A 105,772-nucleotide genomic window follows, 5' to 3' on the forward strand; every position below is an offset into this window, starting at 1 on the left:
GTAACCGCCCCCATGTACCGCTGCTTGTGTCCCGTGTCTTAGCGATAACCTCAATCGGTGAACAAACAAACGCCTTAGACTTGAAAGCAATGTTTGCTGGGTCGTCATCGTTATACTTCACAAAAAATAGCCCATCGTGGTAAAGCTCAAAACGCCCATCACTGTAGGTCATCGGTTCATTCAGCTGGGGATCATCGCGCCATTCAGGATAGTAGGAGGTGTCTTGTAAATTAACTAGCTGGGTATCATCAGCTGCCAGTATCGTTTCATAGCTGTCATGCTGTAGCATAGTGACGATATGAGCCACAGTAACCAATGCTTGCGCCTTTACACCTGCCAATAGGTTTATCAAGCCCTTGTCATCAAGCGTCATAGGTACGGTAACCTGTGATCCGCTGCTCCAGTGCTGCACAACCTTTTTAAGGCATTGCTTGGTTCTATGAGAGCTAACAATGATTGTTTTATCGCTGCCCATCAGGTAGCTGTAAACATCAATACCGCTATCAAGGTCATTAAATGCTATCACCTCATTGGCTTTGTTAGTCTCACCAATGACGATAGCGCCATAACCTGTAGGATCAATGACAATGGGCTTTGCTTTGCTGTTTGGTGTGTAGAATACCGCGCCTACTGTATCGCCTTGTTTATCGGTCAAACGTAGGGCTATCGTGCCAGCTGTCGCTTCGGTTTTGCCAATTTGTTCACCATAATATATAGTGGTGTTGTCTGTAGAAAATAGCAGCCGTTCAGGTTCTAATATGTTACAGAGTTTGATTAAAAAAGTATCGCCTACCAGTTGCTCCCGTGTGGCTGGTTTGCAGCCTCGTAATATAGTGTCAGCGCCCGTGTTCACAGCACGGGCTTTTTCATGTATATCTGTTAAGGTATTATTCATCTAGTCCCCCTCGTAGACGATTGGGCATAGAGGAGTATCACCTGCCTTGAGTGTGACTTGTGTATTGTGGTCATTATCAGTCATGGTGACGGGTTGTTCTATCCAATACGATTTGTATCGCTTACCATTTTTTTTAATCATTTCATCTTGAATGACTATACCTTTGGCTCGTAATTCACTAATGCGTTTCAAGCAACAAGTCATGCCGTACTGGTCATAAGCTTCCATATTTGAAAGCCTTTTACCTGCCAGCAAGTGATTAAGTATTATTTGGCTATAAGTTTTCTTGGTAGACTGCTTTGAGGTGGTCATAGTTTATACCTCGCCGCTATTAGTAGTGTTGTGGCTATCTAACCAGCTATTTATATCAGACAAGCGCCATAGGCTGGCACGTCCAATTTTAATTGGCGCGGGGAATTTATCTTCATTAATCAGATGGTAGATGTGTTTTGCAGAAAAGCCAGTGATACCGCGTGCAGCAGCTTTGGCGGTGATAGTACGTTGCTGGCCTGATTGGGTAGTGTATGTTTTAGCTTCGCGTTTGGGTTGATTGGCAAGGTCTGCCATTCTTAGGTATTTATCATTTAACTTCATGGTGACTCACTCCATAGCATGGTTGGTTATAGCCAGTAATGGCTGTGCTAAGGAGTGAATATTACTTGGTTGCTTACAGTGGTAGTTCTAGTTAGAAAGCAAGTAATTCTAACTAGATTCTAGGACACGCCCTAGTTGGAATTAAATACTATTTTCATGGGCACGCTTCAACCAAAGCCCAATAGTATCTTTGCTTAACTTATTGCCTTGCATTTCGATAGCAGCTTTTATCCTTCCATTAGTCTCATCAGCAAAAGGCTTTGTTAAGTCCATTTCCAATAGCTCGCTAGCAAGAGCTGCTATTATCTTGCTTGCATTATTAGCACTTCTAGTACTCAGTGCTACATTATTATCAATTATAGGCTTAGGCTTTGAAACTTTAAGATTATTAGCATCAGAACAAAAATTCTGATCATTATTTACTTCCACTTGTTTGTCTTTAAAATCTTGTTTACTTCTAATCAAATTCAGTGTTGTCCGCGCATCAGTGGATAATGCGTCATAGCATTCTTTAAAGGTTTTCATATCTATTTCTAACACAGATATACAATCTAGCTCTAGTATGTCTTCAACTTTCCAATACATATCGTCAAAACTGTCATCTACATCGTCTTCTAAAATATATTCTAGAAAATCCTCTGTTGGATAGCTCACAGGATCATCATCTTTATATGCGTCATAACTAAATTTGGTGTATTTAACTTTTTTACTTAAAGGCTCTAAAACATCTGTATTAGAAGTTTCATCCAAATAATGTCTGTTTACTTCCTCTCCATTTCTGTCAAGAACCTCAAGATATAAATAGTAAAAATCTAGTTGAGAAAAACTGCTATCATCTGCTAGATGGTTAACGATCGTTTGCCTAGTATCATCAGTATGTAGTTCTAACAAATCAATGAAGTCATGAAAATTAATAAATTTGTCCATTTCCTCTACATTTATAGACGGATCACTTTTTTCTAGCTTTCGCATGTATTCATAGATAATACCCACAACTCACACCCTCACACCCTTGAATAAAAAAGTTGCAAGGCAATAACAGCTTAAGGGTGCAGTTGCTGTCGTTCGGGTAATTAATCCTAGCCTTGCAATCGATTATGACAGCGATTAACGCTATCAATATTAGCTTGCCAGCCTAATGCTGACGATAATTAGTAAATCGGTGTTGTTAAAGTTGCTCGGCAAGTTTGGCTAATACCTGTTGAGATACGCCTTGTGCCCGTAAGCTGTTTATCAATATATCTTTATCATGCAGCGCTATATCAGTGGCTTGCTCGTTACGGCTATCCATTTCTTTGGCGAGTTCATTAGGGGTCAGTAAGTCAAAGCTGACCGCCTTGCCAGCTCGCAAGTCATCTAAATGGTTCGCCCATTTATTCATCATTACTTGACGTTGGGCTAAGTGTGCTGACAGATCATAACGCTTTTTAACGCTCGATTGCTCAAGGTGTGCTAATTGTATTTCGATAATGCTTTCGGAAAATTGTAGTTCGTATAAGCCAGTGCTGGCAAGCTGTCTAAATCCATGACCTGTCATTTTAGGGTAGGGATCGCCACTATAGCCCATTCTATTCAACGCCTGATTGAACCATGCTTCACTGTATGGCTTGTTTGACTCAAAGTTATAGAAAACATAGCCAGTACTTTCTGTCAGTGGCCTTAAGCTTTCAATAATTGTCATTGCTTGGGATGACAGCGGGATAATGTGATCTTGACGCATTTTCATTTTATGAGCTGGTACGCGCCAAACGCTTTTATGATAATCAATCTCTGACCACTCAAAAAACCTCAATTCTTTAGTCCTAACAAAACATAGCGTCATTAGCTGTAAGCCAGCGACAGTTTGTTGATGTCCATTAGGATGCTTTTCTATATAGCTGTCAATATTTCGAAGTAGTTCAGGGAATTGATGCTGCTCAACGGCTTTCATGCGCTCAGCTTTATGAGGTCGTAATGCTTTATTACGTCCGCTGGCAATGTTAACAATGTCATAACCTAGCGTGTTGATAGCATAGTCAAATATTGAGCTGATAAGTCCCATACATTTATGAGCGGTTTCAGAGGTATGTTTGCCTTGCTGCTCAAAAGTGGCTTGAATGGCAAGTCCTGTCTTAATAATATCTTGAGCGGTGATTGCACCAATAGGATATTCACCTATATGCTTTAGAATATGGTTATCTAGAAATCCTTGCAGCTTTTGCACGTTCTTTGATGTAGTTTTTGATTTTTCTGACATATAGCTTTTAGCTATGACTTCGAATAAATCTTTTTGTTCGTAGCTGTTTTTATGTCTGTTCTTATGCTCGCTGGGATCGATACCATCATTAATTAGTTTTTTGGCACTATCACGCTCAAGCCTTGCTTGTTTCAAAGAAACTTCGGGCTTGAAATTAGTATCTATCACTTGTGAGGAGAGCTTGTAAGTACCTATATGATAAGTTTTTTGCTTTGGCTCAATATCTTTGTCAGATTGGTAGCGATAAGACATTACCCAATAAAGCGAACCTTTAGGATCATGAATTAAGGAGAGGCTGTCACCGTCACTATGTCTGGTGCGTTTAGTAGGTGCTGACTGTTTGGCTATTGCTTTTACACCATTGTCAGTTAGTAGATAGTTTTTGCGCTTATTCATCATCACACCTCTAAGAGTCATAGAATAGCAATGTTGTGTATGTACAACACTATGTACAACATTCTATAGGTGCTACTAGGTAATGACAAGTTATATCAAAAGACATAAAGCGACTAATATAAAGGGGTTTAAAGGTTTTTGGTAATACTAGGGAAGGCTGTAATATGATGATTGGTGCGCTCGGCGGGAATCGAACCCACGACCCTCGGCTTCGGAGACCGATACTCTATCCAACTGAGCTACGAGCGCATAATAACAACGGCGTACGGTATTATCAACATCATGCCTAAACGAGCGTGATGAGCAGTAAAGATGTCGAAAAATAAAGACCGCTTAGTCTAACAAATAAAATCCATAAAGCCAATGAATGAAGACAGTGATTGATGTTTTTTAAGAAAAAACAGGATAGTCATTAAACAGGCATGGCAATCTACCTGCCTTTTCCCTTATAATGACAGGGAGAATTCATATTTATAATCACCGATTACAAGTGTGCTAGTACGCGGGATGGCTGTTTGCTATTGATAACTATTTGGTTGTCAAAGGAGGACAAGCAGAATGTCTGAGCCGTATGAGCCTTTGTATATGTAATAAGAGAACGTGACGAATGAGAAAAGTAGTTATGTTATCGGCAGCTGCCATTCTAGGAATCGCTAGTATCGCGGTGAGCCAAGCTGAAAGTGTTGTAGACACTCCTGTAACTGTTTCTGATGTAGCAGCAGCGCAGGAAGTGGTAGCAAATGCGCCTGAGCAGTTGGGTGATGATACCCAAGCTGCTGCAGATACGACTGATGGCGATGCACCTGCCGCAGAAACTGCCGCTGCCGCACCTGCGGTTGATGAAGAGCCTATTCCGCAAGATACGCCGCAAGTGCAAAAACTGATTGCTTTGTATCCTAACTTAATTGCTCGCATTCAGCCAGTTGCTAAAGTGTGCTTTGAAGACGATGAAGTTTGTGATGTGACGGCACGTGCTGCTGGCCCATCAGCTGGTGACGGCCCTCGTGATGGCAAAGCAGTATACAACGCGGTATGTCAGACTTGTCATGCTGCAGGTCTACTTGGCTCGCCAATCTTAGGTGACGCTGGTGCATGGGGACCACGTATCTCCAAGGGTAAAGAAACATTATACACTCATGCTATCAATGGTTTTAACGCCATGCCTGCTAAAGGTGGTGCTGATATCCCTGATGAAGAAGTTCAAAACGCTGTCGATTATATGGTTGGTGAAGCAAGCTAATAGTATTGAATATCTGGCTAAGCCTTTTACCCTATATATCAGTGGAGCGCCTATTTCATTAAATGAGATAGGCGCTTTTTTAATGATGAGTATTATCAATACAGTACTTCTAAGGCATTACAGTTGAAATTCATCGACACTAGCCTCACTTTATGACACTACACAGTCTCTTCTTTCTATTTATATTCTAAAAACGATTTTACATAAATTTATAACCAATAAAGAGGTTTTCATGTCTGAGGTACCAGCACTTGCTATCCAGAATTTATCCAAAACCTATAGCAATGGGTTTTCGGCACTCAAAGATGTCAGTTTAACCGTCCCGCAAGGAGGTTTTTTTGCGTTGCTGGGGCCAAATGGTGCTGGTAAATCAACCATGATTGGTATTATTAGCTCGCTTTTTAAACCAACCACTGGCAGCGTAAAGATATTTGGCACAGACTTACTAGAGAATCCGTCTATCGCTAAACAGTATCTTGGTATCGTCCCACAAGAGTTTAATTTTAATATGTTCGAAAAAGTCGAAGATATTTTGATTACACAGGCCGGTTACTTTGGTATTCCTGCCAAAGAAGCACGCCCACGGGCAAAACGATTATTAATGGCGCTAGGTCTGTGGGACAAGCGCAATAGCAAATCACGTGAGCTATCAGGTGGTATGAAGCGCCGGTTGATGATTGCAAGGGCGCTGATTCATAAGCCAAAATTATTGATTTTGGATGAGCCAACCGCTGGAGTAGATATCGAGTTACGCCGCTCTATGTGGGAGTTTATGCAGCAGATTAATATCGAAGAAAACACCACGATTATTCTGACGACTCATTATCTTGAAGAAGCGGAGCAGCTGTGCAAACGCATTGCGATTTTGGATCATGGTGAGATACGTATTAATACCGAGATGAAGGACTTGCTGGCGCAGCTATCGGTTGAGACTTTTGTTTTTGATTTGGAAACACCGCTTACGCGTCAATTGGTTTTGGCAGGAGTGACAGACACATCGCAGCCTGATGATCAGACGCTTGAAGTCACACTGACTGAAGGCGAATCGTTGAATGGTGTTTTTGACCAGTTATCCGAGCAAGGTATCACGGTAGCCAGTATGCGTAATAAAGCCAATCGACTAGAAGAGCTATTTATGCGCTTAGTAGACAAAAATATCCAAAGTGCAGACAGCATGAAGGAGGCAGGATTGTGAGTCAAGAAATGATAGATCCTAATAAAACCATGTCATGGAATAAAAAGTGGATTGCTTTTCGTACCATTTTATTAAAAGAGGTTCGCCGAATTCTGCGTATTTGGCCACAGACCTTGCTGCCACCAGTGATTACGATGAGTCTCTATTTTGTCATCTTTGGTAAGATGATTGGCTCGCGTGTCGGTGAAATGGGCGGCGTACCATACATGCAGTTTATCGTGCCTGGCCTCATTATGATGTCGATTATTACCAACAGTTACTCCAATGTGGTATCGAGCTTCTTTAGTGCTAAGTTCACCTCCAGTATCGAGGAGCTATTGGTCTCTCCCGTATCCAAACATGCGATTTTAATGGGTTATATCAGTGGTGGTATCTTTCGTGGACTGGCCATTGGTATCATCGTTTCAATAGTCGCACTATTTTTTACTGATCTTGGCATTGAGCATTTATTTGTGACGGTATTTACGGTGCTGGGTACGTCTATCTTATTTTCACTTGGTGGCTTTATCAACGCCGTGTTTGCTCGCTCATTTGATGATATTTCTATCATTCCAAGTTTTGTGCTTACGCCATTGACTTATCTAGGTGGTGTGTTCTACTCGATGGAAAACTTGTCACCATTTTGGCAAAATATCTCGCTATTAAACCCTATTGTTTATATGGTCAACTCGTTCCGTTATGGTATTCTCGGTTATTCTGATGTGAATGTCTGGTATTCGATGGCTGCTATTTTTGTCTTCTGTGCGGTATTCTATACCATAGCTTATCGTTTACTCAGTAATGGCTCACGTGTGCGCTTGTAGATTAGTTTGTAAAATGTAGCTTGTCACCTTATTATAAGAGTCCAACATTGTTGGGCTTTTTTTATGCAAAATTTTTTTGTCAGAAGTATGAGTAAGGCTTTTACAGCCACTTTATTGAGTACAATCACGAGCATTGCCATCGCAGCGCCACTTGCGGCAATGGATGATTATGATTGGGTTGTCATGGAGACGCCTGTAGATCCTGCAACGTATAAGTATGATTGCCATAACGACTACAAATATGAAACTTATGATGCGCTACAAAACTGTCTGTATAACTTGAGGGAAGATGCGGATAATGCGCTTAGTAAGCAATGGAGTATCAGCGATAAAGTCGTTAGAGAGAGAAATGCGGTTTATATCAAAGTCGCTAATCGGAAAAACCCACTAGTATTTGTTGATTACTCCAGTCCTTATGAGGAGGATTTTAATCCTTATTATTCGCTACAAGACTACGATAAATCACGGAAATTACTGACAATACATCAAAGCTTTTATGAAGGAGAGAGCTTGACGGTAGTGAATTTGGTTACTGGGTTTTGGCAAGATTTTAGTCTCAGAAAGCTAAGTATCTCTCCTGATATGAGATATATAGTCGGTTTTGAAAGTGAAATGGGAGCGACGGAACACGTCAATATTTTGGAGCGACAAGATAGCGGTTACTATGAAGGCTACTATAAACAAGTCTATAGTAGTAGTTACGATTCAAAAAACTACGACAATCATAAAAAGTTTTATCAAGCAGATAAAGCACAGCAGGTTTATGATAGCGAAATCTTTACTTGGGTAAATGATGATAAGTTTTATGCAGATTCTTTTTATAAGTTGAATGAAGCGGATTCAGCGGCTTTTAGAGTACGATATACCTTTATTAAAAATGCCTCAACGGATAAGTGGCAACTGTATGAAGGTAGTAGATAAATGATCGCTATCTCTCATTGTATAAAGACGGTGTTGACTGTCGCAGGACTATTTATATTGACCACAATAGCATCCTTAGATGCACAGGCCGCGCCTTTAGCTTTAGAGCCATCGACAAGTGAAGAGATATGGATAAAAGTCGCTGCGCCTGTAGCGATAGACTGGTATGAAGACAGCTGTCGATACGATCACACTGAATATCGAACGTTTAAAGATTATGAAAACTGTATTTTTAAATCGTTAGCCCAAGCTGATAATGCACAAAGCCGAAAATGGGGCTTGAGTGACCGCGTTATTCGAGAAAAAGATACCATTTATATTAATACACCCAACCATAAGCAGCCATTGGTATTTAAGGATTATCTTGAACCGTTTGAAGAGGAACATAGCGCTCACTATGAATTGCAATACTACGATAAATCGCATAATTTATTACAGTTACTACATACGATGTATGAGACTCAAGCGACTGTCATTGTCGATTTAAACACGGGGCGCTGGCAAGAGCTATATGCGACCAATCTTAAGTTTTCTGACGATATGACTCAAGTGGTAGGGTTTAATGGTAGGCAAGGTGTGACCAGAGATATCATAATATGGGAGCGTCAAAAAGCTGACAATGCCGAACGCTATGCAACGATATTTGCTAGTAATGAATTATATGAACAAGATTATGATGATGATAAAAAGCATGAGGTATATGAAGCGCGAGATATCAGTTGGACAAGCGATAATAAAGTTAACGTTGATTTTTATTACAGAGTCAATCCCACTGACACGGTAGCATTTCGCGTGCGCTATATTTATGCGGCTGATAATAAAGAGGGTAAATGGCAGAGAGTTTTACCTGACGCTAATACCAACGATTAAAAAACAATAAAAAGGTCTAGCTCTCATATGCAAGTAACTCTACCAGTAGTTAATTCAATTCATATCTGTATGACAAGTGCAATACTGCTCATGTTCTCTATTTCAGTGCAAGCAGACCTGCCCAAAGCGACGATGGATGACTATGTTTGGAAAGTACTAGACCCAACCAGAAACTCAAATTACTTTGATGATAAGTGTGAATACGACAGTCTGGTCTCTTATAGGAAATGCCTTGAGATCAGCTTAGAGAAACATGATAACAAGCTTAGCGGAAAATGGGGATTGGGCAACCGTGTTTCGAGAGAAAAAGATACGATATATATCAAAGTACCCAGTCGAAGCTTACCGTTAGTTTTTCGTGATGAGCTGTTTGCTCCTGACGGCCAATCTCACTCTTATTTTTCACTATATGATTATGACGAAAAGAGACAACTGCTGTACTTGTTGAGAAGTTTTCCCGAAATAGAAAGTACTGTACTTATTAATCTCAAAACTGGATTTAGTCAAGAATTTGATGGTATCGATTTAAGTGTATCACCCAACAAAGAACGTATTACTACAGTAGAGCGTTATATAGATGAAGAAAATATTACGATTTGGCAAAAGCAGAAGGAGGGCGACTATCAGATTGTTTACGAGAGTGACCCCAGCGAATTAAAAGCGCATTTGGCATTTTACCAAAATCGAGATCAGAGACATAGTTTTGAAGATATTGATATTGAGTGGGAAGATAAGGATAGCGTTTTGGTCGATTTTTATTATCTTATTAATGAAACCGATGATACAGGCTATCGAGTACGCTTTAGCTTGGTCAAAAATGCTAGTTCATCAGACTGGCAAATGATTCCCATAAAATAGCCCATTGCTGTAAAATGACTGGTTTTTATTTCATTATATTTAAGCATAAAAGGTAAGTAACTTATGAGTATTCACGGTATCTTGGGTGAGCAAACCACTGACTATCCAACCGAGTATAGTCCAGAGACCTTGTATCCTATCGCTCGCAGTATGGGTCGCGATGTCATTGGCTGGCAAGATGATAAGCTAAAAGTGGGCATCGATTGGTGGCAGGCATTTGAGATGTCTTGGCTCAATGGGCAAGGTATCTCGCAAGTGGCTATCGCACGTTTTGGCATTCCGGCTAGCTCGCCATTTATCGTTGAGTCAAAGTCGCTTAAGCTCTATCTAAACAGTATCAACTTTACTGAATTCGTTAGTTGGGCAGAAGTACAAACGCTGATTGCTAAAGACTTATCAGCCTGTGTACAAGCAGAAGTACAAGTTGAGTTGTTTGGCTTAAATGACGACCTGCATGATAAGACATCAGGGTTATTGGTGGCTCAACCTGAGGGTGTTTGTATTGATGACGCGCTTGCTTATAGTAGCGAAAAAATCGCATTGTGCGAGCATCCTGATGCGTCATTGCTAAGTAGTGATAAAGATTTAAACAGTAGCTCTATTTTAGAGAATACTGGCACTGAGCCTTATATTTTCTATTCTAATTTACTACGCAGTAATTGTCCGGTGACCAATCAACCAGATTGGGGGACGTTAGCAGTTTCGATTACCAGTAATAAAACAGTCGATGAGGCTGGAATGCTGCGTTATATCTTAAGTTTTCGTCAGCATAATGGTTTTCATGAACAATGTGTGGAGCAAATATTTGCTGATTTGAGTCAATACTACGAGCCAAGTGAGCTGATGGTTCGCGCTTGGTATACACGCCGAGGCGGTATTGATATCAACCCTTGCCGTGTGAGTGATATAACCTTGCTACCTAAACCAAGTCGTTTGATTCGGCAGTAAATATCATACAATTAGGTGTAATGGACATTTTTCATGAAAAAAGCGCCCATCTCATTTATGAGACAGGCGCTTTTTATTACGTAAGTTTTATGAATAAAACTATTTGCCGCTTACTTTTGCCAATACTTCTTCACGGCTTAGCATTTGTTTTTCTGCTTCACGGCGATTGACGTATTCGTACTTGCCTTCAGCCAAGTTACGGTCTGAAACCACGATACGATGAGGAATACCAATCAATTCAAGATCAGCAAACTTAACACCTGGACGCTCGTTACGATCATCAAGAAGCACATTGATGCCTTGTGCTTTTAACTCTTCATAGAGTGCTGTCGCTGTCTGCATGACGGTCTCTTCTTTTGACTTCATCGGGATGATAGCGACTTCAAAAGGAGCGATTGAATCATTAACCGTTGGCGTCTGTGGCCACATGATACCGTTTTCGTCGTTGTTCTGTTCGATAGCAGCGGCAATGATACGGCTCACACCAATACCGTAGCAGCCCATCATTAGGGTCACAGGCTTACCATCTTCACCAGATACGGTAGCATTTAACGCTTGCGAGTACTTGTCACCTAACTGGAAGATATGACCGACCTCGATACCACGTTTGATTTTTAGGCTGCCTTTACCATCAGGAGAAGGGTCGCCTTCCTGCACATTGCGTACATCAACGACACGAGTAATGCTCGCATCACGCGCCCAGTTCATACCAGTGGTGTGTTTATTGACTTCATTGGCACCGCACACAAAGTCTGATAAAGTTGCTGCCGAACGATCAACGAAGACAGGCATATCCAAATTAACGCCAATATAGCCTTTATGCAGACCAGCAGCTTTCAGTTCTTCATCAGAAGCCATTGTCAGCGGTACATTGGCCTCTTCAATTTTCTCGGCTTTGATCGTATTTAGCTGATGATCACCGCGTAATACGATAGCAATAAGCTGTGGCTCATTATTTTCGGTATGACCATGGACGATTAACGTTTTGACCGTCGTTTCTAATGGTAAGCCTAAATGTTCAGCAACCATTTTACAGCTGGTCATATTTTCCGTCAGGACGTCTTCGCGCGCCATTTTCGGTGGCTGACGCTCAGCGGTGCTCACTGATTCGGCAAGCTCAACGTTGGCCGCATAATCAGAAGAATCAGAGAAGGCAATATCATCTTCGCCGCTGTCTGCCAATACATGAAATTCGTGTGAAGCAAAACCACCAATAGAACCAGTATCCGCTTGTACTGCACGGAAATCTAAGCCCAAACGGGTAAAGATGCGCGTATAAGCGTCATACATGTCATGGTAAGTTTTTGCCAACGATGCTTGATCAACGTGGAACGAGTAAGCATCTTTCATGGTAAATTCGCGTGCGCGCATCACCCCAAAACGTGGACGAATCTCATCACGGAATTTATTCTGAATTTGGAAAAAGGTGATTGGTAGTTGTTTATAACTACGTAGCTCGCCTTGCGCCAGATTGGTGATGACTTCTTCATGCGTCGGACCTAATACAAAATCGCGATCATGACGGTCTTTGAAGCGCAACAGCTCAGGACCATAATCGTTAAAGCGTCCGGTCGTTTGCCAAAGCTCGGCAGGCTGGGTCATCGGCATGAGCACTTCTTGTGCACCAACTTCTTGCATCTCTTCACGAACAATACGTTCGACTTTTTGCAAGATGCGTAGCCCCATGGGCAACCAAATATATAACCCAGAAGCAATCTTTCGAATAAGACCGGCACGCACCATCAATTGGCTTGAGGCGATATCGGCATCACTTGGGTTTTCTTTTAGAGTGGCAAATAAAAATTGACTGGCTTTCATAAATAAAGCGTAACCTTATCAACGATAAAATAAATAAGAAATAGTAGGATATTGAGCGTGTGCTTTGATGGCCGACGCAAGCTTACCTTTGTATCACTTGGTAATAGTCTAGGACATGCCTAGCTAAAAAGTACTGCGACAAACAGTACATGAATAGAAAGTGCGTTCATAAAACGCCTTACAAAAAGGCTGGAACTTTTCATTTTGCATTAAAACGTTGATGTTGGCAGCGTCATACTTTACGCATAAAGACCAGAAAAATAGATGTACGCCAACATTTTGCTTATACAATCTGACTATGTTAGGTAAAGTTAGCCTAAGACGCAATGACTTTTTGTTTTTTCAGACAGAACGTGACTTAAACGTGACTTAAACGAGCAAATGAGGTCACTACAACTCGATTATTTACCAGTTTTTAGGGTATTTATAGTAAATGGTAGCGCTAGTCATTATGTAGCGTATTGGTAGTTATTACTTGAAGTTGCTGCTCAAAAGTAGCATTTATCATTTAGACAGTTATTTGTTATACGTTTAATAAAAATAAATGATAAAACTCTGAGGGTGTTTATATGAATAATCCTGACAATCGATCTCCTGTTAATAATGATGCGACTAACTCACAAGCGAAAAAACCTATTGCGATGATGTCGTGGATGATACTGCTCATCGGTTTATCAGCTATCGTTTTTGCTATTTATAGTGTGCAGAATATAACCAAGGAAGAGCCGATAGAAACCATTACTCGTGAAGGCGTGGTCACACAAATTCAAAAATTGAATCGTTTGGAAACGGTGGCGTTCAGTGTCGATACAGTCATTACCAGTCAACGTCCTGGCAGTTGGATGAAGCTGTGGCAAGACGAGCAAAAGGGTTTGTTTATCGCGCGCGGACGAGTGGAGGCGGGAATTGATTTAAGTGCACTTACCCCAGAAATGGTACAAGTAGTGCAGCCTGAAGTTAACGTCGATGAGGTACAAGAAGCGGGTGCTAATACGCCAGTTTCAATGATGCCGCAAATCAATATTACCATCCCACCATCAGAGATATTTTCGGTTTATCTAGACGATATCGAGATTTATGATTGGCAGACGGGTGCTTTTGGCATGATGCAAGTCGATCCAAAAATCTTGCAACAAGCGCAAAGTATGGCAAAAAAAGAAGTACTCGAACGCGCTTGTCGTGGTGATGTCATGAATATGGCACTAGAAAATGCGCAAACCCAACTGCAACAGCTATTTTCGTTAACTGGTGCAGTAGTGACGGTAACGACTCAAGGTGCAGGCGCGTGCCAGATGCCAGTAAAATAATGCATACATAATTTTATTAGAGCCATAGACTAGATAGTCATACGTTAGCTTATTAATTGGAAACACTTAAAGTAACGCCATTTATATTGTATAGTAGAGCTTATCTATTATTCATAATCAACTTATGAATTATCGTTGGTAATATAACCCTATATAAAAGGTGGCGTATATGACAACTCTTAATAATAAACCGTCTTCTAAGCCTGAACGTCAGCTTAATAAGCGCCCTAAAGCGAAAGAATCGCTTTCTTTTGCGACATGGGTGCTGTTAATCATAAGCTTCACTCTACTAGCCTATGCCCTATACATTATTCAAACTCGTATCTTGTAAACTCTAGATGATACTAGGGCGTGTCCTCAATTCAATCGATTACTTGTTAAATGGGCTAAAAATAGCTAATGAAATTCTTAGTAAATTGAGGTTTTAGTGTTGATGTAATGCGTCGCTATTTTTTAAATTCAGCAATCGCTAATTGGCGAGCCGCTTTATGTTCGACCATCGGTAATAGGTAATCAAGATCAGCAAACTTACCGCCCTTTGCCAGTGCTTGACGCATTTTATCCTCGCTATGCAAGATGGTGGCAGGAATGGCTTTTAGCTCAGGCAGCCACGTCTTGATAAATTCGCCATCGGTATCGTGGGTTTTGGCTTGGCTAAAAGGGTTCATAATGCGAAAGTAAGGTGCAGAGTCGGTGCCAGTCGATGCGCTCCATTGCCAACCCCCATTATTGGACGCAAAGTCACCATCTATCAGCTGCTGCATAAAATAACGCTCACCTAAGCGCCAATCAATCAATAAATCCTTGGTCAAAAACATCGCCGTGACCATCCGCAAGCGATTGTGCATAAAGCCCGTCGCATTCAGGCAGCGCATTGCCGCATCGACTAACGGCACGCCAGTTTTACCTAGGCACCATGCCTCAAAGTCATTTTGATTATATGACCAATTAATCTTGCTATCGGTTTCCTTTTTATACGCTTGATGGCGAATCAGCTCGGGCTTATAGTCTAAAACATGACGATAAAAGTCACGCCAAGCCAGCTCACTTATCCAGCGGTTAATGTCATTATTATCAGTGTTGTCAAAGCTATCCCCGCTGTCTAAGGTGTCACCGTCATTCCCATGTAATTCTCCCAGTGCTTTGCTTGATTGTAGGGTAGCTTGTAAGTAGCAAAGTCTGGGGCTGATTGCACCAATAGTCAGGTAGGCAGATAGCTGACTGGTCGCGTGTAAGCTTGGCACATCGCGACTGATATCGTAGTTATCAATATCCTCAGCGATGAAGTCCTCTAAACGCCGGCAAGCTGCATCTTCGCCAGCAGGGTAGGCTGCCCGAGCGTGCTCAAGCTGTACGTCTATATCAATGTGCTCTAATAAACCAGCATTTTGCAGTGCCTTTTGATAATCTTCGACTACTTCTTTACTTACTCTTTCTATATCTTCGATAGTAGCACTGGCGTTTGAGACTTCTAGTTTGACTTTAGTGTTGCCATTTATGGCGGATACCTCATGCATTTGTATGGTGCTGATATCCAAGGTATGCCGCCATTTTTTATAAAATGGAGTAAACACCTGATACATGCTGTCATCGTTCGTAGTGATGGTTTGTGGTGGCAAGATACATTGATCATGCCAGCGGATAAATTCTATATCGTTGTTTGCAAGCTTTTTGGTTAATTGCTCATCACGCTTAATTTCATTGCCTTCGTACTCGTGATTTGCCATCACAGTGCTGATCTGGTTCGCGCTACAGATATCTAGCATCGCCTCAACACAGTCAGTAAAGCTTGGACAGAGCTGTACTGTTAAGTGGATATTTAATTGTGTTTGCAGGGATTTGGCTAGGATAGGCAAAGTGCGTGCGATATGGTCGAGCTGTGTCAGCGACATGTCATGTGCTTGCCATTGTTCAGGCGTCACGAAGTAAACAGCGCTTACTGAGGCGTTATCCGCATTTGCCTGCTCGCAAAGCGCAGCTAGCGCGGTATTATCATGAACTCGCAGGTCACGACGAAACCACATTAGGTAATGCGCTGGGTTTACGCTAGTGGCATCGTCACTATTGTTGACGTTGCTTGTTTCGGTGTTATCTGTGCTATCGGTGTTATGAGACGTTTCCGCCGCCGTTTTAGACATTCAACTATCCCTCTATTAATCAATCGCAATCATAAACAAAACTGGTAATAAAAGTATGCTAGGATAAGTTTTTGGATGCAATGGATTTACCATTCAATTAACAAATCCTCATATTTACGCTTTAGCGTTGGCAATTGACGTTTACCTTCCGTCAATGTAACGAAGACAGTCTAATAATGTCGTACTGAGTGTTATATCTAAGGTCACATCATGCACGTTAAGTTTTGCGGATTTACCCAGCCTAATGATATTAAAATTGCCGCCCAGTTGGGTGTTGATGCGGTTGGCTTGGTATTTTATCCGCCCAGTCCACGCGCTGTCACTATCGAGCAGGCGCAATCGTTAAGTGCGTCTTTGCCAGCTTTTATAAGTATAGTGGCTCTAGTGGTGAATATGCCGCGCGCAGAGCTGATAGAATTAGCGAATCAGGTCGCTTTTGATATCATTCAATTCCATGGTGATGAAACACCGGAGCAATGTGCGCAGCTGGCCAGTGCGGTCAATAAACGCTGGATAAAAGCGCTGCGTATCAATGCTGACCAACACACTGCCGCTAGCGTAAGCGCCGAGATTAATGAGTTTGCTGCCGCTGGCGCGAACAGTATCTTATTGGATGCTTACCATCCCCATAAATATGGCGGCACAGGGGCACGTTTTGATTGGAGTCTGCTACCGCAAGACAGCTCGCTACCTATTATTTTAGCGGGCGGACTGGATGCCGATAATGTCGCTGCCACTTTAGATTTGCCTATTTATGCGGTTGATGTCAGCGGTGGGATTGAGTCTGACAAAGGCAAAAAAGACGCTGCCAAAATGCGTGCCTTTATGAAAGCGGTAAAACGCGACCGATGGCAAAATGAGACGCTTGGCGAACCTTCGAATATCAGTAACTAGTGTTTTAGCAGTGAATTTTTATCCGTTAAATAGCTAATTACTTGGAAAATTTTCCCTCTTATTTATCTTAAAAAATACCACTTATTATAGTAGGAATTATCATGAGTCATGCCACGAACAAAGCACCATCTGCTACTGCACAATCTATCAATACCTTTACTAATCCAACAGACGTTCAAGACTTTAACCAATACCCTGACGCACGCGGACATTTCGGTGTGCATGGTGGTCGTTTTGTCTCTGAAACCTTGATGGCAGCACTAGAAGAGCTAGAAACGTTATATAACACCGTCAAAAAAGACCCTGCATTTTGGGAAGAATATCACAATGATTTGGTCAACTATGTCGGCCGCCCAACGCCTTTATATCATGCCAAACGTTTAAGTGATGAGATTGGCGGTGCGCAAATTTATTTCAAACGCGAAGACTTAAACCATACTGGCGCACATAAAGTTAATAACACCATTGGACAAGCGCTACTTGCCAAAATGAGCGGTAAAAAACGCATTATTGCGGAAACTGGAGCAGGGCAACATGGCGTTGCGACGGCGACGATTGCTGCGCGCTTAGGGCTTGAATGTATCGTTTATATGGGCGCGGACGATGTCGAGCGTCAAAAGATGAACGTCTATCGTATGCGTTTGCTCGGTGCGACGGTTGTGCCAGTGACTTCAGGCTCACGTACCCTAAAAGATGCCATGAACGAAGCGATGCGTGATTGGGTCACCAATGTCGATAGCACGTATTACATCATTGGAACAGTTGCCGGTCCGCATCCTTATCCGCTACTCGTGCGTGATTTCCAAGCGATTATCGGTAAAGAAGCACGTATCCAGCATTTGCAAATGACGGGTAAATTACCAGATGCGCTAGTGGCTTGCGTTGGCGGTGGCTCGAATGCTATTGGTTTATTCTTTGACTTCCTAAATGACACGGAAGTTAAAATGTATGGCGTTGAAGCAACGGGTGACGGTATCGAAACGGGTCGTCATTCAGCACCATTGGCTGCTGGTCGTATCGGTGTACTGCATGGTAACCGTACCTATCTGATGGCCGATGATGAAGGTCAAATTCAAGAGACGCATTCTATCTCGGCAGGTCTTGATTATCCTGGCGTTGGTCCTGAGCACAGCTTCTTAAAAGACATGAAGCGTGTTGAATATGTCGGCTGTACCGATAAAGAATCGCTAGAAGGCTTCCATGAAGTGACGCGCAAAGAAGGAATCATCCCTGCGCTTGAATCTGCTCATGCCGTTGCTTATGCATTGAAGTTGGCTAAAACCATGACCCCTGATCAAACGATTATCGTCAATATGTCAGGTCGCGGTGATAAAGATTTGCATTCAGTGATGAAAGCTGAAGGGATTGAGTTGTAAAAGGACGTTTTTTTGAAGACAGATATGGTGGACTTAGTAAACTTAATAAACGATAGGTTTATTGAGTTTACAAGGGAGCAGGTGTTTTCTAAAGAAACCGATGACTTTCTAGGCTTTGCTCAACAAAAATTTAAGCTAAATTCGAAAAATGATTGGAACGAAATTATTGCTTCTGAGGATATTTTAGAGGACTCTAATGAGGCCTTAAAAAGTTTTCTGAAGTTTGGTTTATCAGGTTCTACCAAATATAATGATTTGGGTGAGAAGTATTTGAGATTGTATGGAGTGTTGAATGCTGTTTACCAACAGCAACAAGCTATTTTACATATATTCAAACTCTTTAATTGTCCAAACCCAAAATCAATAAAACAAGAGTTTAACAATTTATCAATAACTCAAGCTCGTCACAAATTAGGTGCTCACAGTATTAACTATAGTATTCAAGGTGATTCTGAGACTGAAATGTTTGTACCTGTTAGAGTACAGTTTAATGATTATGAGCTGACATATTTTAATCATAAGAATAATGAAAGTAATGATATCGACCTTAAATTGACTCTTGAAGAACATAGTAAATTAATCTGTAAGACTTACTTGTCGATAGCTAATAAGGTTATTAAAATAGTCTATAAAGGTAATACCCATAAGTAGGAGCAGGTACTATCTAGTTTTAATGATCTAGAAATGGTTATGAATGGAGCATGGTTGATCAAAGTTCAAGATAGTGACACTATCATTAATATAAAATTTAAATAATAACTTGTCTGAAGAGATAGATAACTAAAGAGAACACTATGACCCGAATTGAAAGCACTTTTGAAATTTTAAAAGCCCAAAATAAAAAAGCCCTGATTCCTTATGTAATGGCAGGTGATCCTAATCCAAACAACTTCGTTGGGTTGCTACATGATTTGGTTAAGCACGGCGCGGATATGATTGAAGTAGGCTTGCCGTTCTCCGACCCGATGGCAGATGGCCCAGTCGTCGCTTTAGCTGGAGAGCGTGCATTAGCCGCAGGTACGAGTACACGTGATGCGCTAAAAATGGTGGCAGAGTTCCGTCAGCAAGACACGCAGACGCCGATTATCCTCATGGGTTACCTCAATCCAGTTGAAATCATCGGTTATGATAACTTTGTGGCGCTATGTGAGCAGTCAGGTGTCGATGGTATTTTGATGGTTGATTTACCACCAAGCGAGGCGGGCAGTTTTACCCAGCATTTGACTGACCATGCGATGAACGAGATTTTCTTACTGTCACCAACCACTTTACCTGAGCGCCGTGAACAAGTATTGACCCATTGCGGTGGTTATATTTATTATGTGTCATTAAAAGGTGTGACGGGTTCGGCAACGCTTGATACTGATGATGTTGCGACTCAAGTGCAAGCGATTAAAGCAGCGACTGATTTGCCAGTATGTGTGGGTTTTGGTATTCGTGATGCAACGTCTGCCAAAGCAATTGGAGCGCATGCGGATGGTATTATTGTCGGTAGTGCCTTGGTTCAAAATTTTGCTGATATAGATGCAAATGATAGCACTGCGGTTGCCGCGGCTCAGCAAAAAATCATGGCAAAAATGGATGAGCTACGCGGTGCACTTGATAGTTTGAGTGCCTGAGTTAAATAAAGTTAAATTATCGTCACTTAAATCGTTATGGCAATATGAATAACAATGTTTATAAAGACAGGGTTAAATGACTTTGCTAAAGTTAGTTTACGTGTGTAAACTAACATCACATATAAATTATTACAGTTTCACGTAAGCGTGCCTTATAACTGCGCTTTATAACTGCGAAAGTTATGAGAATATGTGACGATTAAACTGATCCTTATAAATCGATTCTTAGGGACAAGCGCATGAGCCAGCTTGTCGATAAGCCTTTGATAATGGCGAATAATATGACTGATACGATAATAAAACCTGATATGACGACTCCGAACCATACTGAAAAAAGTAACGCTGAGCCAAACGGTAATACTGCTGGTCAATCGTGGTTTAATCGCCCGATACCGGGTATTAAACAGCAACTGACAGCGCCTTTGACGGCAGTAGAGACCGAACCGTCAACCAAGTGCAGTAATTGTCATTCGATGATTACCAACACGGCGCTGATTTTTAACTGCTATGTTTGCCCGCATTGTGATCATCATTTACCGATGAGTGCTCGTGAGCGCTTAAACTGGCTACTCGATCAAGTAGACGGTGAGCTTGGGCAACAATTTACTGCCAAAGATCCGCTAAGATTTGTGGATAGCAAGCCGTATCCGCAGCGTATGATAGAAGCACAAGATAAGACAGGCGAGTCTGAGGCGCTGATTGTGCTGTATGGTAAGCTGCGCAATCTTGATGTGGTGACTTGTGCCTTTGACTTCCGCTTTATGGGTGGTTCTATGGGCTCAGTGGTTGGCGATCGTTTTGTCCAAGCAGCTGAGAAAGCACTGGCAGACAAAGTGCCTTTAGTTTGCTTTGCTGCCTCTGGCGGCGCACGTATGCAAGAAGGTTTGCTGTCTTTGATGCAGATGGCTCGTACTGCCGCAGCGATTGAGCGTTTGAGAATTGCTGGCGTGCCGTATATCGTGATATTGACCAATCCTGTTTATGGCGGTGTGACTGCGTCGCTCGCTATGTTAGGTGATATTCATTTAGCAGAACCAAAAGCCATGATCGGCTTTGCGGGCAAGCGCGTGATTGAGCAAACGGTTCGTGAGACGTTAGAAGAGCCGTTCCAGCGTGCCGAGTTCTTATTAGAGCATGGCGTAGTCGATGAAGTGGTACATCGTCATCAATTAATTGATACCATTTATCGCTTGTTGGCTAAGTTATGCCGCGTGCCTAATGTTGATGCCTAACTTGCTCATCGGCTTGACTAACGAATAACTGAGTTTAATATTCTGCAAGACTTATGCTTAGTAGCATGCTAAATTTTGCTGACTAACTAAGATCAATCAATAGCATTTATCGTCAACAGCGGTAAATGCTATTTTTGCTTTTTGGGCAGGTAGTTATATACTGTCTGTACTTTCTTAATGAATGCTTTCTCATTGACCATTTTTTATTCAAATATTTCAATATAGGCTGTGTCCATGTCCGACTCTCTACTTTTTAACCCTAACACTCCCAACAAGCATTCTAGCTTGACCGAATGGCTCGATTATATGCAGCAGATTCATGTATCGGCAATAGACATGGGGTTGTCGCGAGTTTTGCCAGTTGCCGAGGCGTTAGGCGTGGTACAGTCAGCCAAAGACGATGCTTATGTATTCACGGTGGCGGGCACCAATGGTAAAGGCTCAACGACGGCTGTCATCGCGCAGATGTGCCAAGCAGCAGGTTATAAAACGGCTCTGTATCAATCACCGCATCTAAGTGTATTTAATGAGCGCGTGCGTATCAATGGCGAGATGGTCAGTGACGAGACGTTAATTGAAGCCTTTAGCAAGGTAGAAGCAGCGCGATTAGCGTGTGAGCTGACCTTGTCATTTTTTGAGATGACCACATTGGCCGCATTATTAATATTTGCCGAAGCGGATTGTGATGTCTGGGTGTTGGAAGTCGGGCTAGGTGGGCGCTTAGATGTGGTCAATATCATCGATGCTGATATGGCAGTGATTACCAATATCGCTATCGATCATGTCGATTGGCTGGGTGACAATGTTGAAGATATTGGCCGTGAGAAAGCAGGTATCTTACGTGATGGTATCAGCGTGGTTTATGGTGCTACCGCGATGCCAGTCAGTGTGCAGCAAGCGATTGATAAGCATCAAGCAACTTGTTATCAAGTTGGGCGAGATTTTGATTATCGTGAAGTGGATGCAAGCGCTTGGCAATATAGCAATGCTGCTGTCACCATGCAATTACCGCGCCCAGCACTATCATTGACCAATACTGCCACTGCGTTATCAGCAGTGCTCGCAAGTTCGTTAAATGTCGATAGCACTGCTATCGAGCAGGCGCTGCAAACGGTCAGGCTCGCTGGTCGCTTTGATTATCGTGAGACCCACAATCGCCATTGGCTGTTTGATGTCGCGCATAACGAGCAAGGCGTTGAGTTTTTATTGGCGCAATTATTACCGCTTTGGCAACAGCATCTAACCAATCAAAATAGCTCTGATACTCTCAATCACAGCAGTAATCCACATAGTAATCATATCAGTCAAGCTACAGGAAAACCTGCCAGCATTAAAATGCTGTTTTCTATGTTGGGCGATAAAGATATCAATAAAGTCGTGCAGCATTTGACCGAAGCGGGCTTACCGATTAGCGATTGGTTTGTCGCTGAGATTGATTATCCACGTGCCGCGAGCACCGAGCACTTGCAAGGTATCTTATCGAGCTATGTCGATGATGCTCAAATACACGAATTTAAACGTTTATCAGAAGCGACCGATGCAGTTATCAATGCCAGTCAGCCGCAAGACCTTATCGTGGTATGTGGCTCCTTTCACACGATCGGCGAGGCACTGGCAGCACTTGCGGTTGATAATTAACATTAAAATGGTGCTTATTTAATGTTAATCTTAGCAGTAGCATGATGGCAGACAGTATGAAAAATATGCTTTATAATCAAAGTGATTTGGCAAGTTGCTCTATAATGGCATTAAACGCTTGGCATAACATTTAAAAACGGATGGACGCAACTGGTGGCAATGACACCTATCAAGGCTATTAAAACTATCTAAACACAGTTTTGAGACGGCAGTTGCGCCGCTCAATCAACCTTATTACCAACTAAGAGACGTAAACGGATGAACTTTTCGAGACAAGCCTTATTGGGCATTGGGATGATTATTGGCGGTAGCGTGATGCTATACGCCATGGTGCAACAGATTGGTGATAGTAATGAACCACAACCAGCGTCAGCAATGGTAGATAAGCCAAGCCCTGAGCAAGAGTCTCCTCAGCCGCTGACGACGGATATCGAGACTGAAAAACGTATCTTGGCAGAAAAACAAAAAGAGCGCGCTGCTCGTGTGGCTGAGCAAGAAAAACGTGCTCAGCAGTTCTTAACTGAACAAGAAGCCGCTGAGGCGGAAGCATTGGCAAAAGCCCGTGCAGAAAGTCAGCAGTATATGGCCAGTAGTGCAGCAGCTGCTGAAGAGAGTGACAAATCCAAATCCGACGCGGAAAAAAATGACGCTACAATACCAATAAAAAAGACTAGCGCTGCTGCGTCAGCTGAAAGTGAGACAAACACTGGCAACCAGCAAAAAGCTGCCCAAGCGCAACAAGAAGCTCAAAGGCAAGCGGCGATTAAAGAGCAGGCTGCCGCCAAGAAACTAGCAGACAGTAAAAAAGAAGCGGAAGCAAAAAGACAAGCGGATGCTAAGAAACAAGCGCAAGCTGCGGCTGAGAAAAAACAAGCGGCAGCCGAAGCGGCTAAAAATGAGCCACCAAAGTCGCCTTCTGATTATCAAGTTAAAAGAGGAGATGGGCTGATTAAACTGGCGCGGCAGTACAATATGCCAGTAGAAGTATTGGCACAAGCGAATAATCTGTCACCGTCAACATCGCTACAATTGGGTCAAAACATCACCATTCCATCACGTAAGCAAGTGGAGCGATTAGCACGTGAAGCGGCAGCGGCTGAGCAGGCACGGGAAGACAAGCGTCAGAAAGAAGAGGCTTTAGCCAAAAAATCAGCGGATGCTAAACGTGAAGCACAGCAGAAACTCAGCGAAGCCCGTAAAGAAGTCAAAGAAACTGACGCTAAAGGCAGCTTTGGGGTGCAAGTAGCATTGGCAAACGATCAAGCCAAAGCAGATGAGCTGGCAAAGAAATTTAAATCCGCAGGCTACCAAGTTAAGACCAGCCCTACCAGCCGTGGGGTTCGCGTCATCGTCGGTCCTGAGCGCGGTAAAGTGGCAGCGTTAGCGTTAAAAGATAAAATCAATAGTGATCCTAAGGTCAATACGACCAGTGCTTGGGTTTTATACTGGCGCTAAAATAGCATTAAAATCACGATAATCGGATGACTATTGTTGCTAAGAAACAGCAGAGTCTTGGTTAGATTTTATTGTTTTATCTGAGTTTTATTCAAACACGACATTTATTGTCGTGTTTTTTGTTTTAGTGTTTGCTGATTGGCGTAAGCTTAGCTACGATGTGCGCCGACTGCCCCTGATTTTTTCTGTATAACGGGTCAGCCTATAAGGGCTGCCCTGTCGCAGTTGAGTATGTATGTCACTTTATGGAAGTCGTAATACATATTTGGCTGCCTTAATCATGTATAAGGTAAAACCATGTCATTTGGTGTTATATTTTTAATATTGGCCGTTGGATTTTTAGGGCTGATTACCGTACCAAAGCTGTTGAAAAAACCCCCAGTTGTTGAGCCTGATCCAAAGCCAGTACGCGGTGATGAGTTGGCTATTTGGCCGTTTGCGCCGATGCCGATTATGACGGATACGGAAGTCATTTTCTTTAATAAGCTAAAAAGTGCGTTGCCGGAATATCATATTTTCGTTCAAGTTCAACTGTCACGCATTATCGAAGGCAATAGCAGTGAGGCGTCCGAGCGTAGCTTTTGGTTCAATCGTATCTGTCGTCAAAGCGTCGATTATGTGATTGTAGATATTGATGCTCAAACCACGCTGGTTGCTATCGAGCTTGATGATTGGACACACACGAGTAAAGCGCGTCAAAAGGCGGATGACAAAAAAGACAAAGCCCTTGCTAGTGCCGGTATTGCTATTGTGCGTTTTCACGCTGAGCGCATGCCAAGCGCAGATATGCTCAGGTACGAGATGATGCAAGTGATTGAAAGTTATTGATAAAGTATCTTTGGTATACAGTCAATATTATTCACAACAACGGCATTTATTTTTTTGTGTAACATTGCTGTTATATCCGTTTACTTTATAGATAAGTTACTTAAATAAGAGTATTATTATTTTATTTTAAAGCAAACTTAAGTTTTCTAAATTAAGAGGCGCTTTTTTGAATTGAGGCATTATTTGCTTAATTAGATAAAGATTTTGGTGCTTCTGGTTTTTAAAATCATTCTATAAAGGACTGTGTTATGAAATTTTTTAAATTGAGCGCATTAGCCTTAGCCAGCACGTTAGCGTTAGCAGGCTGTGGTGATGACAACAATAATAACTCTTCTGGTAATGGTACTAATACGCCAGATGTGCCAGTCAAACCACCTGTCGATAATAGTTTGTCTGAAATCGAGCAAGCGAAAGAGATGATTCGTACCGCCAAGTTATTTGTCAGTGACAATAAAGCGGTTACAGATGCTTACGAAGATGTAAGTGATATCCTTACAGAAAAGCAAGATACACGTCTGGGTTATACCTTCGATATCCCAAGTGATCTAAAATACTATATGGAAGAGAATGATGTATCACAGCTCACGGCAGCGGACATTACTGCACTGGCTAATGATAAAGAGTTTGAAACAGCATTGGGAAATATAGTCTTGACCCCAGAAAAAGACTTTTTAGCGACGTTAAATACTGACGGTAAGTTTACCTTGAATGGTACAACTAAAGTAGATGTTGAAGAATACGATTATGTGTATAACCCGCAAACAGGTTTGTATGGACCTGTTGTCGTCAATCAAGACAATTTTAAGGTAGCATTTGATGGTTTTGAAGATGCGCTAAGCTCAAACACCAGTACAGATAACTTTAACGGTAGTTTGGGCTTCAAGAGTATTAACATTGGCACTGGCACTGATACCGTTACCCTCAACTCAAGTACTAAAGGCGCAACAGTCAGTGGTCAATTCAGTGATAAAGTCGTGGTCAATGATGAGTTTGATATCAATGATGCAAATAGAGAAGGCATCACACTAGAAAAGGCGGTCATCAAATTAAGCAGCCTGAAGTTGACGGCTAATGATAGCGTGATTGAAGCAAAAGATTTTGAATTTGCCGCACTGGATGTCAGCAGAAAGCTGGCAGATAACAGTCTGGTGGTTAGAACAATCCCTTATAAGTTTGCTATAACGGGCAAGATGACCAAGCAAAAACCGATGACTGATGTAGAGATTACACTGAACGCGACTGCCAATGACGCTGATATAAAGAAATTTATCATAATCGATGAAGTCGGTGATATCGAAGAAGCCGCCAATAAATACGTAGGTATGGAAATAGTATTGGCGATTAAAGGTAAGGTAACGAAAGAGAGTACAACGACGATTCCGCTTGATTTCCAAGCCAATCTTAAGCGTACTGCTCGTAATGTTATTGAGCTACAAGGTCTGACTGCTAGCGTAGAGGGTAAGAAGCTATTCGTAACCGGTAAGTCCAGCTTAGATAATAACTATGATGTGGTTAGCACCCAGTTTACCGTTGAGCAAAATAAAGCGTCGATCAAGTTAAATGTCGATGCCAATGGTGATTTTATTAAAGATAAAATGGGTAAGCTCGGCGATATCATGGTTAACGGTAAAGATTACGGTGATTTAATGGATAATGATGGCAAAGTTACGGCCAAGTTTACTGATAATAGTTTAATTATTCTATAATCAAACCATGTGTCACATCGACTCTCAAACGTTGTTAGTAGCGATTGAGGTATAGCAACAAAAAAAAGAGACAGATTCCTGTCTCTTTTTTATGCTCTCTAATAAACGTGAGAAATTTATGCCATATAACGTTTCAAGTCTCTATGGTTTTTTACCTAAAAGCTTAGCATCGCATTTATACAGCCGTACCAAGTTAATCCCTATGACAGCGATTGCCGCTATGATGATATCCAGCGCTGCGGTTGCTGATAGTGCAGAGATACCAGCTGCTGACACGAATTTTTACTTCTACCCCCAAGCGACAGGGTTGCTAGACAGTCAAACTGCTCAGTCAAACGCGCAGATAGAGTGGAGTCTGATGGCAACGGCTCATAGCCCAACACAGCCTATCTCAGCATTTTTAGACGATTGGAGTGCACCGCTGGACTCGGGTGATCATGCTTATGCCCAAGGTCGGACGTCGCTTGAGATTCGTCCTGCGGGCAGTGCGATTAGCTACGGTCTAGGTTGGCGTTATGATTATTTAATGACGTTTAGCAAAGAGACTGCCGAAGTTTATTGGCAGTATGAAAATAAACAGCCCTCAAGTACCAGTCAAGATTATCCGTTATTTTTAGAAGCCAAGCACAATGAAAGATTCGGTGCTAATATTGGTCTGACGCAGCAGCTCATGCCTAACTGGCAATTGACGACTCGGGCCAATCTCTGGCAAGGACTGCATGCATTAGAAGGTAAGATAGTTGGCGATTTAAGCACCAGAGTGTTGCCAAATAATGAGGTGACAGACATACGAGACAGTTTGGATAAAACCAACGCTTACATCGATTATTACTATGATGAACCGGCTTTAGGGGAGGAAAACCTAGACTGGAACCCCGCGAAACCTTCGGGATATGGCTATTCGCTCGATTTGCAGCTCACAGGTCAGTTGTCTGATAGTACGCAGTTGTCTCTGAGTGGCTACGATATCCTTGGACGCATGCGCTGGAAAGACATGCCAAGCACTCGTTATGCATTGGATTATGACGTCAACGGCAGACCTCTCTATACGATTGAAGGGCAGCTTAGTACTGACGATGTCACACAGACATTGCCATGGCGAGTTGAAGGTAGCCTTCAGCATCAGCTAGACAGTCAATGGCAGCTCGGTCTACATGGTCAAGTGAATGACATTCAAGACTTATATCAATTATCCGCAGGCTACCAAACGTCCAATGATGCTTTCCCCATTACGGTGACGGGTTTGATAGAGCCGCAAACGCAAGCATTGGGTCTTGCTGTAGACAATCGTTATGCTGGCATCAAATTGCTGACTGACAGTCTCGATTCAGAAAAAGCCAAACGCAGTGAGATTAGCTTGTATGGACGCTATGCTTGGTAGCTTGATTCATTGCATTAATAAAGCAGATGTCTAAAACGTCGATGTGCATATAATGCGGTGGACGTTACTAAAATTTGTCATGCGTTTTGTCGCGCTGTTCAGGATAAATGACGATCGGACTATGACCTTCGAAGTATAGTCCCGTCGTAGGCAGTGCGTCGTTTGACCAAGCTACCTGCGGCTGTCGTCCATCATAGCAGTCGCGCCTAGTAAACCATTCGATATAATGGGCAGATCGCAAGGCGCTGATATCAATCTTCGCAAGATTAAGCTTATCATCTTTATCACACCATTCGTGCATCGGAAAGCTTGGTGCTAACCAAGATGGATAATTAAAGTTAGTGGTGTTGATTGGCAAAAAGAAGCGTCCTTTAATCACGCCATAACGCTTATCGATTTTAACTTGTCCGTGTTTCTCCGTATCTACCCATACGGTACGAAACTGTTTGGTTTGCATATGGGTCATTTTACGCTGTAGATTGTCCTTGGAATTAATACCAACCCAGTTCTCAGGAGCAAACGGCGCTGATCCCATAAAAAACTTAATCGCCAGTTCCCAATGCTCGACCAGATTTTCTCCATGATTATATAAGATTAAATCCAGCTCACCAGTCGTCTGCTTACCGTTATACAACTGGACGTTACTGGCTAGCGTTTCATACGGATGTAGCTTGCGCGCAAAGCCATCCTCTAGCCAAAATGACAGTAACCCTTCAAAGTGAAAACCCAAGCGATTGGGGCTAGGGCGCTTGAGTAAATAGCGAGTTAGCGCCTGATAAGCGTTGGTGCTATCTAGCTCTTTTAAACGCTGCTGATACGCCGCAAACTGCTGTTGCCAGAAGTGTGCGTTATGTACTGACACGGTATGTGTATTCTGATGCGGCGCAAAGTCCAGCCATTCCGTTAGGACGTTAGGGCAGGCAAGCACATACGCCAAATCACGCACATAAGGTCGCTGGTATGCTTCCCAAGGTGCGTTATTTGTGAAGTAAGTCGAGAGGGGCTGAGCGATAGCCTCAGACATGGGTTGAACCTTCATAAAGTGGTACATTTACCCTAGCTGCTCGCTTGCCAAAAGTCTATAGTCAATCGTACTATGTTAAGATTGAAAGTATCTGGCAGCGTATGTTTTGCCGACTATTTAATAATAATGAGGATTCAATAATGAAATATCTTTTGCAAATCGACTTTCCTTATAGCGGACCTTTTGGTAATCAATTCTTTGAGTCTATGAAAGAGTTGGCTGAAGACATCGCAAACGAGAGCGGTCTGGTCTACAAGCTATGGACAGAAAACGAAGCAACGCAAGAAGCGGGCGGTATTTATGTGTTTGATAACTTAGAGGATGCCAACAGATACTTAGAGAAGCATACCCAGAGACTGACCTCATTTGGCTTTACGGATATTAAGTCTAAAGTATTTATCATCAATGAAGCGCTGAGTGCGATTACTAAAGCGTCTCTGTAATACTTGATCAAGAGTAATAAACATAAAAAAACCAGTCATTGGATGCAATGGCTGGTTTTTTTATGTATGTCTTAAACTTAAAATAAGATGTTCACGGTATAAAAATTAAGCTGAATATCTGGTGCATTTGATAATAGCGGTACTAGGATAATGATCAGAAATTTTAATATAGAAAATGACCATTTAGGTGGCTTATTAAATAGCTTTTGGACTGTTGATCTTGTACTGGTTGAGACTCTAGCTTTTTCTAAGTGCTTCATGTGATAGCTCCATATTAGCCGTAACGTGATTGATGCGGCTTACGGTTGCTAGTTTATTGAGTAGAGCGGTTCGATAGTTCTATATAGAAAATGGCAGAGTTCTATAGAACTTCATCAGCCTTCCTTAACCATTTTGCAATAAAGTCTTTTTTAACTGACAGCCCTAGTCCCTCGGCTTTCGCTTGAATAAGCTTATTAAATTCTCCATAAGGATCGGCTAGGTCTGCTTTATCATATTCAGCCATTTTGATAAGTGTGGTTACTAACGCTTGCATGGAACCTACACTTTTATGGTGTGTTGGCTCGTCATTAGCTAACTTGTCTTCTATTTCAGTTTTGGCTTGTGCTAGTTGGTTTTCAAGGTATTCTATCTTTATTTTTGCTTCTATCAGCTTTTGAGCTAAACCTTCATAGCTTGTTTGATGTTCTAAATTAAAAAAGTTTACTACATCAATCTTATAGAAATACATTTCTTCGTAAATATAAGTTTGAGGTTCAATATATAGCTCATTAGCTTTATCGAAATCAAAAGGCTTTCTTTTACGGTTCAAGTAATCATCATCATGTTGTTCTTGTAAATCAACAACTTCAACTATATTTACCTTTTGGATATAAAGTGAGTCAGCACCTTCATTAAAATTTCCAAGTAGCTTATTCCAAGGACACTCTCTATAGTCATTGTATTCAGAAAAAACTTTACGAACAGTGCCTGTAGGTGGTCTGATGTAACCCTCGAAAAGAAATCTAGCCTCATCGATAGTTGAGCTGAAACTTCCTTTTATAATAGCTCTTAGATAACCTTTGTAATAGAAGCAAGGTTCTATTTTTGATTGTCGAATGAAATCTAGAACACTCTTTTTCAAATACCCTAATGATGAGTCATCAACATTTTTACTTTTAATAATCAATTGAGAAACTTCAGTAAAGTCTAAATATTTGAACATATCGGAACCTTATAATAGTTTTCTTGATACACTCACCAAATTTAGCACAAAAAAAAGCCAACCATTGAAAACAATGATTGGCTTCTCTCTTTACTGCTATGTTTGGTCGGAACGGCAGGATTTGAACCTGCGACCACTACACCCCCAGTGTAGTGCGCTACCAGACTGCGCTACGCCCCGAATGACTGACTATTTTACGCAAAATTATGCATATTGCAAGAGCTATTTATTTTAGCCAAAATCTATGACCCCAATTTACGTATCACAGTCAGCATAACCAATCAGCAATTATCCTTAACCGAGTAGCTCTTTTAGGATTTGGTTCACTTGCTGCGGGTTAGCACTACCACGACTGGCTTTCATCACTTGCCCAACCAGACCGTTAAAGGCTTTTTCTTTACCGCCGCGATATTCTTCGACCATCGCTTGGTTTTTTGCAATGACTTCTTCAACGATGGCTTTGATAGCGCCCGTATCGGTTTCTTGCTTGAGACCTTTTTCTTCGATGATTTTGTCAGCGGCATCATCAGCATCGCCGCCCGCGCGCTCATAGAGCGCACTAAAGACTTTCTTAGCCAATTTGCCAGACAAGGTATCGTCTTTGATACGCGCTAGCATACCAGCCAATTGCTTGGCGCTGATAGGGGAATCAGTAATTTCTTTATCATCTTTATTTAGTGCACCGAGTAGGTCACCCATCACCCAGTTGCCAGCCATTTTGGCATCTGCTTGCCCAACTTCTGCGACCACAGCTTCAAAGTAATCGGCAATTTGACGACTACCAGTCAAGATACGCGCATCATATTCTGATAGACCAAGCGCTTCTTCAAAACGGGCACGACGAGCAACGGGTAGCTCCGGCATTGCTGCACGAATGCTATCAACCGTATGCTGTTCGATACGCACAGGTAGCAAGTCAGGGTCAGGGAAGTAACGATAATCGTTGGCGTCTTCTTTGGTACGCATCACACGAGTTTCGTCGCGCTCTGGATCATAAAGCATCGTTGCCTGCAGTACTTTGCCACCGTCCTCTAAAATATCGATTTGACGCTCGATTTCACGATTGATAGCGCGTTCGATAAAGCGGAACGAGTTGAGGTTTTTGAGCTCAGTACGCGTACCCAATTCAGCACCAGGCTTACGAATAGAGACGTTACAATCACAGCGGAATGAGCCTTCAGCCATCACTGCATCTGAGATTCCTAGCCACGTGACCAGCTGATGAATGGCTTTGATATAGGCAAGTGCTTCATGAGCCGAGCGCATATCAGGCTCAGAGACGATTTCGATTAATGGCGTACCAGCACGGTTCAAATCCACACCAGTCATACCATCGACGGCATCATGGACTGATTTACCCGCATCTTCTTCTAAATGCGCGCGGGTGATGCCCATACGTTTTGGATATTCGTTCTTATCCCCTTCATTGACCACGACATCGATATAGCCTTCGCCAACGATAGGGTTTGCCATCTGAGTGATTTGATAGCCTTTAGGCAAATCTGGATAGAAGTAGTTTTTACGGTCAAACGTATTAAATAGACCCAACTCAGCGTTGACGCCGATGCCAAATTTTAGGGCACGATCGACCACGCCAGCATTTAGCACTGGCAATACGCCAGGTAAACCCAAGTCGACGATACTGGCTTGGCTGTTTGGCTCATGACCAAAATCAGTGGGCGCACTTGAGAATATCTTACTTTCGGTATTGAGCTGGCAATGAATCTCGATGCCGATGACCACTTCATAGCCATCGACGAAAAGCTCTTTACGCACGGCATGCTCACGCACGGCATTGTTATCAGTAGTAGCTGTACTCATTATACCGTCTCCTTTGCGATGGTAGAGTGTTGTAAATGATGGTCGGTATGCTGCTGGAATAGATGAGCAGTCGTGAGCAATTGGCTCTCTTGCCAATGCTTACCGATTAATTGTAAGCCAACAGGCAAACCTTCTGAGGTTAGACCAACTGGCTGACTGAGTGCAGGTAGACCCGCTAAGTTGACCGCGATAGTATAAACGTCACCCAAGTACATGGTCGCAGGGTCGAGATTGTCACTCAACTTATACGCAGCCGTTGGTGCTGTTGGGCTAGCAATCACATCACAGCTAGCAAAGGCTTCATCGAAGTCTTTGACGATTAAGCGGCGGATTTTTTGGGCTTTGGTATAGTACGCATCAAAGTAACCAGCCGAGAGCGCATAAGTGCCGGTCAAGATACGGCGCTGTACTTCTGGGCCAAAACCTTCAGAGCGTGAACGCGTGTATAGATCGAGTAGATCGGTTGGATTCTCACAGCGATAGCCAAAGCGTACGCCATCGAAGCGTGACAGGTTGGATGATGCTTCGGCAGGGGCGAGCATGTAGTAAGTGGCAAGGGTAATCTCAGGATCAGTGATATTCACCTCCACAATCGTCGCACCTAGCTCTTCATACTTGTTCAGAGCAGCACGTACGGCCGTTTCTACTTCAGCGTCTAGTCCAGCACTAAAGTATTCTTTGGCAACACCAATACGTAGACCGTTAAATGGCTTATCGCCAGCCGCAGCTTCTGCATCGCTGATATCTTGTACGTAGTCAGGCATATCATACTTGATGGACGTTGCATCGCGTGGATCGTGACCAATCATTGGCTGTAGCAGATAGGCACAATCTTTAGCGCTGCGTCCCATGCTACCAGCTTGATCCAGACTTGAGGCATAGGCAATCATACCAAAGCGAGAGACGCGACCATAGGTTGGCTTGATACCGGTTAAACCACAAAATGAGGCAGGCTGACGAATAGAGCCACCAGTATCACTGCCCGTTGCGACTGGGACAAAACCTGCGGCAACGGCGGCAGCACTACCACCTGACGAACCACCAGGGACGCGCTCTAGGTTCCAAGGGTTCTGCACAGTGCCATAGTAAGAGCTACTGTTGTCTGAGCCCATCGCAAACTCATCCATATTGAGCTTGCCTAAACTAATCATGCCTGCTTTGTCGATATTAGAGACGATGGTAGCGTTATAAGGTGAGATAAAATTATGCAGCATCTTAGAGCCACAAGTCGTCAGTACACCTTGAGTACAAAAGATGTCTTTGTGCGCCATTGGTATGCCAAGTAGTGGACGCTGATCGCCCTGAGCACGCATCTCGTCTGCCGCTTTTGCTTGCGCGCGTGCTGTCTCAGAGGTATGAGTGATAAAACTGTTAATCTTGCTGTCTAGCGCATCTATACGCTTGATGTAATGCTCAGTCAGCTCAAGGCTACTGAATTGTTTGTCTTGCAAGCCCGTAATAAGCTGCTGGGTACTTAATAAATGAAGTTCTGACATAAGGTGTCGTCCGTCAAAATGTGAATAGCATAAAGTAAAATAGGGTAGCGATTAAAGCAGCGCGCTGCTTATTCAATCACTTGTGGAACCAAATATAAGCCATCTTCAACAGCTGGGGCGACTGACTGATTGCGCGCGCGGTTGATATCGTGTTTGGCCACATCAGCCCGCAATTCTTGGCAAGCTTCATGAATGTTTGCTAAGGGTTTGATGCCTGTGGTATCCACGTTAGATAGCGTATTCATCAGTTTTAATACTTTACTAATATCGTCGGCATAGCTATCGGCTGTGCTTTCATCGACACCCAAACGTGCAAGGTTGGCAACTTCTAGGATTTCTTCACGGCTGACGTTGCTGTCAGACGTTGCTGGTTGCTGTGACATAGTTTCTCCAGTGAAGGACAGTTTTTGTTAGAGTAGAATGCGGCTAAAATAGACAAGCATTAGATATAGATAATTATTAACACAAACTAAAACAAGGGGTTTATCTTAAGATGTATATATAGTGGCTTTATTATAAAGCATCTGGCTTAAGTTTACAGAGCATGACGCTTGATTGATGCACAATATCAACCAAGATGGCGTGATTTGCAAAATTGACCGTATAATTCACGATTGATTCTCAATTGCTTACCCATTACGTTCTGAAATACGTTACAGTATGCACCTGTGCTGCTAAGCAAAATTATCGTTTGCCTGTAGAGCCTTGTTAGTTATTGAATTAAATGATGTTTCATTAAGTCGAATGGTATTTACTGCTATTTTAAATTTTGTAACAACTTTTAGCATTTAAGACCAAAATCCTGACTTACTGATGCAAATATCTGTGTTTTTTTTGAGCCAAATCGGTATAATTTAGCTCAGTTTTTCCATTGCATCATTATTGCTTAGGTTTGACTTGTTGCGAGGTTCAAATTTCGCCATAAGTAATGTCTAACGACGACCTGCTCAACGCTGACGAGTAACGCCTCAGTCAATCTCATTCGCCTCATTCGCCTCATTTGTAATACGCTGGAAATATTAGTCATGAACCTGTTTGGATTTTTATCAAATAATATCGCTATCGACCTCGGTACTGCGAACACTCTCATTTTTATTCCTAATAAAGGCGTCGTACTTGACGAGCCTACGGTGGTTGCGTTACGAAGTAATCGTACACAAAACCCTACCGTTGCGGCTGTTGGTATTGATGCCAAGCAGATGCTTGGTCGTACACCTGCCAACATTACAGCGATTCGCCCATTAAAAGACGGCGTGATTGCTGACTTTGAAGTGACGCAAAAAATGCTCAAGCATTTCATCACGAAGGTAAAAGCCAAGCGTTTTATGGCGCAGCCTAATGTGGTGGTTTGTGTGCCTTGTAAGTCTACTCTGGTTGAGCGTAAAGCGATTCGTGAAGCGGTATCTTCAGCAGGTGCGAGTAAAGTACTATTGTTAGAAGAGCCAATGGCTGCTGCCATCGGTGCTGGCTTGCCAGTTCATGAAGCCAGCGGTTCGATGGTGGTTGATATTGGTGGCGGCACGACGGAGATTGCCGTTATCGCGTTATCTGGTTGCGTTTATGCTGAGTCGATTCGTATCGGTGGCGATATGTTTGATGACGCGATTATCACCCACGTACGCCGTACCCATGGTTGTGTGATTGGTGAGACGACAGCTGAGCGTATTAAGCACGAAGTTGGCTCTGCTTTGAATGAAGACAGTCAGCTAGAAGTCGAAGTTCGCGGTCGTAGCATGGCAGAAGGCGTGCCAAAAACCTTTACTGTCAACTCAGAAGAAGTACAAAAAGCCCTGAGTGATCCGCTGAGCGGTATCGTTAGTGCAGTGAAAGCTGCACTTGAGCAGACGCCACCTGAGCTGTCATCAGATATCGCAGAGCGTGGTATTGTCTTGACGGGCGGCGGTGCGCTGTTACGTGATTTGGACAAATTGATTTCAAGAGAGACAGGTCTACCTGTGACCGTTGCAGAAGATCCGCTGACTTGTGTTAGCCGCGGCGGTGGTATTGCGCTTGACTTTATCAATAACAAAAGCTTGAACATGATTTTTGTTTAGATTGCTTTAGTTAAGCACTGCGGTATTGATAAATCATCTTCGTCGTGCTTGATGATAGCTTGCGTAAAAATAGTGGGTTAAAACAGTATAAAATTAAAGGTAGCCAGTTGCGCTGCCTTTAATTGCATTAATCAACTAGAACCCAGTACTGGCTACTGCTTATTTTATAACTCCTGAGTTAGACGACTTATGACCCCAAGTATTTTTGCGCGCCAGCCGTTAGCACTTCGTAAGACTGCCATTGTATTAATAGCAGCTCTAATACTGATGTGGTTCGATAGCAAAAATTCAGAATGGTTTAATCCAGTACGTAGTACCAGTCATGCCGCTATGCAGCCTATTTATGAGCTGTCACTGTTACCGAGTTATGCCAAGCATTGGGCAGGTGGCAGCTTACAGTCTAAAGAAGCGCTGCGCCGCGAAAACATGCAATTGAAGTCTCAGCTTATCCATGCGCAAGCCAAGTTACAGCAGCAAGATTATATTTTGGCACAAAATGCGCGCCTGCAAGGTATTTTATCAACGACCAAGCCTGAACAATTTGATCTTAATTTGGCACAGGTAATCGGTACAGACACCAACTTACTCAGACAAATCGTGGTGCTCAATAAAGGTGTTCAAGACGGGGTTCAAGTTGGACAGACAGTGATTGATGAAGACGGTATTTTAGGGCAGATTATTAATGTCTATCCCAATACCAGTCGCCTACTATTGATTACTGATGAGCAGCAATCGGTTGCAGTTACAGTCAAGCGCACAGGTCAACGCGCTATCGTGACAGGGCAAGGTATACCAACCTCATTAAGCCTTGATTATGTGTTCAAAACCTCAGACGTGCGTGTGGGTGATGAGCTGGTGTCATCAGGATTGGGTGGGCGTATTCCAGCAGGGTATCGTGTCGGGCGTATCGCCCATATTAAAGATACTCAAGCCGATAACTTTAGAAGTATAGAAGTGACCCCAGCGGCGAACTTTATCGATAATGCATATGTATTAGTCCTGCAAGATAAGCTGGTGAATAAAAATAATATTACCCTTAATGAGCGCTAAGAAGTTAGGCGCTCAATACGTAAGCACCAATCAGATAATGGCTGGCATCTATTTATTAACTGGTCTGTTTGTCGATACATTTTTAGCCATGGTTTTTACCCCATCAATGCCCACTCATGCTTTAACAGCAGCCATCAATACATTCGTTAAGGTAAGTACCCATGTCGTATCCTGATTCTGAGAATGCAACGGTACTACTGATTGCTACCATCATTCTAAGTTTTGTTATTGCGTCATCGCTTAATGTCTATCCGTTAAGTCCTAGTATGGCTACCTTACGCCCTATGGTCATGATCATGGTGCTGATTTTTTGGTTATTATTTCAGCCACGCTATGTTGGTATTTTTACAGCATTTACCATCGGTCTCATTGCTGACTTACTCATGGATACCCATTTGGGACAGCAAGCCTTTGCCGCCGTGGCAGTCGCCTTCTTCATAAAAATAACCAGTATTTATATTAGGCAACTAAATACCATCAGTGCATGGTTATTAGCGAGCTTAGGATTGGTTGTTTTTCAATTATGTTTATGGATATTGCAGATGTTTATCCAAAATGTCTTTGTCGCACAATCTGCCTTATCACTGTTGATGAGTATCATCAGCTGGCCATTGGTACTACTGGCTTTGCGTAAATTTGCGTCATAAGAAAAATTCTGCTGATAACCAATAAGATTTTAGCGCTGGTGTTTATTAATCCTGACTAACTAATATTAATGCACTAAGAGGCAGCAGTTTTCGGTAGTAGGCAGATAAATTCAGATATAAAGAGAGTAGCGATGGATATTATTTTAGCTTCTGGTTCGCCGCGCCGTCGTGAGCTGTTAGAAAGAGCACAACTAGAATTTAGTACATTGAGTGTAGATGTTGATGAAACACAGCATGATGAGGAGTCACCCACAGACTATATCGAGCGCATGGTCGCCACTAAAGCTGAGGCTGCCATACAGCAACTAGCATCACGCTTGAAAACGGATAAAAGCTGTTTTTCTGACTCACTTATCATTTTAACGTCTGATACCATCGGTGTGCTGGCAGATGGTCAAACAGTTCTGGTCAAGCCAGTCGATCGTGAGCACGCTTATAGCATGTGGCAACAGATGTCTGATAATGTCCATGAAGTATGGACAGCGGTTCAAGCAACTTATATATCATTATCTTCTAAAGTGGCTAACAGCTCAACTCATGAGCCAGTATTTCAAATCATTAATCAGCAACGAATCACTGAGCGTACCGAAGTGACCTTTATAGCGCTCACTGCGGAGATGATGAGTAACTATTGGGAAAGTGGCGAGCCTGCTGATAAAGCGGGTGGTTATGGTATACAAGGCTTAGGTGCTATTTGGGTCAGCCGTATCAATGGTAGCTATACCAATGTCGTGGGTTTACCACTTCCACAAACGCTGGCGTTAATTAAAAACGTCACGGATATTGGTATCAAGTAAAATACGAGACAGAACCTGATGGAGATTATTGGTCTCTCAGAGATTGGTTGTCACTCTAACCTGCTGCACATAATAACACGCTAGAGTAATGGGCGAGAGCCAGCTGCATTTGTTACACTATAAAGATAATAGACGATGAACGTCTAACAAGAAAGCTGAGAGATAAGAGAAAAACATTATGTCCGAAGAGCTGCTGATTAATATTAGTCCAATGGAATCCCGTGTCGCAGTTTTAGACAATGGCATCTTGGGCGAAATTTATATTGAACGTCATCATAAATTGGGTCTGGTCGGCAATATCTATCTGGGTACAGTCGTACGCGTTTTACCTGGTATGCAGGCAGCATTCGTTGATATCGGGCAGTCGCGGACAGCATTTTTACATGTCAATGATATGCAGCGTGAGCCGCGTCCAGTAGCAGAAAATAAAAGTAAAGCGGCTGACAATAGCGATAAAAACTCGGATAGCAATATAGAAGATGCTGTGGTAGAAAATAGTACTGATAACTTGGCTGTCACGCCACCGGTGATTAGTATACAAAATACCGAAGTCATCCCTGTTTCTAAAACGTTGATTCAACATCGCTTGCATGAAAGCCAACGTATTTTAGTGCAAGTAACCAAAGATCAGTTGGGCAGTAAAGGCGCTCGCTTGACCACCAATATATCCTTGCCATCTCGCTATTTGGTGTATCTGCCCTCAAGCGAACACATTGGTATCTCTCAGCGCATTGATGGGGAAGAGGAGCGCACCCGTCTTAAAACTGAGTTGTCTAGTTTGATGCAAACGGTCAATCTAAAAGGCGGTCTCATCGCTCGTACCGCTGCTGAACGTGTCCCTGTCGATAAGCTTGAAGAAGACATTTATTATCTATTGCAACTGTGGCGTACCATCTGCGCGCGTCGCCAAGAGATGAAACAACATCAAAGTTCTGAGCTTATTTATCAAGAGCTATCATTACCGCTGCGCTCTATCCGTGATTTGGTACACGCGGATACCGAGAAAGTCATCATTGATAATGCACAAATTTACGCACAAGTCAGATCCTTTGCCAAAGAGTTTGTGCCTTTTGTCTATGACCGCATTGTACATTATACCGCTGAGCCATCCTTGTTTGATGTCCATCGTGTCGAAGATGATTTGCGTGATGCTTTAAAACGCCGCGTAGATTTAAAATCAGGTGGCTATCTCATTATCGACCAAACAGAAGCGATGACCACGATCGATGTCAATACGGGATCATTCGTAGGCGGGCGTTCGTTAGAAGATACGGTTTATAAGACCAATCTTGAGGCAACTCATGCAATCGCCCGTCAGCTGCGTTTGCGTAATCTAGGCGGTATTATCATCCTAGACTTTATTGACATGCTTGAACAGCAGCATAAAGATGATGTATTAGAGAGTCTGCAATCACAGCTAGTACAAGACTATGCCAAAACTAAGATTACTCAGGTCAGTGAGCTTGGGTTAGTAGAGATGACGCGTAAACGTACGCGTGAGTCGCTCGGACAGCAGCTATGTGAGCCGTGCTCGACCTGTCAAGGACGCGGCTTTGTCAAAACGGCTGAGACAGTGTGCTTTGAGATATTCCGTGAAATCATGCGTTGTGCTCGTACTTATAACTCTCCCAAGAAATTTACGGTCGTTGCCCATGCCGCAGTGATTGATTTACTTCTCACTTCAGAGTCAGACACGGTGGCAGATTTAGAGTATTTACTTGGTAGAGTGATTACCTTTGATGTCGAAAATCTCTATACTCAAGAGCAATATGACATTGTTTTGGATTAACGGTTCTAGATGGATTTTTCATAGCTTTAGATTAACAGTGCATAGTTACCAATTCATATAAGCGTGATTATTAAGCACAGATACGGTTGTTTACATATTACTGTTTATAAAGGGTAATATCATAAGTCGCTACAGATATTACCCTTGCAATGACTGAAATACTATGTATAATATACACCACTGAATTATATATGCGCCGCCAATCAAACAGCGGGCGCTATGACAGCTAGAGCATCGTTTCTAGCACTATTTCATTATGCCTTTGCTGACATCCTATAATGGAAGGGTCGGCGGGGCTTTAAACTATTTTGCTTTTGGCACGCTACAAGTTCGGATAAAGAACTCATTCTGGTTAAGAACAGAAGGCCGCTTTAAGTGAATATTTAACCAAACGGCTTTTGATCATATCTTTGCAAAGCAAAAATGACAAAAGCACATATTAGGAGCTTGCTGGCATGGCTAACCAGAGAATCCGTATCCGTCTTAAGTCTTTTGATCATCGTCTGATTGATCAATCTGCACAAGAGATTGTTGATACTGCAAAGCGCACCGGTGCGCAAGTTTGTGGTCCTGTACCGTTGCCGACTCGCATTGAGCGCTTCAACGTTCTAACTTCACCACACGTAAACAAAGACGCTCGTGATCAGTACGAAATCCGTACTCATAAGCGTATGGTTGACATCGTTCAACCTACCGACAAAACTGTGGATGCGCTAATGAAGCTTGACTTGGCGGCGGGTGTTGACGTTCAAATTGCTTTGGGTTAATGCACATAAACACCCAACCCATTAATATAAGATATAAAGAGGTCTAAAATGGCGATCGGTTTAGTCGGTAAAAAATGCGGCATGACCCGTGTCTTCACTGAAGCAGGCGCATCTATCCCTGTAACAGTGGTTGAGATCAGTGCTAATCGCATTACTCAAGTAAAAAATACTGATGTAGATGGCTATCAAGCCATCCAAGTTACCACAGGTACCCGTCGTGACAGCCGCGTAGCAGCAGCTCAAAAAGGTCACTTCGCTAAAGCTGGCGTTGCCGCTGGTCGTGGTGTTTGGGAATTTCGTGCCAATGATAGCGATCTTGAAGGTCGTGAAATTGGTGGTGAGATCCTAGCTGACTTGTTCGAACAAGGTCAGATGGTTGATGTCACAGGTAACAGTAAAGGTAAAGGCTTTCAAGGCGGCGTGAAGCGTCACAACTTCAGCATGCAAGATGCCACTCATGGTAACTCAGTATCTCACCGTGCCATTGGTTCAACTGGTCAAAACCAGTCACCAGGTAAAGTCTTCAAAGGCAAAAAAATGCCAGGTCAGATGGGTAACAAACGCGTTACCGTTCAGGGCCTAGAAGTGATATCGGTTGATGTTGAAAAAGGGTTACTTGTCATCAAGGGTGCTATCCCAGGTGCCACCGGTGGCGATGTCATCGTACGTCCGTCAGTCAAAGCCTAAGCAAGGGGATTAACGTGGATTTAAAAACAGTTACAGGGGCGGCAGTTGAGCTTTCTGATACGGCTTTCGGTCGTGAATTCAACGAAGCACTAGTGCATCAAGTCGTCACCGCATATCTTGCTGGTGCTCGTCAAGGTACACGCGCTCAAAAAACCCGTGCCGAAGTTTCTGGTGGTGGCATTAAGCCATGGCGCCAAAAAGGTACTGGTCGCGCTCGTGCAGGTTCTATTCGTAGCCCAATCTGGCGTGGGGGCGGTCGTGCATTCGCGGCTAAACCACAAGATTGGTCACAGAAAGTTAACCGTAAAATGTATCGCGGTGCTATGCAGTGTATCTTAGCCGAATTGATTCGCCAAGAGCGTTTGATTTTGGTCGAAGAGCTAAGCGTTTCTGGACCTAAGACTAAAGAGTTGATTGCAAAGTTAGGTGAGTTAAATGCATCACGTGCATTAATCGTCACTAAAGAAGTTGACGAAAACTTATACTTAGCTGCTCGCAACATCCCACATGTCAATGTACTTGATACAAGTGAAGTGGATCCAGTGAGCTTGATCGCTTTTGATAAAGTGATCATGACAGTCGAAGCTGCGAAACAATTTGAGGAAGCACTAGCATGAATAACGCAAGACTTTATCAGATCCTAAGAGGACCTGTATTCTCAGAGAAATCTCAAATGCTTGGCGACTCACTTGGTGTGCAGGTATTTAAAATTGACTCTAACGCTACTAAGCTTGAAGTCAAAAAAGCGGTTGAGATGATGTTTGAAGGTGTTGAAGTTTTAAAAGTAAACACTTTGAATGTTAAAGGTAAGACAAAGCGTTTTGGTAAAAGTATCGGCCGTCGTAATGACTACAAAAAAGCCTACGTTACCTTAAAAGCTGGTCAAGATGTACAAATGGCTGATGCTGGTGAAGAGGTCGCGAATACGACTGCTTCTACTAGTGAAACAGCGAACAACGAATAAGGATTACACTCATGCCTATCGTAAAAGCAAAGCCAACATCACCAGGCCGTCGTTTTGTTGAAAAAGTGGTGCATCCACACCTTTATAAAGGTCGTCCGTTTGCAGCGCTTCTCGAATCAAAAAGTAAAACTGGTGGTCGTAACAATAATGGTCGCATAACGACTCGTCATATTGGCGGTGGTCATAAGCAGCATTATCGTATTATCGATTTCAAACGTACTAAAGACAATATCCCAGCCACGGTAGAGCGTATTGAATACGATCCTAACCGTACTGCGCACATTGCTTTACTTAAGTACGCTGATGGCGAACGTCGCTATATCATTGCTGCTAAAAAACAAGCAGTTGGCGATACAGTAATGTCAGGTGAGCTATCACCAATTCGTCCAGGTAACTGTTTACCGCTGAAAAATATCCCATTGGGTACTGTGATCCATAATATCGAACTTAAAATCGGTAAAGGCGCACAGATGGCTCGTTCTGCGGGTGCCAGCGTTCAGTTGTTAGGTCGTGAAGGTATTTATGCTATTCTACGTATGCGCTCTGGCGAAACACGCCGTGTACACGTGAACTGCCGTGCCGTTATTGGTGAAGTTTCTAACACTGAAAACAACTTGAAATCACTTGGTAAAGCCGGTGCTTCACGTTGGCGTGGTGTTCGTCCTTCTGTTCGTGGTGTTGCTATGAACCCGGTTGATCACCCACATGGTGGTGGTGAAGGTCGTAATAAAGGTCGCCATCCAACCAGCCCTTGGGGTCAGAAGTCTAAAGGACTTAAAACGCGTAGTAATAAGCGTACTGACAATATGATCATCCGCCGTCGCGCCAAGAAGAAATAAAGGAAGAATTTCATGCCTCGTTCATTGAAAAAAGGTCCATTCATAGACGCGCATTTGTTTGCCAAAGTTGAGAATGCATTAGACACCAACTCACGCAAGCCAATTAAGACTTGGTCGCGCCGCTCGATGATCCTACCACAAATGGTTGGCTTAACCTTGTCTGTTCACAATGGCCGTACTCATGTACCGGTTATCGTGAGTGAACAGATGGTTGGTCATAAACTAGGTGAATTTGCCCCGACTCGTACGTATCGTGGTCATGGCATTGACAAAAAAGCTAAGAGATAAGGTGCTTACCATGGAAGTAACTGCAAAATTACGCGGTGCCGCCATATCGGCACAAAAAGTTAGACTCGTTGCCGATGAAGTTCGTGGCAAATCTATCGAGCGTGCTTTGGATATCCTAACGTATAGTAATAAAAAAGGCGCTGTGTTTGTTAAGAAATGTCTTAACTCAGCCATCGCCAATGCCGAACATAACAACGGTCTAGATATTGATACCCTTAAAGTATCAACCATCTACGTTGATGAAGGCATTACGCTAAAACGTATCCTACCACGTGCTAAAGGTCGCGCTGATCGTATCAGTAAGCGTACCTGTCACATCACTATAAAGGTAGGAGAATAAGTTATGGGTCAAAAAGTACATCCAATCGGAATTCGTCTTGGTGTTGTAAAGAAGCATAACGCAAACTGGTATGCTAACCCTAAACAATACTCAGAATACCTAATCAACGACATTCAAGTTCGTGAATATCTGCGCAAAAAGCTTGATAGTGCTATGATTAGCAAAATCATGATTGAGCGTCCTACCGGTGCTGCTAAGATTACCATCGCCACTGCGCGTCCTGGTATTGTTATCGGTAAGAAAGGCGAAGACATTGAAAGACTTCAAAAAGAATTGACCAAAATTATGGGCGTACCTGCTCAGGTCAACATTGAAGAAATCACCTCGCCTGATCTTGATGCTCATTTAGTAGCGGAAGGTATCGCAAGTCAGCTTGAGCGTCGTGTTATGTTCCGCCGTGCTATGAAGCGCGCCGTACAGAACAGTATGCGTTCTGGTGCTAAAGGTATTAAAGTTGAGCTGTCTGGCCGTCTTGGCGGTGCTGAGATTGCTCGTACTGAATGGTACCGTGAAGGTCGTGTGCCATTGCATACACTACGCGCTGATATCGACTATTCGTCAGTACGTGCGGAAACTACTTACGGCACCATCGGTGTAAAAGTTTGGATCTTCCGTGGCGAAATCCTTGACGGTATGAACAGTGTATACAATCCCGTTAAAGAAGAGCAGACTCGTGCGCCAAAACGCCGTGGTCGTGGAAACGGAAACCGTCGAAACACAGACAGAGGTTAAACTATGTTACAGCCAAAACGTACCAAGTTTCGTAAAATGCACAAAGGTCGTAACACTGGGCTAGCTCATCGTGGAAGCACCGTTGCATTCGGACAAATTGGTCTAAAATCGTTGACTCGTGGTCGTATGACTGCCCGTCAAATTGAAGCAGCACGTCGTACCATCACTCGTAAAATTAAGCGTGGTGGTAAGATTTGGATTCGTGTATTCCCAGACAAACCAATTACCAATAAACCACTAGAAGTACGTATGGGTAAAGGTAAAGGTCCTGTAGAATATTGGGTATGCGAAATCAAACCTGGTAAAGTGCTATATGAACTCGAAGGGGTTTCAGAAGAACTTGCTCGCGAAGCGTTTACGCTTGCTGCAGCAAAACTGCCCTTTAAAACTACCATTGTTAAGCGGACGATAATGTAATGAAGATCAGTGAATTACGTGATAAATCATTAGAAGAACTGACTCAGTTACTTGATGAAAAGCAACTTGATGCTTTCCGTATTCGTATGGCTAAAGCAACTGGTCAGTTGGGTAATACCCATGAAGTACGTGTTAATCGTCGTGCGATTGCTCAGCTTCAGACTTTGATTAACGAGAAACAACGAGGCGACTCATGAGCGATAACAATCAAACAGCTAATGCTAGCGTATTGACAGGACGAGTTGTCAGTGACAAGATGGACAAGTCCATCACAGTTTTGATTGAGCGTCTGGTTCGTCATCCTTTGTATGGCAAGCAGCTTCGTCGTTCTACAAAAATCAAAGCTCATGATGAGAATAATGTTTGCCAACAAGGCGACCTTGTCCGCATCAAAGAAACGCGTCCAATCTCTAAAACCAAGTCTTGGACTTTGGTTGAAGTGGTTGAAAAAGTAGAAAAAATCTAAGTAAATTGCATTAAAAGCCAGAAGCTGTTAAAATAGCCGCCTTTTTAAGGATGCTGATTGCGCCGAGCGTATATCACTCACATTAAGAGTAGCAGCGGTTATTATTATTAAAATGCCGACTACTCATACTGTGCTAGCGGCAGCAACTGGTTTTTATTGCTCATACGTGTGGAGTAACGCTATGATTCAGGTTGAATCGATGCTGGAAGTTGCAGATAATAGCGGTGCAAGACGAGTTCAGTGCATTAAAGTACTGGGTGGCTCTCATCGTCGTTATGCATCAGTTGGCGACATTATTAAAGTAACGGTTAAAGAAGCCATTCCTCGCGGTCGTGTTAAAAAAGGCGACGTGATGAATGCTGTAGTTGTACGCACCAAAAAAGGCGTTCGTCGTCCTGATGGTTCTGTTCTGCGTTTTGACGACAATGCTGCGGTATTGTTGAACCAAAATAAAGCACCGATTGCAACTCGTATTTTTGGACCGGTAACTCGTGAACTACGTGGTGATCAGTTTATGAAAATTGTATCACTAGCACCAGAAGTATTGTGAGGTAATCCATGTCAAAATTACGTAAAGGCGATACAGTTATCGTGATTGCTGGGAAAGACAAAGGCAAGCAAGGTACTGTACAAGCTGTAAAAAATGATCGTATTAAAGTTGAAGGCATTAATATTGTCACTAAACATCAGAAGCCGAATCAGGCAACTGGCGTTGAAGGTGGCATTCTTAAGAAAGAAGCTTTTCTACATATCTCAAATGTCGCAATATTAAATGCGCAAACCCAAAAAGCTGATCGTATTACTTATCAGTTCGGCGAAGACGGCAAGAAACAACGCGTCTATCGTTCGAACGGTGAAGTAGTGGCGACTGCGTAAGACACTAAGGGTGTAATGGTAATGGCAAGATTAAAATCTTTATATAACGAAGAATTAAAGCAGCAAATCAAAGAAGAGCTTGGTTTGGCTAATGTGATGCAAGTGCCTAAAATCACTAAAATCACACTTAACATGGGTGTAGGCGGCGCGTCTCAAGACAAGAAATTGCTTGAAGGTGCAGTAGCTGACATGACCGCTATCGCTGGTCAAAAACCTGTCGTCACCAAAGCGCGTAAATCAGTTGCTGGCTTTAAAATTCGTGAAGAATGGCCAATTGGCTGCAAAGTAACGCTACGCGGTGAGCAAATGTACGAATTTTTAGATCGTCTCATTGCCATTGCAATTCCTCGTATTCGTGATTTCCGCGGTTTTTCACCTAAAGCCTTTGACGGACGTGGTAACTACTCATTGGGTATCAAAGAACAGATCGTATTCCCAGAAGTAGATTTTGACAAGATTGATCGTATCCGCGGTATGGATGTGACAATCACCACGTCAGCTCAATCTGATGAAGAAGGTCGCGCGTTGCTTAAAGCATTCGGCTTCCCATTTAAATAAGGTAAAGACGTTATGGCAAAGAAGAGCATGATTAACCGCGAATTAAAGCGCGAAAAAATGGTTGCTAAGTACGCTGATAAGCGTATCAAGCTAAAAGAAACTATCAGTGATATGACTGCAAGTGACGAAACTCGTATGGAAGCGATGCTAGAGCTACAAGCTCTTCCACGCAATTCATCGCCAGTACGTCTGCGCAATCGTTGTGCTATCACCGGTCGTCCTCACGGTTACTTCCGCAAGTTTGGCTTATCACGCAATATGCTGCGTGAGCGTGTCATGCAAGGCGATGTGCCTGGTGTTCGTAAAGCAAGCTGGTAAGGGGTAACTATATGAGTATGCAAGATACCGTTGGGGATATGCTAACCCGTATTCGTAACGCACAAATGGCTAACAAAGTATCGGTAGCAATGCCGAGCTCTAAATTACGTAAATCAATTGCTGATTTGCTAGTTAGCGAAGGTTATGTGGCGAGCGCTGTTGTTACTGAAGAAGCAAACAATAAAGCAACCCTATCTATCGAATTGAAATACTTCGAAGGCCGCGCTGTCATCGAAACGATTCAACGTTTTAGCCGTCCTGGTTTACGCCAGTTCCGCGGTAAAGACGCTATCCCTACTGTTAAGCAAGGTATGGGTGTTGCTATCGTATCAACTAGCCAAGGCATCATGAGTGATCGTGCTGCACGCGCTGCTGGTATCGGTGGTGAAATCGTCGCATTTGTAGCGTAAGCTACACGACGATAAAGTCTATTTGATGATTGTTAGACTTCTATTGATTGAGTAATAATGAATTATTTCAAATTGATAGGTGTCTAACGCAGTCAACTATGCTAAACTAACACGCTTTTTAGCCTGTTAGTTTTTTCGCTAATATAAAGAAGTTAATTTTTTAAGGAATATTCCTATGTCTCGTGTGGCTAAAGCCCCAGTGACACTGCCAAACGGCGTAAGTGTTACTTTGAACGATCGGCAGGTCGAAGTGAAAGGCAAGAACGGCATTTTGTCTTTACGCCTGCATGAATTGGTCGAGCTGAAACAGGAAGATGATGCGATCATTTTCTCACCTACAGTCGATTCAAAAGAAGCTATGATGCACACTGGCACCATGCGCGCTCTTGTTAACAACTATGTTAAAGGCGTGAATGAAGGCTTTGAAAAGCGCCTTCAGTTAATTGGTGTTGGTTATCGCGCACAAGTTGCTGGTAACAAGGTAACTTTGAACGTTGGTTACTCTCATCCAGTAGAATATACGTTGCCTGAAGGTGTGTCAGCTGAAACCCCAACGCAAACTGAAATTGTTTTGAAATCAAACAATAAACAGCAGCTTGGTCAAGCAGCGGCTAATATCCGCGGTTTCCGCCCACCTGAGCCTTATAAAGGTAAAGGTATTCGTTATAGTGACGAGCATGTGATTCGCAAAGAAGCCAAGAAAAAATAAGGTGAGTTGAAATGTTTGATAAAAAAGCAGCTCGTCTGCGTCGAGCTAAGAAAACCCGCGCGCATATCCGTTTCTTAGGCGTTCATCGCTTAACGGTTACTCGCACGCCAAAACATATTTATGCCCAGATTATCTCTCCTACCGGTGGTGAAGTGATTGCTCAGGCATCTACCTTAGACGGCAGCTTGCGCTCAGGCGCGACTGGCAATGCTGATGCAGCAACGTCTGTGGGCCAAATGATCGCAGAACGCGCAAAAGCAGCTGGTATCACTAAAGTTGCCTTTGACCGTAGTGGTTTTAAATATCATGGTCGAGTTAAAGCTTTAGCAGAAGCAGCTCGCGAAAACGGATTGGAGTTTTAATCATGGCTAGAAATGATAAAAATGATAAAAATGAACAGACTGACGGTCTAGTAGAACGCTTAGTTACCGTTGATCGCGTTGCAAAAGTTGTTAAAGGTGGTCGTATTTTCTCTTTCACTGCATTGACTGTAGTGGGCGATGGCAATGGTCGTGTTGGTTTTGGTCGCGGTAAAGCACGTGAAGTGCCAGCTGCTATCCAAAAAGCACTAGAAGCTGCCAAACGTAATATGATTACTGTTGAGCTTAATGATGCAACTTTGTATCATCCGATCAAAGCACGTCATGGTGCTAGTAAAGTTTATATGCAGCCTGCATCTGAAGGTACTGGCGTAATCGCTGGTGGCGCAATGCGTGCTGTATTAGAAGTTGCTGGTGTCAAAGATGTTTTGACTAAATGTTATGGTTCTACCAATACTGCTAACGTTGTTCGCGCAACGTTTAACGGTTTACGTGATATGTCAACTCCAGAGAAGATGGCAGCAAAACGTGGTAAATCTGTAGACGAAATCTTGGGTTAACTTAGACTAGGTGAGTTACGATGAAAAAAATGAAAGTCACTCAATTTAAATCAGGTGCCCATCGCCTAAAGAGCCACAAAGCGAGCTTGAAAGGATTGGGTTTACGCCGTATTAATCATACTGTTGAAGTAGAAGATACACCTTCAACACGTGGTATGGTCAATCGCGTTAACTACATGGTAAAAGTGGAGGAAGCGTAATGGGTCTTAGATTAAATGAATTATCACCAGGTGTTGGCGCAAAGAAAACTGCCCAACGTCGTGGTCGTGGTATCGGTTCAGGTCTTGGTAAGACTGGTGGTCGTGGTGTAAAAGGTCAGAAATCTCGTTCAGGTTCTAGCATACGCTCAGGATTTGAAGGTGGTCAAATGCCTTTATATCGTCGTCTACCGAAATTTGGTTTTACCAGTAAAATGGCAATGAAGACGGCTGAAGTACGTCTTTCTGAACTAAATAAAATTGATGGCGATGTGGTTAGCCTTGAAACACTTAAAGCGGCTAACCTAATCCGTCACGACATGAAGCGTGCCCGTATTATGTTGTCAGGCGAAGTCACTAAGGCTTATACCTTTAAAGGTATCAAAGTGACTAAAGGCGCTAAGCTAGCAATCGAAGCTGCTGGTGGTAGCATCGAGGAGTAGTAACGTGTCAAAACAATCAATGTCATCGACTGGTATACCGCTCAATCCATTTGCATTCATACGCAAGTATGATGAATTATGGACGCGTTTATTATTCTTAATCGGCGCATTGGTTGTTTATCGTTTAGGGTCACATATTCCAGTACCGGGTATCAATCCGGTCAACTTGGCTGATCTGTTTTCGCGCAACGAAAATACCATTTTGAGCATGTTTAACATGTTCTCAGGTGGTGCACTAGAGCGTATGTCCATTATGGCGCTCGGCATTATGCCATATATTTCAGCATCGATTATTGTACAGATGATGTCTGCAGTATTGCCATCGCTTGAAGCCCTCAAAAAAGAAGGCGAAGCGGGACGACGTAAGTTGAACAAGTATACCCGTCAAGGGACACTTGCTTTAGCCCTAGTACAGTCATTAGGAATGTGTGCTGGCTTAATCAGTCAAAATCTTACTTTATCTTCTGGTCTGACCTTTTATATTCCAGCGGTTACCTCATTGGTAGCGGGCGCTATGTTCTTGATGTGGCTTGGTGAGCAGATTACAGAGCGCGGCGTAGGTAATGGTATTTCAATGCTCATTTTTGCGAGTATTGTGGCTGGTACGCCAGGTATGATTTCGCAGTCTATTGAACAGGTCAATCAAGGACAAATGAACTTGATTGTACTGTTTATTTTTGTGCTACTAGGCATCGCGGTTACTGCTGGTATCGTTTATATTGAACGTGCTCAGCGCCGTGTCCCAGTGAACTATGCGCAGAAGCAGCAACAAGGTCGTAAAATATATGCTCAGCAGCAGTCGCATTTGCCGCTGAAGCTGAACATGGCAGGGGTTATCCCAGCCATTTTTGCCAGCTCGTTGTTGTTGTTTCCAGCAAGTTTAGGGCAGTGGGTCGGTCAATCAACTGATCCTACCCTTACACAAAAGATACTACAGAATATGGCATTGGTGTTGTCTCCAGGACAGCCGCTATATTTGGTTCTGTTTGGCGCGATGATTATTTTCTTCTGTTACTTCTATACGGCATTGGTATTTAGCCCACGTGAAGTAGCTGAAAACCTTAAACGTAGTGGTGCGTATATCCCAGGTATTCGCCCCGGACAACAAACTCAGCGTTACCTAGATCATGTATTAAACCGACTGACCTTTATTGGCGCGATGTATATGACGGTTATTTGTTTAATGCCAATGGTCGTCCAGTCATCGTTTGGTGTACCGTTTCAACTCGGTGGTACGTCTTTACTGATTATGGTGGTTGTGGTAATGGACTTCATTTCGCAAATCCAAGCGCATTTGATGACCCATCAATATCATGATCAGACGTTAATTCAATCGCCCACTCAACCTTAAATGAGCGGTACGATATCTCAAAGGAGCATGCTATGAAAGTTCAAGCATCAGTTAAAAAGATTTGTGGTAGCTGTAAAGTTGTGCGCCGTAAAGGCCGTGTACATATCATCTGTACAGCAGAACCTCGCCACAAGCAACGTCAAGGTTAATATTTAGTATTATAAAGTCTTAGACTTTTGTTACTATTTAAATTAATACTTGAAAAATGACGGCGGATGGGATATCATCCGCCACTTGCCGTAGTTTATGCAAAAACTTTTATAAGACCGTCAATGAATAGGCTTGTAACCAAGTCAAAGCAGCGATAATAATTATAAAAGCTTTAGTATTGACAGCAACAAATCTGAAAAATAAAGCCTTATTGATAAATAACGCTTATTTTTCTTTAATGGAGAGAAATCAATGGCTCGTATTGCCGGCGTAAACATTCCGGATAATAAGCATGCTGTTATTTCACTAACTTACATCTTTGGTGTAGGTCGTACCACTGCTCAGAAAATCTTAGAAGCAGTTGGCATTGCCCCTACTACTAAAGTTAGTCAGTTAGATGATACACAGTTAGATGCTATCCGTGCACAAGTTGCAAATTACATGACTGAAGGTGATCTTCGTCGTGAAGTGTCAATGAATATCAAGCGTTTAGTTGATCTTGGTTGTTACCGTGGCATCCGTCATCGTCGTAACCTACCAGTTAGAGGTCAGAATACTAAGAACAACGCTCGTACTCGTAAGGGTCCGACACGCCCTCTCAAAAGATAATTAACTTAGGAAGCTAAAAGATGGCTAAAGACACTCGTAGTCGCAAGAAAGTGACTCGTCGTTCAGTATCGGAGGGCATTGCCCATATCCATGCGTCTTTTAATAACACCATTGTTACGATTACCGATCGTCAAGGTAATGCACTGGCTTGGGCCACTTCAGGTGGACAAGGCTTCCGTGGTTCACGTAAATCTACACCATTTGCAGCTCAGGTTGCAGCTGAGGTCGCTGGTAAAGCGGCTCAAGAATATGGTGTTAAGAATATCGACGTTTTGGTCAAAGGACCAGGACCGGGTCGTGAGTCTGCGGTAAGAGCACTAGGTGCATTGGGTTATAAAGTTAACAGCATCTCTGATGTAACCCCAATCCCACACAATGGTTGCCGTGCGCCGAAAAAGCGCCGCGTCTAATATTAAAGACGAAGCTTTTTATCCCAAAAGCTTATAGGAGACATAACAATGGCCCGCTATATTGGACCAAAACTCAAATTATCACGTCGTGAAGGCACGGACTTAGGTCTTAAGTCTGGCGTTAAACCATACGACGTAAAAACGAAAAAAGCTGGTCGTCCACCAGGTCAACACGGTGTAAGCCGTAACAAGACCTCAGAATATGCTTTACAGCTGCGTGAAAAGCAGAAAGTTAAGCGTATCTATGGTGTATTAGAGCGTCAGTTTGCTAATTACTATAAAGAAGCTGCTCGTAAGCGCGGTGCTACTGGTGAAAACCTGTTAGCCATGCTTGAGAGCCGTCTAGATAACGTTGTTTATCGCATGGGCTTTGGCTCAACTCGCGCCGAAGCACGTCAGCTAGTCAGTCATCGTACTGTTATGGTAAAAAAAGCTGGCCGTGATGAGTTTGTTCGTGTGAACATTCCATCAATTCAGTTGCAAGATGGTGATGTCATCGCTATCCAAGAGAAGTCTCGCGAGCAATTACGTATTAAAAACGCAATTGAGCTGGCTACCCAACGTGGTATTCCAGAATGGCTAGATGTTGACCACAGCAAATTACAAGGCACGTTTAAACAAGCGCCTGATCGTATTGATCTACCTGCTGAAATCAACGAAAGCTTGATCGTTGAGCTATACTCTAAGTAATGACGTACTGCTCGATGTCGTGAAAACGGCATTGAGCAATCAACGTTAATTAAACCAGTTTAATAAATCGAGGTGACATCATGATGCTAAATGCAACTGAGTTTCTAACGCCGAATGCCATTAATGTGGATACGGTTAATGAAACGATTGCGAAAGTCACGCTCGAACCGTTAGAACGCGGCTTTGGGCATACCCTTGGTAATGCCTTACGTCGCATCTTGTTATCTTCATTACCTGGTGCTGCAGTCATTGAGGCTGAGATTGATGGTGTTGACCATGAATACTCAACGCTTGAAGGGCTACAAGAAGATGTACTTGACTTGCTTTTGAACCTAAAAGGCTTGGCCATTACGCTTCATGACCAAAATGAAGTATTTTTGACCTTGGATAAACAAGGTCCAGGCACTATTACTGCTGCAGACATCGCGTTACCGCATAATGTAGACATCGTCAATCCAGAATTGGTGTTGGGTACATTGAGTGATCGTGGTCATCTTAAGATGCGTTTGCGTGTAGTAATGGGTCGTGGATATGAGCCAGCAAACCAGCGCCGTGAAGATGGTGATACTAAAGCAATCGGACGTTTAAAGCTTGATGCAAGTTTTAGTCCTGTGCTTCGTGTTGCTTATCAGGTTGAGAACGCTCGTGTAGAGCAGCGTACTGATCTTGATCGTCTTATCATTGAGCTTGAAACTAATGGCACTATAGATCCAGAAGAAGCAATTCGTAAAGCAGCCACTATTTTACAACAACAGATTTCTATCTTTGTTGACCTAGAAGCTGAAGAAGCGCCTGAGCCTGTGAAAGAGAAAGAAGAGGTTGATCCGGTGCTATTACGCCCTGTGGACGATCTTGAACTAACGGTTCGCTCAGCCAACTGCTTGAAAGCTGAAAACATTTACTATATCGGTGATTTGGTACAACGTTCAGAGACTGAACTTCTAAAAACCCCAAATCTTGGTAAGAAATCATTAACGGAAATCAAAGACGTACTAGCGTCTAAAGATTTAGAGCTCGGTATGCGCCTAGATAACTGGCCACCAGCTGACCTTCGTGTTGATGATCGCTTTTCTTATCGTAGCCGTTAAACTTTAAGGATTTTTGACTATGCGCCATCGTAAGAGTGGAGTCAAGCTGGGTCGTACCGGCAGTCATCGTAAGGCAATGTTTCAGAACATGACTAACTCATTATTTGAGCATGAACTGATCAAAACAACTTTACCAAAAGCAAAAGAGTTACGTCGCGTTGCCGAGCCATTAATCACTATGGCTAAAGAAGACAGCGTTGCTAACCGTCGTTTGGCATTTAGCCGTATGCGTAGCAAAGCTATGGTAGGTAAACTATTTGGCACGTTAGGTCCTCGTTACCAGACCCGTCCAGGTGGATATTTGCGTATCGTAAAATGTGGTTACCGTGATGGTGACAATGCGCCAATGGCATATGTAGAATTGGTTGATCGCGACTAATTTTACAATAAGCAAAAGATGTATATAAAAAAGCTCCAATTGAATTGGAGCTTTTTTGTGTCTGATACTTGAGTCTATTACCGTAGTAGTGAATCTACATCCGCGGCACCTTGTCTGATAATATCAGGCTGGCTACCAGTCATATCAACGATAGTAGTGAGCTTAGTGGTTTTTATACCTGCATTTATCAAACCGTCGATTTGATTGCCTAATAAATCCTCAATCTCAAAGGGATCATCTAGTATGTCATCGCGGTTAGGCAGTATTAATGAACTGGTTAAGATAGGTTCATCCATGGCCTCTAAAAGCGCCTGCGCAATGGGGTTGCTAGGTACTCGAATACCGATGGTTTTTTTCTTCGCATGTGCCAATTTTTTTGGTACGTCTTTTGTGGCATTGAGGATAAAGGTGATGGGCGCAGGAGTAAGTGCTTTGAGCTGTTTAAATTGTATATTGTCCACTGCAGCATAGTTGGCAATTTCGCTTAAGTCACGGCACAGCAAGGTAAACTGGTGTTTATCATCAAGTTCACGAATTTGTTTGAGCTTATCGAGTGCATCCTTTGCCCCTAAGCGACAACCAAAAGCATAGCTGGTATCGGTAGGATAGATAATGAGCTGGTCTTTACGTAACAAATCCGCCACTTGCTCAATCAGACGTGGCTGTGGATTTTCTGGATGAATATAAAATACTTGCATAGCAGTTCCTTATTTTATAATTATGGGTTTTTAAGTGTGAGGTTTTTGACTAAGTAGAACATTTGTGACGCGTATGCTTCTTTCACTAAGCTTACTAAAAAAGCATCATTGCCTTCTTAGTATAGCGCAAAGCCAATATAAGTTTGATTGCAAGCCGTTACTATGCGTAGACAATCGTTAACGCAAAAATGCCACACCTTTGCGCTGATATGCTGCTGTTACTCTAGATCAGCTATAGAGACACTGAGTAAAGCGTGTAATAAAGTCTTAGCATCAGATGGCAATATATTGGGCTTAGCAATGTATTGTTGCACTTGTCGGTAGACGTCATTTGCGAATGTACTATTGCTCGTATCAAAGTCAGCAAACAAATTATCTTGTGACACCTCAAATGATCGTTCGCAAGCGAGAGTAAATAAACACTCTAACGCTTGTGGCTTAATCTCTACGCGCTCAAATGCTTGCTGCTGAGCGGCGGTACGCCCATCTGGTGCGTACCAGTAGCCAAAGTCAGGCAAACGTCTACGAGCCTCTCCAGCCACACACCAATGGCTTAATTCATGCAATGCGCTAGCAAAAAATCCATGAGCGAATTCAATTTTTGCGGGTTCATTATTTTGTGCTGGAAAGTACTCTGGTTCTCCTTGTCCACGAACCAATGTAACGTTTTGATGAGCGAATAAATTATTGAATAATTGGATGAGCCAATCAGTAGCCGCTTGCTCGTATTTATTAACCAATGATGGAGTGCCACCTAAGCCTTTAATAGTAGCTAACCTTTGCCATTCACTTTTTACATCCTCTAAGTACTGATTGTTTTTAAGCTTCCACGAGTCAGTGGAAGAGGCATTCACAGTATTGGTTAACGTAGTGAGACGTTGCAATAGTATCTTTGCTTCAAGTGGAGAAAGTAGGTTCGAGAAGTCAGGTTTATCATTAAACACATTCATAGGTAAAACACTGGTCAAATAAAAGATAAAAAGAAGAATTATCTTTGAATATAAATAGGAGAAATAAAGAGATGAAAATAGAGCTCATATCAAATAAATTTAACATACTAGCGCTAGCGTCGCTTAATGCTTTCCGTTAGTATGGCAGGCAATATTATACACCGTTTTGATGAATGAGGTCGCGCATGTCAAGCACTCCAGAAAGTAAACCGTCAGCAGGTTATGCTGATAATAAAAAAGCGCCTTTATCTACTAGTATGCCTGAATCTATTTCTTTGGATAAATGGGCAGATACTGGATATGAATGGACAGGAGAGGTAGAGCCAAGCGCTTTCAAACGTCTTGCTGCTACCTTAGCCACCGAACATGAACAAGCAAACATCTCGCTTAATGCCAATCTGTATCGACGCAATAATGTCTTACATTTGGCATTCACACTGACTGGTGAAGTTTGGTTAACCTGTCAGCGTTGCCTACAGCCAGTGGCTATCGATTTGTCTGATGATTATAATATTGCGCTACTAGAAGATGAGAGCCAAGCACGTTCAATCAATGATGAACAAGATTATCTATTACTTGATGAAATTATTACTGAGCCTGCACCAGAGCTTTTATTGCCATTCAAAAAATTGGTAGAAGATGAGATATTGCTGAAGACGCCAATGTCACCAAAACATGACGACTGTGAAATGACGGTAGAGCAATTTGGTGAGATTCCAGAAGAGGAAGAAAGCGAAAATCCTTTTGCTGCTTTAGCCTCGCTAAAAGGCAAGTTGTAATCTTATTAAGAGACAAGTCATATATCAATGTACTACTTAATAAATTTATGATACCTTTCATCAGCTTTCTACCAAAGAGTGAGAAGCAGGGCTTTATTAATCCGCTAAACATGCGTATAATGTCCCGTTTATTGCATTCTAGCAATCTGCTACTGGCAGATAGATGCTGATCTTGCAGACTAACTATAGATTTTAGACGTAATCAACACTTTAATACGTGGCAATCTATTTAACTAATGATGCGTAAGACTTAGGTTGTTGTGATTATATAGCCTCTGTCAGTGTCGATTAAAGCTGAATTTCAAGCTTATCCCCTTTTAAGTATAGGAGCTATATCATGGCCGTTCAAAAAAGTCGTAAAAGTCGTTCTCGTCGTGACATGCGCCGTTCACATCATCGTATGGAAATCGCTGAGATAAGCGTAGATGCTACCACTGGTGAAAAACATCGTCGTCATCACATGACTAAAGATGGTTTCTACCGTGGTCGCCAGTTGTTTAAAGTTAGTCAAGACGCTTAAATTGTTGGCTATTCAATAGCTAATTGCAAAAATAATGATAGTACTGGTGACTGTCATTATTTTTGCAACGCTGTTATTAGGTAATATGCTTTGAGCTGAAGAAAGCCAAGTTATTTCGCTATCATATATTATGTGGCTAGATAACTTGGCTTTTTGCTATTGGCTTTTATGGTAGGTATTTGAATAACCTTTTACCATGTGCCTTTAGAAAATATGAAAATGAACCGATATACTCTACCATTTTAATGTGAGTGGTATCTTTTACTATACGTGTTTCAGTTGCATCCGCTATGATAATAGTGTGCGTCAGTGTATAGTTTATCGATAATCCGTTTTTTTAGACAAATACTAAAGCAACGGCTTTATATCGCCTCTAATAATATAATAAACCCCAATTGTTTTTAGGGATATTTCCAATTAAATAAGGAATATTGGTTATGGCCTCTGTACCCGATATGGTAAAAAAGCCGCCGACACGTATTGCGGTAATTTTTCCTGGTCAAGGATCGCAAGTAGTCGGGATGACTAGTGAGCTTGCTGAAATCTATCCAGAGATTCTCGATACCTTTACTGAAGCTAGTGCCGCGCTTGGTGAAGACTTATGGGCAATCTGTCAAAATGAAGAAAAACTGAATCAAACACAGTATACTCAGCCAGCATTACTGACGGCCAGCATCGCCATTTGGCGTATCTTAAAACAAAAAATAACCACAGCGCCTTGTTATTTAGCGGGTCATTCTCTAGGTGAGTACAGTGCGCTTTGTGCGGCTGAAGTCATATCGCTTGCTGATGCGGTTAAATTGGTACATAAGCGCGGTCAGTTGATGCAAGAAGCCGTTGTAGGTGTCGATACTGCCATGGCAGCAGTGTTAGGGCTTGAGGACAATCGAGTAGAAAACTTGTGTGAGCAAGCGACTGAACATGTCGAAGGTGCCATTGTAGGTGCAGCCAATTTTAATAGCCCAGGACAAGTGGTGATATCGGGTAATGCTGCTGGTGTGAATGCCGTTATTGATAAAGTGCAAAACACTGGCAAAAAATCTATCCTGCTAAAGGTCAGCGTACCGTCACATTGCGCGCTTATGGAGCCAGCCAGTAGTGCATTGGCTGAGATTCTGGCAGAAATAAAATTTGATCAAGCAACGATTCCTGTTATCCAAAATCGACATGCGCGTGTTGAGAGCAGTGCGGTAGGTATCAAGCAGGCATTAACAGAGCAATTAAGCCAACCAGTATTATGGTCAAAAACCATGCAAGAGCTGGCTGACAAGCAAATTAATATTTTAATCGAATGCGGCAGTGGTAATGTATTGAGCAACTTGGCGAAGCGCCAAGCACAGCCAATTACGAGCTATCCTACTGACAAGCCCGCTCGTCTTGATAAACTAATGGAGGTGTTATCATGAGTCGTACGATTACTCTAGTGACAGGTGCTAGCCGTGGTATTGGTAAAGCCGTTGCCAAACGTTTCGCCAAAGAAGGACATTTTGTTATTGGTACAGCGACTACGGAAAAAGGTGCTGAGCTGATTGATGGTTATCTCCACGATAGTGGCGGTATTGGACGTGTTTTAGACGTGCGCGATACCGCACAAATTGATAAGCTGTTTGAAGAGATTGAGAGCGTCTACGGCGCAGTACAAGTCTTGGTCAATAATGCAGGTATCACCCAAGATGGTCTGCTGATGCGTATGAAAGATGACGACTGGGAAAATGTTATCGATACCAATTTGACGTCGGTATACCGTATGAGTAAACGTGCTGTGCGCGGTATGATGAAAGCACGCCGTGGTCGCATCATCAATATAACCTCTGTTGTTGCTCAAATGGGTAATGCAGGTCAATCTAACTATGCGGCGACCAAAGCAGGCGTCGAAGGGTTCAGCCGTACGCTCGCGCGTGAAATTGGCTCACGACAAGTGACGATCAATTGCGTAGCCCCTGGTTTGATCGAAACGGATATGACGGACGAGCTTGATGAGCGCCTATTGAACTCTATGCTAGACGCTGTACCTATCAGCCGCCTTGGACAGCCAGAAGACATTGCCGCCGCCGTACATTTCTTAGCCAGCGATGAGGCCAGTTATATCACAGGCGCTGTTATCCCTGTCAATGGCGGTATGTATATGTAGGTGATAAACAAGTGTTACACAGTTATAATAAAAAACTCTGTGCACGAGTGTAAACTATAATAAAGGGTGTTATAATGACGGATACTTTTATGTCAAAGCCCTGTATTATAGCAGGGCTTTACTAGACATCAGTCAAAACGTATAACCAGCTATAAAACAAGTTACAAAGTACTCAGATAGCTGTGCTAATCTGAAGATATGATTTTATATACAATGCTGTAGAGCCTAATGATAGGCCTATGGTGACTTGCCAAAATAATAGATCAAAAAGGAGAAATCTACATGAGTAATGATATCGAGCTAAGAGTTAAAGCTGCAGTAGCTGAGCAATTGGGTATGAATGTTGAAGATATCAACAATGATGCATCATTTATGGAAGACTTAGGTGCAGATTCGTTAGACCTAGTCGAATTGGTTATGTCATTTGAAAGTGACTTTGGCATTACCATTCCTGATGAAGATTCAGCAGAATTAACGACTGTTCAAAAAGCGATTGATTATGTACAAGCGCAGCTATAATTAGCTAGTGGCTTAGCGAGTTATTTTAGCCGCCTATCTGTAGAGATAGGCGGTTTTTTTATGTTCTTAATTTGCCATGGCAACAGGTAGTTATGTGATTAATCAATACGTTAACATAAGCTACGCCAAATCAACATTACTCAACATACTATTACTATCTACCTCACCTATCTTTGTCTATACTCATAATGGTAAGCAGTAACAAAGTGTAGTTATATATAAAGTGTGGTTATATATGAAAGTATATGCCATTAAAAAAATAATGATGAATAATAAATAACAATATTTAAAGGAGTATGTAAATGGGTATGTTCAGTTTTGCAAAAGATATCGGTGATAAAATTTTCAATCGTGATGACGCCAAACACGATGCCAGGTCAGAAACAAAAGCAGACGCCAATACGCCAGTACAGAGCAGCGAGCCTTCTGCGCAATCAGTTGCCAATATTTTACTTCGTCGTATTCAGCAGCAGAATCTGAATATTAGTGATTTGAAAATCAAGTATAACGGCTCAACAGATACTGCAGAAATCAGCGGTAAAGCTAAAACGCAAGCAGACCGCGAAAAAGCGATTATCGCCATTGGTAATGTACAAAACGTGGCTAAGGTAATCGATAATATTGATATCGAAGAAGATGCGCCTGAGTCAACGATGTATACAGTGAAATCTGGTGATAGCTTGTCTAAGATCGCAAAAGAGGTTTATGGTTCAGCGGATGATTATATGAAAATCTTCGAAGCCAATAAGCCGATGCTATCTAGCCCTGATAAGATTTATCCTGGTCAAGTACTGCGTATTCCTAAGCCATAATAGGCTTTTGAACTGTCAAAAATATGTGTGAGTAAAAAATGCCTCTTATTTTATTAAGAGGCATTTTTTTGGCATATAGAAATATAAACTTAAGATTTAGAGATTTTTTAACTTCTCGTACTGTTCTGCTATGGCCCAATTGATATGTACATCGAGCATTTCGTTATGTACGCCCAACTTTGATTGTAACTGAGTAATGGTTTCTTCATTACTATTAGCATTTCCAAGACCAATCGCGATATTACGCAAAAAGTTCACATAGCCTGTGCGTCTGAGCGGGCTACCTTCAGTTTTTTTCATAAATTCAGCTTCTTGCCATTGCCACAGCTCAAGCAGACTGCTGCTATCAAGGTTATGCCGTGGTGCGAAGTCCTCTACAGGTGTCAGATTGGCGTAGCGATTCCAAGGGCAGATAAGTTGACAGTCGTCACAACCGAAGATGCGATTACCAATCGCGCGGCGGTATTTTATATCAATAATACCGTCGTGCTCGATAGTGAGGTAGGAGATGCAAGCTGCAGCATTGAGCTCATAGGGCGCGACAATCGCTTGAGTGGGACAGATGTCGATACAAGCGCTACAACTGCCGCAATGCTCTTTGACAGGTTTGTCATCAGGTAATTCGAGGCTAATAAATAGCTCACCCAATACAAAAAATGAACCCGCTTGCTTGTTGATTAATAAGGTATGCTTTCCTGTCCAGCCAAGACCAGCAGCATCGGCAATGGGTCGCTCGAAAATAGGAGCAGAGTCGCTAAAAGGCCTAAAAATAAAATCTTGTTCTGAACCTATATTGAGGTGTTGCCACTCAGGAAGCATGGCTTCTATCTTTAGTGCCAATTGTTTCAAACGACTGCGCATCGTTTTATGATAGTCGCGTCCTCTGGCATAACGAGCGATGATACCCTGATTGGGGTAGTCATTGTCAGTGACCGTACGTGGGGTTGGTGCTTGAGTCAGATAGTCCATACGGACACTGATGATGGTTTTTGCCCCTTCTACCAGTTGGTCAGGATTTGCCCGCAGTTCATGGTTGTTATGCATAAACTGCAGTTGCCCCTCATAACCTTTTTCGAGCCATTGTTGCAATTGTACAATCTGCTTAGCAAATAAAGGATGATGCACCGATAAAAAACCGCAGTCGGCAAACCCTAAAGCCTGTGCTTGGTCTTTAATCCATTGTTTGACATCTGCTGTGGTGGTAAATGTTGGGCTATTATTCACATTAATCTTTTTTTCGGACGCAGGCTTAGGTTCAGTAGAGATTTGCTTAGCTGATTTCTGCTGGGTTGAAGAGATAGGCAAGTTTACTTTAGGAAGATTATTCATGTGTGACAGTAGGCGATAGAGTGAGTACCGATATAATAAGCCAGTGAGCTAAGAGCGCAAGTATAAAAGCAAATAATTTCACATTCATATTGATACATACGTTGATGTAAGCGTTTGCTAAGCTGATGCTAAATGATAGTAATCATATCTCAATAAAATAAAAATCAGCAAAAAATACTCAAGGATTAGTTATGAAAAATCAGACCAATTTATTACCTATAAAAAGTACAAAACCTATCCCGTTATATAGCAGTGAACAACTCTATGCGATGGAGCAAGCATGGTTTGTAGAGGGGCATGATAGTTTTGGGTTGATGAAACAAGCAGCCTGGCAAATGGCGCAACACATAGAACAATTATATGAACAAAAGCAATTAAATATCTCTTCATCAGCCACTACTTATGTGCCTCTTCGTCATATGCGTCAGCATCGAGTGAGCATTTGGGTTGGAAAGGGTAATAATGGTGGCGACGGTTGGCTCATTACTCATTATTTACAGCAAATGGGTTGGCAGGTACAAGTGGTAACAGTGGGTTTTGAGAGTGATGATTTTGATACCAATGACACAACAGCATTTTCCGATGCACAAAAAGCCCTAAAAAAGGCACTATTGGCCAATTGCCCTTATCGACGCTTTGAAAATAGTGCTTGTGATCTAGAAGAAGGAATAGATGGTAATCTGCAAGCCGATGTTTATATTGATGCGTTGTTTGGTATTGGACTGGATCGTGCGCCTACAGGTGTTTATAAAACAGCCATTAGCACTTTTAATGAGTTATCTGAACGAAATAGTACCTTAGCCATTGCGGTTGATATTCCAAGTGGTCTGGTGGCTTCGACTGGCGAAGTGTTTGAGCATGTGGCTATACAAGCTGATATAACGCTATGCTTAATTGCACGGAAATTCGGTTTGCATACCAAGGATGGTATGGATCATAGCGGCAAGGTAGTTGATATACCGCTGATACCTTATCCAATAAATGACAAAAGTTTCATGCCAGTAGCAACACTGATTACTACTGCATATGGTCTAAGTCCTCGCCGTCAAAATAGCTACAAAGGTAGCTATGGTCATGTACTTATTATTGGCGGTAATCGTATCGATGGCTCACAAGGTATGGGCGGCGCGGCGATATTGTCTGCTTCGAGCTCGATGGCGGCAGGAGCGGGTAAAATTACAGTTGCTTGCCATGAGGCTTTTCATAGCGCCCTATTAACTTCGCTACCAGATGCAATGACGATCAATTTGCATGATGTGGATGGAGTGCAGGAGTTAATTAAGTCAGCCACTGTGATGGCTATTGGTATGGGGCTTGGTCGTGATGAAAAAGCAAAAGTGTTGTTTATAAAGTATCTACAAACTGCGATGACAGCTAAAAAGGCAATAGCGATTGATGCTGATGGACTTTATCATTTGGCATCATTGCAATTAGAGCATCATGAATTGGTCTGTCAGCTGCGAGAATATAGCGTTAATCATCAAGTTTGTTTGACACCGCACAGTGGCGAAACTGCTAGATTACTGAATAAGAGAATCAGTGAGGTGGAAAGCAATAGACTACAAGCGATAAAACAGTGCGCTACAACTTATGGTGGTGAATGGGTGCTAAAAGGCGCAGGTTCTTTGATATTAGAGCAGGGCTTAGATGAGCACCACGTTTATGTTTGTGCTGCCGGTAATGCTGGGATGGCGACGGCTGGCATGGGTGATGTGTTATCTGGTGTCATTGCTGGTCTGCTAGCGCAACAAGATTTATCATCAGGAATGCAAAGCTTGCATCAGGCGGTTGTTATACATGGATTAGCAGGGGATACGCTGGTCAATCAAAGTAATAATACGTTATTGGTTGGACAACGAGGACTACAAGCTCAGGATATGCCAGCAGCCATTCGTCATGTAATGCAGCTATTGATTAACGTCTATAATTAGCATTAAGCCTAGGTAGTTGAGTTGCCACAATACTGATCAATTGCCTGCTGTACGCGTTCACGTTTGAGCTCAATTTCACGACCGTCTAAATATTGACGCTTGCCATTTGCATCCATCTCATAAATACGTCCGCCGACATTTAAGTTGGTCAGATTATTGCGGAGTGACTGGCAACGCTGTGCATTGGCTTGTGCTTCTTGTTCTTTAATCCGCGCTTCAAGCGCTGCAACTCTTTGTTCTTCTACGCTTTGAGTATTAGTACTTTGATGGGCATCTGTTTTGCCAGCCAATTGTCCTGCATTGCTTTGTCTGCCGTCACTACGAAATTCAATCAGCTCAATGTTTTTACCATTTTGCGGTGCATGTTGGCTGTATTTGACTTCACCATGTGCACCGACAGATTTGTAAACTTGAATAGCATGACTGGCATTCATCGACAGCATTAGCACATACGCAGTACTCATAAGCAGTTTGGTAGCAGTATTTATTTTAGACGCATATGCCATAGTAGCAATCCTCTCAAGGGGTAAAAAACAGATGTGTATATATGTGTCAATATAACATTTAAGTGTTGGAATGGTACTAAAAATGTACCAGCTTTCGATTCTAACAAATAATCCTTATGAATGTATATTATTTAATAACTAATAGTTAGGGATGGGCTTTAGAAGTTTTTCTTGACAATAGCTCACAAACCATCGAATATAATAGCAGTTGATTGGTCAGTGAGCGGCTTTTATGATATTGCCGTGGCACTTGAAAATGAGGACGATAGGTTACTTATCAGTGGCTTACGCAGTTTTCGTTTCTTTGTGACAATGATATTGAAAAGATAGTAATCATAAAGATTGTTATCGATGACTTTATGTATTGTCTCCGGACTTATCTGTCTACAATGACTAAGATAAACTTATTATTTGAAATGCGCTAAGCGTGACTCTAGCGGTTGTATTAAACATGGAAAAATATTCAGCAATTAAATCTTTTTAATAAGCCTGTCGTAAAATCTAACCATTTTACAAATTAGTATTGGCTGTGAGAGTGATTTAAATTGTGAATATCGATGCCTCTGTATAAATCAATCTGTTGTAAATGCTGTCTGCTATTTATCAATAATAAGCTTCTTTTATAGATGCACGCGCATCTTGTCACTGTACATCGATAGACTCCTGCCATAAAACTGACCCTACATATATTGCTGTGTTTGAGTAGCCTGCTGTCTTATAAAACAGCGTTACTTAGAGATAGTGGGCACACATTCTTGATATGGATAAGGATTTGCAGCCATTTCTATAAGACGAACCATCTTTTGTAAATAGCGTGGTTTTCTCTTATAAATGAACGCCAATTCTTGAAAAAAAAAGGTGATGACAGTGACGCAAACCACGCAAAGTCCGAATATGACGGGACATACCCAAACGGGGAATGCCGCCAAGAATTTTGAAGAAAAGCAACAACGCATTGCTGAGGGTAGTGAGCAACCTATAATGCTATCTGGTGCTGAGATGTTGGTGCAATCACTGACTGATGAGGGCGTCAAATATATTTTTGGCTATCCAGGTGGTGCGGTTCTTCATATCTATGATGCTTTGTTTCAACAAGAAAATATCGAGCATATTTTAGTACGTCATGAGCAAGCAGCCGGTCACATGGCAGATGCTTATTCGCGAGTCACAGGGCAGACAGGTGTAGTATTAGCGACGTCAGGTCCGGGTGCTACTAATACCGTAACGGCTATCGCAACAGCGTTTATGGATTCTGTGCCGATGGTGGTTATCGCAGGTCAGGTACCTAGCAGCCTAATCGGGGAAGATGCCTTCCAAGAAACAGATATGGTCGGTGTATCACGTCCTATCGTGAAGCATAGCTTTCAAGTGCGCCACGCTAGCGAAATCCCAATGATTGTCAAAAAAGCCTTTTATATTGCTCAGTCTGGACGCCCAGGTCCTGTAGTGATTGATGTACCAAAAGATATGACCGCGCCAAGTGAAAAGTTTGCTTACGCTTATCCAGAAGAAGTGTTTATACGTTCGTATCAGCCGTCATTAAAAGGTCATAGTGGTCAGATTAAAAAAGCGGTTGAAACGCTGCTTGCTGCAAAGCGTCCGATTATTTACTCTGGTGGTGGTGTTGTTTTAGGCAATGCGTATAAAGAGCTTACTAATCTTGCGCACCGTTTAAATTTACCAGTAACCAATACCTTAATGGGCTTGGGTGCGTTCCCTGGATCGGATCGTCAGTTCTTAGGTATGCTCGGCATGCATGGCACTTATGAAGCCAATATGACCATGCATCACGCCGACGTAATCTTGGCAATAGGTGCACGTTTTGATGACCGCGTAACCAATAATGTCAAAAAATTCTGTCCGAATGCGACGATTATTCATATTGATATTGATCCTACGTCCATTTCAAAAACCATTAATGCGCATATCCCAATCGTGGGCGATGTCAAATCTGTCCTTACCGATATACTAGAGATTATCGGCAAGGATAAAGAACTTGAACAACATGCATTGTTGGATTGGTGGTCACAAATTAATGAGTGGCGTAAGCGTCATGGTCTGCGTTATGACACTAGCACTGATAATGGTATTAAGCCTCAAGCGGTCGTACAAGCCTTAGATAAAGTGACGAATAGTAACGCTATTATCACCAGTGACGTCGGTCAGCATCAGATGTTTGCAGCGCTTTATTATACCTATAATGAGCCGCGCCAATGGCTAAACTCAGGTGGTTTAGGAACGATGGGTGTTGGCTTGCCGTATGCGATGGCAGCCAAACTTGCTAACCCTGAGCGTGACGTGGTTTGTATTACGGGTGAAGGCTCTATTCAGATGAATATTCAAGAGCTCTCAACCTGCTTACAATATAATTTGCCAGTTAAAATCTTAAATCTAAATAACGCCCAATTAGGTATGGTGAAGCAGTGGCAAGATATGCTGTACGAAGGTCGTCATGCCCATTCTTATATGAATTCACTACCAGACTTTGTCAAACTCGCTGAAAGCTATGGTCACGTCGGTATCAAGATTACTGATCCTGCGACCATGGAAGCACAGTTGGCGGAAGCCATGGCAATAACAGATAGATTGGTATTTATTGACGTTTATGTCGATCGTAACGAGCATGTATATCCGATGCAAATCGCTGGGCAAGCAATGCGTGATATGTGGTTAACAAAAGGGGAGCGTACCTAATGCAACAACAACATCTGATTTCGGTATTGATGGAAAACGAAGCGGGTTCGTTGTCGCGAGTGGTCGGTTTGTTCTCTCAACGTGGCTACAACATTGAAACTTTGAACGTTGCGCCAACAGACGACTCGAGCATTTCTCGCTTAACATTGACCACTATTACGTCACCTGAAAAAATAGAACAAATCACCAAGCAATTGCATAAATTGATTGAAGTGGTTAAAGTGCTTAATCTATCAGATACCGTACACGTCGAACGCGAGTTGATGCTCATAAAAGTACGGGCGACGGGTGGCGTACGTGAAGAGATTAAACGCAGTGCTGATATTTTCCGTGCACAAATCGTTGATGTGAACGCCAATCTATATACCATTCAAATCGTCGGTGACAAAGCCAAACTTGACGGCTTTATTGATGTGATTGGTCGTGAACGTATTATGGAAGTGGTGCGTTCGGGTGTGATTGGTATTGCACGCGGCGAAAAAACGCTCAGTTTATAATGGGTACTTACTGTACCTATTGTAGGTCAAATTATTTATTCAAACATTAACATAGCGCTTATCTCACCCATCACTTCGATAAGGTGATTATAATTTAAGTGTTTATTTATCCATGGCAAGCCATGATTTAGGAAAAGGACTCTGTTTATGAACGTTTATTATGATAAAGATTGTGATCTATCAATCATCCAAGGCAAAAAAGTTGCCATCATTGGTTACGGTTCACAAGGCCATGCACACGCGCTTAACCTACAAGATTCAGACGTTGATGTGACCGTTGGTCTACGTGCTAACTCTGGCTCATGGAAAAAAGCGGAAAACGCAGGCTTGAAAGTCGCAGAGGTAGAAGAAGCGGTAAAAGCTGCTGATGTCATCATGATTTTGACGCCTGATGAGTTCCAAAAAGAGCTTTATAACGACGTGATTGAGCCTAACATCAAAGAGGGCGCGACCCTAGCCTTTGCTCATGGTTTTGCGATTCATTATAACCAAGTCGTACCACGTGGTGATCTTGATGTCATCATGGTTGCGCCAAAAGCACCCGGTCATACGGTACGTTCAGAGTTTGCAAAAGGCGGCGGTATCCCTGATCTTATCGCTATCTACCAAGATGCTTCAGGTCAAGCCAAACAATTGGCATTGTCATATGCTGCTGGCGTTGGTGGTGGTCGTTCAGGTATCATCGAAACAACCTTTAAAGATGAAACTGAAACTGATCTATTCGGTGAGCAAGCAGTACTTTGTGGCGGCGCAGTAGAGCTGGTTAAAATGGGCTTTGAGACACTAACAGAAGCAGGCTATGCCCCAGAAATGGCTTACTTTGAGTGCTTGCATGAGCTTAAGCTTATCGTAGACCTCATGTATGAAGGCGGTATCGCTGATATGAACTATTCAATCAGTAACAATGCTGAATATGGCGAATACGTAACTGGTCCTGAAGTCATCAATGAGCAATCACGTGAAGCCATGCGTAATGCCCTAAAACGCATTCAGTCTGGTGAGTACGCGAAGATGTTTATCTCTGAAGGCGCAACCAACTATCCATCAATGACGGCTCGTCGTCGTAACAATGCAGAGCATCAAATCGAAATCACTGGCGCTAAGCTACGTGGCATGATGCCTTGGATCGGTGGTAATAAAATCATCGATAAAGAAAAAAACTAATTTAGTATTAGGCTATTAAGAGATTAATCGTTGATATAGAACTAAGAGCCCATGCTATTACTTAATAGTGTGGGCTTTTTTAGTTTGCACTACTTTAATGAAATTTTAACCACAATCGCTTTGGTGTTGGTTGAAAACGACCAATCGATGCCTCATATATCTAGCCTTCATTGATTTTTGAATATTCTTAGTGCAACCAATTGCTGATTAATTATCAAGACGATTGAGTTGCGCGTTCTTATTTTTTATAGATTATAGGTTGTGTGTTGTGCAAATATCTTATCCAGACTGGCTAACGCCGCAATTCGTATATATTACTCTTAGCGCTGTGGTAGCTGTTTTAATATGGATAGAAGGGGAGATGCTCAAAAAAACCGATGGCAAATTGCCTAAGTCTAAGTTTTTTCAAATCAGCTCACTCTTGGATACTTTGTGGTTCTTTATTTCCGTTGTCATATTATATGTGATTGACTTGACGCCACTAGCCATTACAGTACCTGCTGCTTATGGCATCTATACTACCTTTGGATGGATATACGGGACGCGTTTACTAAAGCGTAAAGGTATTCCTGATTCTCCTAAAGACTTGGTGATACCTGCTAAATACATCGCCTATAGTCAGTCATTTTCACTGATATTTTTTGCGCTTTGTTTGTTAGTATTAAGTTCACCGTGGTTACCGATATCTCAATAAAGCATATGCTGACTTATCACCTATTTATTATTTGAGATAATGCTGTCATCAACTTAAATGACACCTTTACGTTAGAATAATAGATAGTAAATGATATAAAATATCTTTCTTATCAACGTATTAGATGGTATTTTATTGGCTGTCGTGACTTTTCAAAACGGATTATCGTTGTTTACAAAAATCATCAATTTAACCTGTTGCGATTATAAAAAGCTGCTATAATCAGCCTGTACTCAAAAGATTTTAGGTCGTAATTTCAAGCTATCTAACGATATTTTGATCGTATTGACTGTTGCATTTAGCAGAAAATAGTTTGGGTATATATCAATTAATCGGTGACGACACACGTCTCGCCAACAGTTAAAGAGTTAGGAAAATTTATGTCAGATAAAGTTGAAGGCACTGTAAAGTGGTTTAATGAAGCTAAAGGTTTTGGTTTTATCGCTCAAGACAATGGCGGACAAGACGTATTCGCTCACTACAGCGCTATCCAAGGTGGTGGTTTCAAAACTCTAGCCGAAGGCCAAAAAGTGTCTTTCATCTTAGGTGATGGCAAAAAAGGCCCACAAGCCGAGCAAATCGAAGCTATCTAATCTCATTTGACATCTGGTAAGCTGATTAGTCGGTAAGCTTGATGACAGTAAGATTATCAATATGCATTGATGCCTTTGTTTGTTAAAACAATAAAAATACTGTTTCAACTCTAAAAAAAAGCAACCTCTTATCAGGTTGCTTTTTTTATGCCATTTTTCTCGCTATAAACGTAAAATCATCAAAAGCATACTGATATTAGCTGTCAGTCATCAGCACTGACTCAAAAAAGATCTAACAAAATAAGGTTGTTTTATGAAGTGGGAGGCATGGTTTTCAATCGATTGGCAGCAAGTGCTGGGTATTTCTCTATCTGCAATCGGTTTTTATTTAGGGTTAATGTTGTTTACAAGATTGATGGGGTTGCGAAGTTTCTCCAAGCTCTCAAGCCATGATTTTGCGATGACTGTCGGTATTGGCAGTATACTCGCTTCAACGGTGCTATCAGACACACCGTCATTAATGCAAGGGCTGTTTGCTGTCGCAGTATTGTTTGTGATTCAAGGGGTTATCTCATTTATCAGGCGTAAATTCAAACCGTTAAAATCTCTGATAGACAATCGAGCCATTATATTAATGGCGCATGGCGAGTATTTTAGTGGAAATTTAAAAGAGGCTAATCTTAGTACCAGTGATGTTCAACAGGTTTTGCGCAAGAATGGGATCAAGTCTAAAACTGAAGTATTTGCTGTCATTATGGAAACCACAGGGGATATGAGTGTCATCAAAAACAATGCAGTTATGCCTGACTGGTCATTATTCGATGATATACGCGACAGTGAGTTGCTGATTGGTTCTAGTAAAAATAGCAAATCGTAGATTTTGAGTTTTTGATTATTGTTGTCGATTGATGTTCTCGATTGATGCCAACGAGATAGATCACAACAATCCATTAAGTAACTATCGTGTTGACAGTGCTGAAAACAGGTGAAATATTGAGGATGTAGGTTAAAGAAGACTGTAAAATTGTGTACTTATAAACTATTTATTATAGAATGGTGACAAATTTATGACGCATTATTCACGGCGTTGTCTTGACCTTATGCCTGTGGTCACGCAAGATACAGGGGTCTGATAATAATGGTTGGCTTAGCTTTAGCAGATTTTATCAATGAGTAGTGTGATACTAATAGCATTTTCGGTATTGTTTCTCCTTACTTAATTAACTACTATCTGTTGACGCAGTAATAACCCTAAGTAGTATTTTGAACGACAGTTTAAAAAAATGAGCCTTTGGTTCTTAACTGACAATTTTTAATTCATAACATTAATAAACGAGGAACGTATGAAAGCATTAGTAGCGGTCAAGCGTGTCATTGATTACAACGTAAAAGTTCGTGTAAAAGCTGACAACTCTGGCGTTGATTTATCAAACACTAAGATGTCAATCAATCCTTTTGATGAGATTGCAGTAGAAGAAGCGGTTCGTCTAAAAGAAGCGGGTGTGATTGACGAAATCATTGTTGCTTCAATCGGTCCAAAAGAATCACAAGAGCAAATTCGTGCAGCTTTAGCATTGGGCGCTGATCGTGGTGTTTTAGTGTTGACTGATGACAAGCCGTATCCATTACAAATTGCTAAGATCCTCAAAAATATCGCCGAGAGTGAAGGCACTGATATTATCTTATTGGGTAAGCAAGCTATTGATGATGATAACAACCAGACTGGTCAGATGCTAGCGGCATTGATGGGTATCGGTCAGGGTACGTTTGCATCAGAAGTGAAAGTAGAAGGCGATAAAGTAAACGTGACTCGTGAAATCGACGGCGGTTTACAGACGCTAGCACTTGAGCTACCAGCGGTTATTACCACTGATTTGCGTTTGAATGAGCCTCGTTATGCTAAGTTGCCTAACATCATGAAAGCGAAGAAAAAGCCACTTGATGAAAAAACGCCTGCTGATTTTGGTGTTGATATGGCCTCTAAGCAAGAGATCATTAAAGTTGTGCCACCTGCTGAACGCAAAGCTGGCATCAAAGTGGGTTCAGTGGATGAGTTGGTCGATAAGCTAAGAAACGAAGCAAAAGTCATTTAATGTTTCAATGATTGGATACTTCGCTACGGCATATCCGGTACAAGGCTATAGATTTAACTGATTTATTTTATATAAAATAATAGTTGCCCAAACAGCTTTGTACACAAACAACCGCATGAATAGATGATACGAACAAAAAAGGATTAAAATCATGGCAATTTTGGTATATGCAGAACATGACAATGCCAGTCTAAAAAAGGCAACTTTGAATACCATCGCTGCTGCTAAGCAAATGGGTGATGATATCCATGTGTTGGTTGCAGGTAGTGGTGCTCAAGCTGTCGCTGACCAAGCAGCTAAAGCAGAAGGCGTGACTAAAGTATTATTAGCAAACAACGCTGCCTATGAGCATCAATTAGCGGGTAACGTCGCGCTATTGGTTGCTGATATCGCTGGTGATTACAGCCATATCCTTGCACCAGCTACCACCACCGGTAAGAACTTTATGCCACGCGTTGCCGCTTTACTTGACGTAAGCATGCTATCAGAAATATCTGCCGTCGTAGATGCGCAAACGTTTGAGCGTCCTATCTATGCTGGTAACGCAACAGCAACTGTTAAGACCACAGAAGATAAAGTTGTCATGACAGTACGTACCACGGCTTTTGACCCAGTAGCAAGCGAAGGTGGATCAGCTACTGTTGAGACAATCGACAACGTGCAAGAAACTGGCAAAGCAAGCTTCGTTAATGAAGAGATGGCGAAATCTGACCGTCCTGAATTGACTTCAGCAGGCATTGTGGTTTCTGGTGGTCGTGCCTTAGCAAATGGCGAGAACTTCACCAAATATATCGAACCATTGGCTGATAAACTTGGCGCTGCTGTTGGCGCATCACGTGCCGCTGTTGACGCAGGGTATGTACCAAACGATATGCAGGTCGGTCAAACGGGTAAAATCGTTGCACCAGACTTATATATCGCAGCGGGCATTTCAGGCGCGATTCAGCATTTAGCGGGTATGAAAGATTCTAAAGTTATTGTTGCTATCAACAATGACCCAGAAGCACCTATCGCTAGCGTTGCTGATTACTTCTTAGAAGCTGATTTATTTACAGCATTGCCTGAGCTTACTAGCAAGGTTTAATCGTTATTTAGTGATTAGTTAAGTAGAAAACCCGCTATTATTTATAGCGGGTTTTTCGTATTTGAGAGGTATGTTTTTGATTCAGTCAAACAACATTAGTTATAGTTTCTTTGACGCAGCGTCTCATATAAGCACAATGAGCCTGCAATGGCGACATTCAGACTTTCTTGACCATTAGGCTGTGGTAGAGCGATAGGGGTGGCGCACTGCATCAGCTCATCACAAACACCTTGTCCCTCATGCCCCATAATCCAAGCGATAGGTTTTTTTAAGTCATGTTGATAAATGACTGTATCAGTATGGGAGCTGGTCGCAAATAGCGGTGTTTGCACATGGTCTAAAATATCTTGCGCACTTAGACCTTCATAAATAGTCAGAGCAAACTGAGCGCCCATGCCTGCTCGTAATGTCTTAGGGGACCACGCTTGTGCTGTCGCGCTGGTACAGAGTATGTTCTTGATGCCAACCGCTGCTGCGGTGCGTAATAGCGTGCCCACATTGCCGCTGTCTTGCACATCATTTAAAATCAAGCAGTCATTATCAATCATCGATAAACTAGGCGTTGGTACTTTAATGATGGCCATGATATCGATACCGGTACCTAAGCTACGCATGCTCTCATACAGCGAATTTGATAACGTTAAAATAGGCGTATAAGTAGGCAAGCGCGTCAAAATTTGCTGAACCTCAGGATGGTTGTGCGCAGACTCTGCGAGTAGGATTTGAGCAAACGGGTAGTCGCTACGCAGCGCCGCATCGATGAGATGGACGCCCTCAATCACCGTTTGACCTTGCTTCTTCCGCTGCCGCGCTTGCGTTAACAAGGATTTGACAAGTTTAACGGTCGTATTTTTATCTGAGGTAATAAGCTCGGTGGGATTTGCTACCATAGTAGATCGCTTAGAAAAAAATATAGAAAAATTAAACAATCAGTATAAAGTATTACAAATGCTCTGGCTTTATACTGATTATTATCAAAGTAACGTTAAAGGGCTTATTTATCAGCGTAAGTTACATGCAGATTTTTAACATAATCGACTTCATTTTTGCTGCCTAGTACCACTGGGACGCGTTGGTGAATATCGGTTGGCTCTATGTCTAAAATGCGATTGACTGCATCAGTAGCAGCGCCACCCGCACGCTCAATCAATAAGCTCATTGGATTGGCTTCATACATCAAGCGTAATTTGCCCGCTTTATTGGCATATTTGGTATCGAACGGATAAGTGAAGAGACCACCACGACATAAAATACGATGCACATCACCGACCATGGCCGCCACCCAGCGTGTATTGAAATCGCGACCACGGACACCCGTTTCGCCAGCAATTAACTCATCGATATACTGCTGCATGGGTACGCGCCAGTAGCGGTAGTTTGAAGCATTGATAGCGTATTCGCTGGTATCGGCATCGATGGTGACATTTTCTTCTATCAGCACATAGTCATTGGTGTCTGGGTCTAAGCTGAACATCACAACATGATCGGAAATGGTCAGTGCCAGGACTGTAGAGGTACCATATAATAAATAGCCTGCTGCTAACTGCTGATTGCCAGCTTGCAAAAAGTCGCTATTTTCACTGACTTGACCTTGGCGTTGATACGGTAAAATGGAGAAAATAGTGCCAACAGCCATGTTAATATCGATGTTTGATGAGCCATCAAGCGGATCGAACAATACCAACAAACTGCCATCTGCATTGGCAGGGGTAGCATCATCAAGCTCTTCTGAGGCAACGCCTGCACAATGAGTATTTTTTGCTAAAGCGTCTAATAATAAGTCATTGGCCAGTACGTCCAGTTTCTTTTGGTCTTCACCTTGGACGTTTTGGTTGCCAGCTTCTCCTAGAATGTCTGCTAGCGCTCCTTTTCTCAATAATTGTGAGATGGTTTTACCCACGTCAGTGACAGTCGTAATAACGTCACTCAGTGCAGGATTGGGTGAATAATCATTGAGATAGTCTGTAAGGGTTGTCATAAGGCTTCCTAATAAATGCTGTTAAAATAAAGGCTATTGAAACTAAGGATTAAATAAGGGGTTGGAAAATCGGTTGGGTCGCACGTTACAGACCTAAATCTGGTAAATTTTTAAATACCTCGCACGGCATCTTTGTCCTGACCACAAAATCAGCTACACTATCATTATTATTATTTATTGTTTGGCTAAGCGGATTTTTGATGATGGTTTTGACAGGTCTATGGCTACTGCCCAAGAGGATGACGATGGCTGTTTTTTTTACGGCGCTATGTCTCTCACTGCCACTGGGGTAAATTGTAGCAAATAAGTGCCAAAATGTCCTTGTCTCTGTGCTTATCGTCGACTATAAATCGCCAAAAAACGCATAAATAATGATTATTAAATTATATAAACCAACAATAAAGACCTGCCATTATGCCAAATTCTACCGATAGCCGCTCAACTCAGACAGTCTCGCCAACGGATTATGCCAAATTCGACCCTGATACCATTCATGAGAAACTGGATGCGTCGTTAAGTCGTCCGCAGCTTAATAGCGATGGCAGTATTCGCCATTTTTTGGGGGTGGAAGGTCTTAATAAAGCGCAGCTGCAAGCGATTATTGCCAAAGCAGAGACGTTTTTTGATGATAATGGACAGCTCATTAACCGTCCTGAGCTCGAAGGCTATACGGTGATGAATTTGTTTTTTGAACCGTCAACGCGTACCCGTACGACTTTTGAAGTAGCTGAAAAGCGTCTAGGTGCCAATGTGCTCAATATCGATATCGAGCGCTCTAGTACCAAAAAAGGTGAAAGCTTGCGCGATACGCTGTGGAACCTACAAGCCATGACGGCAGATATTTTTGTGGTACGACATTCAGCATCAGGTGCTGCCCATTTTATGGCAACAGAGGTCACACCCGATATTGCCATTATTAATGGCGGTGATGGCTGGCATGCGCATCCAACGCAAGGGATGCTCGACATGCTCACTATTCATCGTGAAGCGCCGCGCCCATTTGAGGAATTGTCAGTGGCTATCGTGGGCGATATCAAGCATTCGCGAGTGGCGCGCTCAGATATCAGTGCACTACAGACTTTAGGTGTAAAAGACATTCGCGTCTGTGCGCCGCGTACCTTATTACCGAAAGGCATTGAGCGCTTTGGGGTACAAGTCTATGAAGATATGAATGAATGTGTCACGGACTGTGATGTCATTATGGGATTAAGAATACAAAACGAGCGTATCGGCTCGCCGCTGCTGGCATCATCGAGTGAATATTATAAACACTATGGTATTACACCAGAGCGCATGGCGTTGGCTAAGCCCGATGCGTTGGTCATGCATCCAGGGCCGATGAACCGCGGTGTTGAGATTGCATCAAGCGTTGCCGATGGCGACCAGTCAGTGATTTTAAAACAGGTGAATAACGGCATTGCTATTCGTATGGCAGTACTGTCGCTAGCTATGGAAGGTCAGCGCGCTCACCAAGCCGCGAATAAATAATCCTCTGCCTCGCTGTTTTATATTTATTTATCCCATTTTATTGATACGGTAATAACGCTCATGACAACTATGTTAAATATAGATGCACCGATAATTAACCATCTTCCTCAATCATTTAAAGACTCACTATCAAGTGCTGCGACAGATAAGTTGGCGTCACTCGAAGCTGGGCGTGAAATGTGGGTACTGCCGCCTTTGGTTGATTTGTGCGCCCGCCTACGTGAGCCGGGTCAACAACAACATGGCACTTTGGAGTCAGAAGGGCGCGCTGCTCGCGCCAATGGTTTTTTGCATGTGGTCATTCCGCCTGATACCAATCCTATCTTAGAGAACGGTTCATTATTAAAGGGCTTACGTGAGCGCGCGCTTGGTGATGGCGGTATATATTTGCATATTTTAGGTGCGTTGACTGCTGGTTTAGAAGGCGAGCGCCCATCAAATATCGCTGGGCTTAAAAAAGGCGGTTGTATAGCCGTTTCTAATGCGCGCCGCCCTTTTCGCAATGATCTAGTATTACTGCGTACACTGGAATACGCCGCGACTTTTAATATGAAAGTATTCTTTTATCCTGATGAACCAAGTCTATCTGGTGATGGCGTGGCGCATGAAGGTTATATCGCGTCATATCACGGCTTGCAAGGAATTCCTTGGATTGCTGAAACGGTTGCCTTGTCAACGCAGTTGCTGATGGTTGAAGAAACGGGCATCGCCGCTCACTTTAGTCAATTATCATGTAAATCTTCAATCGAATTGATGCGCTGGGCAAAAGATAAAGGTCTGCCCGTGACTTGTGATGTGGCGATGCATCAGTTGTATTTGACCGATGATAATTTAGAGGGTTTTAACGCCCAAGCCTATGTATTACCACCCCTGCGTAGTAATACCGATCAGCAAGCCATTCGCCGTGGTCTAAAAGATGGCACCATTGATGCGATATGTAGCCATCATGAACCCTTGAACAGTACCGCTAAAAAAGCCCCATTTGCTGAGAGCACACCAGGCATCTCAAATTTTGATACCTTTATGGCGCTGGCTTGTCAGCTAGTCAATGATGAGGTGTTAACCTTAGAGCAACTTGTCGATAAAATCTGTCTCAATCCGGCGAAAATCTCTGGTATTAGTGAGCAATATGAAAAAATCGGCGGCGCAGTACTGGTGGATCCTAATTTGGAGTGGCAAGTGACCGCCCAATCCATGCTGTCCAATGGTAAAAACACGCCATTCTTTAATCAGCAGTTGCAAGGCCGCGTTGTGGAGACTTTCTTTGGCTAATTTGCCTAGGCAGGATGATAGTCTGCAACCATCCTCGAAGGATAACGATCATCACTTGCACAACCAAACCATCAAGTCGCACGGTACTGCCAGTGAATCTATCAAAGCGGTAGCAATTTATGAGGTGGTTAAAGGGGTCGGTGCACTATTAGGGGCAGGGGCTTTATGGTCATGGCATACTGACCTTGAGCATTGGCTGACGACAGCGACTGCTTCTTGGCAACAGACTTTTGGACAGCTACTGGCACCGCAAGTTGACAGTGCAGTACGGATTGCCCAGCAGGCAAGTAAAAACTGGTCATTATTCTTGTTATTAATCTTTGCTTACGCCAGTCTACGTTTTCTTGAGGCTTATGGCTTATGGCAAGATAAAACATGGGCGTATTGGTTTGGTGTGCTGGGTTATGGGGTGTTTATTCCTATTGAGCTTTACTATCTAATCGTTAGCCCATTTGATTGGTTTAAGCTTGGGATATTAGTCTCGAATCTTCTTATCGTAGTCGTGGTTTATCGTAATATGAAGCGAAAGGGTCTGATATAAAAAGAGCCTATTATAGTGCCTATCAAAAAAAACTGAATGTGTGTGAAAAATCCAGCGTAAGATACTCTCTTATGCTGGCTTTCTTTTGCTAAAACGATTGGCTTAAAACTGGTTATAAATTATGGCTTTGCTGTACTTTCATCAGTACGAATGCTTTTGGCGACTTTGCCAATACTCAAACCTTGCACCAAGATAGAGAATATCACCACTGCATAAGTGAGCGCCAACAAGATATCGCGTTCGGCTCCCAGCGGCAGCTGCAACACTAAGGCAACCGAAATACCCCCACGTAATCCGCCCCATGTCAGCACTTTCCATGCACCAGTCGGTAAATCGAGCTGACGATGAAAGGTTTTGGTCGTCATACCTACAACGATAAAACGCGCAAGTAGGGCAATGACAATTGTCAAACCAGCGGCGATAAATAAATTACCCGAATAAGCAATCATCACTACTTCTAAACCGATGAGTACGAATAAAATAGCATTGAGAATTTCATCGATTAATTCCCAAAATAAATCAATATAATGCCGCGTTTTATCGCTCATCGCCAATGCTCGTCCGCGATTACCAACCATTAATCCCATCATCACCATGGCGAGTGGTCCTGATAAATGCCAATGGCTGGCGAGTGCATAACCACCTATCACACCAGCAAGCGTTAACAACACTTCTTCTTGATAGCTATCGATACTTTTCAGCATGTAATACAAAATCGACCCAAGTACCAACCCAAAAATAATGCCGCCACCGGCTTCAACCGCTAGAGTATGCGCCACATAATTGGCGGTTGGGATATCACCACTGGATAAAATACCTAGCAGCAATACAAAGATGACGACGCCGATACCATCATTAAATAACGACTCGCCTGCGATGACCGTTTCTATACTTTTTGGCGCGCCAGCCGATGCCAAAATACCCATTACGGCAATGGGATCGGTCGGTGATATTAGAGCACCGAATAGCAAACACCAAAGAAACGGCAAACCGAAACCAAGCAGCGGCAGCATAAAATAAAGCGCCGTGGCGATAAGCATCGCAGAGACGATGGTACCGACGCAAGCAAGGATACCAATAGGCAGTTTATAACGTTTTAAATCGCTGATATTGACGTGCAGCGCTCCTGCGAACAGTAGCATAGAGAGCATGCCGTCTAATAAAACTTCGGTAAAATCAAGCTGCTCTAATAAGCTTACTTCATAATCAATCAGCTGATCAAACCCCAAAAATCCCAAAAATATGGCGCCAATAGATAATAAAATGGAGATAACCATCACGCCAATCGTGGTCGGTAGACCAATAAAACGATGGTTAACATAAGTTAATAGGGCGGTGATTGATAAGAATATCGCGCTGATTTCAAGTATGGTTAGGCTGCTGGTAGGGGCCATGAAAAAATTCTCAAGTGAGTTTAAAATTGTCATAAGCTTAGCGCTTACAAACACTAAATAGGTTTGATTTTAGTTTAGTTATCGTTTGTCTTTTTATTTTGATTGCGTTTGTAATGCTTGGCGAATATGGGTGTCAAACGCGCTAACATAGTCAAAATACTGATGATGAGCATCGTTGCTAAGTATGAATTGCTGGGCTTGTTGGCACATCGCGCTCAAGTCATCTATCAGCTCTTGATAGCTTAGGTTTTCTTCTCCTGCGCGCTCAATCAGTTTTATCTCATGCAATAGGGTTTGCTGCTGTGCGTTATTTACGCGAGCATAACTTAGATTGACCATCGCCTGACATAGCGCTTTTAAGACCATCAAATCTGCTGCTGCATACCGACGTATCTCGCCTAGTGATGTATTGATAAAATCAGATATTTTGGGAGTATGAGTAACTATGGCTAATATCGCCAAGCGTCGCTGTTTAACTTCGGCTTTCGATGAATCATCGTTTTGTGCCGGTGTATAAAAATGATAGGGACTGGGCGGCTGACGACGCATCATAATACTTAAGCAACTGGTCAGTGATTGTACACAGTTGACTGCTGTTTTTGGATCATTGATACCAGGCGATAAGGCGCGGACGGCGATTTCAGTCATTTGTCCCAAGCTATAAGCAATATCGTTAGAATGAGCCAGTCGTTGTTCGATACGTATACAGCCGGCAAAGCGTTGCCAAAAAAGCCCGTCAGGGGCACGCGGTACAACAGCTAAAGATGGCGTCGCTGTTTTCTGTTGATTGTTTGGATGATCTGCTGGACGCTGGTAAAAGTAGCCGATGACGTTTTTATCAGTGACATAATCACCAAGATTAATACGCATTTGCACCACGCCGCCATAGTCTTGTGTCAGTGTAATCAGTGACTCAAGGTAAAATTGTTGAACATAACCTGAGCTTGGTGGATAGATGGGCACTGCTGACCAATGATGAAACTGTTCAATGTCATGATGTTCTATATCGCGTTGATGCTGGATATCGCAATGATCGCGATACCAATAGTGAATATTATTAATCGCATCATTGCTGGCATTTTGAATCACATGGGAAGCTTGAATGGCATGTACCATATGCTGGACAAAGTACACCAGCAACAGCGCACATATAATAGCCATAATAATACCAAAAGTCACGGCGAGCTGTGGCACACCAAAAGCCACGTCATACTTATGGATGGATTTTAACACCAATAAACTATAACTAAACGTGCCAATGAACGCCCCCAACACAAATTGATTTGGCGTATCGGTCAAAAAATTGCGCAACAGCCGTGGGCCAAATTGCGAAGAGGCCATCGACAGCACGGCGATTGTAATGGAAAAGGTCGTGCCTGCTACGCCTAATACTGCACCTGCAATCGCTGTCATGATAGCGCGCGCCGCATCGTCGTCACCGGTAAAAGCAAAGGTAATCTCTCTGACGGTTTCGCGGTCAAAGTGTTGATCGATAGTGACCAATAAAGGCGCAAGCAATATTCCAACGATGACGCAAGCCGTTGGGATAAACCAATAAGAGCCGATAAGCTGCTGCCATAGGTTTCTTAGTCGATCAGGCATATCGGTCAGTGTCTGTAGTGACCATAATTGGGTAAACTGCTTTAGTCTGTGCGTTATTGTCAGCAATGCAGAGTTAAACCCGCCATTTTCAGGGTGTTTATTCAATATTATATGCTCCACAAGTGACCTAAAAATTGACCCATTTTTTATTACTAAGCTACGATTTTGTTTGGCTAATAAAAACTCTTAAAAGTAAATTAGCTTATCATATAACAGATTGCGCACAAAAATTTAGTAAAAAATAAGCCCCTATCATAGGAGCTTATTTTTAGCATGATGGATTGTTTTGTTAATTGACTAGATTGTCAATCCAATTGCTTATCGCAGTGCTTACTTTTGCTAGCACTGATGGCTCTTCTTTACTGTCCATACTTAATGAACGCGTTTGCATATCATCCGTCGATACTGGCTGTTTTTGCAGACTATCTACGATTAACGGTAGATTATTACCAGCGGTTGCTAAGATAAAGCTTGGGTTTTTGGTTAACGTTGTCCACTTCTGATTCCAGCCACCACTACAATTGTAAGTAATTAAGCTTCCGCGATTATCTACTAAATTACCAGTACGCAAATCAAAGCATTTGCCACCTTGTTTGATTTGGTCGGTACCGTTCATCTCCCAAACTTGCGCTGGCGAGTCCAAGCTACAAGCACCCAAAACCACCCAAGAACCTTGTTCCGTTAAACACTGATCTAATGCCATTTTGCTGTGAATTTTACCTTTAAGATCGTAAATCCACTGTTCAGAGTCATCACCAGTACAGCCACTTGGGCCGCTAATAAAGCTATTTAACTTACCACCTTCTAGAGTTTCAACTTTAAGGCAGTTGTTGCCATTACGGATAGTAGTCACATTATCTAAAGGTTTATCATCTTGTAGCTCTAAATCTATAACAAACTTTTGAAATTCGGTAAGTGCTTCAGGCTCTTTTTTGATTAAATCCGTACGATATACATTGACCCAACGGTTTAGACGATTTAGAGTTTCTTGCTGCTTCTCATAACGCTCTAATGTTTGGAGTGCTAAAGGGCTAAGCTCATCACGATACTCTTTGTAAGAATCATATAACAACTGACCGTTGGCGTCTAAACTAATAGTCGAATGTTCTGCTTGAGCAAGAAGTTTCTGCTCTAAGATTGGCAATTCTACCTTTCTTAGTGCCGTATAGCCCTGTTCTTTACCAAAGGTAACCGCGGGTTTAATCGCATCACTATATTGACGAATATCAATGGTTGAAAGCTGTACTTGTGCTTCATTGACCTTTTTACAGTACAAATCTACTTTTTTCGGGTTGTCTGCAATCGCTAAATTAACATGGAACTTATTGGCGTTACTGGTCATCCGATTAGGAGCCAACGCAATATCATTAATCGTGTTATTACTATAAGTAACGCTTAACCAGCAGCTTGCTGATTCAAGCGAGTTATGCGGTGTCGGTAACTCAAAAACGTTGCCCCAGTTACCACGTGCTTCTGGATAAATGATGCCTTTTTGCGCGACAGGGTCATAACCGCCTAAAATGGTAAAGACTGGCACGCCCTGCAAACGTGGTTTTAAGTAATTACCATCCGCGCTGTTGTACCAAACGTTTTTGGATTCTTTCCACACTTTAGGCTGGATGACTTCCATCTTTCTAAGCTCAGCATTCCATTTCTTATAGCCAGTTGGTGAATCAGCGTCAAATACTGCTTTATCAAATGCTGGCTGGATCTTAATTTTTGTACTATAACCCGTATAGTGAGTATAGTTTGAATAAGCGCCACTCTGTGATCCACCAGACATCGCATCGCGACCATAGCCATAGGTGGCTAAGAAAAGAGGTTTACCTGTGAGGCCATCACCCTCGACCTGTCGTGGCCAGTCTAAGTTGCTGCGCATTTTGTTTCTGACGCCATTATAGCCCCAGCCACTATTGGAATGATGCTCGGCCCAAAAGAAATCGCCGTTCTGTTCACCAGGATAATGACCCAAGCCATAATGATGACCGATTTCGTGGCTGAACTCATTACCTTGAGAGTCGATTAGGGTCAACATACCATTACCGCCGCTTAAGCCGTGGTTATATTCACCATTCTTATATTTACCGCGAGCGTGATGCGCATTGACGTTCTGGGTCAATTGCGGTTGCTCTTGACTTTGCATTGAAGCACTGGTGACGCCCCAATTGGCTAAATTAATGCCAACACCAAAGGTTGATTTCGCGGTGTTTTCGCGCATATCACCAGCATAAACGCCAGCATCATTTGAGTCACTGACTGAATCATAAATAGTGCCATTGGCGACCATTACTCGTTCGAGCTTCATGTCATCATAGCTAGCAACGGTCATTTGTGCTGCTGGAATGGTTTGGAAGTAGTCTGAACCCGCTCTTTCTGGATCGCGTAGCATATAATGACCCCAAGATTGAGGTGCATCCGTTAACATGCCCAGACGGATATTGGTCAATACCAACTCACCAGGGGCGGCAAAATCTATGTTATCTTCTGACAGTTCACCGCTACGATTTTGGTCATCCACAATGCGAATTTTGAGACCACCTTGTACCTCATCCCAGTTGAGTTTGGTTGACCATGCGCGCTTACTGTAAGCAACGCGTGCGCGCTGATCAGTGTTAGTCTGATCCGTGTCTGGGATTTGAGTCGGATCGGCTAAATTGACAGTTCGTAATAAAACCCCATCTTGATAAATCTCTACAACTAGCTCATCAATGTCACCCATTTCAAGCGTAGGTGTCACTAATAACAGCGCCTCTTTTTCTGCCGTTAGGCGCGGCATGTTTTTTGCTTCGTTACCCTGTGGATCAACGGTATGATTCTGCCCAAACTGTATCATCGCTTGAAATTCGCCAACCAAGTCTGGACGAATAGTACGAATTTCTCCCGCTCTACCATCGTGGTCAAAAAACCCTAATAAATAAAAATCAGCAATATCCTTTTTTGGTTCTGGATATTTGATAGGCGTAGCTGGCACAAGTGGCGTAGCAGGAATGCTCGTTATTGGTGGCTTAATAGGCGTGCTTGGCCCAATTGGCGTTGCAGGAATACTTATTATTGGTGGTTTAATAGGCGTAGTCACCGGTGGCTTAATAGGTGTACTTGGTTCAAGTGGCGTAGCAGGAATACTCGTTATTGGTGGTTTAACAGGCGGCGTTTCTACTGGTAGACTAACGGTTGGTGGTACAAGTGATGATGTGCTGCCATCACCTTCACCACAAGCAGAAAGCATAATGGATACGACACAAATGCTTAGCGCTGTTACTGGGAATGCTATTGTATTTTTCAAGTTATTGCTCTAATAAAGTTTAAGGCAATATAACAGCTGTGTTAGCATCTCGTACGAATTTTGTTCGATTTATAATAATAAGTTCTATTATAACCTCTAGTGAAAACTAATTTTTATTATTCAATATGTCTCATTCGTTACTAACGCTTTTCTTAATTCGTCTTTGGGTTATCTGATTCAGTAATGATATCGCCTTTATGATTAAAGAGATTACCATTGGTTTTAATTTGAGAGTCATTCAAATCCTTAGGAATAAGAATCTCATTGTCCCGCTCATCGCATTCAATATCACTGTCTTTATCATAAGCTATTGGGTCAAAGTGTGGGGTGCCTTTGATCGGCTCATTCTTGTCTAATGCTGCAGTGGTCGCCGAGGTTTTTCTAAATAAATTTGATTGACCGCCTTTGATGCCTTTTCCATTAGAATCAGCTTTCTTACGTGGCTCACTATTGGCAAAAATAGCATTTAGCGGTAGATCTAACTGTTGCTTGGCATAAGCTTCCGTATTCTCAAAACGATTGACTAGCAAGCTAAGCCAAGGTTTTTGATCCTCTGGCCCCATCTCATCTAGCTCATCTTTGATAGGCAAGGGGTAAGGTAGGGTGCGATAAAAATCCCATAATGTCATTTTGCTCAAATCTCTCTTGAGCACATAATCATTATCTTCAGTCATGGTGATTAAATTGCTGTCTTGCAGATAATTAATATAGGTATACCATTTTGGTAGCTCTTTGCGTCCTAGCACGTTACGTAGCGCTTGTTCGCTTACCGCTTCGCCTTTTAAATGATGGGTATAAACGAGGTTTAGCATATCGAGCAAACTTAGGAGCGGGTGGCGTGGATAGACCTCTTCAGTCTCAAAAATCGTCAAGGTATAGCTAATCTCAACACCTAATAGAATTAAATTCCAAGACAAATATATCCATAATAAGAAGATGGGCAGTGCCGCAAAAGCCCCGTAAATCGCTTCATAACTGGTGAAATTTGCCATTACTGTACCAAACAGGTGCTTCATCAGCTCGAATACGATAGCGACGAAGAGACCAGCAATGGCTGCATTTTTCGCGGGTACGCGTGCTTTTGGGATAAACCAGTACATACCAATAAAGCCTGCAACAGTGATACCAATGGATACGGCTTGTACCCAAAAAGACCAGTCAATGCCATAACCAGCGATTTGTCGATTTAAAAAACTCAAACTTTGTACCGCGCTTGAAGCAAGAAATGCCGTACCCAGTACTAACGGTCCTAACGTGACGATGGTCCAATAGCGCAGCATACTTTTCATACCGCCAGAGCGGTTTTCCACCCGCCAGATTTGGTTAAATGCGCGCTCGATGGTTGTTAACGTCATAATGGTCGTAAAAAATAACACCATCGCCCCAATGATGGTTAGATTTGAGGATTTTTCAGCAAAGCTATTGATGTACTCACTGACCTGCATGCTTGATTGTGGTAGCAAGTTACTATAAATCACTTCATATATCTGTGCTCTAACGGATGCAAGTGCGGGGACAGAAGATAGGATCATCAATAGGACGGTTAGGACGGGTACAATTGACAACATAGTCGTGTAGGTCAGCGATGCCGCTTTTTGCTGGCAATTGTCTTCAAAAAAGTGCCGAGTCAAGAATCGTAAAAATTGAAACCAGCGTTGATGTAAAAACGGGATTTTTTTTGATAAATTTTCCATATCGACCATTTAGCAGGTGTTTGAGTGACAGTAGTGTAACAAAGATATGCTGTTACCATCTGCGGTTTAATTGTGTCAAAATGCACAGCAGCAACCTTTCTAGCAGGCTATTAGCGACAATGTGTACCAAGGCTGTTTGCATGTCGGTGAATGACTGGGGCATAATATATGCCTATATTGCGTTATCTGTCACAGATTATGTATATAGTCATTCCACTATAAAATTATTACAGCGTTAACCTCGCTTGAGGTATTTAATATACATCTACACTCGGTTGCCTTGTACTAGTACTATTTTTAAATTGAATCGACTATAGCTACATAATCAATGAGGTTTTATGCTAAAGAAATAGACTGCATAGAAGCGGTTGTAGGTGATTAGAATCAACAATAACATTAATGGTTTTATGAGGAAGTATTGCTAATGAGTCAGACCGCCCCTTATGTTTTGGTGCTCTATTATTCAAATTACGGTACGACTAAGACATTGGCTTATGCTATCGCTCAAGGTATTGAGGATGCTGGTATGACAGCCCGTATCCGTACTGTACCAACGGTTGCACCCGAGACCACATCGAGCAAGCCTGCAATACCTGATGAAGGTGACTTGTATTGCACTATGGACGATCTAAAAGACTGTATGGGTTTGGCGCTTGGTAGCCCGACGCACTTCGGTAATATGGCTGCTCCCATGAAATATTTTTGGGATAATACGGTCACTATTTGGCTGGCAGGTAATTTACAGAACAAACCTGCTGCTGTATTTACTGCCACTGGCTCGATGCATGGCGGTCAAGAGACGACATTGCTGACCATGATGTTGCCGTTGATGCATCACGGCATGATCCTTGTTGGTGTGCCTTATGCTGAGCCTGCGCTTAATCGTACTCATCGTGGTGGCTCGCCTTATGGTGCCAGCCACGTGAGTGGGGCGTTGCATGATCAACCTATCTCAGCAGATGAGCGCGAGTTGGCTATCGCCCAAGGTCGTCGCTTGGCTATTAGTGCTACTGCATTGGCGCAAGCTAACTGGACACGCTAAGCGGATTTTTATAGCATGCAACGTCTTATATAACGCTATTAATTAGGAAATAAATATATCTAATGGTCACAAACCGCTCCGATAGTGAGATAAGCGCACCAGCCAAAAAATCTGCCAAACCTGCCAAACTTAAAAAGCCAATTACGCCCATTCGTCAGCGCTTGATGGTGACTTGGCTGATTTGGTTGGTTTATAGACTGCTTGGGCTACCTGTTTTTATCAATGTTTTTAATCCCAGTAGTCCTGATGTCATTGGCGGTATCGCCTGGCAAGCATTATGGCTAGTACCAGCATTTATTTTGACGCCCGCGATACTACGGGGTCGTTCGCCATATGTGCTATTGATAGGCAGTATGCTTACCTTGGTTTATTTGGGGGCGAGTGGTGTAGTGCTGTTTACCCGCGTTTACGGCAGCAGTTGGGCAGAGATAGTGGTTTATTTGCTTGATTTTGTCTTATTACTGACAATCAATATTTGGTTGTTTATTCTACTAAAGCGTCTTCCTTCAATGAACAACGTCGTTAAGCAGCCACGTTAGTTGATTTAGCGAAGTGTAAGACAAAAAAAGCGGCGCTCTATTTAGAGCGCCGCTTTTTTTATGCTATTTCTGCTTATTTAATAAAAAGCTTAATTTACTTTGGTTAATTCTAAATCCATCTTTTTGCCATCATTAATTTGGCTAACTTTTACTGGTAGGTAGTCTAAGCTTGGTGCCAGCCAAAAACTGGTAGAACGACTATTGTCATCGTGGATACGGTCGACACGTACGGTATCAAATGTGCCAGCTGGAACGGTAATCTTGGTGTTGCCAGATTTTTTAAAAGGGGTTTTCTCTATTTTGTCTTTTTTCGCCATGTAATAGTTGCCAGAGAATTTACCGTTCAATAAATCTTGGCGAATTTGTACTTCCAAACTTAAATCATCAAAAGCTTGTTGTGCCATGTTCATGGTCGTCGATTTGCCTTTATAGTTACTCACCACCTTTTTACTGCTTGGATTGAAGTCTAGTTTGTGCGTGCGACCAACGCCTAATAGCTTATAAGTAGTGCTGGCTTGAGTCGGAATGACATTATTACCGTTGATGGTAAAAGTGCTGTTTTGCGAAGCACTTGCAACACCTGCCACCCGAGCATTGACATTGTATTTCCAAGTATTGCCTGATTTGTTAAGCGTGCGAGTAGCCGTACCTTTATATTTGTCTTCAACGGTGAAGCTGTAGTTGGCGCTTGAAGGTTCGATATTCTTTGCACTGGCAAGAGTAGGTGCAGTCATACTTATCGCTCCAATCGTAGCAATACTGGCCCCAGTGGTTAAGGCGGTTAAAAACTTAGACTTGCTGCGTTTAGTATTATTAGTATCGGTTGTTAATGACTTTTGATCGTTTGATAAAAAACTCATGGACATTCCTTAATCGCTATTTATGGCATTGCTTATAACTATTGTTATTTTCTCAAGGACTATAATGGTCATGTTCTGCTATCTTTTCAAGAGTGCCAGCTGTCCCTGTGGTGTTGCTATTGTAGTCAAGGTTGCTGGCATCGATCGCTATATCATCAGGCGTCACTTGCGTGAGTTGAGTAAGTAGGAGTAAGTTAATCGGTCAGTTGTAAATGATATGCGGTAACTTATCAGTGTTGAAATTTAGCACTCATATGGCTGCTTTTAAAATCTTGCTAAGGCCTTTAATACGGTGCAATCCAATCAAATAACTGTTCATAAACGTCATTACCAACTAAATAATCCACGATATGCAAAATTCTTGTAAATTTTTGGGCTTTACACTTGAAGCTAACTCACTTTGCCCCCACTTTTTGATACAAGCTCAAAGCTTATCTTTAGAATGCTGTTTTAAGCAGTAATGCCTATAGATATTGGTATTGAGACCATTAATTCAAATAAACCCTTACTGCAAATAACCAAATTATTGGAGACATATTGATGAATATTCGTCCTTTACATGATCGCATCGTTGTCCGCCGCATAGAAGAAGAAACAAAAACGGCTGGTGGTATCTTGCTTCCTGGTTCTGCTCAAGAAAAACCTTCACAAGGTGAAGTACTAGCAACTGGTAACGGTCAGATTCGTGACAACGGCGAAACTCGCGCGTTAGATGTAAAAACTGGCGACAAAGTCTTGTTCGGTCAATATGCTGGTCAAACCGTGAAAGTTGACGGCGAAGAACTATTGATTATGAAAGAATCTGATGTATTGGGTGTGTTAGAAGGCTAGTCCTTTTTGAGTATGTTTATACTCAGCGCATTTTGACAACATTATTTAAAAATTATTGAAACATTTAATTGCATTCTCATACTTATAATAGTGGAGTAATTTAACATGGCAAAAGACGTAAAATTCGGCATTGATGCCCGTAAACAAATGATGGATGGCGTAAACATCCTAGCAAATGCAGTACGCGTAACCCTAGGCCCTAAAGGTCGTAACGTGGTTATCGATAAATCATTTGGCGCGCCTACCATCACTAAAGATGGTGTTTCGGTTGCTAAAGAAATCGAGCTTGAAAACAAATTCGAAAACATGGGCGCTCAATTGGTCCGTGAAGTGGCTAGCCGCACAAATGATGTCGCTGGTGATGGCACGACGACTGCGACTGTATTGGCGCAATCTATCTTGCAAGAAGGCATGAAGTCAGTTGCCGCTGGCATGAACCCAATGGATCTAAAACGTGGTATCGATAAAGCGGTTCGCGCTGCTGTTGAGCAAATTCATTTGCTGGCTACACCAGCTGACGATTCAAAAGCGATTGCTCAAGTGGGCTCTATCTCTGCCAACTCAGACACCAAAATCGGTGAGCTAATTGCTCAAGCGATGGAAAAAGTCGGTAAGCAAGGCGTTATCACCGTTGAAGAAGGTTCAAGCTTTGAAGATACCTTAGAAGTCGTAGAAGGTATGCAGTTTGACCGTGGTTATATCAGCCCGTACTTTGCGAATAAGCAAGACAGCTTAACCGCTGAATTTGAAAACCCATATATCTTGTTGGTTGATAAAAAAATCAGCAATATTCGTGAAATCGTGCCATTACTTGAGCAAGTGATGCAGCAGAGCAAGCCATTGCTAATCATCGCTGAAGACGTAGAAAACGAAGCTTTGGCGACATTGGTTGTCAACAACATGCGTGGCGGCTTAAAAACTTGTGCCGTTAAAGCACCAGGTTTCGGCGATCGTCGTAAAGCAATGCTAGAAGATATCGCAACGCTAACTGGCGGTACTGTGATTTCTGAAGAGATTGGTCTAAGTTTAGAGACTGCTACTCTTGAGCAATTGGGTACGGCTAAAAAAGTCACTGTCGGTAAAGAAAATACCGTGATCGTTGATGGCGCTGGTAACTCTGCTGACATCGAAAATCGCGTTGAATCTATTAAACGTCAAGTAGAAGAATCAACGTCTGACTACGATAAAGAAAAGCTTCAAGAGCGTATGGCGAAACTGGCTGGCGGCGTTGCCGTTATCAAAGTGGGCGCTGCGACTGAAACTGAAATGAAAGAGAAGAAAGATCGTGTTGACGATGCGCTACATGCGACTCGTGCAGCGGTTGAAGAAGGCGTTGTACCTGGTGGTGGTGTAGCCTTAGTTCGTGCAATGAATGCATTGTCTGAGCTACGTGGCGATAACGATGACCAAAACGCGGGTATCAATATCTTACGTCGCGCAATGGAAGCACCATTACGTCAAATCGTCACCAACGCTGGCGAAGAAGCATCAGTTGTGGTCAACGAAGTGAAGAGTGGCAGCGGTAACTACGGTTACAACGCAGCTTCTAGCGAATACGGCGATATGTTAGAGATGGGTATTCTTGATCCAGCTAAAGTAGCTCGTTCAGCACTAGAAAATGCAGCATCTGTTGCAGGCCTAATGCTAACTACCGAAGTCATGATTACTGATTTGCCACAAGGTGATGACGGTATGGCTGGCATGGGCGGTGCTGGTGGAATGGGCGGCATGATGTAATTTTACTTCTGCTACAAAGCGATTTCTTTTCGTCAGATGCGCTCAATGTACAACAGGTACTATTTTTGCGCATCTTCCTCGACAAATCGCTTTTGCTAGAAGTATGACTTTGTCATAAAGTCTGTTTAACTATTAAAAGCCCTGTTATCGAAAGATAGCAGGGCTTTTTTTGCATCTACTATGATGGTTAGCGTTACACAGAAAAAACCTAGCGAGCTGAGATTGCTTGGGTTTTTGATATCAAATTTGATTAATATTTCTAATATAAATTTAAATTTTCAATTAACTGATTATTGAGATATAGTTGTTATAGAGAATACATACAGTGGATCTTTACTTTACTCAAAGGGAGTTTGAGCACGTGTGGTGGGCTAGAGACTATAAAAACTCATGTGTAATCTAAGGTGATGAAGATGAAACATTGGCATGGTATAAGTTTATGCCCCTAAAGTCTCTCGTGAATGAAGGCGTAGTCGAAGTCTGTATTGCTGTCCAACGAGATAAAAAACAAGCGTATCACATGTCTCGTCTATCCAAAGTTATTCCTTCCATTAATCAAAAGTTATTTTCTTTTCTTTCTCGAAATAAGAGTAGTACCAAACGTTATTCTATTCATGACTTGGTGGCTAATGGTGAGATGCCCATCGTAATATCAGTTGCAAATCAGGATAAAATTTATGATGAGATTGAGGATTCAGTGATTGAGAAACTTGAAGCCGCCAATCTAGATTATCTGATCAAATTTGGCTTTCGAACCTTAGCAGGGAGAGTTCTGAGTGTTTCAAAAAAAGGTATTCTCTTATTTCGTTACGGCGATGAAACCAAACAAAGACGCGGATCAGCATTGTATTGGCAGTTTGCCGAACAATGGGAGAATAGCGTAGTCACGCTACATCTGTTAAATGAGCATCTTAATGGTGATAAAGTCGTTGGGAGAGGATATGGTTCTTTATTTTACTGGGACTATAATTTAACCGAGCATAAATTAAATGGTGTCGCAGCATCTATATTGTATTGGTATTTCCATAAAAATAAAATTGGCGTCAAAAGTAGAAATTCGACGAATTCAATGCTTGACGATGCAATTTATGAACAACCCCAGCAACTGACTGCCATACGGCATTTGATGAGTTTTTTTAAAAACTATACGATAAAGACTTTCTATAAGAGTCTTTATCATAATAACTGGAGTATTTTGATTGGTTCTATTAATCAGTCGATGCAAACATACACTGAGCTATTGCCTGAAAAAGGATGTTTTTGGGCTGACCCTTTTTATATTGAGCGAGATTCAAGGCGTTATATATTTTTTGAGAGCTTAAATTATAAAGAAGGTATCGGCCGTATAGAGTGGGTGGAACTGGATGAGCACCATCAAGTTATCAATTCTGGACCAGTCGATTTAGGTATTAGCTCTCATTTAAGCTTTCCTAATGTATTCGAGCATGAAGACGCTGTATATATGATTCCAGAAGCGGCCAAGACCAATTGTATTAACCTATTAAAAGCGACGGATTTTCCGCAGAAGTGGGAAAAAGTTCATGAGTTGGTGTCTGGGGTTCAGGCAGCAGATAGTGCCGTTATTGAGCGCAATGGCTTATGGTATCTTTTTACCACGCATGGTTCAATTTCAGTCCTTACAATGGATTTGGAATTGCATATTTATACGTCTGATAAGTTGGAGTCAGATAACTGGACCATTCATCCCTCGGCGCCTTTAAAAATTGACGTGCGTGGGTCACGATTAGCAGGTGCATTATTTAAGAGAGATGGTCAGCTGTTTCGTACGGCTCAAGATGGCACTATTAGGTATGGGCGTAGAGTGGCTTTGTATCTGGTAGAAGAGTTGACACCGACATCTTACAAAGAAACCTTTGTGCGTTATATCGAACCCAATTGGGAAAACGAGATCGATCGTCTCCATACCTATAACGTATATGATCAAACTGTCGTACTTGATGTCTCAAGAGATAAATTGCGTTTTACTGTATAATCATTGAGAATTTTTACGGCAACTGGTGATAATATTCTGTCGAAAAACCCCGATAGGCTCAGCTTATCGGGGTTTATTTATATTTTAGATATGTTTTTAAAAACTACTGACTGGCTGCATCCCGTCTAAACGTCCACGTTTTATCATCAGAAGCCTCTTCACAGTAATAATATCCTGCCAAATTAAACTGCTTTAGTTGTTCAGCATTGCTAAGCTTATTATCAGCAGCATACTTCACCATCAGTCCGCGTGCTTTTTTGGCATAGAAGCTAATCACTTTGTATTGACCATTCTTTTCATCTTCAAATCGTGGCGTGATAACTTCCGCATTCAGCGCTTTCTTCTTGACCACTTTGAAATATTCATTTGACGCCAGATTAATCAAAATCTTATCATCACTATCCACCATACGTGCATTAATAATGGCAGTTACTTTCTCGTCCCAAAACTCATAAAGGTTATCACCACGTTCATTTTTCAGTTTGGTACCCATCTCTAAACGATAGGGTTGAATTAAATCGAGCGGTTTCAGTACGCCATATAATCCAGACAAGATACCTAGATGCTTATTGACGTAAATGGCGGTGTCTTTATCCATATGATACATATCAAGTCCAGTATAAACATCGCCATCGAATAAATAGCCTGCCGGTTTGGCATTGTCTAAAGTAAAGGGCTTATCGTTGCTCCAACGCCACTCTTGATTGCGCTTGGCATTGAGCTGTGCCAAATCATCAGAGATTCCCATCAGTTCTTGTAAATCAATCGGTTCTTTTGATTTTAAGTTTTTCATCAATGCTTGCGCATGTTCGATGAGCTCTGGTTGACTATAATATTTGTCTAAGTTCACTGGCACCGCATCTTTCTCATTTAAAGATTTGGCAGGGGAAAGTAAAAAATACATCGTCATTCCTTATTATAGTTAGTCAATGGGTAGTCTATTTATGTATTAAGTTTTCTTATTATACGATAAGCAGCAATGTATCTTGACCTACCCATCGTTATTTCGTGTTTTTTAACGTTACCCTTAAAAAGGATAGATATTTGAGTGATATAAGCCGATAGCTTGTCAAGTCTAGCGTTTAATTGAAAAGGAAAAATTTTTAATATAACAATAAAAGTTATGCAGATGGTGTAAATGCCTAACTTTTTATTTTACTTGTGGGTCATCATTAGGCAATGAAAGTTGGCAGATGATGTCTCTATAATAAAAAGGCATGATGGCAAAGTCGCTATCATTTATTAAATTGATAATCTTTGGTCATGATGTTGAACCAACCATGACCAAAGGTTTTTTTGTCCCCTGTGCTTTTTAAATGTGCGTTGAGGGTGTTAAAGGTAGTCGTGAGACGTAAGTATAGTCATTAGACGTAAGTAAGGAGACGGTATGAAAATCGGTGTAATCAGTGCAGATGTCGCGAGCGAGAGCCGTGTAGCGATAACCCCAGACGCAGTCAAAAAATTGCGTAAGCTTGGGTTTGAAGTCGTCATACAGTCAGGTGCAGGTAGAGCGGCATATTATGCGGATGAGTTGTATCAGGCTGCAGGTGCCGATATTGCCAGCAGCAGTGCCGAGGTAATCGCACAGTCTCGAATTATTACCACCGTTAATGACTTACCAGCTGCAGCTATTGAAAGCTTAACGTCAGGTCAGATTGTCATTGGCATGCTTGACCCATATCGTAATACTCAGCTTGACACTTATGCGACCAAAGGTGTCACTGCCTTTGCGATGGAACTTTTACCTCGCACATTGTCACGCGCACAGAATATGGATGTCTTGTCATCGCAAGCCAACCTTGCTGGTTACAAAGCAGTATTGCTAGCGGCCAATGAATACTCGCGTCCTTTCCCGATGTTTATGACCTCAGCTGGTACGGTTAAGCCTGCTAAAGTGGTCATCTTAGGCGTTGGGGTTGCTGGCTTGCAAGCGATTGCGACAGCCAAGCGTTTGGGTGCAGTGGTAGAAGCGAGTGATTTACGTCCAACCGCTCGCGAGCAAGTGGAGTCATTGGGTGGTAAGTGGCTTGATGTACCGATGAGTGCAGAGGAGGCTGAAACAGCTAAGTCTACCGGTGGTTATGCGTGGACGCCATCAGAGCAATATGTCAAAGACCAAGCCGCTGTCGTCGACAAAGCCCTGAGCAATGCGGATATCGTCATTACTACAGCGCAGATCCCTGGTCGTAACGCTCCTCGTCTGGTGCACGGTGCAACCCTTGCTAAAATGAAGGCGGGTTCCGTATTGATCGATATGGCTGCTGGTACAGGTGGCAACGTCGAAGGCAGTGTGCCTAACGAAACCATTACTACAGACAACGGCGTACGTATCGTTGGTGCTGCCAATATCCCATCGATGCTCGCCGCGCAGTCTTCAGATTTGTATGCCAACAATTTGGTTAACTTTATCACCACATTAATTGCGCCTGCTAGCGATGACGCGTCAGCAAGTGATGCATCAGCTAATTTGGCACTTAAATTAGACATGGAAGACGAGATTCAAGGCGCACTGGCAGTGACACATGACAGTCAGGTACGACTAGCCAAACGCTAAGTTTTGACTGCCTTTCACTACACATTTGCCAGTAACGAATAAATTTTTAGGAGGATTAGATGATTGCCACTATTTTAGCGCCAGCTGGTGCGGCCATGAGTAGCACACCATTTGTAGCGATTTTTACCGTATTTGTACTCGCTATCTTTGTCGGATATTACGTGGTTTGGGGCGTCACGCCTGCACTGCACACACCATTGATGGCCGTCACCAACGCACTATCAAGTATCGTCATCGTTGGTGCCATGCTACAGACCGTCACGATTGATGGTTCTGTCTTTACACCGACCAGTATCCTTGGTGCTTTTGCCGTGTTTTTAGCCAGTATCAATATCTTCGGTGGTTTTGCCGTGACTGAGCGTATGCTTGCGATGTTTAAACCGAAAGTAAAAAAAGCACCAGTAGCAACCACTGATGTCGGAGGTGACGCATGAATGATTTCTCAGCAATGATTGCGGCAAATGCGGATTGGTTCTATCTGGTCGGCGCGATTCTCTTCGTTTTAACCTTGCGCGGTTTATCCAGCCCAAAGACGGCTATCAGAGGTAACCGCTTTGGTATGGTAGCGATGGCGATTGCAGTCGTCACGACATTTTTCTTAGCAGAAGGCCCTGTCCTTTGGTTAATTATCGGTGCGATGATTTTGGGTGCCCTCGTCGGCATGTGGAAGGCAAAGACGGTTGCGATGACACAAATGCCAGAAACCGTTGCCTTGATGCATTCGTTCGTTGGTTTGGCAGCGGTCGCCATTGCACTGGCAACCGTATTGCATACTGAACAGCAACATGGTGCCGTTGCCCGTGTAGAGCTATTTATCGGTTGCTTCATCGGTGCGATTACGTTCTCAGCTTCGGTCTTTGCCTTTGGTAAATTGGCAGCGAAGAGCTGGGCGAAAACATTGGTTGGGGGTTGGGTAAAACCCGTCCAAGCATTATTATTTATTGCGATGATTGCTTTCGGTGGCGTGTATTTCGTCACTGACTCATTACCAGCGTTTTATGCGATGGCAGTGATTGCCGTGATATTTGGTTGGATGTGGATTGCCCCAATTGGCGGCGGTGACATGCCAGTGGTGGTCTCACTATTGAACTCGTTTTCTGGTTGGGCGGCGGCAGGAATTGGTTTCACCCTCGGCAATTCGATGTTGATTATCGCAGGGTCGCTCGTCGGTTCATCAGGTGCGATTTTGTCTTATATCATGTGTAAAGCCATGAACCGCTCATTACTCAACGTCTTATTTGGCGGTATGGGTACAGGAGCTGTAGCAGCAGGCGCTGATGATGGTGCACCTAAAAACTACAAGGCTGGTTCAGCAGAAGATGCTGGGTTCTTAATGGCCAATGCAAGTAGTGTGGTTATTGTTCCGGGTTATGGTATGGCGCAAGGTCGTGCACAGAACGCGGTAAAAGAGCTGTATGAGTTGCTAAAAGAAGAAGGCGTTAACGTGCGTTTTGCCATTCATCCAGTCGCGGGTCGTATGCCAGGTCACATGAACGTGCTATTGGCTGAAGCTGACGTACCTTATGATGATATTTTAGAAATGGATGAGATCAACTCAGACTTCGCGAGTACCGATGTGGTCTTGGTTATCGGTGCAAATGATGTGGTAAACCCCTCTGCGAAAGATGATCCAACGTCGCCAATCTTTGGTATGCCGATTCTAGAAGTCACTAAAGCCCAAACGGTCATGGTCATCAAGCGCTCAATGAATACAGGTTATGCAGGGCTTGATAATAGTCTGTTCTACATGGATAAAACCATGATGATCTTTGGTGATGCCAAGAAAATGGTCGAAGAGATGGTACGTAGTATCAATGGTGCAGGTCATTAATCTTTAAAGTTAGTTTTTAAATATAAGCTTTTAAATATCCGCTTTTAAATAAAAAAGTCACTTAGGTGGCTTTTTTGCGTTAAGGTACTCTGCATTTATAGCCAGTCGCTGTTTTATATACAATAATTTATACCCAATAAGTTTACACAAAATAAGCGTTAAGAGAGTTATTTATGAATATGTTGATACGTTTTTTTATTATGGTCAGTTTGCTAAAACAACAACTTAAGCAGCAATCAGTAAGCGAGCGCCTTAGTATTGAGCTCTTGATTGCACCGACGGTTCGTCATTATCGAGTGTTGCCGCATGATATGGGCTTTCGGAATCATCTGCCTAATTATCGTTATTTGTCTTTTATCGAGCTAAACGTTACTCGTTGGCTGATGGCGTGCTGTCATCAAAAAGGCATTAAGCCCTTGAATTGGGTTATCGCCATGCAAGAAATGGTTTATCTGAAAGAAGTTAAATTTTTAGATAAAATGACGGTAAATAGCACGCTTGCTGGCTGGGATAAAAAATACGTTTATTTTGAAACGCGCTTTTTTGTAAAAAACCAGCTGATGGGCGTTGGTATGACTAAGTTTGTATTGACCAATAAAAAAGGCAAATGTGCGCCAGAGATATTGGATATGATAGGCGAGCGGTTGAATGAGGTCATTGATTCTTGGAATCAGCATCAAGTGGCGATTAAATCTACTGAAACAAGTAAAACAACAAATGCTGCATAACGAACTTGTCTATAATCAGCGGGCGAATTTTGGTAGGATAGCGGTTATTAAGTTGCCAATCAAATTACCAATCAAATTGATCACTGATTTGATGACGTGTCTAAAAATGATTAAAAGTTAAGGAGCCATCATGACCCCGCAAAAATTAAAATGGACAGACAGCTTAGATATCGCTATTGAGCTGTATGAGAAGTTTCCAGAGACCGATCCGCAGTACATTCGTTTTACTGATTTACATCGCTGGGTGACTGAGCTTGAAGGTTTTGATGATGATCCACAAAAATCAAACGAAGGTATCTTGGAAGCCATTCAGATGAATTGGATTGATGAAGCAGATTAGATTTATACCCTGAAGCGCTATTTTTAATACTATCCCAAATAGAAAACTGAATAAATATATAGGACTTACAGATCATGACGTCACAAATTAAAGAGCTACCTGAAGCAATAACTTGTAAAGGTATTAGCGTTCGTACGACCAATAACGCTGAGATTAGCGAAGACACGGCGAAACTGGGTCGTTTATGGCAAAAATTTTATCAAAACCATGCCAGTGATCTGCCTAAAGGCGAAGACATTTATGGTGTCTATCATAACTATGAGAGCGATGATTTGGTCGGCGCTTTTGACGTGGTTGCCAGTTGGAAGGTAGCCAGTGAGCAAGAGCCATCAGACAGTGAAAATATGTCTAAGGCTGCAAACCTAGTAACAGTAGATATTCCTGCAGGAAAGTATTTGGTATTCTCTGAGCAGGGTAGAATGCCATACACGGTGATGAATGCTTGGGAAAAGGCTTGGACCTATTTTAATGATCGCAGCTGTGAACATACCCGAACTTTTGATGTCGATTTTGAGCATTATATCGGTGGTAATCTAGAGTATGGTCAAGTTGATCTCTATATCGGTATTGAGTAAAGTTATTATTGAATAAATTAGGGCGTGTCTTCAATTGGATAAGCCATAAATAATAGTTACAATACCGCATCTATTGAGACGATGCGAGAAGTACAAGTCATGGCAAGAACAGCACTGACAGATACGCTTTGGGATCAACTTCAATCAACGATGACACAGCATGGCTGCTATCAAACTCAAAACAGTCGAGAGGTCATGGAAGCCATACTGTGGAAGCTACGCACAGGTGCGCCTTGGCGTGACATACCTAAAGAACTGTGTTCTTGGAAAACAGCTTATAGTCGCTTTAATCGCTGGTCGAAAACTGGCTTATGGGCGAATTTTTTTTAGCTTACGAAAAGAAACTGATACGGAATGGGTATTCACAGACGGAAGCTATGTTCGCTGTCACCAGCATGCAAGTGGAGCTCGGCGTGGTGAAGATCGAGCGATTGGGCGAAGCCGTGGCGGCGCAACTACAAAGATACACCTATCCTGTGATGCCGATGGATATCCGTTCCATTTTAAAATCACTGGGGGTGACGTCCACGACAGTCAAGTTGCAGGTGAATTGATTGACATGATTGGGCATGCAGATTACTTCATCGCTGATAAAGGCTATGACTCACAAGCGATCAGGGATAAAGCTCAAAGTCACGATATGATACCCATCATCCCCAAAAGAAAAAACGCCAAACAGCCTAATCCAGAGTTTGATAGCTATTTATACAAACTGCGTCATTTAGTAGAGAATATGTTTGCAAGGCTTAAACACTTTCGTAGTATCGCCACTCGCTATGAAAAGTTAGCTCGTAATTTTAAGTCAATGCTTTATCTGGCGTGTACTATCGTTCATTGTAAGATGAATTGAAGACACGCCCTAGTCAAAATAATAAAAAAGCGCCAAGTCTGCTATCAGACTTGGCGCTTTTTTCGCTTACTTCAACGAATGATTAATCTAACAGTAAATTCTCTAAAATTCCCTCATAAATTTGGGCGAGCTTGCCTAGGTCATCGATTTCTACTTTTTCGTCAACTTGGTGAATCGTCGCATTTCTTACACCAAGCTCAACGACTTGTGCACCCGTTGGTGCAATAAAGCGTCCGTCAGAAGTACCACCTGATGTAGATAGTGTCGTGTCAGTATCAGTTACCTTTTTGATCGCTTTTTGACAGGCAGAAACCAGTTTACCTTCAGGGGTCAAAAACGGCTGACCAGATAATTTCCAATGGATATTATAACCGGCCTTACTATCAGTAAAGTATTTGTCAAAGATAGCATGCGTTTTTGCTTTTAGTTCATCTTCAGTCGTTTCCGTTGAAAAGCGGAAGTTGAAGATAACTTTTAACGTCTCAGGAATGACGTTGGTGGCACCTGTACCGCCATTGATATTTGATATTTGCAGTGATGTCGCAGGGAAGTAGTCATTGCCATTATCCCAAGTAGCGGCAGTCAGTGCTGCCAAAGCTGCCATCGTGGCATGAATAGGGTTGCAAGCTAAATGCGGGTATGCAACATGACCTTGTTTGCCAGTGACCGTAAGTTCCGCACCCAATGAGCCGCGGCGACCGTTTTTAATGATATCGCCGAGCGTATCTGTGCTCGATGGTTCGCCAACCAAGCAATAGGTGATTTTTTCATTGCGGGCTTCTAAGGTCTCAATGACTTTGACCGTGCCATTAATAGACGGGCCTTCTTCATCTGAGGTGATTAAAAAAGCAATCGAACCATTGTGCTCAGGATAATTAGCGACGAAACGCTCGGCGGCGACGGTAAAAGCCGCAATCCCCGTTTTCATATCGGCGGCTCCGCGAGCCCATAGGTAACCATCAGCGATGGTTGGCGTAAATGGCGGATACGTCCAATTGTTTTCATCACCCGTAGGCACGACGTCGGTATGACCAGCAAAACAAATAACTGGATCAATGGTGCCACGGCGCGCCCATAAGTTTTTGACTTCAGCGTGCTCGCCCTTTGCTTGTCTATCACCATAATACATAAACTCACAGTCAAAGCCCGCTCGCTCCAAGCGCTCTGACAATATATCTTGGCAACCGTCATCATTTGGGGTGACTGAAGGACGTTCAAGTAGCGCAATACTTAAATCTAGCGTTTGCTGCTGATGGTTTTCTTGTTGATGGATGGTTTGTTTATTAAAGTCCGACATGAATAAACCTTTTTATTATAAATTAAAATGATAAATTTTTAAGATTGGCAGCCACGATACAATTAGTCGTTGCTTGCAGTCGTTGCTCGTTGCTTGCTAATACGTTTTAAATATTATCTTCAACAAACGGCACCAAACCATCACGGCGCATCCACGTCGCGATAGAGTAACGCTGCCGATGGGCAATTTGCACTTGATGTTTTAGGTCACTGTCAAATATCACCAATCTATTGGCGACAGGCATGACGTTATGATGAATGCCATGTTTATCAATGATTTCTAGTGCGCCGCCGTCAGTTGGTTCCCATTCATCATTGATATAAAACACCGCAGAGATAACGCGTTCATCACGCCCAGCTGGATTGTCACTATGCCATTGGTAGCCAAAACCCAGCGGATAGCAAGCATAATGCGCTTCACTGTGGCGAATACCGGCAAATAAACTGCGATTAAATAAGGCAGCAAGCGCATTGATACTTTGCAAATAATAAAACCCAGCAAAGAAGTTTTCTGTAATCCAGCGGATGCGATCACCGCGAATATTACTGACACGAATACCAGCCGTCAGCTCGGCGTCACGATAGTCAATAAAACCACTCTCTGCTTGCAAGGCTAACAGCGCTTTCGTTTCAAAGACCTCATCAATAATGATCCACCCATCATCAACGAATGTATCTAGTTGTGTATCAGTCAGCTTATCTTGCCAACTAATATCAAAATCAGACTGGTGTAATACGCGCTGAGTCAGCAGTTTTTGGCTTGGGTCGTCGCTATGAGGAAATAATAATGGTGGATTATCTTCTCCTATCGGATGATCAATCACCAACTTTGTCACATCAAGATTGCTAATAATCTCTGTCATTTCGTCTCACTATGGTCAGTTAGCTAGCAATACATAGCCAATCAATGCCTTTTTACCAAAACCATCGTTATCTTTTACTCTGCCTATGCTACCATAGATGTAATTTTTCTTATTTAAACTTTTGAGATTATGAACTATAAACACGCCTACCACGCTGGTAACTTTGCTGATGTGGTTAAACACATTTTATTGGTACAACTCCTTAATCAATTGGGGCAAAAAAACAAACCTTTTTATGTGCTTGATGCTTATGGTGGTCGCGGACTGTATTCACTGAGCAGTGAAGAAGCGCGCAAGACAGGTGAGGCCAAAGGTGGTATCCAAGCGTTACTAAATGCCAATACTGACAAGGCACCCGCTGCTGTCAAAGATTATATGGAAGGCATTAAGCAAGCCCGTTTCACTTATGACAATAAAGTCTATCCTGGTTCTCCTTGGTGGGTTGCCCATCATATCGAGAAAAATCCAGATGCAGGCGTGCGCGGTGAAGCTTTTGAAGCCAAAGCTAGCGAATATGATGCGCTAAATTATCAGTTGCACAAGTTACCCATTGGTATACAGCATCGTGATGCCTTTGAAGGTATTACCGCCGTTATTCCACCAAAAGAAAAGCGCGGTCTGATTTTTCTTGATCCGCCTTATGAGCAAGAGCACAAAGATTTTACACGCCTTATAAATTTACTCGTTGCTGCTTATAATAAATGGCCACAAGGCACTTATGCGCTTTGGTTCCCTATTAAGAACGTTGAAGCCGTTGAATTGTTTTACAAAAAACTGAAGCGTACTGAAATGCGCCGCCAGTTGGTTTGTGAGCTGAATATTTATCCAAATGATGTGGCGGTTGGTCTTAACGGTACAGGTTTACTGGTCATCAATCCACCTTGGCAATTTGATAATCATGCACGTGAGATATTACGCTTCTTACAGCCTGCATTAAAAGTGGCTGATGCTCCAGACTTAACGCCTGATAGCGCAACCAATGTACGCTGGCTAGTCGGCGAATAACCATGTTAGTGAATAACTATGCCGGCAAATAAGGATATTGAGATGACTAACGTGCAATCACCTAAAGACGAATCAAATCATCCGCCTCTAAATGATGGATTGTTACAAGACAGCGCAGCCGCCGAGCCGCCCTTTGTTGATGAGCATGATTTCAATATTCGCTTAGCGGATAATGAGAGTTATGATGGCTTGACCTTTGAAGTGATTGAAGCAGAAGTTGCTGAAGGGCAGCGAGTAGTCAGTCGCGGTGTGTATCTAGCGCCAAACCTAATTACAACCTTGTCACTGCTATCTGGCTTTTACTCGATTTTGGCCAGTACGCAAGGCGAGTTCTACAAAGCTTCTTTAGCCATCTTTTTGTCCGCTATTCTCGACGGTGCTGATGGGCGAGTGGCGCGTATGCTTAATGCGCAAAGCCCCTTTGGCGAGCAATATGATTCGCTTGCCGATATGCTGGCTTTTGGTGTTGCACCAGCGATCTTAGTTTATAGTTTTGCGCTGCAGCCGTTAGGTCGCATTGGTTTGGGCTGTGCGTTTGTCTTTACCGCCTGTGCTGCCTTCCGTCTGGCACGTTTTAACGTTCAGGTCGGCATTGTTGATAAAAAATACTTTGTCGGTTTGGCCAGTCCACTAGCTGCTATATTAGTAACGGCAGCGGTTATGGTCGCTGTCGACCATAATGAATGGGTTGGGCAGTACGATACGGCAGTCATGTTCTTATTTGCTGCTTGGGTGGTGATTTGTGGTTTACTGATGGTTAGTAACGTCAAATACTATAGCTTTAAAGAGTTTGATAAAAAGAAAGTACCTTTTGTGGTTCTAATAATCGGTGTATTGGTCATGAGTATTGTGCTCTATGACATACCTGTCGGTATTTTAGCTATTGGTATTATCTATGCATTGTCGGGTATTGTTACGACGATCAAAGCAAAAGCAAATTTTTAGAATTGACTGTTCGTGTCATATTGAGGAATTTACCGTAGGGTAAGTTCCTTTTTTTATGCGCTTTATATATCCAGCTGGCTATCAGTGTATTCATCACGATAAGATAAAGAAGGACCAACTCATTTTTTAGCTAATGATCATTGATAACGGCTCGTTAAAGAAACCTACATGATTGAGATGAAATAAGCATGCTTATTTACGAGCTTACCTCAGCCCAGCCTTAAATAAACATACACTGCCATCCAGTTAAAGCAAAAGTAGCGTCGCCATTCTGCCAGTTTAGTCTAATCACCAAATTTATTTGAATTAAGATAAAATAGCCCTTGACTAAAGATTCAAACCCTCTATAATACGCA

The 105,772-nt window shown here is 42.5% G+C and carries 110 protein-coding genes, 2 tRNA genes and 1 pseudogene; 85 read left to right on the plus strand and 28 right to left on the minus strand.

Going from position 1 to position 105,772, the window contains the following annotated elements:
• The 6 genes and pseudogenes from JMW94_RS07455 to JMW94_RS07480 all read right to left on the minus strand — a co-directional run.
• Positions 1–895: pseudogene (locus tag JMW94_RS07455) on the minus strand (DUF927 domain-containing protein); the annotation flags it as partial.
• The gene (locus tag JMW94_RS07460) at positions 896–1,207 is read right to left on the minus strand and encodes a helix-turn-helix domain-containing protein (RefSeq protein WP_201603723.1); all 312 of its coding nucleotides are present in this window, start codon (positions 1,205–1,207) and stop codon (positions 896–898) included.
• A 3-nt stretch (positions 1,208–1,210) separates the two neighbouring features.
• Entirely contained in the window at positions 1,211–1,489 is a 279-nt protein-coding gene (locus tag JMW94_RS07465) for a helix-turn-helix transcriptional regulator (RefSeq protein WP_201603725.1), read from the minus strand.
• Between the two features lie 141 nt (positions 1,490–1,630).
• Positions 1,631–2,482: a hypothetical protein gene (locus tag JMW94_RS07470; RefSeq protein ID WP_201603727.1), complete on the minus strand. Its 852-nt coding sequence runs from the start codon at positions 2,480–2,482 to the stop codon at positions 1,631–1,633.
• Positions 2,483–2,657: 175 nt separating this feature from the next.
• Positions 2,658–4,121, minus strand: coding sequence for a tyrosine-type recombinase/integrase (locus JMW94_RS07475; protein ID WP_201603729.1), 1,464 nt, complete (start codon positions 4,119–4,121; stop codon positions 2,658–2,660).
• A 172-nt stretch (positions 4,122–4,293) separates the two neighbouring features.
• Positions 4,294–4,370 (minus strand) — tRNA-Arg (locus JMW94_RS07480).
• A 358-nt stretch (positions 4,371–4,728) separates the two neighbouring features.
• On the opposite strand from JMW94_RS07480, the gene JMW94_RS07485 reads away from it, so the two are divergent.
• The 7 genes from JMW94_RS07485 (at position 4,729) to queF (ending at position 10,956) form a co-directional block, all read left to right on the plus strand.
• On the plus strand, positions 4,729–5,361 hold the full coding sequence (locus tag JMW94_RS07485) for a c-type cytochrome (protein WP_201540400.1): 633 nt from the start codon (positions 4,729–4,731) through the stop codon (positions 5,359–5,361).
• Positions 5,362–5,593: 232 nt separating this feature from the next.
• On the plus strand, positions 5,594–6,556 hold the full coding sequence (locus JMW94_RS07490) for an ABC transporter ATP-binding protein (RefSeq protein WP_060490505.1): 963 nt from the start codon (positions 5,594–5,596) through the stop codon (positions 6,554–6,556).
• Between the two features lie 29 nt (positions 6,557–6,585).
• Entirely contained in the window at positions 6,586–7,359 is a 774-nt protein-coding gene (locus tag JMW94_RS07495; protein ID WP_045446727.1) for an ABC transporter permease, read from the plus strand.
• Between the two features lie 63 nt (positions 7,360–7,422).
• Positions 7,423–8,280, plus strand: coding sequence for a hypothetical protein (locus JMW94_RS07500; protein ID WP_201603731.1), 858 nt, complete (start codon positions 7,423–7,425; stop codon positions 8,278–8,280).
• Positions 8,281–9,150, plus strand: a complete 870-nt coding sequence (locus JMW94_RS07505) for a hypothetical protein (protein WP_201603733.1) — start codon at positions 8,281–8,283, stop codon at positions 9,148–9,150. It abuts the gene before it with no gap.
• Positions 9,151–9,177: 27 nt separating this feature from the next.
• Positions 9,178–10,008, plus strand: coding sequence for a hypothetical protein (locus JMW94_RS07510; protein ID WP_201603735.1), 831 nt, complete (start codon positions 9,178–9,180; stop codon positions 10,006–10,008).
• 63 nt (positions 10,009–10,071) lie between these two features.
• Complete coding sequence (queF, locus tag JMW94_RS07515) at positions 10,072–10,956, plus strand: NADPH-dependent 7-cyano-7-deazaguanine reductase QueF (RefSeq protein ID WP_201603737.1); 885 nt, start codon at positions 10,072–10,074, stop codon at positions 10,954–10,956.
• A 99-nt stretch (positions 10,957–11,055) separates the two neighbouring features.
• Here queF and JMW94_RS07520 read toward each other — a convergent pair whose 3' ends face one another.
• Positions 11,056–12,774: a proline--tRNA ligase gene (locus tag JMW94_RS07520; RefSeq protein WP_201603739.1), complete on the minus strand. Its 1,719-nt coding sequence runs from the start codon at positions 12,772–12,774 to the stop codon at positions 11,056–11,058.
• Positions 12,775–13,343: 569 nt separating this feature from the next.
• Between JMW94_RS07520 and JMW94_RS07525 the strand changes: the two genes are divergently transcribed.
• Positions 13,344–14,081 carry a DUF4230 domain-containing protein gene (locus JMW94_RS07525; RefSeq protein ID WP_201603741.1) on the plus strand — a complete coding sequence of 246 codons (738 nt, stop codon included), beginning with the start codon at positions 13,344–13,346 and terminating at the stop codon, positions 14,079–14,081.
• 169 nt (positions 14,082–14,250) lie between these two features.
• Positions 14,251–14,412 (plus strand): hypothetical protein, encoded by a 162-nt coding sequence (locus JMW94_RS07530; RefSeq protein WP_176393057.1) that lies wholly within the window; start codon positions 14,251–14,253, stop codon positions 14,410–14,412.
• A 115-nt stretch (positions 14,413–14,527) separates the two neighbouring features.
• Here the strand turns inward: JMW94_RS07530 and JMW94_RS07535 are convergent, their stop codons facing one another.
• Entirely contained in the window at positions 14,528–16,219 is a 1,692-nt protein-coding gene (locus tag JMW94_RS07535; protein ID WP_201603743.1) for a cryptochrome/photolyase family protein, read from the minus strand.
• A gap of 210 nt (positions 16,220–16,429) precedes the next feature.
• Here JMW94_RS07535 and JMW94_RS07540 point away from each other — a divergent pair, with 210 nt between their 5' ends.
• From JMW94_RS07540 to JMW94_RS07585, 10 genes are all read left to right on the plus strand, one after another.
• Positions 16,430–17,113 (plus strand): phosphoribosylanthranilate isomerase, encoded by a 684-nt coding sequence (locus JMW94_RS07540; protein ID WP_045454504.1) that lies wholly within the window; start codon positions 16,430–16,432, stop codon positions 17,111–17,113.
• A 101-nt stretch (positions 17,114–17,214) separates the two neighbouring features.
• On the plus strand, positions 17,215–18,489 hold the full coding sequence (gene trpB / locus JMW94_RS07545; protein ID WP_227685451.1) for a tryptophan synthase subunit beta: 1,275 nt from the start codon (positions 17,215–17,217) through the stop codon (positions 18,487–18,489).
• 12 nt (positions 18,490–18,501) lie between these two features.
• A complete protein-coding gene (locus JMW94_RS07550) occupies positions 18,502–19,140 on the plus strand; it encodes a hypothetical protein (RefSeq protein WP_201603745.1) in 639 nt (212 codons plus the stop codon).
• Positions 19,141–19,283: 143 nt separating this feature from the next.
• Complete coding sequence (gene trpA / locus JMW94_RS07555) at positions 19,284–20,108, plus strand: tryptophan synthase subunit alpha (RefSeq protein WP_201603748.1); 825 nt, start codon at positions 19,284–19,286, stop codon at positions 20,106–20,108.
• A gap of 269 nt (positions 20,109–20,377) precedes the next feature.
• The gene (gene accD / locus JMW94_RS07560) at positions 20,378–21,340 is read left to right on the plus strand and encodes an acetyl-CoA carboxylase, carboxyltransferase subunit beta (RefSeq protein WP_201603828.1); all 963 of its coding nucleotides are present in this window, start codon (positions 20,378–20,380) and stop codon (positions 21,338–21,340) included.
• Positions 21,341–21,574: 234 nt separating this feature from the next.
• On the plus strand, positions 21,575–22,978 hold the full coding sequence (gene folC / locus JMW94_RS07565; protein WP_201603750.1) for a bifunctional tetrahydrofolate synthase/dihydrofolate synthase: 1,404 nt from the start codon (positions 21,575–21,577) through the stop codon (positions 22,976–22,978).
• A 258-nt stretch (positions 22,979–23,236) separates the two neighbouring features.
• On the plus strand, positions 23,237–24,433 hold the full coding sequence (locus JMW94_RS07570; protein ID WP_201603752.1) for an SPOR and LysM peptidoglycan-binding domain-containing protein: 1,197 nt from the start codon (positions 23,237–23,239) through the stop codon (positions 24,431–24,433).
• A gap of 297 nt (positions 24,434–24,730) precedes the next feature.
• Positions 24,731–25,261: a DUF2726 domain-containing protein gene (locus JMW94_RS07575; protein WP_201603754.1), complete on the plus strand. Its 531-nt coding sequence runs from the start codon at positions 24,731–24,733 to the stop codon at positions 25,259–25,261.
• A gap of 248 nt (positions 25,262–25,509) precedes the next feature.
• Entirely contained in the window at positions 25,510–26,967 is a 1,458-nt protein-coding gene (locus tag JMW94_RS07580; RefSeq protein ID WP_201603756.1) for a hypothetical protein, read from the plus strand.
• 118 nt (positions 26,968–27,085) lie between these two features.
• A complete protein-coding gene (locus tag JMW94_RS07585; RefSeq protein ID WP_201603758.1) occupies positions 27,086–28,348 on the plus strand; it encodes a DUF5723 family protein in 1,263 nt (420 codons plus the stop codon).
• 67 nt (positions 28,349–28,415) lie between these two features.
• Here JMW94_RS07585 and JMW94_RS07590 read toward each other — a convergent pair whose 3' ends face one another.
• On the minus strand, positions 28,416–29,372 hold the full coding sequence (locus JMW94_RS07590) for a DUF1853 family protein (protein WP_201603760.1): 957 nt from the start codon (positions 29,370–29,372) through the stop codon (positions 28,416–28,418).
• Positions 29,373–29,512: 140 nt separating this feature from the next.
• Here JMW94_RS07590 and JMW94_RS07595 point away from each other — a divergent pair, with 140 nt between their 5' ends.
• Positions 29,513–29,815 carry a monooxygenase gene (locus tag JMW94_RS07595; RefSeq protein WP_201603762.1) on the plus strand — a complete coding sequence of 101 codons (303 nt, stop codon included), beginning with the start codon at positions 29,513–29,515 and terminating at the stop codon, positions 29,813–29,815.
• Positions 29,816–30,176: 361 nt separating this feature from the next.
• Here JMW94_RS07595 and JMW94_RS07600 read toward each other — a convergent pair whose 3' ends face one another.
• The 5 genes from JMW94_RS07600 to gatC form a co-directional block, all read right to left on the minus strand.
• Positions 30,177–31,019 (minus strand): hypothetical protein, encoded by an 843-nt coding sequence (locus tag JMW94_RS07600; protein WP_201603764.1) that lies wholly within the window; start codon positions 31,017–31,019, stop codon positions 30,177–30,179.
• Between the two features lie 103 nt (positions 31,020–31,122).
• Positions 31,123–31,199: transfer RNA gene (locus tag JMW94_RS07605), tRNA-Pro, on the minus strand.
• Between the two features lie 114 nt (positions 31,200–31,313).
• Positions 31,314–32,840 carry an Asp-tRNA(Asn)/Glu-tRNA(Gln) amidotransferase subunit GatB gene (gene gatB / locus JMW94_RS07610; protein WP_045454478.1) on the minus strand — a complete coding sequence of 509 codons (1,527 nt, stop codon included), beginning with the start codon at positions 32,838–32,840 and terminating at the stop codon, positions 31,314–31,316.
• Positions 32,840–34,336 (minus strand): Asp-tRNA(Asn)/Glu-tRNA(Gln) amidotransferase subunit GatA, encoded by a 1,497-nt coding sequence (gene gatA / locus JMW94_RS07615; protein ID WP_201603767.1) that lies wholly within the window; start codon positions 34,334–34,336, stop codon positions 32,840–32,842. Before gatA ends, gatB begins: the two co-directional genes overlap by 1 nt.
• A 68-nt stretch (positions 34,337–34,404) precedes the next feature.
• On the minus strand, positions 34,405–34,719 hold the full coding sequence (gene gatC, locus JMW94_RS07620; RefSeq protein ID WP_045446594.1) for an Asp-tRNA(Asn)/Glu-tRNA(Gln) amidotransferase subunit GatC: 315 nt from the start codon (positions 34,717–34,719) through the stop codon (positions 34,405–34,407).
• A gap of 642 nt (positions 34,720–35,361) precedes the next feature.
• Between gatC and JMW94_RS07625 the strand changes: the two genes are divergently transcribed.
• The 33 genes from JMW94_RS07625 (at position 35,362) to rplQ (ending at position 55,241) form a co-directional block, all read left to right on the plus strand.
• Positions 35,362–36,390, plus strand: coding sequence for a rod shape-determining protein (locus JMW94_RS07625; protein ID WP_083475748.1), 1,029 nt, complete (start codon positions 35,362–35,364; stop codon positions 36,388–36,390).
• A gap of 189 nt (positions 36,391–36,579) precedes the next feature.
• Positions 36,580–37,440: a rod shape-determining protein MreC gene (gene mreC, locus JMW94_RS07630; RefSeq protein ID WP_055125267.1), complete on the plus strand. Its 861-nt coding sequence runs from the start codon at positions 36,580–36,582 to the stop codon at positions 37,438–37,440.
• Positions 37,441–37,601: 161 nt separating this feature from the next.
• Complete coding sequence (gene mreD / locus JMW94_RS07635) at positions 37,602–38,087, plus strand: rod shape-determining protein MreD (protein ID WP_045446600.1); 486 nt, start codon at positions 37,602–37,604, stop codon at positions 38,085–38,087.
• Positions 38,088–38,218: 131 nt separating this feature from the next.
• Entirely contained in the window at positions 38,219–38,884 is a 666-nt protein-coding gene (locus JMW94_RS07640) for a Maf family protein (RefSeq protein ID WP_201603769.1), read from the plus strand.
• Between the two features lie 178 nt (positions 38,885–39,062).
• Complete coding sequence (locus JMW94_RS07645) at positions 39,063–40,673, plus strand: Rne/Rng family ribonuclease (RefSeq protein WP_201603771.1); 1,611 nt, start codon at positions 39,063–39,065, stop codon at positions 40,671–40,673.
• Between the two features lie 455 nt (positions 40,674–41,128).
• A complete protein-coding gene (gene rpsJ, locus JMW94_RS07650; protein ID WP_010196670.1) occupies positions 41,129–41,440 on the plus strand; it encodes a 30S ribosomal protein S10 in 312 nt (103 codons plus the stop codon).
• A 48-nt stretch (positions 41,441–41,488) separates the two neighbouring features.
• Positions 41,489–42,127 carry a 50S ribosomal protein L3 gene (gene rplC / locus JMW94_RS07655; protein ID WP_055125271.1) on the plus strand — a complete coding sequence of 213 codons (639 nt, stop codon included), beginning with the start codon at positions 41,489–41,491 and terminating at the stop codon, positions 42,125–42,127.
• A gap of 14 nt (positions 42,128–42,141) precedes the next feature.
• On the plus strand, positions 42,142–42,744 hold the full coding sequence (gene rplD / locus JMW94_RS07660) for a 50S ribosomal protein L4 (RefSeq protein WP_045446611.1): 603 nt from the start codon (positions 42,142–42,144) through the stop codon (positions 42,742–42,744).
• On the plus strand, positions 42,741–43,091 hold the full coding sequence (gene rplW / locus JMW94_RS07665) for a 50S ribosomal protein L23 (protein WP_010196677.1): 351 nt from the start codon (positions 42,741–42,743) through the stop codon (positions 43,089–43,091). The genes rplD and rplW overlap by 4 nt, the downstream gene beginning before the upstream one ends.
• An 11-nt stretch (positions 43,092–43,102) precedes the next feature.
• Positions 43,103–43,930, plus strand: a complete 828-nt coding sequence (gene rplB / locus JMW94_RS07670) for a 50S ribosomal protein L2 (RefSeq protein ID WP_055125272.1) — start codon at positions 43,103–43,105, stop codon at positions 43,928–43,930.
• A 12-nt stretch (positions 43,931–43,942) separates the two neighbouring features.
• The gene (gene rpsS, locus JMW94_RS07675; protein WP_010196682.1) at positions 43,943–44,218 is read left to right on the plus strand and encodes a 30S ribosomal protein S19; all 276 of its coding nucleotides are present in this window, start codon (positions 43,943–43,945) and stop codon (positions 44,216–44,218) included.
• 10 nt (positions 44,219–44,228) lie between these two features.
• Entirely contained in the window at positions 44,229–44,558 is a 330-nt protein-coding gene (gene rplV, locus JMW94_RS07680; protein WP_045446615.1) for a 50S ribosomal protein L22, read from the plus strand.
• 3 nt (positions 44,559–44,561) lie between these two features.
• Positions 44,562–45,290 (plus strand): 30S ribosomal protein S3, encoded by a 729-nt coding sequence (gene rpsC / locus JMW94_RS07685; protein ID WP_045446618.1) that lies wholly within the window; start codon positions 44,562–44,564, stop codon positions 45,288–45,290.
• Positions 45,291–45,293: 3 nt separating this feature from the next.
• On the plus strand, positions 45,294–45,707 hold the full coding sequence (gene rplP, locus JMW94_RS07690) for a 50S ribosomal protein L16 (protein WP_055125273.1): 414 nt from the start codon (positions 45,294–45,296) through the stop codon (positions 45,705–45,707).
• Complete coding sequence (gene rpmC / locus JMW94_RS07695; RefSeq protein WP_011279794.1) at positions 45,707–45,904, plus strand: 50S ribosomal protein L29; 198 nt, start codon at positions 45,707–45,709, stop codon at positions 45,902–45,904. The genes rplP and rpmC overlap by 1 nt, the downstream gene beginning before the upstream one ends.
• Positions 45,901–46,173: a 30S ribosomal protein S17 gene (rpsQ, locus tag JMW94_RS07700; RefSeq protein ID WP_045446623.1), complete on the plus strand. Its 273-nt coding sequence runs from the start codon at positions 45,901–45,903 to the stop codon at positions 46,171–46,173. Before rpmC ends, rpsQ begins: the two co-directional genes overlap by 4 nt.
• 181 nt (positions 46,174–46,354) lie before the next feature.
• Positions 46,355–46,723: a 50S ribosomal protein L14 gene (gene rplN, locus JMW94_RS07705; RefSeq protein WP_010196702.1), complete on the plus strand. Its 369-nt coding sequence runs from the start codon at positions 46,355–46,357 to the stop codon at positions 46,721–46,723.
• An 8-nt stretch (positions 46,724–46,731) separates the two neighbouring features.
• On the plus strand, positions 46,732–47,049 hold the full coding sequence (gene rplX / locus JMW94_RS07710) for a 50S ribosomal protein L24 (RefSeq protein ID WP_045446626.1): 318 nt from the start codon (positions 46,732–46,734) through the stop codon (positions 47,047–47,049).
• A gap of 21 nt (positions 47,050–47,070) precedes the next feature.
• Positions 47,071–47,607 carry a 50S ribosomal protein L5 gene (gene rplE, locus JMW94_RS07715; RefSeq protein ID WP_011512858.1) on the plus strand — a complete coding sequence of 179 codons (537 nt, stop codon included), beginning with the start codon at positions 47,071–47,073 and terminating at the stop codon, positions 47,605–47,607.
• Positions 47,608–47,619: 12 nt separating this feature from the next.
• A complete protein-coding gene (gene rpsN / locus JMW94_RS07720) occupies positions 47,620–47,925 on the plus strand; it encodes a 30S ribosomal protein S14 (protein WP_021813378.1) in 306 nt (101 codons plus the stop codon).
• Between the two features lie 11 nt (positions 47,926–47,936).
• The gene (gene rpsH, locus JMW94_RS07725) at positions 47,937–48,335 is read left to right on the plus strand and encodes a 30S ribosomal protein S8 (protein WP_045446631.1); all 399 of its coding nucleotides are present in this window, start codon (positions 47,937–47,939) and stop codon (positions 48,333–48,335) included.
• Positions 48,336–48,510: 175 nt separating this feature from the next.
• The gene (gene rplF / locus JMW94_RS07730) at positions 48,511–49,044 is read left to right on the plus strand and encodes a 50S ribosomal protein L6 (protein WP_045446634.1); all 534 of its coding nucleotides are present in this window, start codon (positions 48,511–48,513) and stop codon (positions 49,042–49,044) included.
• Positions 49,045–49,055: 11 nt separating this feature from the next.
• Positions 49,056–49,406 carry a 50S ribosomal protein L18 gene (gene rplR / locus JMW94_RS07735; RefSeq protein WP_021813381.1) on the plus strand — a complete coding sequence of 117 codons (351 nt, stop codon included), beginning with the start codon at positions 49,056–49,058 and terminating at the stop codon, positions 49,404–49,406.
• Positions 49,407–49,408: 2 nt separating this feature from the next.
• On the plus strand, positions 49,409–49,924 hold the full coding sequence (gene rpsE / locus JMW94_RS07740; protein ID WP_010196711.1) for a 30S ribosomal protein S5: 516 nt from the start codon (positions 49,409–49,411) through the stop codon (positions 49,922–49,924).
• 20 nt (positions 49,925–49,944) lie between these two features.
• Positions 49,945–50,124, plus strand: coding sequence for a 50S ribosomal protein L30 (gene rpmD / locus JMW94_RS07745; protein ID WP_010196714.1), 180 nt, complete (start codon positions 49,945–49,947; stop codon positions 50,122–50,124).
• Entirely contained in the window at positions 50,124–50,564 is a 441-nt protein-coding gene (rplO, locus tag JMW94_RS07750) for a 50S ribosomal protein L15 (protein ID WP_045446637.1), read from the plus strand. Before rpmD ends, rplO begins: the two co-directional genes overlap by 1 nt.
• A gap of 19 nt (positions 50,565–50,583) precedes the next feature.
• Positions 50,584–51,915: a preprotein translocase subunit SecY gene (gene secY / locus JMW94_RS07755; protein ID WP_173936727.1), complete on the plus strand. Its 1,332-nt coding sequence runs from the start codon at positions 50,584–50,586 to the stop codon at positions 51,913–51,915.
• 32 nt (positions 51,916–51,947) lie between these two features.
• A complete protein-coding gene (rpmJ, locus tag JMW94_RS07760) occupies positions 51,948–52,064 on the plus strand; it encodes a 50S ribosomal protein L36 (protein ID WP_010196721.1) in 117 nt (38 codons plus the stop codon).
• A 253-nt stretch (positions 52,065–52,317) separates the two neighbouring features.
• Positions 52,318–52,674 (plus strand): 30S ribosomal protein S13, encoded by a 357-nt coding sequence (gene rpsM / locus JMW94_RS07765; protein WP_021813384.1) that lies wholly within the window; start codon positions 52,318–52,320, stop codon positions 52,672–52,674.
• A 20-nt stretch (positions 52,675–52,694) separates the two neighbouring features.
• Positions 52,695–53,084, plus strand: a complete 390-nt coding sequence (rpsK, locus tag JMW94_RS07770) for a 30S ribosomal protein S11 (RefSeq protein ID WP_045454458.1) — start codon at positions 52,695–52,697, stop codon at positions 53,082–53,084.
• A gap of 48 nt (positions 53,085–53,132) precedes the next feature.
• Positions 53,133–53,774 carry a 30S ribosomal protein S4 gene (gene rpsD / locus JMW94_RS07775; RefSeq protein ID WP_010196731.1) on the plus strand — a complete coding sequence of 214 codons (642 nt, stop codon included), beginning with the start codon at positions 53,133–53,135 and terminating at the stop codon, positions 53,772–53,774.
• Between the two features lie 80 nt (positions 53,775–53,854).
• Positions 53,855–54,862, plus strand: a complete 1,008-nt coding sequence (locus JMW94_RS07780; RefSeq protein WP_045446643.1) for a DNA-directed RNA polymerase subunit alpha — start codon at positions 53,855–53,857, stop codon at positions 54,860–54,862.
• A 19-nt stretch (positions 54,863–54,881) separates the two neighbouring features.
• Complete coding sequence (rplQ, locus tag JMW94_RS07785) at positions 54,882–55,241, plus strand: 50S ribosomal protein L17 (protein ID WP_021813387.1); 360 nt, start codon at positions 54,882–54,884, stop codon at positions 55,239–55,241.
• Positions 55,242–55,318: 77 nt separating this feature from the next.
• On the opposite strand, the gene JMW94_RS07790 is transcribed toward rplQ, so the two are convergent.
• Both JMW94_RS07790 and JMW94_RS07795 read right to left on the minus strand, forming a co-directional pair.
• Positions 55,319–55,939 (minus strand): L-threonylcarbamoyladenylate synthase, encoded by a 621-nt coding sequence (locus JMW94_RS07790; protein ID WP_201603773.1) that lies wholly within the window; start codon positions 55,937–55,939, stop codon positions 55,319–55,321.
• A gap of 218 nt (positions 55,940–56,157) precedes the next feature.
• Positions 56,158–56,889, minus strand: a complete 732-nt coding sequence (locus JMW94_RS07795) for an elongation factor P hydroxylase (RefSeq protein ID WP_201603775.1) — start codon at positions 56,887–56,889, stop codon at positions 56,158–56,160.
• 185 nt (positions 56,890–57,074) lie between these two features.
• Here JMW94_RS07795 and JMW94_RS07800 point away from each other — a divergent pair, with 185 nt between their 5' ends.
• The 6 genes from JMW94_RS07800 to lysM all read left to right on the plus strand — a co-directional run bounded on the left by JMW94_RS07800 (position 57,075) and on the right by lysM (position 61,650).
• Complete coding sequence (locus JMW94_RS07800; protein WP_045446650.1) at positions 57,075–57,668, plus strand: YceD family protein; 594 nt, start codon at positions 57,075–57,077, stop codon at positions 57,666–57,668.
• Positions 57,669–58,005: 337 nt separating this feature from the next.
• Positions 58,006–58,188, plus strand: coding sequence for a 50S ribosomal protein L32 (gene rpmF / locus JMW94_RS07805; protein WP_011512869.1), 183 nt, complete (start codon positions 58,006–58,008; stop codon positions 58,186–58,188).
• A 437-nt stretch (positions 58,189–58,625) separates the two neighbouring features.
• Entirely contained in the window at positions 58,626–59,594 is a 969-nt protein-coding gene (fabD, locus tag JMW94_RS07810) for an ACP S-malonyltransferase (RefSeq protein ID WP_201603777.1), read from the plus strand.
• Entirely contained in the window at positions 59,591–60,319 is a 729-nt protein-coding gene (gene fabG / locus JMW94_RS07815) for a 3-oxoacyl-ACP reductase FabG (RefSeq protein ID WP_045454442.1), read from the plus strand. Before fabD ends, fabG begins: the two co-directional genes overlap by 4 nt.
• 282 nt (positions 60,320–60,601) lie before the next feature.
• Complete coding sequence (acpP, locus tag JMW94_RS07820) at positions 60,602–60,838, plus strand: acyl carrier protein (protein WP_057758815.1); 237 nt, start codon at positions 60,602–60,604, stop codon at positions 60,836–60,838.
• 302 nt (positions 60,839–61,140) lie between these two features.
• On the plus strand, positions 61,141–61,650 hold the full coding sequence (gene lysM, locus JMW94_RS07825) for a peptidoglycan-binding protein LysM (protein WP_201603779.1): 510 nt from the start codon (positions 61,141–61,143) through the stop codon (positions 61,648–61,650).
• A gap of 96 nt (positions 61,651–61,746) precedes the next feature.
• Here the strand turns inward: lysM and queG are convergent, their stop codons facing one another.
• Positions 61,747–62,979 (minus strand): tRNA epoxyqueuosine(34) reductase QueG, encoded by a 1,233-nt coding sequence (gene queG / locus JMW94_RS07830; protein WP_201603781.1) that lies wholly within the window; start codon positions 62,977–62,979, stop codon positions 61,747–61,749.
• A gap of 191 nt (positions 62,980–63,170) precedes the next feature.
• On the opposite strand from queG, the gene JMW94_RS07835 reads away from it, so the two are divergent.
• Positions 63,171–64,910, plus strand: a complete 1,740-nt coding sequence (locus JMW94_RS07835; RefSeq protein ID WP_201603783.1) for an NAD(P)H-hydrate dehydratase — start codon at positions 63,171–63,173, stop codon at positions 64,908–64,910.
• 8 nt (positions 64,911–64,918) lie between these two features.
• Here JMW94_RS07835 and JMW94_RS07840 read toward each other — a convergent pair whose 3' ends face one another.
• Positions 64,919–65,416, minus strand: a complete 498-nt coding sequence (locus tag JMW94_RS07840; RefSeq protein ID WP_201603785.1) for a DUF4124 domain-containing protein — start codon at positions 65,414–65,416, stop codon at positions 64,919–64,921.
• A 981-nt stretch (positions 65,417–66,397) separates the two neighbouring features.
• Here JMW94_RS07840 and JMW94_RS07845 point away from each other — a divergent pair.
• The 8 genes from JMW94_RS07845 (at position 66,398) to JMW94_RS07880 (ending at position 74,175) form a co-directional block, all read left to right on the plus strand.
• Positions 66,398–68,110, plus strand: coding sequence for an acetolactate synthase 3 large subunit (locus JMW94_RS07845; protein ID WP_201603830.1), 1,713 nt, complete (start codon positions 66,398–66,400; stop codon positions 68,108–68,110).
• Positions 68,110–68,607, plus strand: coding sequence for an acetolactate synthase small subunit (gene ilvN / locus JMW94_RS07850; protein WP_045454430.1), 498 nt, complete (start codon positions 68,110–68,112; stop codon positions 68,605–68,607). The genes JMW94_RS07845 and ilvN overlap by 1 nt, the downstream gene beginning before the upstream one ends.
• Positions 68,608–68,754: 147 nt before the next feature.
• Positions 68,755–69,771 carry a ketol-acid reductoisomerase gene (ilvC, locus tag JMW94_RS07855; protein ID WP_045446660.1) on the plus strand — a complete coding sequence of 339 codons (1,017 nt, stop codon included), beginning with the start codon at positions 68,755–68,757 and terminating at the stop codon, positions 69,769–69,771.
• A gap of 268 nt (positions 69,772–70,039) precedes the next feature.
• Positions 70,040–70,465: a hypothetical protein gene (locus JMW94_RS07860; RefSeq protein ID WP_045454429.1), complete on the plus strand. Its 426-nt coding sequence runs from the start codon at positions 70,040–70,042 to the stop codon at positions 70,463–70,465.
• A gap of 380 nt (positions 70,466–70,845) precedes the next feature.
• The gene (locus tag JMW94_RS07865; RefSeq protein ID WP_010196799.1) at positions 70,846–71,058 is read left to right on the plus strand and encodes a cold-shock protein; all 213 of its coding nucleotides are present in this window, start codon (positions 70,846–70,848) and stop codon (positions 71,056–71,058) included.
• 253 nt (positions 71,059–71,311) lie between these two features.
• Positions 71,312–71,875 (plus strand): DUF421 domain-containing protein, encoded by a 564-nt coding sequence (locus tag JMW94_RS07870; protein ID WP_201603787.1) that lies wholly within the window; start codon positions 71,312–71,314, stop codon positions 71,873–71,875.
• 466 nt (positions 71,876–72,341) lie between these two features.
• Positions 72,342–73,091 carry an electron transfer flavoprotein subunit beta/FixA family protein gene (locus tag JMW94_RS07875; RefSeq protein WP_045446670.1) on the plus strand — a complete coding sequence of 250 codons (750 nt, stop codon included), beginning with the start codon at positions 72,342–72,344 and terminating at the stop codon, positions 73,089–73,091.
• A gap of 151 nt (positions 73,092–73,242) precedes the next feature.
• On the plus strand, positions 73,243–74,175 hold the full coding sequence (locus tag JMW94_RS07880; RefSeq protein ID WP_201603789.1) for an electron transfer flavoprotein subunit alpha/FixB family protein: 933 nt from the start codon (positions 73,243–73,245) through the stop codon (positions 74,173–74,175).
• Positions 74,176–74,270: 95 nt separating this feature from the next.
• On the opposite strand, the gene JMW94_RS07885 is transcribed toward JMW94_RS07880, so the two are convergent.
• Complete coding sequence (locus JMW94_RS07885) at positions 74,271–75,065, minus strand: TrmH family RNA methyltransferase (RefSeq protein ID WP_201603791.1); 795 nt, start codon at positions 75,063–75,065, stop codon at positions 74,271–74,273.
• Positions 75,066–75,169: 104 nt separating this feature from the next.
• Positions 75,170–76,153 carry a class 1 fructose-bisphosphatase gene (locus tag JMW94_RS07890; RefSeq protein ID WP_201603793.1) on the minus strand — a complete coding sequence of 328 codons (984 nt, stop codon included), beginning with the start codon at positions 76,151–76,153 and terminating at the stop codon, positions 75,170–75,172.
• A 414-nt stretch (positions 76,154–76,567) separates the two neighbouring features.
• On the opposite strand from JMW94_RS07890, the gene JMW94_RS07895 reads away from it, so the two are divergent.
• The 3 genes from JMW94_RS07895 to JMW94_RS07905 are packed head-to-tail and all read left to right on the plus strand — an operon-like array spanning position 76,568 to position 79,454.
• Positions 76,568–77,641, plus strand: a complete 1,074-nt coding sequence (locus JMW94_RS07895) for an aspartate carbamoyltransferase catalytic subunit (protein ID WP_201603795.1) — start codon at positions 76,568–76,570, stop codon at positions 77,639–77,641.
• 60 nt (positions 77,642–77,701) lie between these two features.
• Positions 77,702–78,913: a dihydroorotase gene (locus tag JMW94_RS07900; protein WP_201603797.1), complete on the plus strand. Its 1,212-nt coding sequence runs from the start codon at positions 77,702–77,704 to the stop codon at positions 78,911–78,913.
• The gene (locus tag JMW94_RS07905) at positions 78,906–79,454 is read left to right on the plus strand and encodes a DUF2127 domain-containing protein (protein WP_060490542.1); all 549 of its coding nucleotides are present in this window, start codon (positions 78,906–78,908) and stop codon (positions 79,452–79,454) included. The genes JMW94_RS07900 and JMW94_RS07905 overlap by 8 nt, the downstream gene beginning before the upstream one ends.
• Positions 79,455–79,573: 119 nt before the next feature.
• Here the strand turns inward: JMW94_RS07905 and JMW94_RS07910 are convergent, their stop codons facing one another.
• From JMW94_RS07910 to JMW94_RS07925, 4 genes are all read right to left on the minus strand, one after another.
• Positions 79,574–80,848: a cation:proton antiporter gene (locus JMW94_RS07910; RefSeq protein WP_201603801.1), complete on the minus strand. Its 1,275-nt coding sequence runs from the start codon at positions 80,846–80,848 to the stop codon at positions 79,574–79,576.
• Positions 80,849–80,941: 93 nt separating this feature from the next.
• Positions 80,942–82,555, minus strand: a complete 1,614-nt coding sequence (locus tag JMW94_RS07915; protein WP_227685453.1) for a DUF2254 domain-containing protein — start codon at positions 82,553–82,555, stop codon at positions 80,942–80,944.
• A 184-nt stretch (positions 82,556–82,739) separates the two neighbouring features.
• A complete protein-coding gene (locus JMW94_RS07920) occupies positions 82,740–85,721 on the minus strand; it encodes a M66 family metalloprotease (protein WP_413786191.1) in 2,982 nt (993 codons plus the stop codon).
• 164 nt (positions 85,722–85,885) lie between these two features.
• Positions 85,886–87,427 (minus strand): YihY family inner membrane protein, encoded by a 1,542-nt coding sequence (locus JMW94_RS07925; protein WP_201603803.1) that lies wholly within the window; start codon positions 87,425–87,427, stop codon positions 85,886–85,888.
• A 424-nt stretch (positions 87,428–87,851) separates the two neighbouring features.
• On the opposite strand from JMW94_RS07925, the gene wrbA reads away from it, so the two are divergent.
• Both wrbA and JMW94_RS07935 read left to right on the plus strand, forming a co-directional pair.
• Positions 87,852–88,469 carry an NAD(P)H:quinone oxidoreductase gene (gene wrbA / locus JMW94_RS07930; protein ID WP_201603805.1) on the plus strand — a complete coding sequence of 206 codons (618 nt, stop codon included), beginning with the start codon at positions 87,852–87,854 and terminating at the stop codon, positions 88,467–88,469.
• Positions 88,470–88,531: 62 nt separating this feature from the next.
• Positions 88,532–89,008, plus strand: a complete 477-nt coding sequence (locus JMW94_RS07935; protein WP_201603807.1) for a hypothetical protein — start codon at positions 88,532–88,534, stop codon at positions 89,006–89,008.
• 89 nt (positions 89,009–89,097) lie between these two features.
• On the opposite strand, the gene JMW94_RS07940 is transcribed toward JMW94_RS07935, so the two are convergent.
• On the minus strand, positions 89,098–89,868 hold the full coding sequence (locus JMW94_RS07940; RefSeq protein WP_045446684.1) for a DUF3108 domain-containing protein: 771 nt from the start codon (positions 89,866–89,868) through the stop codon (positions 89,098–89,100).
• Positions 89,869–90,405: 537 nt separating this feature from the next.
• Between JMW94_RS07940 and JMW94_RS07945 the strand changes: the two genes are divergently transcribed.
• The 3 genes from JMW94_RS07945 to JMW94_RS07955 all read left to right on the plus strand — a co-directional run bounded on the left by JMW94_RS07945 (position 90,406) and on the right by JMW94_RS07955 (position 94,429).
• Entirely contained in the window at positions 90,406–90,699 is a 294-nt protein-coding gene (locus JMW94_RS07945) for a co-chaperone GroES (protein WP_041757514.1), read from the plus strand.
• 105 nt (positions 90,700–90,804) lie between these two features.
• Positions 90,805–92,436: a chaperonin GroEL gene (gene groL / locus JMW94_RS07950; RefSeq protein WP_201603809.1), complete on the plus strand. Its 1,632-nt coding sequence runs from the start codon at positions 90,805–90,807 to the stop codon at positions 92,434–92,436.
• A 439-nt stretch (positions 92,437–92,875) separates the two neighbouring features.
• A complete protein-coding gene (locus JMW94_RS07955) occupies positions 92,876–94,429 on the plus strand; it encodes a hypothetical protein (protein WP_201603811.1) in 1,554 nt (517 codons plus the stop codon).
• 103 nt (positions 94,430–94,532) lie between these two features.
• On the opposite strand, the gene yaaA is transcribed toward JMW94_RS07955, so the two are convergent.
• Positions 94,533–95,333, minus strand: coding sequence for a peroxide stress protein YaaA (gene yaaA / locus JMW94_RS07960; protein ID WP_201603813.1), 801 nt, complete (start codon positions 95,331–95,333; stop codon positions 94,533–94,535).
• Between the two features lie 483 nt (positions 95,334–95,816).
• Here yaaA and JMW94_RS07965 point away from each other — a divergent pair, with 483 nt between their 5' ends.
• The 7 genes from JMW94_RS07965 (at position 95,817) to JMW94_RS07995 (ending at position 101,307) form a co-directional block, all read left to right on the plus strand.
• Positions 95,817–96,983 carry an NAD(P) transhydrogenase subunit alpha gene (locus tag JMW94_RS07965; RefSeq protein ID WP_201603815.1) on the plus strand — a complete coding sequence of 389 codons (1,167 nt, stop codon included), beginning with the start codon at positions 95,817–95,819 and terminating at the stop codon, positions 96,981–96,983.
• Positions 96,984–97,078: 95 nt separating this feature from the next.
• A complete protein-coding gene (locus JMW94_RS07970) occupies positions 97,079–97,417 on the plus strand; it encodes a proton-translocating transhydrogenase family protein (RefSeq protein WP_201540922.1) in 339 nt (112 codons plus the stop codon).
• Positions 97,414–98,814 (plus strand): NAD(P)(+) transhydrogenase (Re/Si-specific) subunit beta, encoded by a 1,401-nt coding sequence (locus JMW94_RS07975; protein ID WP_413786190.1) that lies wholly within the window; start codon positions 97,414–97,416, stop codon positions 98,812–98,814. The genes JMW94_RS07970 and JMW94_RS07975 overlap by 4 nt, the downstream gene beginning before the upstream one ends.
• Before the next feature lie 173 nt (positions 98,815–98,987).
• Entirely contained in the window at positions 98,988–99,542 is a 555-nt protein-coding gene (locus tag JMW94_RS07980) for an acyl-CoA thioesterase (RefSeq protein ID WP_201603817.1), read from the plus strand.
• A gap of 130 nt (positions 99,543–99,672) precedes the next feature.
• Entirely contained in the window at positions 99,673–99,882 is a 210-nt protein-coding gene (gene iscX / locus JMW94_RS07985) for a Fe-S cluster assembly protein IscX (protein ID WP_021812734.1), read from the plus strand.
• Between the two features lie 74 nt (positions 99,883–99,956).
• A complete protein-coding gene (locus JMW94_RS07990; protein ID WP_045446712.1) occupies positions 99,957–100,457 on the plus strand; it encodes a GyrI-like domain-containing protein in 501 nt (166 codons plus the stop codon).
• 99 nt (positions 100,458–100,556) lie between these two features.
• Positions 100,557–101,307, plus strand: a protein-coding gene (locus JMW94_RS07995) for an IS5 family transposase (RefSeq protein WP_201603819.1) whose coding sequence is annotated in 2 segments (ribosomal slippage) — positions 100,557–100,777 and positions 100,776–101,307 — 753 coding nt in all. Because the reading frame shifts where the segments join, the coding sequence is not laid out codon by codon here.
• A gap of 82 nt (positions 101,308–101,389) precedes the next feature.
• Here the strand turns inward: JMW94_RS07995 and dapE are convergent.
• Together dapE and JMW94_RS08005 are read right to left on the minus strand one after the other, a co-directional pair.
• The gene (gene dapE, locus JMW94_RS08000; protein WP_201603821.1) at positions 101,390–102,604 is read right to left on the minus strand and encodes a succinyl-diaminopimelate desuccinylase; all 1,215 of its coding nucleotides are present in this window, start codon (positions 102,602–102,604) and stop codon (positions 101,390–101,392) included.
• 106 nt (positions 102,605–102,710) lie between these two features.
• Positions 102,711–103,466: a 2OG-Fe(II) oxygenase gene (locus JMW94_RS08005; protein WP_201603823.1), complete on the minus strand. Its 756-nt coding sequence runs from the start codon at positions 103,464–103,466 to the stop codon at positions 102,711–102,713.
• Positions 103,467–103,595: 129 nt separating this feature from the next.
• On the opposite strand from JMW94_RS08005, the gene JMW94_RS08010 reads away from it, so the two are divergent.
• Together JMW94_RS08010 and pssA are read left to right on the plus strand one after the other, a co-directional pair.
• Positions 103,596–104,471: a 23S rRNA (adenine(2030)-N(6))-methyltransferase RlmJ gene (locus JMW94_RS08010; RefSeq protein WP_045446718.1), complete on the plus strand. Its 876-nt coding sequence runs from the start codon at positions 103,596–103,598 to the stop codon at positions 104,469–104,471.
• 42 nt (positions 104,472–104,513) lie between these two features.
• Positions 104,514–105,416: a CDP-diacylglycerol--serine O-phosphatidyltransferase gene (gene pssA / locus JMW94_RS08015; RefSeq protein ID WP_227685456.1), complete on the plus strand. Its 903-nt coding sequence runs from the start codon at positions 104,514–104,516 to the stop codon at positions 105,414–105,416.
• Positions 105,417–105,772 lie beyond the last annotated feature (356 nt).

Source organism: Psychrobacter immobilis (assembly GCF_904846185.1).
GTDB classification, from domain to species: Bacteria; Pseudomonadota; Gammaproteobacteria; order Pseudomonadales; family Moraxellaceae; genus Psychrobacter; species Psychrobacter immobilis_B.

What these genes read in the sequence shown, in the direction of transcription:
- JMW94_RS07460 (WP_201603723.1), bottom strand. Translation starts at nt 1,207, where the DNA reads ATGACCACCTCAAAGCAGTCTACCAAGAAAACTTATAGCCAAATAATA.
- JMW94_RS07465 (WP_201603725.1), bottom strand. Translation starts at nt 1,489, where the DNA reads ATGAAGTTAAATGATAAATACCTAAGAATGGCAGACCTTGCCAATCAA.
- JMW94_RS07475 (WP_201603729.1), bottom strand. Translation starts at nt 4,121, where the DNA reads ATGAATAAGCGCAAAAACTATCTACTAACTGACAATGGTGTAAAAGCA.
- JMW94_RS07485 (WP_201540400.1), top strand. Translation starts at nt 4,729, where the DNA reads ATGAGAAAAGTAGTTATGTTATCGGCAGCTGCCATTCTAGGAATCGCT.
- JMW94_RS07490 (WP_060490505.1), top strand. Translation starts at nt 5,594, where the DNA reads ATGTCTGAGGTACCAGCACTTGCTATCCAGAATTTATCCAAAACCTAT.
- JMW94_RS07495 (WP_045446727.1), top strand. Translation starts at nt 6,586, where the DNA reads ATGTCATGGAATAAAAAGTGGATTGCTTTTCGTACCATTTTATTAAAA.
- JMW94_RS07500 (WP_201603731.1), top strand. Translation starts at nt 7,423, where the DNA reads ATGCAAAATTTTTTTGTCAGAAGTATGAGTAAGGCTTTTACAGCCACT.
- JMW94_RS07505 (WP_201603733.1), top strand. Translation starts at nt 8,281, where the DNA reads ATGATCGCTATCTCTCATTGTATAAAGACGGTGTTGACTGTCGCAGGA.
- JMW94_RS07510 (WP_201603735.1), top strand. Translation starts at nt 9,178, where the DNA reads ATGCAAGTAACTCTACCAGTAGTTAATTCAATTCATATCTGTATGACA.
- queF (WP_201603737.1), top strand. Translation starts at nt 10,072, where the DNA reads ATGAGTATTCACGGTATCTTGGGTGAGCAAACCACTGACTATCCAACC.
- JMW94_RS07520 (WP_201603739.1), bottom strand. Translation starts at nt 12,774, where the DNA reads ATGAAAGCCAGTCAATTTTTATTTGCCACTCTAAAAGAAAACCCAAGT.
- JMW94_RS07525 (WP_201603741.1), top strand. Translation starts at nt 13,344, where the DNA reads ATGAATAATCCTGACAATCGATCTCCTGTTAATAATGATGCGACTAAC.
- JMW94_RS07530 (WP_176393057.1), top strand. Translation starts at nt 14,251, where the DNA reads ATGACAACTCTTAATAATAAACCGTCTTCTAAGCCTGAACGTCAGCTT.
- JMW94_RS07535 (WP_201603743.1), bottom strand. Translation starts at nt 16,219, where the DNA reads ATGTCTAAAACGGCGGCGGAAACGTCTCATAACACCGATAGCACAGAT.
- JMW94_RS07540 (WP_045454504.1), top strand. Translation starts at nt 16,430, where the DNA reads ATGCACGTTAAGTTTTGCGGATTTACCCAGCCTAATGATATTAAAATT.
- trpB (WP_227685451.1), top strand. Translation starts at nt 17,215, where the DNA reads ATGAGTCATGCCACGAACAAAGCACCATCTGCTACTGCACAATCTATC.
- trpA (WP_201603748.1), top strand. Translation starts at nt 19,284, where the DNA reads ATGACCCGAATTGAAAGCACTTTTGAAATTTTAAAAGCCCAAAATAAA.
- accD (WP_201603828.1), top strand. Translation starts at nt 20,378, where the DNA reads ATGGCGAATAATATGACTGATACGATAATAAAACCTGATATGACGACT.
- folC (WP_201603750.1), top strand. Translation starts at nt 21,575, where the DNA reads ATGTCCGACTCTCTACTTTTTAACCCTAACACTCCCAACAAGCATTCT.
- JMW94_RS07570 (WP_201603752.1), top strand. Translation starts at nt 23,237, where the DNA reads ATGAACTTTTCGAGACAAGCCTTATTGGGCATTGGGATGATTATTGGC.
- JMW94_RS07575 (WP_201603754.1), top strand. Translation starts at nt 24,731, where the DNA reads ATGTCATTTGGTGTTATATTTTTAATATTGGCCGTTGGATTTTTAGGG.
- JMW94_RS07580 (WP_201603756.1), top strand. Translation starts at nt 25,510, where the DNA reads ATGAAATTTTTTAAATTGAGCGCATTAGCCTTAGCCAGCACGTTAGCG.
- JMW94_RS07585 (WP_201603758.1), top strand. Translation starts at nt 27,086, where the DNA reads ATGCCATATAACGTTTCAAGTCTCTATGGTTTTTTACCTAAAAGCTTA.
- JMW94_RS07590 (WP_201603760.1), bottom strand. Translation starts at nt 29,372, where the DNA reads ATGTCTGAGGCTATCGCTCAGCCCCTCTCGACTTACTTCACAAATAAC.
- JMW94_RS07595 (WP_201603762.1), top strand. Translation starts at nt 29,513, where the DNA reads ATGAAATATCTTTTGCAAATCGACTTTCCTTATAGCGGACCTTTTGGT.
- JMW94_RS07600 (WP_201603764.1), bottom strand. Translation starts at nt 31,019, where the DNA reads ATGTTCAAATATTTAGACTTTACTGAAGTTTCTCAATTGATTATTAAA.
- gatB (WP_045454478.1), bottom strand. Translation starts at nt 32,840, where the DNA reads ATGAGTACAGCTACTACTGATAACAATGCCGTGCGTGAGCATGCCGTG.
- gatA (WP_201603767.1), bottom strand. Translation starts at nt 34,336, where the DNA reads ATGTCAGAACTTCATTTATTAAGTACCCAGCAGCTTATTACGGGCTTG.
- gatC (WP_045446594.1), bottom strand. Translation starts at nt 34,719, where the DNA reads ATGTCACAGCAACCAGCAACGTCTGACAGCAACGTCAGCCGTGAAGAA.
- JMW94_RS07625 (WP_083475748.1), top strand. Translation starts at nt 35,362, where the DNA reads ATGAACCTGTTTGGATTTTTATCAAATAATATCGCTATCGACCTCGGT.
- mreC (WP_055125267.1), top strand. Translation starts at nt 36,580, where the DNA reads ATGACCCCAAGTATTTTTGCGCGCCAGCCGTTAGCACTTCGTAAGACT.
- mreD (WP_045446600.1), top strand. Translation starts at nt 37,602, where the DNA reads ATGTCGTATCCTGATTCTGAGAATGCAACGGTACTACTGATTGCTACC.
- JMW94_RS07640 (WP_201603769.1), top strand. Translation starts at nt 38,219, where the DNA reads ATGGATATTATTTTAGCTTCTGGTTCGCCGCGCCGTCGTGAGCTGTTA.
- JMW94_RS07645 (WP_201603771.1), top strand. Translation starts at nt 39,063, where the DNA reads ATGTCCGAAGAGCTGCTGATTAATATTAGTCCAATGGAATCCCGTGTC.
- rpsJ (WP_010196670.1), top strand. Translation starts at nt 41,129, where the DNA reads ATGGCTAACCAGAGAATCCGTATCCGTCTTAAGTCTTTTGATCATCGT.
- rplC (WP_055125271.1), top strand. Translation starts at nt 41,489, where the DNA reads ATGGCGATCGGTTTAGTCGGTAAAAAATGCGGCATGACCCGTGTCTTC.
- rplW (WP_010196677.1), top strand. Translation starts at nt 42,741, where the DNA reads ATGAATAACGCAAGACTTTATCAGATCCTAAGAGGACCTGTATTCTCA.
- rplB (WP_055125272.1), top strand. Translation starts at nt 43,103, where the DNA reads ATGCCTATCGTAAAAGCAAAGCCAACATCACCAGGCCGTCGTTTTGTT.
- rpsS (WP_010196682.1), top strand. Translation starts at nt 43,943, where the DNA reads ATGCCTCGTTCATTGAAAAAAGGTCCATTCATAGACGCGCATTTGTTT.
- rplV (WP_045446615.1), top strand. Translation starts at nt 44,229, where the DNA reads ATGGAAGTAACTGCAAAATTACGCGGTGCCGCCATATCGGCACAAAAA.
- rpsC (WP_045446618.1), top strand. Translation starts at nt 44,562, where the DNA reads ATGGGTCAAAAAGTACATCCAATCGGAATTCGTCTTGGTGTTGTAAAG.
- rplP (WP_055125273.1), top strand. Translation starts at nt 45,294, where the DNA reads ATGTTACAGCCAAAACGTACCAAGTTTCGTAAAATGCACAAAGGTCGT.
- rpmC (WP_011279794.1), top strand. Translation starts at nt 45,707, where the DNA reads ATGAAGATCAGTGAATTACGTGATAAATCATTAGAAGAACTGACTCAG.
- rpsQ (WP_045446623.1), top strand. Translation starts at nt 45,901, where the DNA reads ATGAGCGATAACAATCAAACAGCTAATGCTAGCGTATTGACAGGACGA.
- rplN (WP_010196702.1), top strand. Translation starts at nt 46,355, where the DNA reads ATGATTCAGGTTGAATCGATGCTGGAAGTTGCAGATAATAGCGGTGCA.
- rplX (WP_045446626.1), top strand. Translation starts at nt 46,732, where the DNA reads ATGTCAAAATTACGTAAAGGCGATACAGTTATCGTGATTGCTGGGAAA.
- rplE (WP_011512858.1), top strand. Translation starts at nt 47,071, where the DNA reads ATGGCAAGATTAAAATCTTTATATAACGAAGAATTAAAGCAGCAAATC.
- rpsN (WP_021813378.1), top strand. Translation starts at nt 47,620, where the DNA reads ATGGCAAAGAAGAGCATGATTAACCGCGAATTAAAGCGCGAAAAAATG.
- rpsH (WP_045446631.1), top strand. Translation starts at nt 47,937, where the DNA reads ATGAGTATGCAAGATACCGTTGGGGATATGCTAACCCGTATTCGTAAC.
- rplF (WP_045446634.1), top strand. Translation starts at nt 48,511, where the DNA reads ATGTCTCGTGTGGCTAAAGCCCCAGTGACACTGCCAAACGGCGTAAGT.
- rplR (WP_021813381.1), top strand. Translation starts at nt 49,056, where the DNA reads ATGTTTGATAAAAAAGCAGCTCGTCTGCGTCGAGCTAAGAAAACCCGC.
- rpsE (WP_010196711.1), top strand. Translation starts at nt 49,409, where the DNA reads ATGGCTAGAAATGATAAAAATGATAAAAATGAACAGACTGACGGTCTA.
- rpmD (WP_010196714.1), top strand. Translation starts at nt 49,945, where the DNA reads ATGAAAAAAATGAAAGTCACTCAATTTAAATCAGGTGCCCATCGCCTA.
- rplO (WP_045446637.1), top strand. Translation starts at nt 50,124, where the DNA reads ATGGGTCTTAGATTAAATGAATTATCACCAGGTGTTGGCGCAAAGAAA.
- secY (WP_173936727.1), top strand. Translation starts at nt 50,584, where the DNA reads ATGTCATCGACTGGTATACCGCTCAATCCATTTGCATTCATACGCAAG.
- rpmJ (WP_010196721.1), top strand. Translation starts at nt 51,948, where the DNA reads ATGAAAGTTCAAGCATCAGTTAAAAAGATTTGTGGTAGCTGTAAAGTT.
- rpsM (WP_021813384.1), top strand. Translation starts at nt 52,318, where the DNA reads ATGGCTCGTATTGCCGGCGTAAACATTCCGGATAATAAGCATGCTGTT.
- rpsK (WP_045454458.1), top strand. Translation starts at nt 52,695, where the DNA reads ATGGCTAAAGACACTCGTAGTCGCAAGAAAGTGACTCGTCGTTCAGTA.
- rpsD (WP_010196731.1), top strand. Translation starts at nt 53,133, where the DNA reads ATGGCCCGCTATATTGGACCAAAACTCAAATTATCACGTCGTGAAGGC.
- JMW94_RS07780 (WP_045446643.1), top strand. Translation starts at nt 53,855, where the DNA reads ATGATGCTAAATGCAACTGAGTTTCTAACGCCGAATGCCATTAATGTG.
- rplQ (WP_021813387.1), top strand. Translation starts at nt 54,882, where the DNA reads ATGCGCCATCGTAAGAGTGGAGTCAAGCTGGGTCGTACCGGCAGTCAT.
- JMW94_RS07790 (WP_201603773.1), bottom strand. Translation starts at nt 55,939, where the DNA reads ATGCAAGTATTTTATATTCATCCAGAAAATCCACAGCCACGTCTGATT.
- JMW94_RS07795 (WP_201603775.1), bottom strand. Translation starts at nt 56,889, where the DNA reads ATGAATGTGTTTAATGATAAACCTGACTTCTCGAACCTACTTTCTCCA.
- JMW94_RS07800 (WP_045446650.1), top strand. Translation starts at nt 57,075, where the DNA reads ATGTCAAGCACTCCAGAAAGTAAACCGTCAGCAGGTTATGCTGATAAT.
- rpmF (WP_011512869.1), top strand. Translation starts at nt 58,006, where the DNA reads ATGGCCGTTCAAAAAAGTCGTAAAAGTCGTTCTCGTCGTGACATGCGC.
- fabD (WP_201603777.1), top strand. Translation starts at nt 58,626, where the DNA reads ATGGCCTCTGTACCCGATATGGTAAAAAAGCCGCCGACACGTATTGCG.
- fabG (WP_045454442.1), top strand. Translation starts at nt 59,591, where the DNA reads ATGAGTCGTACGATTACTCTAGTGACAGGTGCTAGCCGTGGTATTGGT.
- acpP (WP_057758815.1), top strand. Translation starts at nt 60,602, where the DNA reads ATGAGTAATGATATCGAGCTAAGAGTTAAAGCTGCAGTAGCTGAGCAA.
- lysM (WP_201603779.1), top strand. Translation starts at nt 61,141, where the DNA reads ATGGGTATGTTCAGTTTTGCAAAAGATATCGGTGATAAAATTTTCAAT.
- queG (WP_201603781.1), bottom strand. Translation starts at nt 62,979, where the DNA reads ATGAATAATCTTCCTAAAGTAAACTTGCCTATCTCTTCAACCCAGCAG.
- JMW94_RS07835 (WP_201603783.1), top strand. Translation starts at nt 63,171, where the DNA reads ATGAAAAATCAGACCAATTTATTACCTATAAAAAGTACAAAACCTATC.
- JMW94_RS07840 (WP_201603785.1), bottom strand. Translation starts at nt 65,416, where the DNA reads ATGGCATATGCGTCTAAAATAAATACTGCTACCAAACTGCTTATGAGT.
- JMW94_RS07845 (WP_201603830.1), top strand. Translation starts at nt 66,398, where the DNA reads ATGCTATCTGGTGCTGAGATGTTGGTGCAATCACTGACTGATGAGGGC.
- ilvN (WP_045454430.1), top strand. Translation starts at nt 68,110, where the DNA reads ATGCAACAACAACATCTGATTTCGGTATTGATGGAAAACGAAGCGGGT.
- ilvC (WP_045446660.1), top strand. Translation starts at nt 68,755, where the DNA reads ATGAACGTTTATTATGATAAAGATTGTGATCTATCAATCATCCAAGGC.
- JMW94_RS07865 (WP_010196799.1), top strand. Translation starts at nt 70,846, where the DNA reads ATGTCAGATAAAGTTGAAGGCACTGTAAAGTGGTTTAATGAAGCTAAA.
- JMW94_RS07870 (WP_201603787.1), top strand. Translation starts at nt 71,312, where the DNA reads ATGAAGTGGGAGGCATGGTTTTCAATCGATTGGCAGCAAGTGCTGGGT.
- JMW94_RS07875 (WP_045446670.1), top strand. Translation starts at nt 72,342, where the DNA reads ATGAAAGCATTAGTAGCGGTCAAGCGTGTCATTGATTACAACGTAAAA.
- JMW94_RS07880 (WP_201603789.1), top strand. Translation starts at nt 73,243, where the DNA reads ATGGCAATTTTGGTATATGCAGAACATGACAATGCCAGTCTAAAAAAG.
- JMW94_RS07885 (WP_201603791.1), bottom strand. Translation starts at nt 75,065, where the DNA reads ATGGTAGCAAATCCCACCGAGCTTATTACCTCAGATAAAAATACGACC.
- JMW94_RS07890 (WP_201603793.1), bottom strand. Translation starts at nt 76,153, where the DNA reads ATGACAACCCTTACAGACTATCTCAATGATTATTCACCCAATCCTGCA.
- JMW94_RS07895 (WP_201603795.1), top strand. Translation starts at nt 76,568, where the DNA reads ATGCCAAATTCTACCGATAGCCGCTCAACTCAGACAGTCTCGCCAACG.
- JMW94_RS07900 (WP_201603797.1), top strand. Translation starts at nt 77,702, where the DNA reads ATGACAACTATGTTAAATATAGATGCACCGATAATTAACCATCTTCCT.
- JMW94_RS07910 (WP_201603801.1), bottom strand. Translation starts at nt 80,848, where the DNA reads ATGGCCCCTACCAGCAGCCTAACCATACTTGAAATCAGCGCGATATTC.
- JMW94_RS07925 (WP_201603803.1), bottom strand. Translation starts at nt 87,427, where the DNA reads ATGGAAAATTTATCAAAAAAAATCCCGTTTTTACATCAACGCTGGTTT.
- wrbA (WP_201603805.1), top strand. Translation starts at nt 87,852, where the DNA reads ATGAGTCAGACCGCCCCTTATGTTTTGGTGCTCTATTATTCAAATTAC.
- JMW94_RS07935 (WP_201603807.1), top strand. Translation starts at nt 88,532, where the DNA reads ATGGTCACAAACCGCTCCGATAGTGAGATAAGCGCACCAGCCAAAAAA.
- JMW94_RS07940 (WP_045446684.1), bottom strand. Translation starts at nt 89,868, where the DNA reads ATGAGTTTTTTATCAAACGATCAAAAGTCATTAACAACCGATACTAAT.
- groL (WP_201603809.1), top strand. Translation starts at nt 90,805, where the DNA reads ATGGCAAAAGACGTAAAATTCGGCATTGATGCCCGTAAACAAATGATG.
- JMW94_RS07955 (WP_201603811.1), top strand. Translation starts at nt 92,876, where the DNA reads ATGCCCCTAAAGTCTCTCGTGAATGAAGGCGTAGTCGAAGTCTGTATT.
- yaaA (WP_201603813.1), bottom strand. Translation starts at nt 95,333, where the DNA reads ATGTATTTTTTACTTTCCCCTGCCAAATCTTTAAATGAGAAAGATGCG.
- JMW94_RS07965 (WP_201603815.1), top strand. Translation starts at nt 95,817, where the DNA reads ATGAAAATCGGTGTAATCAGTGCAGATGTCGCGAGCGAGAGCCGTGTA.
- JMW94_RS07970 (WP_201540922.1), top strand. Translation starts at nt 97,079, where the DNA reads ATGAGTAGCACACCATTTGTAGCGATTTTTACCGTATTTGTACTCGCT.
- JMW94_RS07975 (WP_413786190.1), top strand. Translation starts at nt 97,414, where the DNA reads ATGAATGATTTCTCAGCAATGATTGCGGCAAATGCGGATTGGTTCTAT.
- JMW94_RS07980 (WP_201603817.1), top strand. Translation starts at nt 98,988, where the DNA reads ATGAATATGTTGATACGTTTTTTTATTATGGTCAGTTTGCTAAAACAA.
- iscX (WP_021812734.1), top strand. Translation starts at nt 99,673, where the DNA reads ATGACCCCGCAAAAATTAAAATGGACAGACAGCTTAGATATCGCTATT.
- JMW94_RS07990 (WP_045446712.1), top strand. Translation starts at nt 99,957, where the DNA reads ATGACGTCACAAATTAAAGAGCTACCTGAAGCAATAACTTGTAAAGGT.
- dapE (WP_201603821.1), bottom strand. Translation starts at nt 102,604, where the DNA reads ATGTCGGACTTTAATAAACAAACCATCCATCAACAAGAAAACCATCAG.
- JMW94_RS08005 (WP_201603823.1), bottom strand. Translation starts at nt 103,466, where the DNA reads ATGACAGAGATTATTAGCAATCTTGATGTGACAAAGTTGGTGATTGAT.
- JMW94_RS08010 (WP_045446718.1), top strand. Translation starts at nt 103,596, where the DNA reads ATGAACTATAAACACGCCTACCACGCTGGTAACTTTGCTGATGTGGTT.
- pssA (WP_227685456.1), top strand. Translation starts at nt 104,514, where the DNA reads ATGACTAACGTGCAATCACCTAAAGACGAATCAAATCATCCGCCTCTA.